Source organism: Martinezella rhizogenes (assembly GCF_000799715.1).
Lineage (GTDB): Bacteria > Pseudomonadota > Alphaproteobacteria > Rhizobiales > Rhizobiaceae > Rhizobium > Rhizobium rhizogenes_C.
In genome coordinates, this window is record NZ_JUHG01000019.1 from 1 (window position 1) to 115343 (window position 115343).

Genomic DNA, 115343 nt, shown 5'->3' on the forward strand with positions numbered 1-115343 from the left:
GTGATCACGGCGGCAACGTCAGACGCTTCGGCAAAGGCGACATCGCCGACCAGACGGGTCCGGCCCTCGCCGCGCTCAGGGGCGGCAATCCGGTTGATGCCGACATCGATCACCGTCGCGCCCGGCTTGATCCAGTCCGCCTTGACCATCTCAGGACGGCCGACCGCCGCCACCAGAATATCGGCGGTGCGAGCGACCATGGCCAAGTCCTTGGTGCGGGAGTGTGCCGTCGTCACCGTCGCATTGGCGTTGAGCAGCAATTGCGCCATCGGCTTGCCGAACAGATTGGAGCGGCCGATGACGACGGCATTCAGTCCCGACAGGTCCTCGCCATGGACGCGGCGCACCAGAAGCATCGCACCAGCCGGCGTGCAGGAAATCAGGCCGGTTGCCAGATCGCCAGTGGCAAGCTTGCCGGCATTGACCACATGCAGTCCATCGACATCCTTCTCCGGCCGGATCGACTGGATGATCGGCTCCGAGTTCAAATGCTGCGGCAGCGGCAGCTGCACCAGGATGCCGTGGATGGAGGCGTCGTCGTTCAGCGACTGGACGAGACTTGCCAATGCTTCCTGCGTCGTCTCGGCCGGCAGTGTGTGCTGGATGGAGTTGAAGCCGCATTCCTTGGCCATCCTGCTCTTCGAGCTCACATAGCTATGGCTGGCCGGGTCGTCCCCGACGATCACCACCGCAAGACCAGCCTTCGTTCCGGTCTCACTCTCCAAAGCAGACGTCGCCACCTTCACCGCCTCGATCACCGAAGCCGCCACCTGCTTGCCGTCGATCACGGTTGCCGCAGTCATCGCAGTCATCGCAGCCATGGCTTACCCCATCCTCTCGGAGGCATAACTCCCCGGGCTTGCCGGGAAGACGATGGTGCGGTTGCCGTTGAGGAAGGTGCGGTAGTGGATATGTGCATGGATGGCGCGGGCGAGAACCTGGCTCTCCACATCCCGGCCGATCGACACATAATCGTCCGCCGACTGCGCATGGGTGATGCGCGCCGTGTCCTGCTCGATGATCGGACCTTCGTCCAGATCGGCGGTGACATAATGCGCCGTCGCTCCGATCAGTTTTACACCACGCTCATAAGCCTGCTTGTAGGGATTGGCTCCCTTGAAGCTCGGCAGGAAGGAGTGGTGGATATTGATGATCCGGCCGGACATCTTGCTGCACATGGAATCGGACAGGATCTGCATGTAGCGGGCCAGCACGATCAGTTCCGTGCCGGTCTGCTCGACCACATCCATGATCCGGGCTTCCGCCTGCGGCTTGTTGGCCTTGGTCACCGGAATATGGTGGAAGGGGATATCGTGGTTGACCACCACTTTCTGATATTCGAAATGATTAGAGACGACACCGACGATGTCGATCGGCAGCGCGCCGATCTTCCAGCGGTAGAGCAGGTCGTTCAAACAATGGCCGAAGCGCGACACCATCAGCAGCACCTTCATGCGCTTCTGGGTGTCGTGGATCTCGGCCTCCATCTCGAACTTGCCCACGATCGGCTTGAAGCCCTCGACCAGCGCCTCCTGGCCGACGCCCTCTTCGGACACAAAACTGACGCGCATGAAGAACTTGCCGGTATCGAGATCGTCGAACTGGCTGGAGTCGACGATGTTGCAGCCCTGGTCCGCCAGATAGTTGGCGATCGCCGCTACAATCCCGCGTGTCGAGCGGCACGATACCCGTAGAACGTAGTTCTTCATCCCTCTTCCCTCGCAGTCCGGGATCATATATCCGCGTCAGGCCGGAGTTTTAGCCTCCGGCCCATGCGCTTATCCTATGGAATGTCGTGCAACGCTCAGATATCGAGCGTGCTGTCACGTTCCCATTGCGTGAAGTGCGAGCAATAGGAATTCCATTCCTGATGCTTGAGCTTCAGATAGGCGGCGGAGAATTCCGAGCCGATCGCTTCCTTCAGACCCTCGTCCTCGTCATAGGCTCTGAGCGCATCGAGCAGGTTGAGCGGCAGGCGCGGCGCATCTTTCACCAGATGACCCTCGGCATACATATCGATGTCATGATGCGGACCGGGATCGGCCTTGTTGCGGATGCCGTCAAGGCCGGCGGCGATGATGATCGCCTGGAGCAGATAGGGATTGACGGCACCGTCCGGCAGGCGCAGTTCGAAGCGGCCAGGGCCGGGCACGCGCACCATATGGGTGCGGTTGTTGCCGGTCCAGGTCACCGTGTTCGGCGACCAGGTGGCCCCTGAAGTGGTGCGCGGCGCGTTGATGCGCTTGTAGGAATTGACCGTCGGATTGGTGATCGCCGCCAGCGACGAGGCATGCTTCATGATGCCGCCAAGGAACTGCTTGCCTTGCGCCGAGAGACCGAATTCCGCTTCCTTGTCGGCAAAGACGTTGGTCTTGCCGTCATTGCTCCACACCGAGATATGGCAATGGCAGCCATTGCCGGTCAGGCCCTTGAAGGGCTTCGGCATGAAGGTGGCGCGCAGCCCGTGCTTTTCGGCAATCGACTTGACCATGAACTTGAAGAAGGAATGCTTGTCAGCCGTCTTCAGCGCGTCGTCGAATTCCCAGTTCATCTCGAACTGGCCGTTGGCATCCTCGTGGTCGTTCTGATAGGCGCCCCAGCCGAGTTCCAGCATGTAGTCGCAGATCTCGGCGATCACGTCATAGCGACGCATGACGGCCTGCTGGTCGTAGCAGGGCTTTTCGGCGGTGTCGTATTCGTCCGAAATCTTCGAGCCGTCAGCGGTGATCAGGAAGAATTCGGCTTCGACGCCGGTCTTGACCCGCATGCCCTCGGCCTCAGCCGACTTCACGAGCTTTTTCAGCACGTTGCGCGGCGCCTGGGCGACGAGCTTGCCATCCATCCACAAATCGGCGGCAACCCAGGCAACCTCTTTCTTCCAGGGAAGCTGGATGACGGAGGATGGATCCGGCACGGCAAACAGGTCCGGATGGGCGGGCGTCATGTCGAGCCAGGTGGCGAAACCGGCAAAGCCGGCGCCCTCTTCCTGCATCGCGGCAATCGCCTGCGCCGGCACCAGCTTGGCGCGCTGGCCGGAGAAAAGATCCGTATAGCTGATCATGAAATATTTGATGCCTTTGTCTTTGGCAAAAGCAGCAAGGTCCAGTGTCATTCTCGTTCCCCTTTGGATTTCTTAGAGACACTTCGATTTTGATAAGATGCCGCCGGGCTCTTTGACCCGGCGGTGAAAATTCAGTAGCCCCCTTTGCCCGGATACCAGCTCGTGCCGGCAAGCGGGATCTGCGCCATGGCGGCAGCTTCCATCGTCAGCGCGCACAGGTCTTCCGGCTCCAGATTATGAAGGTGGTTCTTGCCGCAGGCACGCGCGATCGTCTGGGCCTCGAGCGTCATGACCTTCAGATAGTTGGCAAGACGACGGCCCGCCGCAACCGGGTCAAGCCGCGCGGCGAGCTCCGGGTCCTGCGTGGTGATGCCGGCCGGGTCCTTGCCTTCGTGCCAGTCGTCATAGGCGCCGGCAGTGGTGCCGAGCTTCTGGTACTCTTCTTCCCAGCGCGGATCATTGTCGCCGATCGCGACCAGCGCCGCCGTGCCGATGGCAACCGCATCGGCGCCAAGCGCCAACGCCTTTGCCACATCAGCGCCGGAGCGAATGCCGCCGGAGATGACCAGCTGCACCTTGCGGTGCATGCCGAGATCCTGCAGCGCCTGAACGGCGGGACGAATGCAGGCGAGCGTCGGCATGCCGACATTTTCGATGAAGACGTCCTGCGTCGCGGCCGTGCCGCCCTGCATGCCGTCGAGAACAACGACATCGGCACCGGCCTTCACGGCCAGAGCCGTATCGTAATAGGGACGCGCACCGCCAACCTTGACGTAAATCGGCTTTTCCCAATCGGTGATTTCGCGCAGTTCCATGATCTTGATTTCAAGATCGTCTGGACCGGTCCAGTCCGGATGACGGCAGGCCGAGCGCTGGTCGATGCCTTTCGGCAGATTGCGCATATGGGCGACGCGATCGGAAATCTTCTGGCCGAGCAGCATGCCGCCGCCGCCGGGCTTGGCGCCCTGCCCGACCACCACTTCGATCGCATCCGCACGACGCAGATCTTTCGGGTTCATGCCGTAGCGCGAGGGAAGATACTGATAGACGAGGGTCTGCGAATGGCCGCGTTCTTCATCGGTCATGCCGCCGTCGCCAGTCGTGGTCGACGTGCCCGCAAGCGTTGCGCCGCGGCCGAGCGCTTCCTTGGCGTTGCCCGACAGCGCGCCGAAGCTCATGCCGGCAATGGTGATCGGGGTTTTGAGCGTAATGGGCTTCTTGGCAAAGCGGCTGCCGAGAACCACCGTCGTATCGCACTTCTCGCGATAGCCTTCGAGCGGATAGCGCGAGATCGATGCACCGAGGAAAAGAAGATCGTCGAAATGCGGCACCTTACGCTTCGTGCCGGCGCCGCGAATGTCGTAGATGCCGGTTGCCGCCGCGCGGCGGATCTCAGCCAGCGTATGGTCGTCGAAGGTGGCGGACTTGCGCGGCGGCGTCAGAGGATTGTGATAGCTCATGATATTCCTTTCGCCTCAGTACGCGTCGGCATTGTCGATGTTGAAATTGTAGAGCTTGCGCGCCGATCCGTAGCGCTTGAACTCTTCCGGCTTGACGCCGCTAACGCCGGCCTTGTCGAGAAGCTCGGAAAGCTTTTCGAGATGCTCCGGGCGCATCTCCTTCTCGATACAGTCCGAACCGAGGCTCTTGACCGAGCCGCGCACGAAAAGCTTGGCTTCGTAGAGGCTGTCGCCCAGCGCATCGCCGGCATCACCGAGCACGACCAGATGCCCCGATTGCCCCATGAAGGCAGACATATGGCCGATATTGCCATGCACGACGATATCGATACCCTTCATCGAGATGCCGCAACGGGACGCCGCATTGCCCTTGATGACCAAGAGGCCGCCCTGGCCGGTCGCACCCGCATACTGGCTCGCATCGCCTTCGATGACAACGGTGCCCGACATCATGTTCTCGGCAACGCCTGGGCCGGCGGAGCCATGGACGGTGACGTTGCCGCCATCGTTCATGCCGGCGCAATAATAGCCGACGGAGCCTTTGACTTCGACCGTCACGGGAGCATCGATACCGACGGCAACCGCATGATGGCCGCGCGGGTTCACGACTTCGAAGGCAGTATCGTTGGCGCCTGCCGCAAGGCCGTGGAGAGCGCTATTGAGGTCACGCAGCGACGTGACGGAAAGATCGAAAACTGGCATTAAAGAACTCTCTCGATTGCGCCGACCCTGATCAGGCAGCCTTTTCGTGATCCCAGAAATAGACGGTGGCCGGTTCCGGCTCCCAGATGCGGGCATCCTCGATGCCGGGCAGATTGACGAGCGCGCGATATTCGGAGCCGAAGGCAACATAACGATCGGTCTCGGCCATGACTGCCGGCTTGCAGGCGATAGGATCACGCACGACGCCGAAGCCGGACTTGGTGCCGACGACGAAGGTGAAGAAACCGTCGAGATCGTCCAGCGCGCCGGTCAATGCCTCGCCCAGATCCTTACCCTTGGCCATCTCGGCTGTCAGATAGGCGGCAGCAACCTCGGTGTCGTTCTGAGTCTCGAAGGTCATGCCCTCGCGCACCAGCTCGCGGCGAAGATTGTTGTGGTTCGACAGCGAGCCATTATGGACCAGGCATTGATCAGAGCCGGTCGAAAAAGGATGAGCACCGAGCGTCGTCACGGCGGATTCGGTTGCCATACGGGTATGACCGATACCGTGCGTTCCAGACATGGAGGCGACGCCGAAACGGGAGACGACGTCCTTCGGAAGGCCCGTCTCCTTATAGATTTCGATGGCGTCGCCGCTGCTCATCACCCGGACATCCGGCCGCAGCGACGCGATCGCGGCGCGGCCCTCGTCGAGCTTGTCCTTCGCAAGCACGATAACGGCATGCGTGCTCTTGACCTCGATCGACACCGGTGCGTCGAGCACCCGTCGGAGGTCCTGCTCGAGGCCGTCGAAATCCTTTGCCGGATGGGCGGACTGGATGGTGATTTTTGCTTTGTTGCCGTTCGCGCCGCCGTAAATCGCGATGCCGGCGCTGTCGGGGCCACGGTCCGTCATCGTCACCAGCATGGACGAGAGAAGCGAGCCGAGCTCCGGCTCCAGGCTTTTATCCTTCAGGAAGAGACCCACAATTCCGCACATGATCAGACCCTCCATTTCGCGTCTGCAAAATGACTAGCAGGTCCAATTTTGGATTTCAACTGGTAAGAATAATATTTTCTTTTAAAGCAAGTCAATCGCTCTTGCCGCGCTGTGGATAGCTGATGATCGACAGATATCGGCTAGGCAGTTTCACCAGCACTTCCGGCCCATGTGGCGCATCGGCGTCGAAGAACAGGCTATCACCCGGCTGCATCGAGAAAAGCTGGTCGCCATGACGATAGACCACCTCGCCTTCCAGCATATAAAGGAACTCCATGCCCTCGTGCTGGAAGGTCGGGAAGACATCGGAATTGGTTGTCAGCGTGATGAGATAGGGCTCGACGATGACGCCGCTCGAATTATTGTCGATGTGGCCGAGCAGATTATATTGATGACCGGCGCGCGTGCCGCGTCGTTCAAGCTCGATGCCTTCCCCGGCTTTGACGAAGACGGCGTTGCGCGGCTCCTCGTAGCGCCGGAAGAAGGCCGTCAGCGGCACGCCGAGCGCACGCGAGAGCGATTGCAGCGTCGTCAGCGATGGCGAGATATTGCCGTTTTCGATCTTCGACAGCATGCCGAGTGAAATCCCGGTAGCGGCCGCAAGATCGGTGACGGTGATGCCGAGCTTCTTACGATAGGCGCGCACCTCATGGCCGATCGCCATTTCCAGATTGTTTTCCTTCGGCTCGCGAACCGCATGTGGGTTCTGCAACAAGGCCGGCCGCGCGCCCTGGGGATGCTCGTCGATCGATGTCTTCTCCGGCTTCGTCTTCATTCACGATCCTTTGCTGCAACGCGTCATCGCAGCCACCCTATCGTCGCAGTGAAATTTTCTCAACCACGACGAAAGTCAGGACTTACGAATATTGCTGGGTGCCGCGCCATAGGCGCTGCGATAGACGCGGGAGAAATGCGCGCCGCTGGAAAAACCGGTGGCAATGGCGATTTCGGAGATCGAAAGCGGGCTCTGTTCCAGCAATCGCCGCGCGTGCTGAAGCCTGATGCGGCGATATTGATCGAGAAAGGTGGAGCCGAGATGCGCCGCAAACAACCGATCGAGATGACGCGGCGTGACGCCGGCGATCCGGGCCATGGCGGTGCGGCCGAGCGGCATCTCGATCGTCTCCTCCATTTTCTCCAGCACGCTCAAAAGGCCGGGATGATGCACCCCGTAGCGCTCGGCAAGCGACCCGCGCTGTGGCGCTGTGGGTTCACCGACCTCAGTATGCAGATACCAGTCGCTGACGCGGCGGGCGAAATCCGGCCCCATGCGCTCGGAAATCAGCGCATGCATCATGTCGAGCGGCGCGATGCCGCCGCCGCAGGTGATGCGATTACCGTCGACGACGAACCGGGCCTGGCGCGGCGAAAGCGCGGGAAAGGCTTCAAGCAGCGCCGGCGCGTGCTCCCAATGGATGGTGAAGTCACGCTCGGCAAGCAGCCCGGCTTCGGCCAGCAGATAGGGGCCGCCGGAAATGCCGCCGATACGCACGCCCTCGCGTGCCAATTGTCGCAAACAGGCGAACACGGCCGGATAATGCCAGTCGCGCGGCGAACCGCCGGCGCAGACGAAGATGGTGCCGAGCCCTGAGCCACGGCCTGGAAGCGGATCGGCCGGCACCGGCACGCCGCCGGAGGACAGAGACAGCACACCGTCCGGCGAGAAGCTTGAGAGACGATAGATCTCCCGCCCCGCCAGCAGATTGGCGGCGCGTAGCGGTTCGGTCGCCGAAGCATAGGACATCAGGGCAAATCCGGGAATCAGGATGAAGCCGATGTGCTGGACGTTTTTCGCATCAATCGATGACATGTCCTTTTTCTATTCATAAAGGTCCTAAATGGGCAAGTGGGTAGCAGCTCTTCTGTCATCATACGGCGGTTCTTTCGGAGCAATTCATGCGCTATTCCGCTTTATCGATTTTCCTCAACGGCCTTCGCGGCAATGCCGGCTGGGCTCCCGCTTGGCGGCAGCCCGAGCCGAAGCCGCATTATGATGTCATTATCGTTGGCGGCGGCGGCCATGGGCTCGCAACGGCCTATTACCTCGCCAAGACCTTCGGCATCACCAATGTCGCCGTCTTGGAAAAGGGTTATCTCGGCTCCGGCAATATCGGCCGAAACACGACGATCATCCGCTCGAACTACCTGCTACAAGGCAATAACCCCTTCTACGAGCTATCGATGAAGCTTTGGGAAGGGCTGGAGCAGGATTTCAATTTTAACGCCATGGTCTCGCAGCGCGGCGTTCTCAATCTTTTCCACTCGGACGCACAGCGCGACGCCTATACACGGCGCGGCAATGCCATGCGGCTGCACGGCGTCGATGCCGAGTTCCTCGACAAGGCGGCGGTGCGACGGAAACTCCCCTTCCTCGATTTCGATAGTGCCCGCTTCCCGATCATGGGCGGCCTGTTCCAGCCGCGCGGCGGCACGGTGCGCCATGATGCCGTCGCCTGGGGCTATGCGCGCGGCGCCGACAGCCGCGGCGTCGACATCATCACCGGCTGCGAAGTGACGGGCATCCGCAGCGAAAACGGCCGCGTTACCGGTGTCGAGACCACCAAGGGCTTCATCGGCTGCGGCAAGCTGGCGCTGGCGGCGGCCGGCAACTCCACCGTCGTCGCCGATATGGCCGGCCTGCGCCTGCCGATCGAAAGCCATGTACTGCAGGCCTTCGTCTCCGAGGGGCTGAAGCCCTTCATCGATACGGTCGTCACCTTCGGCGCCGGCCATTTCTACGTCTCGCAGTCGGACAAGGGCGGCCTCGTCTTCGGCGGCGACATCGACGGCTACAATTCCTATGCCCAGCGCGGCAATCTCGCCACCGTCGAACATGTCGCCGAGGCCGGCGTCGCCCTGATCCCGTCGCTCACCCGCGTGCGCTACCTGCGCTCATGGGGTGGGGTCATGGATATGAGCATGGACGGCTCGCCGATCATCGACCGCACCCATATCGACAATCTCTATCTGAACGCCGGCTGGTGCTACGGCGGCTTCAAGGCGACGCCGGCCTCCGGCTATTGCTACGCCCATCTGATCGCCCGCAACGAGCCGCATGAGACCGCCCGGGAGCTGCGCCTCGACCGTTTCCGGCGCGGCTATCAGCTCGACGAAAAGGGCGTCGGCGCCCAGCCGAACCTGCACTGAGGACATGATGACATGGCAAGCCTGATTACCTGCCCTCACTGCGGCCAGCGTCCCAAGGAGGAGTTCACCATCAAGGGCGATGCGAGCCTCACCCGCCCTGCTCCCGATGCCGGTGCGGATGCTTGGTACGACTATGTCTACCTGCGCGACAACCCGAAGGGTGCCCACAAGGAATATTGGCATCACTCGTCCGGCTGCCGTCGCTGGCTGATCGTCGAGCGCGATACCATCACCCATGCCGTTCATGAGGTCAGCGACGCAGCACTTGCCAAGCTCGGAGGCCAGGCATGAGCAGCTATCGCCTTCCCTCCGGCGGCCGGATTGATCGCTCGAACACCATCAACTTCACCTTCGACGGCAAGGCTCTAAGCGGCCATCCCGGCGACACACTTGCCTCCGCCCTGCTGGCCAACGGCACCCAGCTCGTCGGCCGCAGCTTCAAATACCATCGGCCACGCGGCATCCTGACGGCGGGTGCTGCCGAACCCAACGCGCTGGTGACGACTGGAACCGGCGGCCGGACGGAAGCCAACAGCCGCGCCACGATGATCGATCTCTATGATGGGCTGATCGCACGCAGCCAGAACCGATGGCCTTCGCTCGGCTTCGATGTTGGCGCTGTCAACGGCCTGCTTTCACCCTTCCTCAGCGCCGGCTTCTACTACAAGACCTTCATGTGGCCGGCCGCCTTCTGGGAGAAAGTCTATGAGCCGATAATCCGCAAGGCTGCCGGCCTCGGCAGGGCATCCTATGAGGCCGATCCCGATTCCTATGAGAAATGCTGGGCGCATTGCGACCTGCTGGTGATCGGCGCCGGACCGACGGGCCTTGCCGCAGCGCTCACCGCAGGACGCGCCGGTGCCCGCGTCCTCCTTGCCGACGAGAATTTCGCGCTCGGCGGCAACCTGCTTTGCGAGACCGATTCTGCCCTACAAAGCATTCTTGACGACCTTGCGACGCTGCCGAACGTACAGCTCCTGCCGCGCACCACCGTCATCGGTTGGTACGACGACAACGTCTTCGGCGCGGTCGAACGTGTGCAGAAACATGTGGCAACGCCCGATGCGCGCCGTCCGGTCGAACGGTTCTGGCGCATCATCACCAGGCAGGCGATCCTTGCGACCGGCGCGGAGGAACGCCCTCTTATCTTCGGCGGCAACGATATCCCTGGTGTGATGATGGCCGGCGCCATGCGCAGCTACCTCAACCGCCAGGCCGTCGCCCCCGGCGCCCGCACCGTCGTCTTCACCACCAACCAATCCGGCTACCGCACCGCCGCCGATCTTGAAGCGGCCGGCGTCGAGGTTGCCGCCATCGTCGACAACCGCAGCAGCGGTGAAAGCTGGAGCGGCAAGGCGCCAGTCCTCTCCGGGGGATGCATCATCGACGCGCATGGCAGCAAGCAATTGCGCCGTGTGACCATTGCAACGGCGTCCGGCATGCAGGACATCGAGGCCGATGCGCTGGCCATGTCTGGCGGCTGGAGCCCGATCATTCACCTTGCCTGCCATCGCGGCGCAAGGCCCGTCTGGTCCGATGAGAAAGCCGCCTTCCTGGCGCCGGGACGACAGGACGGCTTGCTGATCGCCGGTTCCGCTGCCGGTCTTGCCACCACCGAAACCTGCCTTGACGATGGTGCGCGCAAAGCCGCCGAAGCGCTGGAAGCGATCGGCTTCGGCAGGATCACGCCGGCTTTCGCTCCAGCTGAGGACGTGTCTTCCGCCGCCACGCCGCTCTGGTATGTCAAAGGCGGCAAGGGCAAGGCTTTCGTCGACTATCAAAACGACGTCAATCTCAAGGATCTCGGCCTTGCCGTGCGCGAAGGCTACGGGCATGTCGAGCTCGCCAAGCGTTACACGACCAATGGCATGGCGACCGATCAGGGCAAGCTCTCCAATATCAACGCCATCGGTATTCTTGCCGAAGCGCGCGGAGTCTCGCCCGGCGAGGTCGGCACCACCACCTTCCGGCCCTTCTACACGCCGGTTTCCTTCGGCGCTCTCACCGGCGCTTCGCGCGGCAAGCATTTCCAGCCGGCCCGCAAATCGCCGCTGCACAACTGGGCGAGCAAGAACGGCGCAATTTTTGTCGAGACTGGCCTCTGGTATCGCTCTTCCTGGTTCCCGCGCCAAGGCGAGACGACATGGCGAGAAAGCGTCGATCGCGAGGTGCTGAACATCCGGAGTAATGCCGGCATTTGCGATGTCTCGACGCTCGGCAAGATCGAGATCTACGGCAAGGATGCAGCAGCCTTCCTCGACCGCATCTACTGCAACGGCTTTGCCAAGCTTGCCGTTGGCAAGGCGCGCTATGGTATCATGCTGCGCGAAGACGGCATGATCTATGACGACGGCACGACCAGCCGGCTCGGCGAAGAGCATTTCTTCATGACGACAACGACGGCACTTGCCGCCGGTGTGCTCACCCATCTCGAATTCTGCGCGCAGACACTCTGGCCCGAGCTCGACGTCTATTTTGCCTCCTCGACCGATCAATGGGCACAGATGGCGGTCGCCGGTCCGAAATCCCGCGCGATCCTTTCCGAGATCGTCGACGAGGATCTGTCGGATACCGCTTTCCCCTTCATGAGCGCCCGCCCGGTCACGCTCTTTGGCGGCAAGCTCGAGGGCCGGCTCTTCCGCATCTCTTTCTCCGGCGAACTCGCTTATGAACTCGCCGTGCCCGCCGGTTATGGCGAATGGGTGGCCGATGCCGTCATGCAGGCCGGCGAAAAGCATGGCATCTGCCCTTACGGCGCGGAAGCGCTCGGCGTCATGCGCATCGAGAAGGGCCATGTCACCCATGCCGAGATCAATGGCACGGTGACACCAGGCGATCTCGGTTTTGGCCGCATGGTCTCGGCGACCAAGGTTGATTTCATCGGCAAGGCCATGCTGGCCCGCGAAGGTCTGCAATCCTCAGACCGTCCCCGCCTCGTTGGCGTCAAGCCGATCAATCCGGCGACAAGCTTCCGCACCGGCGCCCATATCCTGGCGGACGGCGCGGCTGCCACACTCGAAAATGATCAGGGCTATGTGACCTCCAGCGCCTTTTCGCCAAGCCTCGGCCATACGATCGGCCTTGCGCTGGTCAAACGCGGACCAGAGCGTATCGGCGAAAAGGTCATGGTCTGGAATGGTCTGAGAAACGAATTCACCGAGGGGCTGCTTTGCAGCCCGGTCTTCATCGATCCTGAAAACGAGAAGCTCCATGCCTGATCGTCCCGAACACAGACCGGTGCTTGCCGGCAACGCCGTCTTGCAAGGTCCCGGCATCCGCTTGGAACCCCTGCCGGAAGGCTATCTGTTGCATGTCATGGGTGCCATCGATACCGAAAGCCTCGCGGGTCATCTTTCCGCCGTCGGGCTTGAAGCGAGCACGATCCGCTCCGCCGGATACCGGCAATGGTTTATCGCCGGCGACGATGCGCTTCCATCGTCGCGTATCGCTGCCCTTTCCTCGGCCCTGCAGGGAGGCGCCTTCGTCTCCGACCAGAGCCATGGCCGCGTCCGCATCGGCCTCTTCGGCCCACAGGCAGCCGAACTGCTTGCCAAAGGCACAGCCGTCGATCTGCATCCCTCGGCATTTTCGGAAGGCCGTTCGACCGTCACGCTGTTCGGCCATATTACGCTGCAACTGACGCGCATTGGTGCTGACAGTTTCGAGTTGACGGTGCTACGCAGCTTTGCCGAAGCGCTCTGCGAGGAACTCGAAGCCCTGGCGGTTTCGCTCGGTGCCGCGCCTGAGCTTTAATCCGCCGCCTTCAGCTCTCCCCAATAAGGGCATCTATTCCCTTGAGAGTCCGATGTTTTGGCATCGTGCTCCATTGTCTTTTTGCAAATACAACTCAACTGGGTTAGAGCGGTTCATTCCCAACCGAACCTGATCCGGCCGACATACTTATGCATTTCAAGAAGGACATAGCCGCACTCTGCAAGGAAAACGGGCTCCGTCTGACCGGGCCGCGGAAGATCATCATGCAGGTTCTGTCGGCGTCGTCAGATCATCCTGATGCGGTGGAGCTGCATCGGCGTGTCAGCGAGATCGATCCGGGCATTGCGATTGCCACCGTCTATCGCACCGTCAATTTGCTGCAGGAAAAGGGCGTGCTGGAAAAGCATACCTTCGGCGATGGTCGGGCTCGCTTCGAGAGCGCCGATCAGGAGCACCATGACCATCTGATCGATGTCGAAACCGGCGATGTGATCGAATTCCGCTCCGACGAAATCGAGCGGTTGCAGGAAGAGATTGCCCGCCAGCACGGCTTCACCATCGTCAGCCATAAGCTGCAAATCTACGTCAGGCCGATCGACAAGAAGCGCCCGCCCAGGAAGGGCAAGAAAACGGTTTAATAAGCCGCCTCCGAGACATTTCCGCAAAAATCTCCCTATACCATTTCCTGCGCTTCCCTCCGCACCGCCTTGCGAGAGATATAGAAGAAGGCGCCGACGAAAGTGATGGCGAGCAGCAGTACGATCGTTGGCGCTGGCGCACTGTCGATGAAGAAGGACAGATAGACGCCGGAAAATGCCGCCGTCACGGCAATCACCACCGATAGCAGGAGCATGGTGCTGAACCTTCGCGCCAGCAGATAGGCGATGGCACCCGGCGCGATCAGCAGGGAGATGGCGAGAATGATGCCGACCGACTGCAACGTCGCCACGATTGTCAGCGACAGCAGGCAAAGCAGACCATAATGGAGCAGGTTGACCCTCAGGCCAACCGCCCTTGCCTGTGCCGGATCGAAGGCATGCAGCAGCAAGTCGCGCCACTTGACGGCGATGACGGCGGCCGCCAATGCGGCGATGGCCGCAGTCTCCACGATGTCCTGAAATCCGATGCCGAGCATGTCGCCAAAGAGAATATGGTCGAGATGCACCTCGGACTGGATTTTCACATAGAGGACCAGGCCGAAGCCGAACATGCCCGAGAAGACGATGCCCATCACCGTATCCTGCTTGATGCGGCTATTGTCTTTGAGAAAGCCTGTGGCAAGGGCACAGACCATGCCGGCGGCAAAGGCGCCGACCGCCAGGGGAAAGCCGACGATATAGGCGATGACCACGCCCGGGAACACCGCATGGCTCATGGCGTCTCCCATGAGAGCCCAACCCTTGAGCACGAGGAAGCAGGACAGCAGCGCCGTCGGCACTGCAATCAGCACCGAGATGATCAGGGCGTTGACCATAAAGTCGAACTGGAACAGCGCCAGCAGGGTGGATAGAACATTCATGGTGTCACCTCCCGCCCTTCCGCCGCCCTGCGTCGGGCGGCCAGCATGCCGTGCTTGGGCGCGAAAAAGAAGGCGGTGAGGAAGACCAGGGTCTGAAGCACGATGATGATGCCGCCGGTGGCGCCATCGAGGAAATAGCTCGCATAGGCGCCGACGAAGCTCGTCACGGCCCCGATCGCAACCGCAATGACGAGCAGCAGCGGGAAGCGATCCGTCAGCAAATAGGCTGTCGCTCCTGGTGTCACCACCATGCAGATGACGAGAAAGGCGCCGACGGTCTGGAGTGCCGCGACCGTTGAGGCCGAAAGCAGCGTGAAGAACAGGATCTTGAGTGCTGTCGGATTAAGGCCGATCGAACGGGCATGGGTCTCGTCGAAGAAGGTCACCATCAGGTCCTTCCATTTCACCAACAGGATGGCGAGCGAAACGAAGCCGATAATGGCGAGCTGAAGCGTGTCTTCCGGCGTGATGGCGAGGATATTGCCGAGCACGATGGTCTGGATGTTCACCGCCGCGGGCTTGAGCGAAACGACAAACAGACCGAGCCCGAAGAACGAGGAGAAGATCAGCCCGATAATGGCGTCCTCCTTCAGCTTCGTGCGCTGGTTCAGGAACAGCATGGCCGCCGCCGCAAGCCCGCCGGAGAAGAAGGCGCCGATCGAAAAAGGAAGCCCGAGCATATAGGCGCCGGCTACCCCGGGCACGATGGAGTGAGACAACGCATCGCCGATCAGCGACCAGCCCTTCAGCATCAGGAAGCAGGAGAGAAACGCACAGACCGCGCCGACCAGCGCCGAAACCCACATGGCATTGAGCATGTAATTATAGCCGAAGGGTTCGAGAAGCGAGGCCATCAGACACGTTCTCCGTGCTCGTTCGCGGAGACATGTACCGGCGACTTGCCGGCCGGGCCGTTGAGCACGAAATGGCGAAGCACGCCGCCGAAGGCCCTTTCGAGATTCTCCTGCGTGAAGGTCTCGTCGGTCGGCCCATAGGCGAGTACGGTGCCCTTGATGAGCACGGTGCGATCGCAGAACTCCGGCACGGAGCCGAGATTGTGCGTCGAGACCAGCATCACTCGACCATCGTCACGCAACGAACGCAGCAATTTGACAATCGCCTCCTCGGTCTTGACGTCGACGCCGGTGAAAGGCTCGTCAAGCAGGATGACGCGGCTGTCCTGCGCCAGGGCGCGAGCCAGGAAGACGCGTTTCTTCTGGCCGCCGGACAATTCGCCGATCTGACGTTTGCGGAATTCGCTCATGTCGACGCGCGCCAGCGCTCTGGACACCGCTTCATGATCGGCCGCCTTCGCAATCCGCATCATGCCCATATGGCCGTAGCGGCCCATCATGACGACATCCTCGACCAGGACCGGAAAATTCCAGTCGACCTCTTCCGCCTGCGGCACATAGGCGACGAGGTTCTGTCGCAGCGCTTGTTTGACGGGCAGTCCCAAGACCGAAATCTCGCCCTTTGCCAGGCGCACGAAACCCATGATCGCCTTGAAGAGGGTCGATTTACCCGAACCGTTGACGCCAACCAGTGCCGTGATTGTGCCCGTCGGGATCTTGAAGCTGGCGTCGCGCAGTGCGGTATGGCCGTTGCGATAGGTGACGGTGGCATCCTTCACGACAATGCCGCGCCCCGCATCCGCCGGTGCGGGGGAGATACGGGTGACGACCGCGTTCATTGCGACAGACCCTCGGCCAGCCCTTTCGCCACGGTATCGGAGGTGACGCGCAGAAGGTCGACATAGGTCGGCACGGGACCATCGGCATCGCTCAGGGAGTCGACATAGAGCACGCCGCCATAATGCGTGCCGGTCTCGCGCGCGACCTGCCGGGCCGGCTTGTCGGAGATGGTGCTTTCGCTGAAGACCGCGCTGATCTTGTTGGCACGGACCGCATCGACCACCTTGCGCACCTGTTGCGGCGTACCCTGCTGGTCGGCATTGATCGGCCAGAGATAGAGCTCCTTCAGGCCGAAATCGCGGGCAAGGTACGAGAAGGCCCCCTCACTCGAGACCAGCCAGCGCTTGTCTTGCGGGATGGTATCCAGCTTCTCGCGGATCGGCGCGATGGTCGCCTCGATCTTCGCTTTGTAGGCCTCGGCATTGACCTTGTAGATCCCGGCGTTCTTCGGATCGTATTTGACGAAGGCATCGCGGATATTGTCGACATAGACGATCGCGTTTTTCGGCGACATCCAGGCATGCGGATTGGGCTTGCCGTTATAGGGGCCTTCCGTGATGCCCATCGGCTCAACGCCGGTCGAGACCACGACGTCGGGAACGTCCTTCAGGTGCCGATAGAACTTCTGGAACCAGAGCTCGAGATTGAGACCGTTCGAGAAGACAAGCTGGGCGCCCTGCGCCCGCTGGATGTCGCCGGGCGTCGGCTGATATTCATGGATCTCGGCGCCGGGCTTGGTGATCGATTCGACGATCGCGGCATCACCCGCCACATTCTTCGCCATGTCGGCGATGACCGTGAAGGTCGTTACCGCCTTGAACTTCTGATTGGCAGCCTCTTCGGCGGCCGCACCACCGGCCATCAGGCCAAGTGCCGCGAAACCTGCCAATCCCGCAAGGACCCTGCGTCGGGCGCGATCAAACATGAAATTGTCTCTCCTTTTTCTTTACTCGAACCGAGATAGTCGCCTCGTCCCGACAGCCGTCTTGCCTGTCGGCCTTCACAGGCGCGCAAAATGCCATTCGGCAGCAGGCACCCTGTAACCGGTGAAACTTGATCGATCGCTGGAACGGCCCCCGCCTTTCCTCTCGATTGTGAGCCCCACAATAGCCGGCCCTCATTTTGCAAATGCAACTCATTTGCAAGATTATCCGCCGCATCTCACAGATTGATTATTCTGCAATTGCGACTGAATTGCAATAATGATCCGTGAAAACGCGCAAACTTTTTGACGAAACGAACCGAGCGACAGGAAAGAAGTCTATGATTTTCCCGACAGCGGCGCTCAACCGCGTCCTAGAAGCTTGGGGGCGTACAGGCGCTGATGACTTCGCATGGCACCGGTCCGACACACCGGAAACGATGTGGGCGTCGGCTCTCGAAGTAATAGGCGTCTCCCGGCCCGAGGATGCGCCTTTCCTCGTCCACCGTGACCTCGAGCCGACCGGACAGGACGATCCCTCCCTCCTCGCCTTCATGGACGAGCGGCACCTTGCCCGTGTCTGATCCCGGTTGGTAGCATTCCTTCAGGATCTGAAGGCTGCGACCAAACAGGTTGTCACCGATCTGGCGATAGGAGATCGGCCCCTTGCCGATCTCGACAAGCTCCTCGGCCGCATAGAAAGCCCTGCGGGATTTCTCGGGCTCGAATGCGAAGAATTCCGCAAGCCCGATCGGGATGCCGTCGAGAATGCGCTTCAGAGCGCCCACCGATGGATTGGTGGAATTCGACTCGATCAGCGAAATTGTCGAATTCGTCACCCCCGCCCGCTTCGCAAGTTCGCGCTGCGACAGATTGTGCGCCAGGCGCAGATGCCGCAAGCGGTTGCCAATATCGACGGACATGGATTCCTCATGTTTTCGGTTGTTCGATATATGGAAATATCATGTAATTCGTATTCTATTTTTCAATGACTTAGCAAGCAGCAGAAAAGGACTTGTTCAAAAACGGAAAATGCCTGATGTGAATCACCACCTCAATGGAGAGAGCCATGGATCAGATCAGCAAGCCGAACAGCCCCAGCCTCGAAAACTTCTGGATGCCTTTCACCGCAAACCGACAGTTCAAGACGGCTCCCCGCTTGCTGGCCTCGGCGGAGGGCATGTATTACACCGACGTCGACGGCAACAAGGTTCTCGATGGCACGGCCGGTCTCTGGTGCGTCAACGTCGGCCATGGCCGCGAGCGCATCACCCAGGCTGTCGAACGGCAGCTGCGCACCCTGGACTTCGCGCCGACGTTCCAGATGGGGCATCCGATCGCATTCGAATTTGCGGAAAAGCTGGCAGCGATCGCGCCGGGTGGCCCCAACGCCAAGCTCGATCGCGTGTTCTTCACCGGATCCGGCTCTGAATCCGTGGACACCGCCCTCAAGATCGCCATCGCCTATCAGCGGGCGATCGGTCAGGGCACCCGGTCACGCATCATCGGCCGCGAGAAGGGCTATCACGGCGTCGGCTTCGGCGGTATTTCCGTCGGCGGCCTTGTCAACAACCGCCGCGTCTTCCCGCAGATCCCCGCCGACCATATGCGCCACACGCTCGACGTCGAGCGCAATGCCTTCTCCAAGGGCCTCCCGCAACACGGCATCGAGCTAGCCGAGGATCTCGAGCGTCTGGTAGCGCTGCACGGCGCGGAGACGATCGCAGCCGTCATCGTCGAGCCCATGTCCGGCTCGGCCGGCGTCGTCCTGCCGCCGAAGGGCTATCTGGAACGCCTGCGCGCGATTGCCGACAAGCACGGCATCCTTTTGATCTTCGACGAAGTCATCACCGGCTTCGGCCGTCTGGGCACCCCATTTGCGACCGACTATTTCGGCGTCGTGCCCGATCTCGTCACCACCGCCAAGGGCATCACCAACGGCGCAGTCCCGATGGGCGCCGTTTTCGCAAGCCGCAAGGTGCATGATGGCCTAATGACCGGACCGGAAAACCAGATCGAGCTCTTCCACGGCTACACCTATTCCGGCCATCCCGTCGCCTGCGCCGCCGGCATTGCTACCCTGGAAATCTATCAGGAAGAAGGCCTGCTGACCCGCGGCGCCGAGCTCGCCGAGACCTGGCAGGACGCGCTTCACTCGCTGAAGGGCCTGCCCAACGTCCTCGATATCCGCAATCTCGGCGTCGTCGGTGCGATCGAACTTGCGCCGCGCGACGGTGCGCCTGGCACCCGCGCCTACGACGTCTTCGTCGACTGCTTCCAGAAGGGCCTGCTGATCCGGGTCACTGGGGACATCATCGCCCTGTCGCCGCCGCTCATCATCGAAAAGGACGAGATCGGCAAAATCGTCTCGATCCTCGGCGACGCCTTGAAGCGCGTATCCTAAGCCATTCAATCGACCTCTGAGCTGCCCGGCATTTCCAATGCCGGGCGCTTTCGTCTCCGCACAAGACGCGAAAGCCCTTCAGCGGCGGCCCTTTGCCCGGGTTGCCAGCACGTTTCTGATCGAAAAACTCGAATGGATCCGCAGCACGCCCGGCAAGGTCGACAGGATCTCCTTGTGGATCCGCTCAAACTCTCCGGCGCCGGCAACCTCCACCTTCAAAAGATAATCCGATCCGCCCGTCATCAGGAAGCATTCCTGGATTTCCGGGTGCTTCCGAACGGCTGCCTCGAAGCGATTGAGGTGATCCTCGGTCTGCCGCTCCAGCGTGATGTTGATGATCACGGCGATGGCACTCTCGCCTGAAACACTGTCGATGAGCGCTGTGTAACCACGAATCACGCCGGCCTTTTCAAGAAGATTGATACGCCGCAGGCAGGCGGACGGCGATAGCCCCACCTCGACCGCCAGCTTCGCATTGCTCATGCGCGCATTCAGCCGGAGCAGCCGAATGATGTTCCGGTCGATCACATCAATTCCCGACATGCATATTCTTTCAATTTATCGACGATAATTCTGAAAATCATGCATTCATCGAATAATCAAGCAGTAATCAGAGAGAAATTCATCGATCATTTCAATATCCTGCTCCTAATAATAAAGAGGGGTTTTCCATGGATGGCGGCGCGAGAATGAGCCCTGCTCCGGTACGGCAAAGGCAAGCCGGGGCAACGGGCTACCTGACGATCGACCTCGATGCACTGCGCCGGAATTACGAGACGATTGCAACCACAGTGGCGCCGGCAAAGGCCGCCACCGTGGTCAAGGCCGATGCCTACGGGCTAGGTGCGGATCGAGTGGCCCCCGCCTTGTATCGCTCCGGATGCCGCGATTTTTTCGTCGCCCAGTTTGGGGAAGCCGAGGATTTGCGGCTCCACCTTGAAGGCAATGCCCGCATTTACGTGCTGAATGGCCTGCAGCCGGGTGCCGAGGTTGCCTGCGCGGAGGCCGGGATCATTCCAGTGCTGAACTCGATGGAGCAGTACAAGCGCTGGAAATCCGCCGCGCTCGGGCAAGGTCGCACTCTGCCGGCCGTCCTGCAATTCGACACGGGAATGTCGAGGCTGGGAATTCCGCCAGAGGATCGGGCGGCATTTGCCACGGAGCTTGCAACCACCGGCGCCGTCGAGATCCTGTTCATCATGAGCCATCTGGCCTCCGCCGATGAACCGGATAACGGGCAGAACACGGAACAACTCGCTGAGATGCAAAAGATCGCCGCCGAGTTTCCCCAGTTAGGCACCAGCTTCGCCAACTCCGGCGGTGTCTTCCTCGGGCAGGATTATCACGGCATCCTCACCCGTGCCGGCATCGCGGTCTATGGCGGCGCACAGACGGCGGGAAAGTCCAATCCCCTGCAGCCAATCGTTCGGCTCGACGTTGCCGTCGTGCAGACGAGAACCGTGTCGCCAGGAACCCTCATCGGATATGGCGGCACCCATGCAGCAAGGTCGGAAATGCGCCTTGCCACGCTTGCCGCCGGCTATGCGGACGGGCTCCCCCGCTGCCTCGGGGATCGAGGAGCGGTCTATCATGCTGGCGTGCGGTTGCCCATCGTCGGCCGCGTTTCCATGGACAGCATTACGGTCGATGTCACCGCCCTACCACCGGGCACGCTTACCCTTGGCAGCCTCGTGGAGGTGATTGGACCGCACCAGACACTGGAAGACCTTGCCAAATCGGCCGGAACCATCTCGTATGAGATCCTGACCGGCCTCGGCCACCGCTACCACCGCGACTATCTCTGACGTTCCCACCGCCATTTTCGAGGACAGCATGAAAGTCACCATTCTCGGCGCCGGGGTCATCGGCGTCACGACCGCCTATCAGCTTGCCAAGGCGGGACACCAGGTCACGGTCGTCGACCGGCAGGCTGGACCCGCGCTTGAAACCAGTTTCGCCAATGCCGGGGAAGTCTCCTTCGGCTATTGCTCGCCCTGGGCCGCCCCGGGGATACCGCAGAAGGCGCTGAAGTGGCTTTTCATGAAGCACGCACCGCTGATCCTCCGCCCGAAGGTCGATGCGGCAATGCTGTCATGGCTCGTCAAGATGCTGTCGAACTGCACCTCGGAGCGTTACGCGGTCAACAAGAGCCGTATGTTGCGGCTTGCCGACTACAGCCGGATCGCGCTGGCCGACCTCAGGACGGAAACCGGAATTGCCTATGACGAGCGGATGCAGGGCACCTTGCAGCTCTTCAGAACACAGCAGCAGCTCGACGCGTCGGCTAAGGATGTGAAGGCGCTTGCCGCCGACGGCATACCCTATGAGGTTCTCGATCGCGACGGGTGTATCCGAGTCGAGCCTGCTCTCAGCCGCGCACGGGACAAGATCGTCGGCGGCCTCCTGACCCCAAAGGATGAAACTGGCGACTGCTTCAAATTCACCAACGCGCTGGCGGCAAAGGCTGCGGAACTCGGCGTCCAGTTCATCTACGGACGCACGATCAAGGACCTGCAGGTCGAGGGCGGCCAGATACGCGGCATCCTGACCGATCAAGGACCGATAACCTCCGATGCCGTCGTCGTCGCACTGGGCAGCTATTCGCCTCTGCTCCTCAAGCAGGTCGGCATCGGTCTGCCCGTCTATCCCGTGAAGGGCTACTCGCTGACGATCCCGATCGTCGACCCGGCGCTTGCACCGGAATCGACCGTGATGGACGAGACCTACAAGATCGCCATCACCCGTCTCGGCGACCGTATTCGCGTTGGCGGCATGGCGGAAATCTCCGGCTACACCAACGATCTCGGGCTCGCACGCCGCAATACGCTCGAACATTCGGTCATGGATCTGTTTCCCGGCGGCGACGTCAGCAGGGCGGCCTTCTGGTCGGGCCTGCGCCCGATGACACCAGATGGAACCCCGGTCATCGGCGCGACGAAAATCCGCGGCCTCTTCCTCAATACCGGCCACGGCACCCTCGGCTGGACCATGAGCTGCGGCTCGGCGCGGGTGGTCAGCGATCTGGTCAGCGGACGCAAGGCGGATATCGATACCGCCGACCTGTCAGTCGCGCGCTATGGATAATGCTATACGCCTCAAGCCTGAAACGATGTGACATCCACGGGCCACCGAGCAACGGCCATTGCATACGTCACCCGATCCCAATGTCGTCATAATCGCCCGTTGGAACCCAAGCAGGCGAGGCCGAAAACTGTTGCCATCTGGCAACAGGGACGCATGTCATGCGTGCAATTCGAAATTGCAGGCTTGCTTATCTCCGATTCTTGAGTATCATTACCGTCATCCGCAAATCAAACATAGGAGGCGTCAAATGCAAACTACATCCGTATTTACATGCGCCTCTGGCGGAATGTTTGTGATGGCCTTGGTACGCCCAATGCATCATCACACCCTTCGGCGCTAGTAGCCTAGATTCCCTGCCTTTTTGGCGTTTTCCATTGAAACTGACGTGACCGGCTGATCGAGTGGTCGTGCGCATTTTTGCGTCCGCAATCCATCAACTTTGTCACCCGTAAGAGGACCTGGCCGCCTGGAAGGCGCCGGGATGATAACGATGACAGATTCACAATTACTGGTTGCCGACTCCTTGAGCGCGGCAGTGGACGAACTGTGCCAAAAATTCGGTGCCTGGAGGACGGCGCGTGCGCTGTTGTTCGCGGCCTGGAAACGGCATCAGACGCACAATATGGTCTCGGAGCTTTCAAACTACCAACTGCGAGATATCGGCCTTCCTGAGAGGGAGGATATGTTCGAACAGCCTAATTTCCTGTTTCGCAACATCCGACCCTTCGGCTAGATCACCAGCAAAAAGCGGCGTTGGAGCTGGCCTCAAAGCCACTCCGACGCCTTTCTGGCATGGCAAGATCTCAATCAGGCATTTGATGGGGCCAAGGCGAAACTTTCGCGCCGAATAAGTTTGCTCGGGACGACATGGCGCATCGCCATGCCCTTGTCGGCCGCATCGATACGCTCCATCAGCATATCGACGGCGGCCTGCCCCATCTCTTCGACCGGCTGCTCGATCGTTGACAGCGGCGGAGAGGAGAATTCGCAGACCGGTGAACCATCGAACGAGACGATGGAGAAATCGTCGGGAATGTTCAAGCCCATCCGCTGCACGCGGCTGATGAACGAAATGGCCATGTCGTCACTGGTTGCGATCACCGCGGTCGGTCTATTCGCCAACCGCGCAAAGTCGGCAGCCGCCTGAACACCGATCTCGAAGCCCTCTTGGTAATCGAGACGACCGCCCGATCGCGACACCGCTTCTTCGGAGAGCCCCGCGGCACGAAGGGCCTCGATCGTACCGGCATAACGTTCGACGTCATGATAATTCCCCTCCGGACCGGCTATATAGAGGAAGCGTCTATGGCCCAGGCCGATCAACTCCGCCGTCACGTCCCGCATCGCTTCGCGGTCGTTCGTGACGACACTCGGCAAGCCGGCATCGCTCATGTCGAGCAGCATTGAGACGATCGGTAGGCCGGCATTGTCAAGGGACCGCCCGTCGACCTCCGGCAATTTCGACGACAGGATAACGGCACCACGCACAGTACCGCTGAATGCCAGATCCAGAATGTGACGCTCCGACATTTCGTCACGATCAAGGTTGGCGATCATCAGATGGAAGCCGTTCTGGATCAGGGCCTTGTTGATACTTTGCAGAACCTGCGGAATGATCTGGGATACACCGTAATAAAGCGATCCCGGTAGGATGATCATGATGATGTTGGATCTGCCGCTGCGAAGGCCTCGGGCCATGGCATTGGGCGTATAGCCCAGCTGCTTGGCGGCAGCATCGATCTTGGCGCGTGTCTTCTCATTCACCCGGCCCGGATTGGCGAGCGCGCGGCTGACTGTCGAGATGGCAACCCCGGCCAACCGCGCAACATCGGCCATCAGGGGTCCTGATTGCTCCTCCACCGGCATATCCTTGTTATTTTTCAATTTTTTACCTTCTCCCAAACGCCTGCCCTATTGGATGCTACGGCAATCACAGTCAATTGGCAAACGATTGCCAAAAACCACTTGCATAAAAAAACGACTTGGCTACTATCTGAGCACGGCAAACGATTGCCATTTGCAGTGCATTGAAATTATTCGGATAATTTATTGCGGGCCTTGCTTCCGCAAGCGATTTCCCGTGCCTGGAGAACGGATAGCGTCATGACCTCAACCGAACGGCTTCGCTTTGGCGTTGATCTTGTCACCTTCTTCCACCCCGGTTTCTGGGGCGTCGAGGATTATGACGGTATCATCGCCTTGTCCCGCAACGAGCCCCGCGCCTTCTGGGACAAGATTCTCGACAGCGTGCAGGCCTCCGGCGTCACCGGCGTCGAACTGACCTTTTCGCCTTTCAACTGGCAGGACGCGACGAAGACCTATGGGTCTGTCGAAGCCTTCGCCGGCGAATTGTCCAAACGCGGGCTGACGCTGGCGAGCGGCTTCTTCGCCGAACTTGAAGCAGCCGGCGATTTCACCGAGGGCGCGGCGCAGGCCGCCATTATCGACAAAGCCGAGAAATATGCCGAATTCCTGAAGGCCTGCGGCAGCGACATCATGGTCATCGGCGGCCCGCTGCGCCAGACGCTGGGCGCGCAGCCGGTGCGGTTTTTCGATTTCGAGCAGGCGCGCAAGATCGCCGATTTTCTCAATCGCCTCGGCGCGGCCCTTTACGCAAAGGGCGTTCGCCTGGCGATCCACACCGAGGCGCACTCGATCTTTGCATCCGCCCGCGACGTCGATCTGCTGATGCTGCTGACCGACCCGGCCTATGTGCATATGTGCCCGGACACGGCGCATATCATCGTTGCCGGGTCCGATCCGCTCCAGCTCGTCGATCGCCATCATGAGCGCGTCATCATCGCCCACTGGAAGGATGCGCTCGGGCCAATGCCGGCCGACACCCCGATCGATGAGCATATCCATGATCGCCATCGCCCCTATTTCTGCGGCTTCGGCCTTGGCCGCGTCGATTGGCCAGGCTGGATCCGGCTGCTGCGTGATCGCGGCTATCAGGGCTGGGCCATTCTCGAACTTGACGCCGCACCCGATCCGATCAGTGACATCGCAAATGGGCTGACGCTCGTCCGGCAGGCGCTTCTGCCAATCTATCGCTGAATTTTATAACCCTGGAACCAACGGCCCCGCCAAGAGGGCCTTTTGAAGAGGTGGAACAATGAAGAATGAACTGAAACTGCTATTGGCGGGTGCTGCGCTTTTTGCGGCCCTCGCTCCCGCCCATGCCGAAGACAAGCCCAAGGTCGAGGTCATGACCTCCTGGACCTCCGGCGGCGAAGCTGCTGCTCTCGACGTTATCAAGCAGGAATTCGAAAAGCGCGGCGGGGTCTGGACGGATTCCTCCATCGCCGGCTTCGGTGCCGCCGACGCCGCCTTCCAGAACCGCCTGGTCGCGGGCGACCCGCCGACCGCCAAGCAGAGCGTGCTTGGCGTCGCCAACGCCGATTTCGTCAATCAGGGCCTTCTGAGCCCCATCGACGAAGTGGCGAAAGCCGGCAAATGGGCCGATGTGCTGCCGAAGTCGATCCATGATCTGATCTCCTATAGTGGCCAGGTCTATCTTTCCCCGACCGGCGCCCATGGCGAAAGCTGGGTATTCTATTCCAAGGACACCTTCGCCAAGGCCGGCATAAGCGAAGAACCCAAGAGCTGGGACGAATTCTTCGCGGCGCTCGACAAGCTCAAGGCAACCGGCGTGCAGCCGGTCGCCTGGGGCGGCCAATCCTGGCAGGAATCCAAGGTCTTCAACATGATCCTGCTGACCCAGGTCGGCATGGACGGCTTCCTCAAGATCTATGCCGACAAGGACAAGGGTGAAGCCTCCACCGCCGGCGTGAAGAAAACCCTCGATATTCTCGGCAAGCTCCGCGCCTATGTCGATGAAGGTGCACCGGGCCGCAACTGGAACGACGCTACCGCCATGATCATCAGCGGCAAGGCCGGCGTACAGTTCATGGGCGATTGGGCCAAGGGCGAGTTCATCGCCGCCGGCAAGGAGGCAGGCAAGGATTATGGCTGCATGCTCGCCCCGCAATCGCCGGGCATGGTCTATGTCGCCGACTCCTTCTCCTTCCCCAAGCTCACTGATGCGGCTGCCCAGAAGGGTCAGACGCTGCTCGCCGAAGTCGCGATGGACCCGGCCGTGCAGGTCGAATTCTCACTGAAGAAAGGCTCCATACCGATGCGCACCGACGTCGACAAATCAAAGCTCGATGTTTGTGCCCAGAAGGGTCTGGAGCTGATGGGCGCGGGCAAGATCGTGCCGGATCAGGCGCTGATCCTTTCGCCGCAACAGGCCGGCGCGCTCAACGACTTTGTCGACGAGTTCTGGAGCAATCCTTCCGAGGATAGCGCCTCCGGCGCGGAGAAGTTCTTCGCGATCTTTGAATAGAGCCGTGCAGCGGGCTGGTTGGAAAGAAAATTCCGATCGGCCCTGCATCTTCCTTTTGAGAAAGTTTGCTTATGCAAGCCAAGCGCAGACGCTCCCCCGCTGCGACCATCGCGCTCCTGCCGACATGGATCGCAGCGATTTTCATCTATATCGGCACCATGGTCTGGTCGGTCCGGCTGTCGTTCACGGATTCAACAATCTTTCCATCGTCCAACTATGTCGGCTTTGCGCAATATGCCCGGCTGTTTCGGACGTCGAGATGGCTCGCATCCCTGGAAAACGTACTGATTTTCGGCGTGCTTTACGTTGCGGGCTGTCTGGCGTTGGGTTTTGTGCTGGCGGCCTCGCTTGATCGCAAAGTTCGCTTCGAAGCCATGTTCCGCACCATCTTCCTCTATCCCTATGCCATGTCCTTCGTGGTCACCGGCCTCATCTGGCAATGGATGCTGAACCCAACCTTCGGCATTCAGGCAAGCGTGCGGGCGCTGGGCTGGCAGAACTTTGTCTTCGACTGGATCGTCAGCCGCGACATGGCGATTTACACCGTCGTCTTCGCCGGCGTCTGGCAGGGAGCGGGCCTCGTCATGGTCATTGCGCTCTCCGGCATGCGCGGCATCGGCGAGGAACAATGGAAGGCGGCGCAGATCGACGGCATTCCCGTCTGGCGCATCTACCTGTCGATCATCCTGCCGCAGCTGGGGCCGGCGCTTGCGGCATCTGGCATGCTGCTCTCGATGGGCGTCATCAAGACCTATGATCTCGTCGTGGCGCTGACCGGAGGCGGACCGGGCAATGCAACCGAAGTGCCGGCAAAATTCATCATGGACAATCTGTTCGAACGCCAGAATCTCGGTCTCGCGAGCGCAGGCGCCACGGTGCTGGTGCTCTCCGTCGTCATGGCCGTCGCCCCGTTTCGCTATGCGCTTTACATGCGCGCCAAAAGAATGGGAGCGCACTGATGGCAGCCCTTCGTCCAAACGGCCCCAAACCCTCTAGGATGACGGTCGGCCGCATCGGGCTCTATGCGTTCCTGATCGTCTCGGCGCTGTTCTTCCTGCTGCCGCTCTTTACGATGGTGGTCACCTCGTTGAAGACGATGGAGGAGATCCGCCAGGGCCGTATCTTCGCTCTGCCCGGCTCTCTCGATTTCAACGCCTGGAAAACCGCCTGGTCGGGCGCCTGCATGGGCACGCAATGCCTCGGCGTGCGCCTCGGCTTCTGGAACTCGGTGAAAATCACCGTGCCGGCAGTGGCAATTTCCGTCTTCATCGGCGCGATCAACGGCTATGCCCTCTCCTTCTGGCGGCCAAAAGGCTCAGGCTTCCTCTTCGGGCTGCTGATGGCCGGCGGGTTGATCCCCTATCAGATCTTCCTCTATCCGCTGGTGCGATTGCTTGCCAATCTCAGCCTCTATAATTCGGTGGCGGGTGTCGTCCTCGTCCATGTGATCTTTGGCCTACCCTTGGTCACGCTGCTCTTCCGCAATTATTTCGTCGCCATCCCCGAAGAGCTCTGCAAGGCGGCGCGCGTCGACGGTGCCGGCTTCTGGCGGATCTTCCTCGAGATCATGCTGCCCATGTCGATCCCTATGGTCGTCGTCGCCTCCATCTTCCAGTTCACCGGCATCTGGAACGACTTCCTGATCGGGCTGGTCTTTGCCGGGCGGGACAATCTGCCGATGACGGTTCAGCTCAACAATATCGTCAACACCACCATGGGCGAGCGTGCCTACAATGTGAACATGGCCGCCACCATCCTGACCGCCATCGTTCCGCTCGCCATCTATTTCTTTTCCGGCCGCTGGTTCGTGCGCGGCGTGGCCGCTGGCGCAGTGAAGGGATAATTCGATGCAATCCGCTGTTTCCGTCAAGGATCTGAAGATCGCCTATGGCGATCATACCGTGATCGAAAAAATGTCGATCGATATCGCCCCGCGTGAGTTTCTCGTGCTGCTGGGACCGTCGGGCTGTGGAAAATCCACGCTTCTGAACGCCATAGCGGGACTACAGGATATTACCGGCGGCGAGATTTCGATATCCGGCAAGAACGTCACCTGGGAGGAGCCGAAGGATCGCGGCATCGGCATGGTGTTCCAGTCCTATGCGCTTTACCCGCATATGACGGTGAAGAAGAACCTCTCTTTCGGCCTGCGCGTGGCAGGTCTTCCCAAAGCCGAAATAGAGGCGCGCATCGCCCGTACCGCATCGCTTCTTCATCTCGAACAACTGCTCGACCGCCGCCCCTCGGCATTGTCCGGCGGCCAGCGCCAGCGCGTGGCGATCGGTCGTGCCCTGGTGCGCGAAGTCGACGTCTTCCTGTTCGACGAGCCGCTCTCCAACCTTGACGCCAAGCTGCGCAACGAGCTGCGCGTCGAAATCAAGAAGCTGCACCAAAGCCTCGGCAACACCATGATCTATGTGACCCATGATCAGGTGGAGGCGCTGACCCTTGCCGATCGCATCGCTATCATGCGCGACGGCGTGATCCAGCAGCTTGGCAGCCCGTCCGAGATCTATCACCGCCCGACCAATCTTTTCGTCGCCGGCTTCATCGGCGCGCCGGCAATGAACTTCATGGAGGGCGCGATCACGTTCAGGGACGGCGTCCCTGTCTTCGAAAGCAATGGGCTCACCATCGACGTTTCCGACTATCCCTTTCTCGCACCTCCCAAGGCAGGTCCGACCACCCTTGGCGTCCGCCCGGAACATATCGCGCCCGACGGCAGAGCAAAGGGCTGGCCCACCATCCCGGGCGTTGTCTCCGTCGTCGAGCCGATGGGGGCCGATGCGGTGATCTGGTTCGATTGGGCAGGCCAAAGCCTTTCCTATCGGATCATGGGCGATGCGACACTCGATCCGGGCGCGGAGATCGCGCCCGGGCTCGATATCGCCAAAGCCTCTCTCTTCAGCGCGGATGGCGTGCGCCTCTAACACTGCTTTCAGACCATACGGAAATTACTCATGTCTCAGACTATCTATGATGCGCTGGTGATCGGCTCTGGCGCGGCGGGCTCCTTCGCCGCCAAGGAATTGACCGCTCAAGGGCTTTCGGTGCTGCTGCTTGAGGCAGGGCCTGCCGTTTCGCATAGGGATTTCGATCCATCCCGAAAGAAGGAGCCGGCCAGCAGCATCAATATCTGGGAACGCGCACGCGCCACGCTCAAGGGCCAGCCCATCCAGGCGCGCGCCGCCTTCTTTACCGAGCGTTTCAGCCACTTCTTCGTCAACGACCGCAAGAACCCCTACACGACACCAAAGGATGCGCCGTTTCTCTGGATTCGCGGGCGCCAGAGCGGCGGACGCCTGCACAGTTTCGGCCGCGTGTTGCTGCGCTGGACCGACGATGATTTCAAGATCCAGTCGCGAACCGGCAAGGGCGTCGACTGGCCCGTTTCCTATGACGAACTGGCACCCTATTACGCCGAGGTCGAATCCTATCTCGGGCTCTATGGCAATCAGGATCGTGTCGAGACGCTGCCGGATGGCGTCTACGCCCATCCGGCAAAACTGTCGCCGGCCGAAGAGACCTTCAAGACAGAGGTAGAAGGCCGCTGGCCGGAACGAAGCGTCGTCTCCTGGCGCTATATCGCACCGGACGCCGAGCGTACGCCGAAGCCCCTGCGCGAGGCGCTGGCAACCGGCCACCTCACCATCCGTCACGACGCCATCGTTCGCCGCATCACGACCGACGACGAGAGCGGCAAGGCGACCGGCGCGGAATTCATCGACCGTGTCACGGGCAGCATCGAACATGCGCGCGCCGCGCTGGTGGTACTTGCGGCCTCCCCGATCGAAAGCGTGCGGCTGCTTCTCAATTCAGCATCGCCCAGGCATCCCAACGGGCTGGGCAACAGTTCAGGCACGCTCGGTCGCTATTTCATGGATCAGCTACCTTGTCTCGCCTTCGGGTCCTTCCCGAAAGCAAAGGGCTGGGCGGCTGACACTTCCGCGCCAGCCGACCCGTTCTACAATCCCTCGGGCGGCATCTTCATCCCGCGCTTCGGAGCGGGCGACGCGTCTCGCGGGGACTTCGACTATCAAGGCAGCGTCGGCCGCGCGCCGACACCGGAGGACCAGCCCTCTCGGCTCGCCTTCTTCGGCTTTGGCCGGATGCTTCCTCACGCCGACAATCGCATCACGCTCGATATCAGGCGCAAGGACGCCTGGAACATTCCAGTCCCGCATATCCGTTGCATCATGGGTGAGGAAGAACACGCCCTGCTGCGCCGTCAGGAAGAGACGCTGATCGAGACTGTGCGCGGCGTCGGCGGCGAATTGGAATTCATCGGCTCGCCCACCGGACTCAAGGAAATGGGCCGCGGCGCTTTTCCCGATGCCGATGCCTTCAGCCGCTTCATGTTCCGCAAGTGGTTCCGCAAGACCATGTGCATGGGAGCCGCGATCCACGAGACGGGCGGCGCACGGATGGGGACATCCGAAAAGGACTCCGTGCTCAATGCCTACAATCAGAGCTGGGACGTTCCTAATCTGATTGTAACGGATGCATCGGCTTTTCCCGGCAGCGGTATTGCCGGCACGACGCTGACGGTCATGGCGCTAACAATTCGCGCCTGCCGGAACCTCGTGGACAGGTATCGTGCTGGACAATTGTGATTGAGCGGTCAGGGGTGCGATCGATGTAGAAGCTGTGCGGCCAACAAACCTATTCCTGCCGATGCAGCGGTTCGGCATAATCGAGCCACGACGAGGTTGGGTGGTGAACGTCCTGTCCGCTTTCGGACCACAGAAACACGAAAGCGGACGTTCAACCCTCAAAGGCTCAGGTCTCGGAATGTCCTTTGTAGATCTTCAAGTACCCAGGCCAGGCTATTCGTGGTGCCACAATGGTTCGTCTGCTTGCGGCCTCTGGAGCCACCTTTCGCACAAGCGCAAATGCTCCTGGGTCACTGGGAAAGTACTGGGCGGAAGGGCGCGGTTGCGGGCATCCAGCCGCTGCCAGATTAGGTCAATTGGTAGATCCAGAAATACAAGTTGGGCTGTCGCGCCTACTGCCGAAGCTCTTGCTCTGGCTGCATCCCGCTCTGAACGGCTGAAGAAGCCAAACTCCAGAACAACATCCTTCCCGAGCTCCAAGACGCGCGCCGCGACATCGAGCTGAACAGCCTTAACAGCGTCACGCCGTTCGGCGTCATAGCCATCTCGAACAATTCTCGCCATCCAATCGTCGGGTGTCAGCAGCAGCGCCTCTCGCTCGGCCTCGAGCCGACGAGCAAGCGTTGATTTACCCGACCCAGGCAGTCCCATGATCATGAAAAGCGTCGCCATTATCGTAACGTTACCACACTAGAAACTGTGCAAGCAAAGGACCGCTTGTGCCGCAGACCGACCGCTCCGCCAGGATACGCCTATATCGGCACAAGACGCATTGAACGGGCCAGACAATCACGGCGGATGGCGGCAACGTCCGGCACTGATACCGTAAAGCCCCCAAACAAGTTATCTGCCCGCTCGCTGCCAATCACGCGCGGGGCGGTTCTATTTCAGCCGCTCTTTGAGGAACTCGATAAATCGCTGCGTCTTTGCAGGAAGCAATCGGGTCTCGGTTATTGCGAAGACAGATACGGGCGCGCCTTGCCACCCCGGCAGGATGCGTTGCAGCCGTTTGTCCGCCAGTTCATCGGAGACGATTTCCTTCGGCAGCATGGCGATGCCCATGTCCAGCGTGGCAAGGCGGCGGATCATTCCGATATTATTCAGCCGGAACCTGCCGCCAGCGGCAATATCAACCGTTTCCATCTCATTGCCCAGCGTCCAGACCTTGGTGTTCAGCATGCAAAGGCATTGATGCCCGACCAAGTCTGAAGGTTCGCTCGGTTCCCCGTTGCGTTCTAGATAGCGCGGCGAGGCGTAAAGATACGGCGTCAGGCGGGCCAGCGGTCGAGCAATCATGTGGGACGGCTTCGGCTCTCCCATGCGGATCGCCACGTCAAACGGCTCCGCCACCAGATCGACGATGCGCGGCGTCAGATCGAATTCAAAACTGATACCGGGATATCGCTCCGCGAATTCGGCGATCAGCGGCGCCAGATAGGTCGTCGCAAAATCCACCGCCAGGGATACGCGCAGGAAGCCGCTCGGCTGCTCCAGCATCTCTCCGAGTTGCTCGTGCGCCAGCCGTGCTTCCTCAACGATGCGCTTGCAGCGCTCGAAGTAGATCTGGCCAGCCTCCGTCAGTTCGATCCGCCGCGTCGTGCGGTGCAAAAGCCGCAGTCCGATTGCCTTCTCCAGCAGGCTGATCCGGCGGGACAGGGTGGAGTTGGGCACGTTGGTGATTTCGGCGGCCCCGCGAAAGCTCCGCGCTTTAACGACCTCCACGAACAGAGCCATGTCATTCAGAAATTCCACATCATTGCCCCATCATTGGATCAATCATTTCCATTCTAGCCTATTTACCATGATCTATGCAGCAACCATTTGTCATGGGAGACAATCAAGAAGGATATTCTCAAACATGAGCCAGCTCTTCACATCCGTCCGGATCGGCCGGTACGAACTTCCCAATCGCCTCGTCATGGCGCCAATGACGCGCTCGCGTGCCAATGATGACGACGGCGTGCCCAGCGATATCGTGGTCACCTATTACAGCCAGCGGGCAGGTGCCGGGCTGATCATCAGCGAAGGTGTATACCCAGCCGCGACAGGCAAGGGCTATGTCCGCACGCCCGGCATCGAGACCGATGCCCAGGTCGCCGCCTGGAAGCGTGTGACGGACGCTGTCCATGCCCGTGGCGCCCGCATCTTCATGCAGATCATGCATTGCGGCCGCATCTCTCACCCCTCGCTGCTTCCGGGGAATACACAGCCCGTTGCACCATCGGCCATCAAGCCGGCCGGCCAGACCTGGACGGCCACCGGCCAGCACGATTTCGTCACGCCGCGCGAGCTGAGCGTCGCCGAAATCGCCGATGTCGTCGCCGGGTATCGCGCGGCAACCCGCCGGGCGCTCGAAGCCGGTTTCGATGGCGTGGAGCTGCATGCCGCCTCGGGATATCTGCCGGAACAGTTTCTCTCCTCAGGCAGCAACAAGCGCGAAGATCAATATGGTGGTTCAATCGAGAACCGCGCCCGCTTCACCCTCGACGTGTTGAAAGCGATGGTCGAAGAGGCCGGTAGCGACCGGGTCGGCATCAAGATCTCGCCCGAGATGAACTATAACGACATTACCGATGCCACCCCGCAAGAGACCTACACTTATCTCGTCCGGCAGCTGAACAGGTTCAATCTCGCCTATCTGCATGTTTCGCTGTTCGGAACGACGGTCGACTACCATGCCCTGCTGAAGCCGCTTTTCAATGGCGCCTATCTCATGGGCAGCGGGCTCGACCAGGCCAAGGCCGAGGCGGCGCTGGACAAGGGACAAGCCGATGCGACCGTGTTCGGCAGCACATTTCTCGCCAATCCGGACCTGCCTGTCCGTTTCCTCAAGGGTGCGACCCTCAATGCGCCGGACAGGGACACGTTTTTCTCGGCCGGTGAGAAGGGCTACATCGATTATCCCACGCTAGACACGGCTGGCGCCGCCTGACGGGAAAACAGACGATGACGCGCTGTGAAGCGCGTCATCTCACTGCAAGCACCGACCAGCGGATATTGCCGACCGGGAGCGCGGGACCCCAGCGATGCACCCCGACCAGCTGGAAGCTCGCCGCGTCCGACAGGCCGAGATGCGCCAGGATGAGACCGACGATCGACAGCCACATCTCCGTGCCCTGCAGGCCGGGGGCCTCGCTCCGCGCAAAGGCAAAACCCCGCCCAGGCGTATAGTGCCGGAGCGCCGCGCTCAGGAAATGCCGCATAACCTGTGCAATTTCCTCAGCGCGATAGTCCGTCTGCCGGGCGCACAGCATCAGCGGGTGGACGACGTCGAGGACATTGCAGGCATCGAAACGTACTCGCTCGAACCGGCCGTTACGGCGGAGATGGGCCAGCACGGAATCGATTGTTCGCTCGGGATAGGGCAATGGAATACCGAATTGCGCGTAGGTTCCGCGCGTCAGCCGGTAGAAGCCGTTCACCGGCTGCAGCCAGTCGTCGTCGACCGGACCGCTCCAGAGGCCGGTCACCGGATCCGCGCGCGTGGTCAGCCAGCCCATCAGCGTCGCCAGCTCTCCCGGATCGCCGAAAGTGCGGGTGTTGCAATAGTAAGCCGTGCCGAGCGCGTCGACCCAGGCGCCGGAAGACCAGCCCCTGCCGGCCCAGGGCAGATCGTCCAATGCGCGTTGCAACGTGCCGGGATCTAGGCGGGACGCCCAGGCGATCGGATGACGGAAGGCAGCACCGAGGCATTCGAGGGCATAGCCGATACAAAGGATATTGTAGAGATTGTCGCCACCGGGATCGGCCGGCGGATTGTCGCGAACAGCCTGGGTTGTATCTGCATTGAAGCAGAGCCCCGTGCTCGGATCCTGGAGTGTCACAAGCCGGTTGGCCCACTCCTCCCTGGTGAAGGGGTCCGGAACCACGCCGAACATCGCCGCGATCTGGATCGCGTCGCAATCGACGCGAAACGGTGCGTTCCCATTGTTACGCGGATCCAGGTACCACGACGCGCGATCAGGCGTGGGCGCGGCATGGGCGGCAAGAATCCCGGGCCACTCCTTGCCGATCCGATCGTTGAAGGCCTTTATTTCAGCTACCAGAGGGTCCACCGGCGTGGAGGAGCGCGGCCGGCGGCGATCACGGATCAATCGCGCCGGGTTGCCGCCGACGAGCGCGTAATCGGGCACATCGCGCGTAACGACCGCCCCGGCGGCAATGATGCAATGGTTGCCGATCCGGATCCCGTCGGTCACCACGGCATTGGCGCCGATCCAGACATCGTCACCAATCTCGATGCCCTTATAGGAAACGCCCTGCAGGGCGATCGGCTTCTCCGGATCGTCCGCGATATGGTCGAAACCGGCCAGCACGGCGCCGGCGGCAACGCGGACCCAGGACCCCATCCGGACATGACCGATCACGGACGCATTCAAATTGAACGAGCAATGATCACCCGCAATGAGCTGGCCATGGACTCGCACCCCCGCGGCGACAATGCAGCGGTCGCCGAGCGTCAGGCTATCGGGGAAGATGTGCGCCTTGGGCGACAGGAAACAGGCCTCGCCGATCCGCAGCGGCAGGCGCTGCGCAAGTTCGGCGATGAAGGCATCCTGCTCGCGTCGCTGCTCCGCCGTCGCATGATGTTCGAACAGCCAGGGATGAGCATCAAACTCCGCCGTGAGATGTTCTCTCGCCTCTAAGGTCTGGGCAGCGGCCTGCATGGGATCTTTCCTCGAGTTTCGGCGGGCAGTCAGAGAATGGAATGCGCGTCTTTCATCAGGCTGACGGCGCTGTCGCTGATGGAGGCGCTGTTGAACGCCACCGCATCGGCCGCGCGTTTCATCAGCTGGCCGAATTGCTGCGACCCTTTGGGAGGTGGAGAAGGATAGGGACCGACCTTGTCCGCGATGGCATCGATATAGTCCACCGTCGCCCGCTCCACCGGTTGCAGCGTCGGCAGGATCGATGCGCGCAGTGCGGGGCTCATCGGCACGCCCCGTTCCACGCCGAGGATCTTGGCCGCTTCGGGATCGCTGACGAAGAAGTTGATGAAGCGCGCCGCGGCCTCGGGATTCGGAGACTGTGCGTAGATCGACCAGCTGCTCGCCGGCCGGTAGAACTGCCCGGGTTTTGCCCCGGTACCTCCATTCGGAAACATGGTCATTGCCAGTTGCACCGGCGTGGTCGCCTGCATGCCGACGATCTGGTTGGAAAAGGCAAAGCTCGTCGCCGCCTTACCCTGGATCAGCGGCATCAGATTGATGGTCGAATCCGGGCTAAGCGCTGCGACATCGGCCGGCACGCAACCGCCGCGCTGGCGCAACTTATCCCAGTAGGCAAACCATTCGGCCACGTCGTCCTTACCGAAGCCCAGAGCCTGGTCGGCGGTAAACAGGTCGCGGCCGCGCTGGCGCAGCCAGACCTGGAAGGCGTAGCTGTAACCGCTGGCGTCGCAGGAGCCCCAGTAGCGGCGGCGGTTGAGCGCCTTGGTCAGCTCGACCATGCGATCCGCATAATCGTCCCAGCTGGTTTGCGCGTCGGGCGGCGCCACGCCGGCGGCTGTGAAGGCATCCTTGTCATACATCATGGCGAAGGAGTTGAGGGCCTGGGGGATGCCCCAGACCTTGCCGTCGACCGCGCAGAGCTCCAGCATGGCGCGGCTGATCCCGGCGGCATCAATCGGATCGGGCATGAGACCATCGAGGGCGAGCACACAGTCTCGCTTGACGAAATCGGCGAAGCTGTTGGGCTCGAGCTGGAAAATATCCGGCGCACTGCGCCCGACCACTTGCGTTGCAAGTTTCGTGAAGTATTCCGAGTTGCTGACCTCGCCCGCAAGCTCGACGCCGGTGACGCGCTGCTGATAGAGCTTCACCACCTCCTGCGTTCTGCGGGTACGCTCATTGCCACCCCACCAGGCAAGACGCAACCGCGTCGTCTCGGCGTATGCCGCACCGAAGGACGTCATCGCGCCGGCCAAGCCCAAGGCCCCCATCAGCACGGATCTGCGGGTCATCGCAACAGACATGGATTTCCTCCCTCCAAGCCGTTTGGATTTAGTCCAATCGTCCGGGCGACGATATCGCCTTCGATAAGTAACCAAATTGTGCATTATAAGGAGGAAGAATATGTCGGCTGTCAAGACCCGCCGCTTCGAGATGGCGTATCGATTGCGGCGCGCGCTGATAGATCAGGATCACGATCGTCACGCATGTCATGATGCCCCGGCGTCATCCTTCCGTCAGCGTCCGCATCAACGTGGCTTACAGCCGGGATATCGTGCGGCCGGAGCAACGTACGATTTTGCAGATCTCATCGGAAATCCACGTCGGCAAGTACGGATCTTGCACACTCGGAAGGGGCAAAGCCAGCATTCACGCCTCGGAGCTAGTTTGGGCTATTGCACTTTCGGCGATGCTCGCGAAAATCGCGATCGGCATCTAATCCGACGTGATGGGGAAGATCACGGAGGCCCTGAGCCCTTTGCCGCCGGCTCCCTCGCCAAGGCTCAGGGAGCCGCCGAACCGGTCGGCTATCTCCTCGACAATCGGCAGCCCCAGGCCCATTCCCGGCGCCTGCCCGTCGCTTCCACGGGCAAATCGCTGGCGCACGCTCTGCCGTTTGTCCGGCGGGATGCCTGGGCCGTTATCTTCCACGTCGAGGCAAACCGTTCCATCTTGCGTTTCGACGCGTACGGTGACATCGGCGCCGCGTCCGGCATAGGCAACCGCGTTTTCGATGAGATTGCGCAGGAGCTCGCCGATCAGGAGCGGTTCGGCTCGAATGAAGGTGCTGCCTTCTCCCTCAAAGCCAAGATCGACGCCGGCCTCGGCGGCGCCGGGGACATGGTCACCGGTGATCCGCCGTGCGAGCGCGACAACGTCCAGGGCCGTCTGCGACCGGGGCTCGTTCGAAGCAGCCGCCTCGATCTTTGCCATGAGCAGCAGTTGCGCCAGGATGCGCTCCGCATGCGCAACGGCCTCATCGCCCTTGCGCGCGGCATCCCGCGCCTCGTCGAGCGACGTCGCGCGCGCCGACAGCGCAAGCTGGGTGCGGATGATGGCAAGGGGCGTGCGCAGTTGATGGCCGGCATTTCCGGTGAAATGGCGCAAGGCATCAAGCGCCGATTGCAGCCGCACCATGAAGGAATTGACCGTCTCCACCAACCCCTCGACCTCGCTCGGCACCGATTGCCGGATCGGGTGAAGGTCGTCGGGGCTACGCTCCGCGATCGCGTCCCCAAGACGATAGAGCGGCCGAAGCGAAACGGTGACGGCGATCCAGACGATGATGGCAGCGCCGAGAATGAGGATGAGAAGGCGCAAGGCCGAGCGCAGCAGAATGGCCTGCGTCAGCTGCGTGCGGCCGATCGTGGTTTCGGCGACGGTCACCGTGAACGGAACCGAATTGATGCCCGTCGATGCCGAACGCTCAAGCACGGCAAGCCGGATCGGTTCGCCGCCAAACATCTCATCGGCATAGATTGCCGCCTGTCCCTTCATGTCGGCAATCGATGGCAGGTTCTGATAGCCGGTGATGAACCGGCCAGGCGGGCCGTCCACGCGGTAGAAGACGCGGTCCTGGGCCGCCGACGTCAGCATTTCCAGGGCGACATAGGGAATATCCACTTCCAGCGTGCCATCTTCCGTGACCACGACGCGTTCGGCGATGGCGAGCGCCGAGCCGGCGAGAACGCGGTCCGAGACGGTGTTTGCGGTCGTCACCGCCTCGCGATAGGTGTCGGCCAGCGCGACGGCGCCGATAACGACGGTCGCGATCAACAGCCAGGCAAGCAGCCGGCGGCGCAGGGAATAGGCGGACTGTGCCTTCATCCGCCCGCCAGCTTATCGAGATAGTAGCCGATGCCGCGGGCCGTCTTCACCGTCAACCCATGCGGCGCAAGACGCTTGCGCAACCGGCTGACATATTGCTCGATGGCATTGGAGCTCAGATCGTCGTCGAAGGCGGCAAGCGACTGGATGATCGCTTCCTTGGCGACGACCCTGCCGGCGCGCATGAACAGTGTTTCGAGAAGGCTAAGCTCGCGGGCCGGAATATCGATCGGCGCGCCATTGGCCGAGAAGGTGCGCGAATTGAGGTCGAGAGTGACATTGCCGTAGGCAACGATCGACGCGCGAAGTCCCGCCTGCCGTCGCAGGAGCACCCGAACACGCGCCTCGAATTCACTGATGTCGAAGGGCTTGATCATGTAGTCGTCAGCGCCCAGATCGAGGCCGCGCACCTTCTCTTCCTGCGTGCCCCGTGCCGTGAGGATGAGCACGGCCGCCTTATTCTGGCGCGCGCGCATCGCCCGAAGCACATCAAGCCCGTCCATCTCCGGCAGATTGAGATCGAGGATGACCAGATCAAAGGTTTCGGCCGCCGCCGCCGCGTTCGCGGAGGCGCCATCGCCCACCACGTCCACGGCATAACCGGCGCCGCGCAGGATCGCGAACAGCCCTTCGGAAAGCGCCTTATTGTCTTCGACCAGTAATATGCGCAAGACGACTATTCTCCCCCAGCCCACATCCTACCGCATTCCGCCATAGACCGGAATCGATTTGGGGGTAAGACCAGGCTGCAATTCAAGGTGTTACCGTGTTCTTTCCCAAACTGAAACGGCAAGCGACGCTCGCGCGGACGGGCATACGCTTGTGAACGGTGTATCGGTACGGCAATATCGTCTCATGCGGTTTCTTTCTGTCCTTCTTTTCATCTGCCTTGCCCCAAGCCTTGCTGCCGCGGAGCCGGTTGTCTTTCCGGCCTTGTCTGGGAATGAGAATGCGCCCGAGGTCATCGTTTATTCCTCGCTGGACGAGCCCCTGGCGACGCCGATGATCAGGGGTTTTCAGGCGGCCAACCCCGATGTCGCCGTGCGCTACGAGGACATGCTGACGGGGGAGATCTACGACCGGATCGTCAAGGAAACCGACGCCGGCGGCAGGACGGCGGATTTCGCCTTCTCCTCGGCGATGGATCTTCAGGTCAAGCTTAGCAATGACGGATATGCCCAGCGCAGCGATCTGCCCATGAGCGGCCGTTGGCCGGAATGGGCAAACTGGCGCAACACCGCCTATGCGCTGACCTTCGAGCCCGCCGTCTTCGTCTACCACAAGCCAAGCTTCGCCAAGGAGAAGCCTCCCTCGACGCGCGCGGAACTGGTTGACTACCTGAAGCGGCATGGAAACGAGGTCCGTGGCCGGATCGGCACCTACGATATCGAGCGATCGGGGGTCGGCTTTCTGTTCATGGCACGCGACCAGGAGCAATTCGGCGACATCTGGTCGGTCATCCAGGCCATGGGGGCGGCCGGCGTGAAAGTCTATTCGACCAGCACGGCCATTCTCGAGCGCGTATCCGACGGCCGCTTCACGCTCGGCTACAACATCCTCGGCTCCTACGCCGCCAATTGGGCCTCGCGGCACCCCGATGTCGGCATCGTTCTGCCGAGGGACTATACCGTCGTCATGTCGCGCATCGGGCTTGTGCCGCAGGCGGCGGCCTCGCCGGATCTCGGAAAGCGCTACCTGGCATTCTTCATGTCCAAGGAAGGTCAGACGATCATGGCCCGCGAGTTGCAAATACCGGCGGTGAGCCCGGATGTCGCCGGCGCCAACACCGCCAACACGATGCGCGAAATGCTGGGCGGCCAGTTACGACCAGTGCCAGTCAGCCCCGGCCTGATGGTCTATCTCGACCAAGTCAAGCGCGCCCGGCTGATTGCCCGGTGGAACGAAGCCTTACGCCTGCAATAGCCGGCCCCCGGATATCGGGAGGAATCATCGGCGCGGCAGCGTCCGATGTCAGCTAGATGTCAGCTTCCTGTGATGGCTTGCAGCTCTTCATCATTCGTGGAGGCGAATGATCGAAGCGTATGGGAGGAGTATTTCATCCGGACCCGGCGCAATCGGGCCGTTCAATCGCCTGCGCCGCTTAATCGATGAAGCCAATCCCCGTCCGCAAAAAGGATGAACACCGCGCCAATCTCCAAAGAGCGCTCGACGGAGGACTAATCGTGAAACAGTTTTTTCTGGCTTCCATGCTTGCCGGCGCCTTGGCGCTACCTGCTTTCGCGGCGGACTACACCATCATGGCACCGGCCAATCCCGGTGGCGGCTGGGACCAGACCGCCCGCTCCATCCAGTCCGTGATGCAGCAGGAAGGCATCTCCCGCAATGTCCAGGTACAGAACGTGCCGGGTGCCGGCGGCACCATTGGTCTGGCGCAGTTCGCCAGCCAGTCGAACGGCAATCCGAACGCCCTGATCGTCGGCGGCTATGTCATGGTCGGCGCCATTCTGACCAACAAATCGCCGGTGACACTCAAGGACGTGACGCCGATCGCGCGCCTGACCGGCGAATATGAAGCCATCGTTGTCCCGGCCTCCTCACCGCTGAAGACCATGGGCGATCTCGTCGAGATGCTGAAGAAGGATCCGGGTTCGGTTTCCTGGGGCGGCGGTTCGGCCGGCGGCACCGACCACATCGCGGTGGGTCTGATCGCCAAGGCGGCGGGCGTCGATCCGACCAAGATCAACTACATCGCCTTTTCCGGCGGCGGCGAGGCGTTGGCCGCGATCCTCGGCAGCCAGGTGACGGCAGGGATTTCCGGCTACGGAGAATTCGAATCCCAGGTAAAAGCCGGCACGCTGCGTCTTCTGGCCGTGTCGAGCGCAGAGCGCCTCGACGGCATCGATGCGCCGACGATCAAGGAAAGCGGTCTTAACGTCGTCGTCGAAAACTGGCGCATGATCGCGGCAGCACCCGGTCTGACCGACGAGCAGAAGGCGGCCGTGTCGTCCGACGTTGAAAAGCTCGTCAAGTCCGCCGGCTGGCAGGAGCTTCTGAAGACGAAGGGCTGGGAGGACACCTATCTCGCCGGCGACGCCTTCAAGGAACAGCTCGCCAAGGATATTTCCGCGACCGAAGGCGTCCTCAAGGACATCGGGCTCGTTCAATGACCACGGGCAATTCCCCTTCGACACAGACACGCCGCCCGGATCGGGCGGCGCTTGTCATCGCCGTCTTTCTCGCCGCCCTTGCCGGCCTGATCTTCTGGGACAGCTCGCGGCTGGCGAAAATTGCGAGCTATTCGGGCATCGGTCCCGCGACCATTCCCTTTGTGATCGCGTGCGGACTGCTGTTCCTGTCCGCCTGGACCGTATTTGCCGCATTGCGCGCCGATTTTCCCGCGCGGGAACGTCAGGAAGTCGCGCCCGTGGTCTGGATCGTCGGCGGTCTTGCCGCCCAGATGCTGCTATTGAAGCCGCTGGGGTTTTCGATTGCGACCGGTCTGCTCTTTGCCGCGACCGCCGCCGCCTTCGGCAAGCGCAAGCTCTGGATATCGATCCCGCTCGGCATCACGCTCTGTCTCGGGGTCTGGTTGATCTTTTCCGGATTGCTGCAGCTGTCGCTCCCAGCCGGTCCGCTCGAACATCTATTCTGGTGAGGCCCCGACATGAGCACATTTGATTTTCTGTTGCAGGGTCTGATGATCGCGGCCCAGCCGATGAACCTGCTTTATGCTCTGATCGGCGTTACGCTCGGAACGGCTGTCGGCGTGCTTCCCGGCATCGGCCCGGCGCTGACCGTGGCGCTGCTCCTGCCAGTGACCTACAAGCTCGATCCGGCGGGGTCGCTGATCATGTTTGCCGGGATCTATTATGGCGGCATGTATGGCGGCTCGACGACCTCCATCCTGCTCAACACACCCGGCGAAAGCGCCTCGATCGTCACCGCGCTCGAGGGCAACAAGATGGCGCGGGCCGGGCGCGGCGGGCCGGCGCTCGCGACCGCTGCCATCGGCTCCTTCGTTGCCGGCCTGATCGCCACCCTGGGGCTCGCCTTCATTGCGCCCGTCATCGTCAAGCTGGCGCTGGTCTTCGGTCCGCGCGAATATTTCGCGCTGATGGTGCTGGCTTTCGTGACGGTGTCTTCGGCCTTCGGCGATTCCACCTTGCGCGGACTGACATCGCTGTTCATCGGCTTTGCACTCGCCATTATCGGCATCGACCAGCTCACCGGCCAGGCGCGCATGAGTTTCGGTGTTCCGGATCTGCTTGACGGCGTCGAAGTGACGACGCTTGCCGTCGCCATGTTCGCCATCGGCGAATCCCTCTACATCGCCGCGCAAGGCAATCGCGGACCCGACAAGGTCGAGGCGGTCAAGGGCTCCGTCTGGATGACGGCCCAGGATTGGGCACGGTCCTGGAAGGCCTGGCTGCGCGGAACGCTGATCGGCTTCCCGATCGGCGCCATGCCGGCGGGCGGCGCCGAAATCGGCACCTTCCTGTCCTATGCAGCCGAAAAGCGCCTGACCAAATATCCGGAGGAATTCGGCAAGGGTGCGATTGAAGGCGTGGCTGGCCCGGAAGCTGCCAACAACGCATCGGCCGCTGGAACGCTCGTTCCGCTTCTGACCCTCGGCCTACCGACGACGGCGACGGCGGCGATCATGCTTGCCGGCTTCCAGCAATATGGCCTGCAACCCGGCCCACTGCTGTTCGTGACCAACCCGCAGCTCGTCTGGGGCCTGATCGCCAGCCTGCTGATCGCCAACTTCATGCTGCTGGTGCTCAACCTGCCGCTGGTCGGACTTTGGGTGAAGCTCCTCACCATTCCCAAACCATGGCTTTATGCGGGCATCCTGCTGTTTGCCACGCTCGGAACGATCGGCGCCAATCCATCGGTCTTCGAACTCGGCATGCTGCTCGCCTTCGGCGTTCTTGGCTATGTCATGCGGATTTTCGGCTATCCGATCGCGCCGGTCGTGGTGGGCCTGATCCTTGGACCGCTGGCCGAACAGCAGCTTCGGCGAGCCCTAGCCATCAGCCAGGGCGATGTCACAGTGCTGTTCACCTCGCCGATCTCGGCGGTATTGCTGCTGATCGCCGCTGCGGCGCTGGTCGTGCCGTTGATCCTGAGGGCTCGCGGGCGCGGTGAAACCTTGTCGCAGCTTGCCGCCAACGAGGATTAACGCCTCTCACAGAATCATCAAAGAGAGGCCCGGTTAACCGGGCCTTTTCTGTTTGCATGGCTGAGATGTTCTATTGTGCATTGTGAAGGCGGATATGGAGGGCCATTTGAGGCCTATCGAATTTAGTAGAAAGTGAACAAATCCAATGTCCGTCTCCAGAAAAGCGCGTAACTTCTTCAGCGATGCCATCGCCATCTTCAGTGCGGCATCAGCTTCCGCCGCTGCGGTCGAAGGCAGCCGCCGCCCGCGCGACCGCGATCTCTATACGCTTGGTATCGACCCGGCGAACTTTCGCGACGTAAAGCGCGGCTGAACCGAAAGAATCGGCGGCGACATCAGTATCGGGTTAAACGCGAACTCTCCCCTTTTCAGTTCGCCGGGGCAGATCGCGAAAATGGCCGCCAGCCAAGTTGATGCAGCGTTGTCAGGTCCTCGTGATCGCGCAGGTGGACTTCAATTACAAATTGATACTTTAGTAATATAAAGCAAGACAAAGAGCCCACTTTGCGCACCGATCGAAAGATAAAGCACATAAAAGTGGTCTTTCATCTTTTTTTCAACCATTCGCTTTAGACTCAAGATCTTCGTTTCTGAACATGCAGGGTTCCATGAAGATCTTTTCGCGCTTCGGTATTACAAAGACAATCACCCTGACGACGGTCTTGATCCTGATCGCGGCGCTCGCCGCGGTGTCCTGGGTCATTTCCAACGGCATTGCCAGCCGTATTCAACAACAGGCAATCGCCAGCCAAAACACCAGCCTGCGCACCGCGGCCACTATCGTCGAGCGCGACCTGCCGGGTACCAGGGTAAGCTGGGGCAAGGATGGCAATGTCGAGCGCATCGTCACCGACGCGATACCAAAGGAATTCGCCGATCACAGCATGATCGACGCTATCGGCCGCATGACCGGCCAGACGGCGACGCTTTTCGCCTGGGATCCGGAGAACAAGGATTTCTGGCGCCGCACGACCAACATCGTCAAGGCGGACGGCAACCGCGCCGTCGGCACCGCGCTCGGCCAGCAGGGCGCCGTCTATCCTTTTGCCACCAAGGGCGAAGCCTATCGTGGCGAGGCCGTTATCCTCAACGTCCCTTACTATACCATCTATCAGCCGATCTTCTCGCCCAAGGGTGATGTCATCGGTATTCTCTATGCGGGTGTCCGTGCCGCGGAAATCAACGGCATTGCTAGCGAAATGGTCTATGCCATAGGCACCACGGCGTTGATCGTCCTGGTCATCGCGGCGGGCCTCATTGCTCTTTTCGTTCGCCAGATCGTCGGTGCCCTTCCCCGCCTGACCGCCGTGGCCAACAGCCTTGCGACCGGCCATCTTGAAACAGTCGTCCCGCATCAGGACCTGAAGAACGAGATCGGGGCGCTCGCTCGCTCCATCAATGTCTTCCGCGAAAGCGCCGTGCAGAAGATCGAGATCGAACGCACAGCCGCGGAAGCCGTCACCGAGCGCGAACGTGAACGCCAGGAGCGCGACGCCGCAAAGGCCGAGGACACCCGCGCCGTTCAGCAGGCTGTCGACGTACTCGCCGGCTGTCTGCACCAATTGAGCAACGGCGATCTGACAGTCCGCATCGAGCAGCCTTTCGCCGGCAATCTCGACGTCCTCCGAATGGACTTCAACAACTCAATCGAGAAGCTCTCCTCCACGCTGGCCGAATTGCGCAACGAAACCGCCGGTATCGAGGCAAGCTCTGCCGAAATGCGTGCTGCGACCGACGATTTGTCGAAGCGTACCGAGCAACAGGCTTCCTCGCTGGAAGAGACCTCGGCGGCACTTGAGGAAATCACCACGACCGTGCGCGCCTCCTCCTCCAAGGCCGACGAAGCGGCAGACATGGCCCGCCGCGCGCAGATCAGCACCGAAAGCTCAAGCAAGATCGTTTCCGATGCCGTCGAGGCCATGGGGCGCATTGAGCAGGCGTCGAACGAAATCAGCAAGATCATCAACGTCATCGATGAGATCGCATTCCAGACCAACCTGCTGGCGCTGAATGCCGGTGTTGAGGCGGCGCGTGCCGGCGAAGCCGGCAAAGGCTTTGCGGTCGTGGCACAGGAAGTCCGCGAACTGGCCCAGCGCTCCGCAAGCGCCGCCAAGGACATCAAGGTGCTGATCAGCAAGTCGGGTCAGGCCGTTGCCGGCGGTGTGTCGCTGGTCCGCGAGACCGGCAAGGCGCTTAGCGAAATTTCCCAGCAGGTCAATCACATCAACGGCCATATCGCGGCGATAGCCACGGGCGCCCGCGAACAGTCGTCTGGCCTTGGCGAGATCAACAGCGCCGTCAACCAGATGGACCAGTTCACCCAGAAGAACGCGGCAATGGTCGAAGAGGCGACCGCTGTCACGCATCGCCTCGCCGACAGCGCCCGTGCTCTGGCTGACATGATCGGCCAATTCCGCATGGCCGATCAGGGCGGACACGTCCCGGCGGCTTTCATGGCACCCCCCGTTCCGACCTATGCCCCGGTCCGCCGCTCGGCGCCGCCGAACACGCGTGCCACGGCACCGCGTCCGGCGGAAACTTCCGCACGTCCGGTCGCCTCGCCGGCCCGCAGGATGGTTGGCAATCTCGCCAGGGCCTTCAACGGTGGATCGAGCGCACCGGCTGCAAACTCCAGCGCCGACAATTGGGAAGAATTCTGATCTTCAGCTGACTGGGTGCGCGACGGTCTCAAGCTGTCACGGTGCACGCCGAAAAGCGTGCACCGTAATCGCCTCGACAAATAGGCTTGCTCCGCATGAAGGCTTCGTCATTCCTTCACCGCGCCCGTCATCGACGAAACGTAGTAGTCGACGAAGAAGGAATAGAGAAGGACGACCGGCAGCGAACCGAATAGCGCGCCGGCCATCAGCGAACCCCATTCGAAGACATCGCCGCGCACCAGTTCCGTCAGAACGCCGACCGGAATGGTCTTGTTTTCCGAGGACTGGATGAAGGTGAGCGCATATATGAACTCGTTCCAGGAGAGCGTGAAAGCGAAGATGCCCGCCGATATCAGCCCGGGCACGGCGAGCGGGAGGATGATCTTCATAAGGATCTGCCACCGGCTGGCGCCATCGACCAGCGCGCTTTCTTCCAGCTCGAAGGGTATCGACCTGAAATAGCCCATCAGCAGCCAGGTGCAGAACGGGATGAGGAACGTCGGATAGGTGAAAATCAGAGCCAGCCTGGAATCGTAGATCCCGAGCTTGAAGACGATAAAGGCCAGGGGAATGAAAAGGATCGACGGCGGAACGAGGTAGGCCAGGAAGATCAGCAGCCCGATCGAACGTGAGCCGGTGAAACGGATGCGCTCGATGGCATAGGCGCCGAAGACGGAGGCGAGCAGTGACAGCGCCGTCGACCCGACAGCCACCAGTATCGTGTTCCAGAGCCAACCCGGATAGGAGGTCTCGAAGAACAGATATTTGATGTGATCGAGTGTCGGTTCGACGACCCAGAAGGGGCTGTAATTGTCGTAGTCGGTCAACTGCGCGTTCGGCTTGATCGCCGTTATGGCCATCCAATAGAAGGGAAACAGCAGCACGAAGACGAATACCGCCATCGGCAGATAGAGCATGACGATGCGCCGGGGCAGGCGGTTGAGATAGCTCATGCCTTCGACATTGTCGGTCAGGACCGGAGTGGCGGTGTTGATTTTGGTGTTCATGGCGTTCTCCCGATCTCAGTCCTGTCCGCCCTGCTGCCATTTGCGGCGCTGCAGACCGAAGAAGCTGAACATGATGGCGGCAAGCAGGAAGGGGATCATTGCGACCGCGATCGCCGCGCCCTCGCCGAGCTGACCGCCGGGAATGCCGCGCTGGAAGGAAAGCGTCGCCATCAGATGCGTCGCGTTGACCGGCCCCCCCTTGGTCAGCACATAGATGAGCTGGAAATCTGTAAAGGTGAACAGCACCGAGAACGTCATCACCACGGCAATGATCGGCGTCAGCATCGGCAGCGTCACATGACGGAAACGCTGCCAGCTTGTGGCGCCATCCAGGGATGCCGCCTCCTGAAGCGAAACAGGAATCGTCTGCAGGCCGGCAAGCAGCGAAATCGCCACGAAGGGAATGCCGCGCCAGACATTGGCGACGATGACCGAGATGCGCGCATTGATCGGATTGCCAAGGAAATTGATCGGGCTGTCGATCAGGCCCATCTTCATCAAAGACCATGAGATAATGGAAAACTGGGCATCGTAGATCCACCAGAATGCCAATCCCGACAGCACCGTCGGAACAACCCAGGGCAGAAGCACGATCGCCCGGAAGAACGACTTGAACGGCAGATGCTGGTTGAGAAGCAGCGCCAGCCAAAGGCCGAGCACGAATTTCAGGATGGAAGCCACGAAGGTGTAGAGCAGCGTATTGAACACCGACAGCCAGAAGACGGAATCATGGGACAGGAATTCGTAGTTTTCCAATCCGACGAAATTGCCCGTGCGCCCGATCCGCGTGTCGGTGAAACCGAGCCAGACCCCAAGTCCGAGCGGATAGGTCAGAAAACAGACCAGAAAAATGGCGGCCGGCAACATGAAGAGGAAGCCGAGCATGTTGTTGTTTCGCATGAGCGATCTGATCGGACTGCGCGTCGTATCCCCGGATGTTACGGTCGACATGATATTATCTCCTGATGGGCGGTCGCAGCATGCCGTCGCCGGCATGCTGCAGGTCTTCGCGCGGGATCAAACCCTGTAGTAACGGTTCGCCCGGCGCTCAGCTTCCTTCATCGCATCCTCCGGAGTCATCTGGCCGGTCACGGCGGCGGCGAACATGTCGACGAGCACATAATCGGCCATCACGCCTGCCGATGCATAGCCCAGGGGACCGGCATAGCCGTTCGGGCGCAGCGTTTCCGACGCGCGGGCATAGGGCGCATGCACCGGGTCGGCGGTCCAGACTGGGTTGTTGGCAAAGGCCTTCAAGGGTTGGCAGCAATAGGCGCTTGATCCCTGGATCCAGGCGTTCATCTGGTCGCCTTCCATCATGAACTTGATATAGGCCTTGGCGGCTTCCGGATATTTGGTATGGCTGAAGAGAAGCAACGAGCTCGTCTGGTGCAGCTCGACGCTCTTGCCGATGGGGCCGATCGGGAAGTTGGTGGTCCGGATATCGGCCGCGATCTCGGCGAGTTTCGGATCTTTCTTCGCCGCATAATAGACCGACACGCCGTTTGCGATCAGCGACACCTGCCCGGCAAGGAAGGCCCGGTTGTTGTTGATGTCCTGCCAGCTTTCCGTGCCGGGGATGAAGGTGGCGTAAAGGTCCTTCGCATAATGAATGGCCGCCAGCGTCTCGGGGCTGTTGATCGTCACCTTGCCGCTTTCATCCACCATCTTGCCGCCATGACTCCAAAGCAGCCAATGGGCGTAGTTGTTGCCGTCGCCGACGGCCTTGCCGTGCGGGAATCCGGCGGGTGTGCCCTTGGCCTTCATTGCCTTGCAAAGCTCGAGAAAGCCGGCGGTGTCCTTGGGGAATTCGCTGAAGCCCGCAGCCTTAACGTGGCTGTCGCGATAGACGACGGCATTGCCGATCGCCGTCAACGGCATGGCGATGAACTTATCGCCGCGAGTTGCATAGCCGCGCACGCCGTCATACCAGCCGCCGTACTTGTTGCCGAGATAGGTGGCAAGTTCCGTCAGGTCGACCAGCTTGTCGGGGTACTGGTGAGCATCGTCGAACCAGCACATCACCATGTCGGGGCCGGAACCGACATTGGCCGCGACAGCCGCCTTCGGCCGGATGTCCTCCCAGCTCTCCTTGTCGACGCGAACCTCGACGCCCGTCGCCTCCGTGAACTTCTTGGTATTGGCGATCCAGGCATCCTCGTCTCCCTTGACGAAGGGCGTCCAGCGAAGAAGCCTGAGACTGGCGCCCTTTTCGGGCGTGTAGGCGGGTTCGGCCTGGGCGAATGCCGGGCGCATGCCGAACGGCGAAAGGCCGGCGATACCGGCTGCTGCCGCCGATGCGGCAAGAAAGTCACGTCTCTTGAATGTCATGATATTCTCCTCCTTTGAAAACGGGAGCAAATCCCCCGACGCCCACCTTCCCGCTTGGTGAACGACGACCATCGCATCCGAGCCTGCCGGATGCTTCCGCATCGACGGACAAGCGGGAAGACTCCTCTTCTTCCCCCTCACCGTTGAAGCGGCATCAGATACTCAATCGCTGCCCGCCTTCGGCGTCGAAGAGATGGACGTGCGGCACATCGATGGCAATGCGCAGCGTATCGCCGGGTCGGGCATCGATCCGCTCCCGGAAGATGCAGTTGACGTCGCTGCCGCCAAACCGGACAATCATCTGCGTCTCGTAGCCGGTCGGCTCAATCACCGTGATTTCCGCCGGCAGACCGTTGGGGTCGAGCGCAATATATTCCGGACGCAGCCCATAGACGAGGTCACGACCCTTCGCGCCGGCAGGCGGGTTCGCGACCGGCAGGATGGTTCCGTCCGAGGCGATGAACTGGCTGCCGTTCTCTGGATTGAGCCGGCCCTTGATCATGTTCATCGCCGGCGAACCAATGAAACCCGCGACAAAAAGATTGGCAGGCGTGTCGTAGAGATCGAGCGGCTTTCCCACCTGCTCCACGACACCATCATGCATGACGACGATCTTGTCTGCCATCGTCATGGCCTCGATCTGATCATGCGTGACGTAGACGGTCGTGGTGCCGAGGCGTTGATGGAGTTCCTTGATCTCCGCGCGCATGGCAACTCGGAGCTTGGCATCAAGGTTGGAGAGCGGTTCGTCGAAGAGGAATACCTGCGGATCGCGCACGATCGCCCGGCCCATGGCGACACGCTGGCGCTGACCACCCGAGAGCTGACGCGGATAGCGGTCGAGAAGCTTGGTAAGGCCCAGGATTTCCGCGGCCTTGTTGACCCGCTGATCCATGTCGGCTTTCGGCGAGCGTTTGAGCATCAGCGAGAAAGCCATGTTCTGCGCCACCGACATATGCGGATAGAGCGCATAGTTCTGAAATACCATCGCTATGTCGCGGTCGCCCGGCGGGATGCCGTTGACGGCACGATTGCCGATCCGGATTTCGCCGGCGGAAATATTCTCGAGCCCGGCCAGCATTCTCAGAAGCGTGGATTTTCCGCATCCGGACGGCCCGACCAGGATCACGAACTCCCCGTCCGCAATCTCGATATTCACGCCCTTGATGACCGGGAACGCCCCGAATGATTTCCTGACATCGACAAACTCGACACCTGCCATAAAAGTCCCTCCCCGAACCTGTTCCCTATTTTGGCCCCCTTCTGCCGATCGTCCCCTCCTCCGGGATATTCACCGCCAGAACGTTCGCCAAGTCCACTTCAACATTCTATCCCCTGCCGACGAGCGGCATCTTCGTCGCCATCACCGTCATGGTCAGGACATTTGCCTCCAGCGGCAGGCCCGCCATGTAGACGACTGCGCGAGCAATATGCTCCGCGGAAATCGTCGGTTCGCTGGCGATTTCCCCGTTCGCCTGCAGAACGCCCGAACTCATCCTCGCGGTCATGTCGGTTGCGGCATTGCCGATATCGATCTGGCCGCAGGCGATATCGTATGGCCGGCCGTCGAGCGCGGTCGATTTCGTAAGGCCGGTGATCGCATGCTTGGTCGCCGTATAGGGCGCGGAATTCGGCCTCGGCGTCGTCGCCGAGATCGATCCATTGTTGATGATACGGCCGCCGCGAGGCTCCTGCGATTTCATCAGCCTGAAAGCCTGCTGCGTGCACAGAAAGGCGCCGGTAAGATTGGCCGCGACCACGCCGCTCCATTGCTCGAAGGTGACGTCTTCCAGCGGGATCGCCGGAGCGCCGCTGCCGGCATTGTTGACGAGAAGATCGAGGCGGCCAAACTCGGCTTTGATCTTGCCGAAAAGGTCAGCGACCTGCTCGGCGGCGCCGATATCGCAGGCGATCGCCCGTATCGCACCGCCGGTCTCGGCGGCAAGTTCGCTGACGGCTTTTTCCAGAACATCGCTGCGGCGGCCGGTGATGACAACGGCATAACCCTCCGCGCTCAGCGCCCTGGCGATGCTGCGGCCGATGCCGGTGCCCCCGCCGGTGACGAGGGCGACCTGGGTTCTCTGTGCGGCTGCGGATTGCGGCATCTCAGATTTTCCCTCCAAGCTCATCATCGATATGGATCCTGATGATCTCATCGAAATTGGTTTCCGCCCTGAAGCCGAGGGCCGTCGCGCGCTGCGCATCGAAATCCGTCGCCCATCCGGAAACGATCGAACGGATGACGGGATCGCTCTCGCGACGAATGAGTTTGACCGCTTTTTCGCCCGCGACGCGGCGCAGAGCCTCGATCTCCTCGCCGACAAGCGCGGACAGGCCGGGCATGGTGAGATTTCGGCGCGGCCCGATCCTGCTGCTGTCGATCCGCGCGGCATAGATGAAGAAGCCGACTGCGGAGCGCGGGCTGGCAAACCAGTGCCGGACGCTCTCATCCACCGGCAGCACGGCTTCCTGATGGACAAGAGGCTCGCGCAGGATATTCGAGAAGAAGCCGGAGGCCGCCTTGTTGGGCTTGCCGGGCCGGATGCAGATCGTCGGCAGGCGAATGCCGATGCCGTCGAAGATCCCTCGCCTCGAATAATCGGAAAGCAGGAGTTCGCAGATCGCCTTCTGCGTACCGTAACTCGTCAGAGGCGTCGTGAAAAAATCGTCGCCGATCTTGTCCGGAAAGGGCTGCCCAAAAACAGCGATGGACGAAGCAAAGATGACGCGGGGATTGTAGGGCTCCTTCTGCCCCTCGTGCCGGATGGCTTCGAACAGCGAGCGCGTGCCATCGAGATTGGTGCTGTAGCCCTTGTCGAAATCCGCCTCGGCCTCGCCGGAGACGATCGCCGCGAGATGGAAGATCAGATCCGGCCGCATGCCGGAAAGCCTGACCGCGCTAGCCGCATCGGAGAGATCGACCGTCAGCACGGCGGAGATGGATGCAAGTGCCGCCGGCACCGGCGGCGCAATAACATCGACAAGCGTCAATTTGTCGATCCCGCGGCCGAGCACTTCCGCTTCCAGCCCGATCTTTTCCACCAGCTTGCGGCCGATCATGCCGGCCGCTCCGATAACCATCACATGCATATCAGTCAGATCTCCTCATGCTCGCTAGCTCGAGCCGCCTTGTCGGTGGCCAGCAGAATTTTGGTCGTTTCGTAAATGCGTGTCAGATGATGCTGGAACGCCGCAATGACGGCCTCCCGGTCATGCCGCGTAAGGGCCTCAAAAATGGATAGATGATCGCTGTAGCTCGCTTCGATGGCACCCGGCTTGGACATGGCGTTGCGCCGATAATGCATCATGTAGGTGTATAGATCGGTGACGAAAGCGGCGAGGAGCGGGTTCCCGCAGGCGCGATAGATCGCGACATGAAATTCGCGGTCGCAAATCAGGAAACGCATGGCATCGTCCCCACCGAGACGCTGCGCTTCCAAGAGCGCCTGCAGCTTTGCCAGCGACGCGTCGTCGATCCGGTCGGCGGCATCGCCGACCACCTTGAGTTCGATATGGAGACGCGCTGCGTGAACCGATTCCAGATCGTAGCTGTCGATGGCGTTGGGAGAGGCGATCGTCACCGTAATGTGGCTGAGATCGACCTTGCAGACGCGGCTGCGGCTGCCATGCGAAACCTCGATAATGCCCTGCCCAGCAAGCGTCTGGATAGCGCCGCGCACCGTTTCGCGGCTGACATGGAGAACATTGGCCAGTTCGCGTTCGCCCGGCAATTCGTCGCCCGGCCGCAACATGTTGGTGGCGATCAGCACCATCAGCTTTTCGGCGATGACGTCACGCGCCGTCCGGCGGGCGAGGCTCCGCGCGATATTCGGTACCTCCATTAAAATAGGACTTTCGTCCATCGCGCCCTCCGGTCCACTGGTTGGTCCAGCAGATCAGTTTATTAAGGGTTGTGAAGTGAAATCCGTCAAGACGATTTCGTCGCCGCAGCGCAACAGAAATTGGGGAAATTCCCCTGCACTGCCGCAATCTGAGCGGGAATGAGGGTGGCGTGGCGCCGCTCTTTGATGAGGCTGATCTATGCCTTGCTTCTTTAAATTAAGGTCAGCCCGTCGACCATGATCGATGCTTGTGCCGATTTGACTTTAGTTTTCATCCGCCGGTTTCAGCAACTTGATGTAGTTCGCCTCCGTCACGCTATCTATCGGAAACATACACTCGACCCTCAGTTCCTGCGTCATAATCGTCTGTGCGGTGCCTACGGTTGTGACGAGCGAGAAAAAGCTCAGGACCTGGCCACTGGTAACAAATGACAGCGGGATGACGGGTGCGCTGCCGGTGGCCATGGATAGTTTCCAGGCGTCATCCACGTCCGGATATGCCAGAAGAGCGTCGATAAGCGCCTTGGTGCGGGCATCAATAAAACGGCCAACGGATTCTCTGAACACGCGCGCCAGCAAGCTCCGAGCGGTTTCCTCCCAATTCGGGATAAACGGCCGCAGGCCTTGCGGATCAAACATCAAGTGGAGGAGATTGCGCGGCTTCTCGCGAGCCGAGACATCAATAAACAGATTGAAGAAGCGCGACGTCGCGTCATTGCTCATGAGAACATTCCAGTAGCGATCCATCACGACCGCTGGAAAAGGCTCATGCTGTGCGAGCATGCGCTTGAGGGCATCCGTGACGCCTTTGACTTCAAGATCCTCGATGCCGCAGTCAGCGTAGATTGGGGCATAGCCAGCTGCCAGCAACAATGCATTACGCTCGCGGAACGGCACATCCAGGGCATCCGCGAGATGGAGAAGATTGTGACGGCCGGGGGTGCTTCGGCCGCTTTCGATGAAGCTGATCTGACGTTGCGAGATGCCCGTATCAAGCGATAGGTCAAGCTGGCTTTTTCCGCGCATGCCGCGCCAGGCTCGCAACTGAGGTCCAAGTTCGTTGGGCACTCTGCCCAAATGACTGTGCTCAGGTCTCATACTGTAACAATCTCCCCTGAACGCTGCCGATCGGCGGCGGGAGTGAGCACCCGCCGCCGCCGATACAGATCAAAACGCAACGGGACCGACGGACCCGAACCAGTGGCGTACCTTGTCAGGCTCTTTCTCGTCCATGTAAAAGAAATGGGTCATGACCGGCCGGATAACAGGCTTGGAATGGTCGTTGGGTGTCATTGTCACCGTCCCGTGAAACACTTTGAGCGAGCCGCCGTCCCAATATTCCGCGACATCGTGCAGAGCAGTAAAGCCGGTATCGATGAAGGCACGCAGGTTCTCGCGAATGACCTCGCGCCCCTTCCAGCTAGCGACACCCAGATGGCAGGTGGCATCCCTTGCGAAGCAATCAAAGCCTTTGCCAAAGGTCTTGTCATCGATCTCCTTCCAGAAGGCCAACAACCATTCCGGCGCTTCACTTTTGGTGAAAGTCATAGACGTCATTACCAGTCTCCTCAGCCGACCTCCCGAGTAACGCGCTTGTGGGTAAGCTGCGATCAAGGCCGGCGTTTTCGTTATAAGGATTGGATGCTCCTCCTGCGGGAAGACGGCCTCTGATTACCCTTGCAGCGGCGTCCCCTCAATTACACGCGATGTAATGGCAAAGCGGATAGCCAGGATGCCGGAGATCAACCCGGTCGTGGTTCGCGGGACAATGGCCGAATTGCGTCAAACGGGATGTGCGACGGGCCGGACCGGCTTGTTGAACACGCGTTGAGCTCCGAGGGAGCTCGGTTTTCGCATCCGCGCCAGTCGGTTGTCGACTATACTATATATGGCTGATCACCGCAGCGAATAGCCGAGTGGCTGTGAACGCCAGTCACAATAGCTGTGTCAGATTCGGGATATCAGACCCGGTTGTAATCGTCGCTGAGCCGGATGATGTCGTTCTCGTCGAGGAGCTCGCCATATTGGATCTCGATGAAAACCAGCGGTGTATCGCCGGTGCATGATGCCCGGTGCGTTGCCTTGAGCGGAATATCAACCGTGTGCCCGAGTTGCAGAGAGTGTTCGGTTCCGTCGATCTCGGCAATGCCATGTCCCGAAACGGCGGTCCAACGCTCCGAGCGATGGTTGTGATACTGCAGCGACAGCCGCTCGCCGGGGTTCACGACAATGCGTTTGACGACGTGGCGATCACCGATATCGAGCACATGCCATGTGCCCCAGGGGCGCTGATCGTTGTCACCTACCTTATAAAGACTTCCAGATTCCAATGAAATTTCCTTTGCAAAAAGTCGATCGGCCGCAATGTAGTCGAAAAGTATGGGTGGGCTTCATTCAACCTTGAGGGCGCTTACGATAGTGACCCGCTATGCGAGGCCGTGCCGTGCCGTGGTGCCGACTCGTGATCATCCGCGCACCAAAGCAGTGAACAATGCCCGGAAGCTTGTACCGGGCATTGTTCATTTCTGATTGATGGTTAAGTGGTCACAAGGCCGGGATGCTCGGAAGACCTGGGAGGCCACCAAGAAGGCCACCGAGGGAACCGACGACAAGCCCTGGTGTCAGGGCGATACCGGTGTAGGCCCCTGCTACAAGTGCCGCAGCACCTTGGCCAAGAAGGGCGCCGCCTACGATGAAGTCGTGATAGGCGTCATCAAAAGTTACGCCGCCGGAGACCGCATCGATTTCATCGCTGCTTAGGGAACGGAGGGTCATTTCAGACATGATAGTTTCCTTTAAGCTAGGGTTGAATTGCAATACAGATGATCATTGTAGTTGTATTGCCGCGTTGTTATTGCCCAGTATATCCATAGAGTCAATATATTTAATTTAACAGAATGTAATATTAAAGATAAACATAAAAGATATACTATCAAATCATTGTGGGACAACGATTTAATTTACAAAAATGTTGAATTGTTCTTCGATGTATACTATTAATTATAACGGTTGGTATTATCAATACACATCTCGCCAATGCGGTACGAAAAGCGAAAAGGGCGCCATGGTTTATCTTGCGTTGAAGATTTCGCTCAATACACGCAAAGAGATCATCGATGATGGGCTCGCAATCTCAACAGTAGCAAACCCACGGCTGGCGGGCAGACATGAGTGAAGGTCCCTCTTTGTTCCGTCGCGAGTCATTGGAAGCCAGGGATCTTGCCTGGCTTGGCCAGCCGACTGTCCTGAGGAGCATACCCACCACAGCCGTGGCGATCGTGTCAGCGGTTATTGCCGTTGCCATTGTCCTGCTCCTGGTGTTCGGCAACTACACGAGACGGGTGCGTGTCTCCGGTGTGATGCTCCCGACAGAAGGGCTGACACGCATCGCGGCCCCTGGTTCGGGATGGCTTACCCAACAATTCGTCAAGGACGGTGAAAGAGTGCTCAGCGGCGCACCGCTCTATGTGGTGAGTTTTGACAGCACGACATCGCTCGGCAACACGCAAGATGTCATCAACCAGCTGTTGAGGACGAAGCGCGACGAGCTTCGCGCTGAGATCGATCGACGGGAAAAGATGGTGGTCAAGGAAAAGGACAGCCTCCAGAACCAACAGGAGAATCTGACACGAGAGATAAAACAGGCCGACTACCAGATCGACCTTGCCGAGCAGTTCACGAAGACGCTCCTTGACTATGCCGAGAGTCAAAAGAATCTGATGACACAAGGGATTTCAATCTCACAACAATTTGAGAGCCGCCTGCAATCTTATATGATTCAAAAAGTTAACCTGGAAAGTTTGAGAAAGCAGCGCATTGAACTCGACTCGGAATTGAGCAAGGTTCACGATCAACTGGCAAGCTTCGAACTACGGTCAGCTTCCGAAATCGGAGAATGGAGCCGCCAGCTTGTCGATATCGAGCGTCAGATCGCCGATGGCGAATCCCGCCGCGCCATTCAGATCACGGCGCCGCGGAGTGGCGTAATTACCTCGGTCATCACGCAAGTCGGACAAACTGTGTCCACCGGCACACCCCTCCTTACGATCATGCCCGACGATGCGGAGCTAGAGGCCCAATTGCTGGCTCCGAGCGATGCCATCGGCTTCCTGCATGAGGGCGAAAAGGTGCTGCTGCGCTACGCCGCTTTCCCCTATCAGAAGTTCGGCCAATATGCCGGCGTGGTTTCCCAGATATCACGCGCACCTCTCAGGCAGGACGAGATGAAGCTGCTGGTCGATGGCGGCGCCGCAGTGCCCTCCTCGACGGGGGTCTATCGCGTTACCGTGCGCCCAGCATCTCCCGTCGTGACAACTTACGCCCGCAAGGTGCCGCTGCAGGCGGGGATGCAGGTCGAGGCACATATCCTCGTCGAGACACGCCCTCTCTACCAGTGGGTGTTCGAGCCACTCTATGGCCTTTCGGAAATGCTGACTTCTAGCGGGACAAAACAATGATGCGTTCGGATCTTGCAAGGCGCGTGCTTGGTGGTGGCACCAGCCGCACGCCAGTCATCATCCAGGCCGAGGCGGCCGAATGCGGCCTCGCTTGCATGGCCATGATGGCCAGCCATTACGGACACGTCCTGGACCTGCCGGCCATGCGGCGGCGTTTCGCCGCGTCCTTGAAAGGAATGACGCTTCGGGACCTCCTGAAGGTCGGCACTGGCCTCGAACTGGCAACCCGCGCCGTTCGTCTGGAGCTCTCGGATCTGGGACAATTGCGGCTGCCATGCGTCCTGCATTGGGATCATAATCATTTTGTCGTTCTTACGCGTGTCGGGGTGCGCGGCGTCACCATTCACGACCCGGCGACCGGCCGCCGGACGATCCCGTTTCCTGAAGTTTCCAAGCACTTCACCGGCGTTGCGCTCGAGGCATGGCCGACCGAGCGTTTCACGGTGAAGAACGAGCGCGAGCGGGTTCACATCACCGAGATAATCAAGCGCACCTCGGGTCTGGGCCGGGCGGCGGTCCAGATCCTTGCAATCTCGGTGCTGCTGGAGATCATCACCATTGCCATGCCGATTGGCTTCCAGCTGGTGATCGACGAAGTCGTCGTTGCCGCAGATTATGATCTCCTGACCCTGATTGCGCTCGCCTTCGGCCTGCTTTTGATCCTGCAAGTCCTAGCGGGCTTCGTCCGGTCGTGGTCGACGATGCTGATCGGCTCGAGCCTCATCCTGCAATGGAAGGCGAGCCTGTTCGATCACTTAATGCGGCTGCCGCTCAGCTATTTTGAGAAACGGCACGTTGGAGATGTCGTTTCGCGTTTCGGCTCGCTCGACTCGATTCGCCAGACGCTGACGACGAACGCGATTACGGCGCTGCTCGATGGAGTAATGTCGGTCGCTCTGGTCGTCATGATGTGGCTCTACGGTGGTTGGTTGGTGGCGATCGCTCTCGCGGCCGTAGGCCTCTATGCCCTGGTCAGGTTTCTGACCTACACGCCTTATCGGGGCTTGTCGGAAGAGGCGATCGTCTATTCGGCCCAGGAGAATTCCCATTTCATGGAAAGCGTACGTGGTATGGCAAGTCTCAAGGTTCTTAACCTTGAGGAGCGCCGCCGCGGTGTCTGGATCAACCATCTGGTTGACCGGATCAACGCCAATCTGCGCTTACAGAAATTCGACACCGTCTTTCAAAGCGCCAGCCGGCTGCTCTTCGGCATCGACCGCATCCTGATTATTTATTTCGGAACCCACTGGATCCTCGACGGCGACATGTCGGTCGGCGTGCTGATGGCGTTCCTCGCATACAAGGATCAGTTCACGTCACGCATGGACAGCTTTATTTCCACGGCACTGCAACTGCGCATGCTTTCCCTGCACGGAGAACGCATTGCCGATATAGCACTTGCAAAACCAGAGGAAGTCATGCGAGCCACCGCTACGGTGGAGCCAGAACAGCCTCCCGTGGAGACCGGCCGGCTGGAGGTCAAGAGTATCAGCTTCCGTTATGCCGATAACGAACCGGAGGTGCTGTCACGGATCAGCCTGACAATCAACGCTGGCGAATGTGTCGGGATCGCGGGTCCGTCGGGAGCTGGCAAGACGACCTTGCTCAAGATCTTGGCGGGCCTGATATTGCCGAACGAGGGACAAGTCAGGATCGACGGGAGAGCGTTGTCGGCGGTGGGATTGGCAGCTTATCGGGACACGGTCGGTTGCGTCCTCCAGGACGACCGGCTTTTCGCCGGCTCGATCGCCGAGAATATCTGCGGATTCGATCCGGTGCCCAACCTGCCTGGGGTCCGGCAATGTGCGATGCTGGCCTCAATTCACGATGAAATTCTCAAGATGCCCATGGGGTATGAAACATTTGTCGGCGACATGGGCAGCACCCTGTCGGGCGGCCAGCGGCAGCGCATAGTCTTGGCGAGAGCTCTTTATCGGCGACCGTCCGTGCTGCTTCTCGATGAAGCGACCAGTCATCTCGATCCGGAAAACGAGGCCGCCATCAACACCGCGGTTCGTCGTCTTTCCATCACGCGTGTCATTATCGCACATCGGCCATCGACCCTTGCCATGGCCGACCGCGTGATTGATATCCGCAGTCTTACGGGTAATCGGGAAGATGCCACAACAAAACTTCAAGCTGAAACCTGATCAGCCATCGGGTGACGGATATTAAGCGCGCCGGGTTGATCGGAGGCCTGTCGGTTTAAGTCATGCGGCCATGGCCGATAGGCCAGCCTATTGCCCCTCAGCTCCAACTGGCGGGATGTTTTCAATGGCGGGCTCAATTCCGGCTTCCGTCAGTCGCGCGGAATATTTCATCGGCACATATTGGGCCGATTGACACTGAAAGCTGCGACAGGTCGTTCAGTTTGCATCATCGTGTTTACGGGCATTGCGAAGCTCGGATGAGGGGCTGAAGCCGTATGCGCTCTTGTAGAGAGCTGAAAATCTTCCCGGATTGGAAAACTGAAGGCTCATGGCAAGATCTGTGATGCTCTCGGCTAGTCCACCCTTGAGCGCCCCGTGCGCTGCCGCAAGCCGATAGTGACATAATATGGCTATCGGGCTGTCGCCACGGTAGGTGTGAAACATGCGCTGTAGTGCTCGCGAACTGCAGCCCGCGGCATTCGCAAGATCTTCCAGCGTGACCTGGTTGTGCAAATTATTCCGCATGAACGCTTCCGCTTTCAAAAGCTGCCGCGGCGCCTCCTTCAACATACCTTGATTGAAGGCATCAGTCAGATTATGCGGCAGCTTGGCAAAGAGCTTGATCAACGCCAGTTCCTTGTAGGCTCGGGCAAGCATTGCTCTTTCTGCGGGATTGGCAGCCTTCAGGTCTTCTTCGGCCTGTCGAAGCGTCTGGTAGAGACCATGCGCATCGCCTTTACGAAAGCTAGTCGGAGGTATGGAAAACTCCTGAACATAAGGTTTGCCTGTCAGCTCTTCGAAATGCCGCTGCAGTTCCGATTCGGGAATCTGGAATACCAGCCAGGAACTATGGGGCTTGATACGGAGTTGCCTTCCCACCCGGCCTTTGATGCTTGCGACCTGGTCGGCGGAAATGCGGGATGTTTGGCGCGTACGCCTGTCGTAGATTTCGACCTCTCCCGCCAATACGAAAGCGATGCAGACGCGAGGTATGTCATGCGTGACCATTCCTTCAAGTCCACTGGAATGGGCCGCATAGACGATCGATGTCGACTGGAGAGGCTGCCTATCGATCTGGAATGCGTAATCCCCACTCTCTTCCGCAGGCACAGTCCACTTCCAACTACCCCCCAACGCATCGAGATGACGGATGATTGCCTCGCGGGAAAAGGCCTCGAAACTACCGATGTATTGGTCAATAACTTTTTGCGACATTACCGTTTAATCATTTAATGCTTTAGGTTGCAGAAATTGCGTTGAAGCATACAGACTTCATCTAGGGTCTATTTTTCCAAGAGAAGGTGTCAGCCTTCCCAAACGCCTCTGCCGCTCAACGCAATTGGCGGATATCATTAATAAATTAGTGCTCGTCTTTGAGAGTTCTAGGACGGATAATGATAACGCTATATAGATTGCGCCATTGTTTCTCGTGTTTAACTATCGGTCAGCATGACCGTAGGACGAAAAAACTATCCTAGAAGTTGTATCTGTAAATGAGCATTGAAACACGAACTTCCGTACAGGCGACTGCCCAGAAAGCAGCTTGACCGCCAAGGATCTAATCCTGCTACCTGGCATTTACTTAAGGACCCTCCTCTATTTGCCTGGGATTTGAGACGACGGACGAGCAGCATCCGCATGCTCAAGAGTTCGATGCCGGCTCTATCGGGCATGTCGACCATCGCCAGATACAGCAACGATATTCACCGCCTGCAAGCCATGGCGACGTGGAAAACTGGGGCTGGAATACTTGCCTGACGTCGGCATCTCTCAATGCGTCAGCGCGCGTTCAATACAATCAATTAATGTCTGGCTCTCGAAAGGTTTGCCTAGAAAAGCGACGGCACCTGCAGCGATCACCCGCTTGCTTATGTGCTCGTCCGGAAAAGCGGTGATAAATATGACGGGTGTTGTAATCCCGAACTCGCGCAGAATTTGAAATAGTTCCACGCCACCGATCCCATCCATCTGCACATCCGTGACGAGACAATCCATGCTGCAATCCCGTGCTGCGGCAAGGTAGGATTCAGCGGACGCAAATGTGCGTACATTCAGCCCGTAAGATCGAATGAGGTTCTCCGTCGCGTCACGCACGGATCTGTCATCATCGACGATAGCGATGAGCTTTGACTGAGACAAACGACTTCCTCTCTGAGCCCCACATCACGCGCCGCGCCCTTTCATGACCTTAAAATGCGCTTTCGGGAGACAGAACGGAACCATACAGAGGTTTAGGTCGAGGCATTATCTTTGAGGCTTGGACGCAGCAGTTCGTATATTTTGACCAGTTCAGCCAATGTCCGCACTCCCATCTTTTCCATCAGGTGACCGCGGTGGAGTTTGACGGTGATCTCGCTGACTCCGAGCTTGCCGGCGATCTGCTTGTTCATGAGGCCGGAGGTGACCATGGCGATGACTTCGCGCTCGCGCGCTGTCAGGGTTTCGTAGCGCGCCTTCCAGGCCGACACCGCCCCTGCGGCGACCCGACGTTCGCGATCAAGCGCCAGTGCGTTTGATACCGCGTCGAGCATGTCCTGGTCGCGGAAGGGCTTGATCAGAAAATCCAGTGCTCCGGCTTTCATCGCCCGGACGGACATCGGCACGTCGCCATGGCCGGTCATGAAAATGATCGGGATGGTATTGCCAAGCTTGGAAAGCTGATTTTGGAAATCCAGCCCGCTCACGCCGGGCAAGCGAATATCCAGCACAAGACAACTCTCGCCAGTCGTGACGGGTCCTCGAGCCAGGAATTCGGATGGCGAGCCATAGAGCTCGACCTGCATGCCAACCGACCGAAAAAGACTGCTGAGCGCATCGCGCAAGGAGGCGTCGTCATCGATGACGAAAACCATCGATGGTGGGGTTTCAGTCATCACGCAGCCCTCTCTTGAACCGGGACGGTAAACTCAAAGCTCGTGCCGTGGACCGGATCCGAGCTTGCGCTCACGCGCCCGCCATGGGCGCTGACGATGGACCGGCAGATCGACAGGCCCATGCCCATGCCGTTGGACTTTGTCGTGTAGAATGCATTGAACAGATTGGCGGCCTCTTCGGACGCAAATCCGGGTCCGGTATCGTTGACCCTTATGCGTACGACTTCATGATCGCCAGACGACGTCACGGAAAGTTCGCGCTTACCAAGCCGACGCCCACTCATTGCCTGAATGGCGTTGAGAACCAGATTTATGGTAACCTGCTGAAGCTGCACTGGATCGCCAAGAACGGCAGGTAAGTCATTTGCAAGTTCGAGACGCAACCTTATGCGGTGGTTTGTCATCTCGCGCTGAACCAGTGCCATGGTCTCCTCAATGACGTTGTTAAGATCGACCGGCACTGTTTGCGAACCGGTTTTGCTTGATAGTGCGCGCAGATGCCGGATCACGTCGCTGGCCCGTCGGGCATCGGCGATCATCCGCCGCATTGAAGCTTCGACTTCACCGAGATCGGGTTCGGCGCGCTTAAGCCAGCGCAAACCAGCCTCGCCATTTGTAACGACGGCGGCGAGCGGCTGATTGACCTCATGGGCGATCGATGCCGTGAGTTCGCCAAGCGTTGCCACGCGCGTTACATGCGCCAACTCGGCCTGCGCCGCATGAAGTCCATTTTCTGCTTCGCGCCGGTCAGTTACATCCATGATGCTGATCAACACCAGATCGAGCGCCGGACGATCCGCCGGCATCGCGACATTGTAAAGTACGGTGTGGCGGCCACCATCCATGTCGTTCATTGTGACTTCGGATTCGTATGTCTGCCTGCCCATCCAGATGGCATCCAGCAGGCTCCAGAGCGAACTCTCCATCTCGTTGCCAATCAGGGCAGGCAGTGCCGATTTGAAGGCATCGATGCTTTTGGCGTTGAACATTGTCAGCGTGGTATTGTTGGCATTGGTCAACGTCATCAGCTTCACAGCCTTATGAACAAAATCAGGCTCTGACTTTGCTGCCGCAGCGATACTCGGAAAGCCGTCCATTTTCAGACGGTCGATTGCCATCTTGATAGCTGTGAAATCCATTTCGAGGATTGCAACGCCCGTCGCCAGAAAGATGGTCCGATAACGCTGCTCGCTCTCGCCAAGCACGGTGATCGTCGCCTTCACCCTCAAAGCAAGGAATGTGGTGATTCCGATTGCTGCGAGGCTAACACAGCAGCGCCCAAGGGGCTCCGAGGTAAAATCAATGCCATGGGAAATCAGATAGCTCAGCACGGTCAGTCCCATGCAGGCAGCTCCGGTCAGCAACAGTCCGGTTCGGCTGGTGAAATTAAGCGACAGCAGCACAACACCTACGTAGAGAACCGCGATGGCGATGTCATAGTTGGTCAATGTGTCGAGAAGGAATATCGCAATAGCGATGAGCATTGCGGCGACTTGCAGAAATCGTGACATGCCGTTCCCCGAGCGGAGCAATTGAACCAGCATATTAGCTCAGCCGGTTGGCCACCAACAATATCGAGTCATCACCCATCCGACATCGGACTTCCAGCGTAGCGTCGTGCTGCCGGTGAAGAAGTATGCGGCCCGCTGCATAGTTGCCGATGCGTTTAGAACACACTTGGAGTGCCGCCGACCCTATACTCAAGTATAGGCTGACCTAAACGAACATCCGATATCTCGATGGGGATGACGTGTCATAGCCTTGGTCATCGAAATTTGACCGCACCGGGAAAATTCCCACGACAGGCGACCGCATAAACCGAGACATGTCGCCTCGCCGGTCGGAGAGTTACCCCGCCAAAATGGCCAAATCCGATAGCGCATGTTGATCCTGCAAACCAGCAGACACGGGAGAGTCCGCCGGCACGTCAGTGGCATGCGTTGACCCAAGGACATGCAAGTCCATTCGAAAGGGAGATAGAAATGGCAGTATTCAGTCGTCGTGATGCTCTTGTCACACTCACCGCCGGTGGTCTTGTCGCCGCGGCATCGCCTGCGGCATTCGCCCAGGAACTGACGCAGCCACGCCACGGGAGCGTTGGCGGGGATGATCCGGGCCCGCGCAACATGGAGCGCGATCGTCAGAATCCGGATATCCTCAATCAGCCGGTGACTGATGCCGGCACCTTGCCCAATTTGCGGTTCTCGTTTGCCGATGCGCCGACCAAGGAATATCCGGCGGGCTGGACGCGCCAGATCACGGTTCGCGAGCTTGGGATTTCAAAGTCCATTGCCGGCGTTGACATGCGGTTGAACGCTGGCGGCGTGCGCGAGATGCACTGGCACAAGGAAGCCGAATGGGCATTCATGCTCTATGGCAATGCCCGCGTCACCGCGGTTGATTCCGACGGCAAGAATTTTGTCGGCGACGTTGGTCCAGGAGATCTTTGGTACTTCCCGTCCGGAACGCCCCATTCTATCCAGGGGCTTGGACCGGATGGCTGCGAGTTCCTTCTTGTCTTTGACGACGGAGGGTTCGATGAAGACAGTACGTTCCTTGCGAGCGACTGGTTCAAGCACATACCCAAAAACATACTTGCCAAGAATTTCGGCGTTGACGCCAAAAGCTTCGACAACCTGCCGGCGCCCAGCGAACGCTACATTTTCAATCTTCCCGTCCCTGGCAACTTGAACAGCGATAAAATAGCCGGCGCGGTCTCCGTCCCGGTCAGCCTTACCCACCGGATGGCCGCCCAGGATCCGATCAAAAGCAGCGGCGGCACCGTGCGGATCACCGACTCGAAGAACTTTCCCGCATCCAAGACCATCGCGGCGGCACTCGTTGAAATTCAGCCGGGCGGCATAAGAGAACTGCACTGGCACCCCAATACCGACGAATGGCAATACTACATCGAGGGTAGCGGACGCATGGGCGTTTTTGCGGCGAACGGGCACGCTCGCACCTTCGATTTTACGGCCGGAGACGTCGGCTACGTCCCGTTCGCAATGGGGCACTACATCGAAAACACCGGCGACAAGCCGCTCAAGTTTTTGGAAATGTTCAAGAGCGATCACTATGCCGATATCTCTCTCAATCAATGGCTGGCGCTGACGCCACCGGAGCTGGTTTCCGGGCATCTGAACTTCGACAAGGCAACGATGGCGGCCTTGAAAGAGGAAAAGCAGCCTGTGGTAAGTGGCGCCTGAACCGCCATTGCGCCGCTGTTTCCGGACGGCGCTTGTCGCCATTCGGAAACAGCGAACCGGCCAATGTGATTAACGTCTGACGCGGGTTTTGACCGCGCGAGGAAAATCCCGTGTACGAAGAAACAATCGACAAGCTTTCCGAAATAGGCAGCGCCAAATCCGTCGCCGTTCGGCGCAGTCCACTTGCGTTCATTGTCGGCTCCGCAATGGCCGGCGCTTATATCGGCTTTGGTGATATCATCATGTTCACCGCGGGCGCGCATGCCGATCCTGCCTGGGCTCATCTTGTCATGGGAGCCGTTTTTGCCTCGGCATTGACGATCGTCATCTTTGCCGGTTCCGAACTCTTCACCGGAACGGCAATATATATGCCGCTGGCGCTTCTAAGCAGACGGACAAGCATCACGGATACACTTGCCGTATGGGTCGTTTGCTGGCTTGGCAATCTTGCTGGAGCAATCATCCTCGCCCTGCTTTTCAAACTCGGCGGCGGCGGTGTATTGCTCGGCGATGGGAATGCCACATTTATCGCAGCTGTGGCTGCGAAAATGAACGCGCCATCCGGCGAATTGTTCGCACGGGGGCTGATTTGCAACTGGCTGGTTTGCCTGGCTATCTGGATGTCCTATCGCACCCAGAATGATACTGCCAAAGCCATTCTTATTTTCTGGCCCATCATGATCTTCGTTGCCGCCGGCTTTGAACACAGCGTGGCCAATATGTTCGCGTTTGCGCTGGCCCTGATGAGTGATCACCCCGCGACGATCACACTATACGGAGCAGTGCACAATCTGACATTCGTCACGCTGGGAAACCTGGCAGGCGGCGGATTGATGATTGCTTTGGGATACTGGGTGCAAAGTTCCGCATCGGGGCCGAAAGAAGCTGTATCGCCCGAAAGGTCGCATCCATCAACGCTGATATCCACCACAACAACAAAAAGCCGCCTGCCCGCTAACCGTGGATAATCAACTCCAGGACCATCGACCTTCAGGGTCCCCAAACAGCTTGATCTCAGTTCGGCATGGGGTCTGACATAAAGGATCCGATTGCCGATCTGTTCAATTTCCCCACCCGAAACACAACCGGTCGATCGTCTCACCAAAAGTCGTCTTCGTCTTCTTCAGGAAGGATAGACCCAATAAAATGGTTGAGAACGACGATGATGACGAAAAGTAGGGAGATGCAGCTTACAAGAGCCATGCTGTACCCTCAGAGTGCCATCAGAGCCCAGCCGACTGCGCGCCAAGGTGGCTTGATATCCATTGCCACGGAGATGTGGGACGACGACGCCACCGTGCAGTGCAACATCGGCGGCAATTCGGCTTGGACATTTCCGGAGATTACAAACTGTTGAATTTTGTATTCGATCGATGGACCAGTGCCACCAAGTGACTTCGCCGGCTACCGACATCAAAACATATTGTGCAGCGAACATGCATGTCATGCAAATGGCCGCGCGGCTGTGGCGTTAGCAAAGATGGAAATAACTTCCACTCGATGATGTGTCTGGCGATCAATAGAAAAAGACCCGGCAGGGAACCGGGTCTTCCTCTTCTCTGATCGGAGGTCAATCAAATCAGATTAGAAGCTGCGCTCGAAGCGGAGGATGCCAGCCCACTGGTCTTCGTTGATCGAATCCCAGTTGGTGTAGGTTACTTCCGGCTCGACCAGGAGGTTCTTAACCGGGTTCCACTTGACGTTCGTGGTCGCGGAGAAGATCTTCGAGTCGGTGTAGGCAACCTGCGCGTTCCACTTCAGCTTTTCGTTGATCGGAGCGCTTACGCCGCCCCAAACCGCCCAATCGCCCCAGCCGATATCAGCAGCGTCGCCTCCACCGTTCGAGCCAGCGTACTTATTCAGCTTGCTGCCATCGGTGTTGTAGCCACCCATGACGAAAGCCGAGAAAACGCCAAAGTCAGCGTCGACGCGAGCCTTGATGGCGCCTTCTTCAACGATGGAGTCATAACCACCGACGACCTTGAAGGCCCATGCGCCCAACTTGAAGCCAGCACCGGCGACAACGTCCGGAGCATAATGATCGGAGCTGTCTTCGCCGTTAGCGCCCGTGGCATCAGAACCGGAGTTGGTGTCTTCCAGCGAGATCACCGCCGTGAAGCCGTTGCCGGCGTCATAGTTGTAAGTGATCTGGTTGAGTTCGTACGGGCCGTCGTAGACAACGTCGTCGTTGATGACGTCGCCGGCGTAACCGGTGAAGACGTTGAACTGCGAGTCTTCCTTACCGACGGTGAAGCCGCCGAGGCTGATGCTGCCATGCAAGAAATTGGTAGACGTCGAAGCACCTTCCTGCCAATCCCAACGCAGCTCGGCGTTGGTCTTCAGCGGGCCGTACTCGGTGTCCGTAGCTGTCTGCAGCTGCAGCTCAGCACGAGTGTGCCAGAGCGTGCCACGAACGTCGTTCGGGTTGTAGGCGTTACCCCATGCACCTTCCGTACGAACCTTACCGCCGATCTTGAGGCAGGTTTCGGTGCCCGGAATGAAGAAGTAGCCAGCACCGTATGCGTCGCAGATGCGGACGTATTCAAGCGGCTCCGGCTCAGCAGCAACGATAGCGTCGGCAGCCTGAGCACCGGATACTGCTACAAGCGCAGCAGCGGAGCCGAGAAGAAGGCTCTTAATGTTCATTCTAATTCCAATCCGTTAAGTCGAACTGGGAAATGGCGCACGAACGAAGTCCGCCGTGTTTCAATCCCATCTCGAACGTTTCCCCATTTAGAAGCCATCCGACTTCTCTCGAATGAGCTACCAAGAACGGAGAAAGGTGAGAATGACCGGAGTACACATAAGTTAAAATCTTGTCATTGAGTCAATTGTTCTGTTGTACAAAGGCAACATCATCATTTATTTGGAAAATAACTGGAAACATTCGGAAATAAACCACATCAAACGATTGTAGAATGCAAGTTTACTCAATTATATCTCCGATTATCACTTGAATTGCCATTATATTACTATCAAATAAGCATACACTACTATTAATACGCTAATTGTCTTTTGGGGAATCTATTTAGACTCGGCTCTCCGCCGAATTATTCGGGACAGGCCAGAGCATGACGTTCCGCGTGATGCTGATCGAATTGGGGGAAGCCATGGCCGTTCGGGGATCAGCCAAAAAGTTTGCAACAAGGGGGCGGAAGCGGAGGGCGATCAAAACCGAAGTGCTGGCGTTGACATATTACAGCAAGCCCCGAGATCCTTATCCCAGCGCAATTACAGCTTGCGGAGCGGTGGATGCAGGAATGCGGGCATAGGCGCATGATCGACGCTGGCGGCTAGATAAAGCCGGGCGGTGTCCAGTGCCTCCCGGATCGTGACGTCCATGTCGAGATAGCGGTATGTCCCGAGCCGGCCGACAAAGGTGACGGAACTCTCCTGTAAGGCTCGCTCGACATAGAGGGCAAGCTGCTCCTTTTCCTCTATCAAGCGGATCGGATAGTAGGGGACGTCGTCCGGGCCGCAGGCCCTGGAAAATTCGCGATAGCAGACCGAGCCGGCATGGTCTTCCCACGGGGAGAAATGCTTGTGCTCCGTCACGCGCGTATAGGGCACGGAGATATCCCCGTAGTTCATGACCGCGCACCCCTGATAGTCTCCCTCATGGGTAAAGCGCTCAAAATCCAGCGTGCGGTATCCCAGGCGGCCATGTTCATAGTCGAAATAGCCGTCGAGCGGGCCGGAATAGAATATGTGGTCGAAGTCCTTGCCGAGACCGCCGTGAAATCTCGTTTCCAGATGGACTTCTATATTCGTGTGATCGAGAATTCGCCCGACCATGTCGGTATAGCCGTTTTCCGGCATGCCCTGGTATTTGTGGAAGAAATAGTTGTCGTCGTAGTTGAAGCGGACTGGAAGCCGTTTCAGGATGGAGGCTGGAAGCTCGGTCGGCGAACACCCCCATTGCTTCTGGGTATATCCCTTGAGGAATGCTTCATAAAGATCCTTGCCGACGAAGCGCAGTGCCTGTTCCTCGAAGGTCTTCGGATCCGTTATGCTTTTGTCGGCCCGTTCCTCGATGAAAGCACGCGCCTCGTCCGGCCTGAACGTCTTGGCGAAAAACTGATTGATCGTGTGAAGATTGATGGGCAGGGAATAGACCTGTCCCGAACTCGTCGTTTTGACGCGGTTCTTGTAGGGCAGGAACGTCTGGAAGCGGTTCACATAATCCCAGACGTCCCTGTCGTCCGTGTGGAAAATATGCGGCCCGTAGACATGCACCATGACGCCCGTCGCCGGATCGCGCTCGGTATGGCAATTCCCGGCAATATGACTTCGCGTGTCGAAGACATCGACCTCGTGACCCGCGCTGGCGAGTTCACGTCCGATAACCGCGCCAGAAAGCCCGGCGCCGACCACGGCAATCTTCTTGATCCGCGGCATCCCGATCAGTTCTTTCCGGTTGCGCGTGCTGTTGAGTCCGTGGCCTTTCGCGTCCATAGCCGGCTGTCGTGCGCGACGGGCGCATAATCGTGCCATTCGACCAGCTTGTCGCGGTAGGCCTGCCGGTAAACCCGATCGTCGGAAAACGCGATATTGTCCTCAACAAGATCCAACCCGATATCGTAATAGATATCGAGATTGCTCAAGTCCGGCACCGGGGTTTCACCGCGTTCGGATTCGGCCTGCATTTGCCAGAAAAGCTCTTCGAGGCGGCGGGCAAGCGCCGGAATGTCGCGCAAGGCGGAAGTCTCTCGTTTGACCTGCAAGGATTCGCGGATCTCCCTCAGGCTTCTGGGGTTGTTCGCAAAACCGATTGCTTTTTCGATGTAGGTCTGCGGGTCCGGGCAGATCAGCTCCGGCACGCCGGCGGCGGCAACGATGCTGTGGCAGAAGCGTGCCGCAAAGCTTTTGCCTGGAAACGTAAGGACAGGCAGCCCCATGGTCAGGGCATCCGCTGCGGTCGAATGCGCTCCATAGGGAAACGTGTCAAGGAAAAGATCGGCGAGCGCGATCCGGGCGAGATGCTTCGCATTCGGTGCCTTGGGCGCAAAAATAAGACGTTCCGGCGCAACACCGGCATTCTCCGCCAACTGACGCAGGCGCTGATCCACATCGTCGCCTCCGGTGAGCAGCCAAAGCACGCTGCCGGGCGTCGCAACGAGAATTGTCATCCAGTACGCAAAGGTGTCCTGCGTGATCTTCTGCATGCCGTTGAAGCAGGCAAAGACGAAAACGTCTTCCGGCAGACCGGCTTCCGCGCGCGATGGCCTTTCGGCAATCACCCTCTTGCGGTCGATTGGCTGGTTGCAGGCAATCCGGAGCACTTTTTCCGAATAATAGATCTCGTTCTCGGGTGGGATGATATGTTCGTCCGCGATGATATAATGATGGAATGGGCTGCCCATGGTGCCCGGATAGCCGCAAAAATTGACGATGACCGGTGCTGGCCGATAGGCGAAGATTTTCGTTCGCGCATGCTTGGTGTAACCGTTGACATCGACAAGAATATCGATGTCGTCGTCGGCGATCTGCCTTGCAGCTTCCGCATCGCTAAGCGCGGCGATATCGCGCCAGCAATCGACGACGGCCTTCATGCGCGACTGCGTAGCATCCCTTTCCACGGGCTCACCACAATAATAGGCGTAGATTTCAATGCTCCGCTTGTCATGCAGCTCCAGCATTTCCCTGAGCGCAAACCCGACCGCGTGGTCGCGCAGATCCGAGGAAACATAGCCAACGCGGAGGCGCTGGCCGGTTCCCGTTTTCTGCTTTGGCGCCTTGCGTATAAAACCGCTGGTATCCGGACGTCCGACGAAAGACTTATTGTACCGATAGGCTTTGGCGAGCTGGAACAACGGATCGTCAGAAAAGCAGGCAAGCGTCAGCGGCGACATGGCATCGAGCAATTGGCGCGTCGAGACATGATCCGACGAGACGAGTGTTGGCCATTTGCACTGGCGCTGGCGCAGTGCGCTCCAATGTTGCCCGGCTTCTGTCTTGTCAGGCCGCAATTCCATTGCTTGCCACAAAGTGGTTTCCGCATCCTCCAGCAGGCCTGCATTTTCCATGACGCGGCCGATGTGCTGAAGCGCCAGGAGGCGATGTGTCAGCCGATCGGGCGTGCTGTCCGCGGTCAATTCCACGAAACTGCGCCATTGCAGAATTGCCTGTGTGGCGATGCCGCTGTCTTCCAGCGCCCGTCCCAGATTGATGTGGGCCGGCCCAAAGCGGGGATCGAGTTTCAGGCACGCGCGCAACGCATGAATCGATCCCGCGACATCGCCCAATTGCCTGAGAGTCACGGAATAATTGAAATAGACGAGATGCAGGAAAGGATGGGACTCGTTGAAGGCGATCCAGACTTTGTAGACCTCCGCCGCCTCGAGTTTTTGTCCGGCAACGCTTCGACTTTCGGCGAACTGGAACAAATCCGCAAAGGAAAGGCGCTGCGTGCGCGCGAGCTCCAAAATTCCGGCAAGAGACGGAACAGGAGTTGGAGCTGATACATCATTGGTGACCATGGACATCCCACGAATTGACGGCCGGCATTGCAACCGTTTGCGAAACGATCGCCAGTCATTAACTGTGCTAGCTTGCTTTAAGCATGTCACGCGCCCGCCTTCCGAAATCAGCGGGAGGTCCCGCAACCATCAACAGATTTCGTGTGGCCTGGGCTGATGCCGGGAAGAGCTGCACAATCCTCGCGATGACCGGCACGCTCGGCGCCACATGTTCGCATTGCCACCAAGTGCCATCCGGCTTCGTTGCGATCGCAATCTGGTCGGAGACAAAGATCAGCCACTCACATAATGCGAAATGACCGCCGCGATCTGGTCCGAATTCAAATACCCCATCTGGGATCTCATCAGCGTACCCAATTGCTCGCTCGACAGGTTCGCAATGTCTTGCGTCGACAATCCCGCCACACCGGTTGAACTGAACGACGCGATATCGTCGGTCGAGAAGGTTGCCAGCTCCGCCGTGGTCAGTGCCGCAACTTGCGCCGACGTCAAGCCACTGACCTGGCTCGAGGTCAAAGCCTCGGCTTGCTCCGTCGTCAGGGTGGCGATGACGCTCGTCGTCAACCCCGCGATCGCGCTCGAATTCAAGAGGATGATTTCATCGGTCGAGAAGAGGGCGAGGTCGTCCGCGTCAAGCGCGGCAAGCTGTACAGCATTCAGGGCACTGATCTGCGACGTGGACAGGGCCGCGATTTGATCGGTGCTCATGGCCGCCACTTGGCTGTAACTCAGCGAAGCGACCTGGTTTGTGGTCAATGTGGCGATCTGATCGGTGGACAGCGCGGTGATAAAAGCCGTTGATAATCCCGATATGGAGTTCGAGCTGATCGCCGCGAGTTCTGCGGTCGAGAAGGTTCCCAGATCTTCCGTGCTCAGGCCGGCGAGACCGGCCGAACTCAAGGCGGCAATCTGCGTGGTGGAGAGCACTTCGATCTGCTCGATGCTCAGGGCTGCGACCTGCGCGCTGCTCAGACCGGCAAGGCTTGCCGTGCCCAAAGCGGCGATCTCAGCCGTGGAGAGCGACGCGATAAAGGCCGTGGGCAATCCCGTTATGGCGCTCGAACTGATCGCCGCGATGTCGGTGGCTGAGAAGGTATCCAGATCCGCCGTGGTCAGACCCGCGACACCGAGCGACGTCAAGGCGGCAATCTGAGCGGTGGAAAGTGCTTCAATCTGCTCGACGCTCAGGGCATCGACCTGGACACTGCCCAGACCAGCAATGCCGGCCGTGCTCAGTGCCGCGATTTGCGCGGTCGACAAGGCGGCGATATCGGCGGTGCTGAGCACGGCAACCTGCTTGGAACCGAGCGCCCCGACCTGAGCCGTCGTCAGGGCTTCCACCTGATCGGTGCTCAGCGTGGCGATCTGCGTGGTGGTCAGTCCGGAAACGCCGGAGGCGCTCAAGGCCGCGATCTGAGCCGTCGAAAAGCCTGCTATCGTCGCCGTCGACAATCCCGATATGGCGCTGGAACTGATCGCCGCCATGTCGGCGGTTGAGAACGTCCCGATATCGTCCGTTCCCAGGGCCACAATCTGCTTGGAACTGAGAGCGCCGACCTGGGCGGTCGTCAAGGCTTCCACCTGGTCGGTGCTCAGCGAGGCAATCTGCTCGGTGGTCAGACCCGCGATGCCGGCTGTGCTCAGGGCCACGATCTGCGCGGTCGTCAGGGCAACTATCGTCGCCGTCGACAATCCCGATATGGCTGTCGAGCTGATCGCCGCGATATCGGCGGTCGAAAAGGCGTCAAGATCGTCAGTCCCCAGGGCCGCAATCTGCTTGGAACTGAGAGCACCGATCTGGGTCGTCGTCAGAGCCTCGGCCTGGCCGGTACTCAATGCGACAACCTGCTCGGTGGTCAGACCTGTAATGCCGGCCGTGCTCAGTGCTGCGATTTGCGCGGTCGACAGAGCCGCGATATCGGCGCTCGTCAAGACAGCGACCTGCTTGGAACCGAGCGCGCCGACCTGAGCCGTCGTCAATGCCTCGAGCTGATCCGTACTCAAAGCCGCTATCTGCGCGGTGGAAAGGCCCGCAATGCCGGCTGTGCCGAGCGCCGCGATCTGCGCCGTCGAAAAGGCCGCTAGCGTGTCCGTGGACAATCCCGTTATCGCGCTCGAGCTGATCGCCGCAATATCGGCGGTCGAGAAAGTCTCGAGATCGTCCGTTCCCAGGGCTACAATCTGGGTTGAGCTCAGCACCGCAACCTGGGGCGTCGTCAGGGCCTCCGCCTGGTCGACACTCAACGCAGTAATCTGCTCGGTGGTCAGACCTGTAATGCCGGCCGTGCTCAAAGCCGCGATCTGCGCAGTCGACAGGGTCGCGATATCGGCGGTCGTCAAGACAGCGATCTGCTTGGAGCCAAGCGCGCCGACCTGAGCCGTCGTCAGGGCCTCGAGCTGGCCGGTGCTTAAAGCCGCTATCTGCGTGGTGGAAAGACCTGAAATGCCGGCCGTGCCGAGCGCTGCGATCTGCGCCGTCGAAAAGGCCGCTAGCGTGTCCGTGGACAATCCCGTTATCGCGCTCGAACTGATCGCCGCGATATCGGCGGTCGAGAAAGTCTCAAGATCGTCCGCTCCAAAGGCGGCAATCTGGGTTGAACTCAGCACCGCGACCTGAAGCGTCGTCAGGGCCTCGGCCTGGTCGGTGCTCAATGCGGAAATCTGCGCCGTGGTCAGACCCGCTATGCCAATCGTGCTCAGGACCACCATCTGTGCGGTTGACAGGGCCGCGATATCGGCGGTCGTCAAGGCGGCAACCTGCTTGGAACCAAGCGCGCCGACCTGAGCCGTCGTCAGGGCAGCAACCTGAGCTGTGCCCAGGGTCCCTATCTGCGAAGCAGTCAGGCCCATAATGCCGGACGTGCTCAGCGCGGTGACCTGCGCGGTGGAAAGGGACGCGACGGCACCTGTGCTCAGGGCGGCGATCTGCACAGAACCAAGTACGGCAACCTGCCTGGTCAGCAAGGCATCCACCTGAGCGGTGTTCAGGGCGGCGATCTGTTTGGTGGAAAGGCCGGTAATCCCGGCGGTACTCAGGGCCGCGATCTGCCCAGTCGAAAGAGCGGCTATGACAGCCGTGGACAGTCCCGATACGGCACTCGAACCGATCGCCGCGATATCCGCGGTCGAGAAGGTCGCTATGTCGTCCGTATCCAGCGCCGCAAGCTGCGTAGAACTGAGCGCGGCGACCTGGATCGTCGTGAATGCCTCGGCCTGAGCGGTGCTCAGGGCAACGATCTGTTTGGTGGAAAGGCCGGTGATGCTGGACGTGCTCAGGGCCGCAATCTGGGCCGTCGAAAGGGCTGCTATGACAGCCGTGGACAATCCCGATACGGCACTCGAATTGAACGCCGCAATGTCCTTGGTCGAGAAGGTCGCTATGTCCCCCGTATCCAGCGCAGCAAGCTGCGTGGAATTGAGAGCCGCGATCTGAGCCGTGGTCAACGCTTCAAGCTGGCTGGAGCTCAGGGCGGCGATCTGGCTGGTCGTCAGGCCTGCTATGCCACCCGTGCTCAGGGCCGCGATCTGATCCGTCGAGAGCGCTGCTATGACAGCAGTGGATAGTCCCGATATGACACTCGAACCGATTGCCGCGATATCCTTGGTCGAGAAGGTCGCTATGTCGTCCGTGCTCAAAGCTCCGGCTTGTTTGGACGTGAGGGCGGCAACCTGAGCGACCGTCAATGCCTCGGCCTGGCCGGTGCTCAGGGCGGCGACCTGCTTGGTGGAAAGACCGGCAATGCCGGACGAGCTCAGGGCGGCGATCTGATCCGTCGAAAGGGCGGTGAGAAGAGCAGTGCTCAGGGACGCGACCTGCGTCGAGTTCAGCGCCGCAACCTGCTTGGTCAGTAACGCGTCGATTTGACCGGTGCTCAGGGCATTGATCTGTTCGGTCGTCAGACCTGCAATGCCGGCCGTGCTCAGGGCAGCGACCTGATCCGTCGAAAGGGTTGCCATGGCAGCCGTGGACAATCCCGATATGGCGCTCGAGCCGATCGCCGCGATATCCTTGGTCGAGAAAGTCGCTAAATCATCCATCTCCAGAGCGGCAATCTGGGTCGAGCTCAACGCCGCGACCTGGGTCGTCGTCAATGCCTCGGCTTGCGCTGTGCTCAGGGCGGCGATCTGGTCGGTGGTCAGGCCCGCGATACCCGATGCGCTCAGGGCAGCAACCTGCGCAGTGGACAGGGCGGCGACAACAGCGGTGCTCAGGACGGCGATCTGGTTTGAACTGAGCGCCGCAACCCGAGCGGTGGTCACGGCAGCAATTTGCGCCGTGCTCAGGGCCGCAATCTGGCTGGTCGTCAGACCCGCAACGCCGGACGCGCTCAAGGCGGCGATCTGATCTGTCGAGAGGGCCGCAACAGCAGCCGTGCTCAGGCCCGACATGGCCGTACTGGTGATCGCCGCGATATCGGCGGTCGAGAAAGTGGCGATGTCATCGGCTCCCAGGGTATTAATCTGGGCTGAACTCAGCACTGCGACCTGGGTCGCCGTCAACGCCTCGGCCTGCACCGTGCTGAGAGCATAAATCTGGCTGGTGGTCAGACCCGCGACACCAGACGCGCTCAGGGCAGCAATCTGCGCGGTGGAAAGAGATGCGATAATATCCGTGCCCAGGGCCGCGACTTGCGTTGAACTCAGGACCGCGATCTGCTTGGTGAGCAAGGTGGCAATTTGAGCGCTGCTCAAAGCGTCGATCTGGGTGGTGGTCAAGCCTGCTATCCCAGCCGTGCCCAGGGCAGAAAGCTGATCCGTTGAGAGAACGGCAATGACAGCCGTGCTCAAGCCCGATATCGCTTTGCTGCTGATCGCCGCGATATCGGCGGTCGAGAACGTCGCTAGATCATCCGTCTCCAGAGCGGCAATCTGCGTTGAACTCAGCGCTGCGACCTGGGCCGTCGTCAATGCCTCCGCCTGCGCCGTGCTCAGGGTATCGACCTGATCGGAGGTCAGACCCGCAATGCCGGCCGTGCTCAGGGCCGCGATCTGAGCGGTGGAAAGGGATGCGATAACATCCGTTTCCAGAGCCGCGACTTGCTTTGAACTCAGCACGGCAACCCGGGCGGTGGTCAAAGCGGCGATTTGCGCCGTGCTCAACGAGGCGATCTGGTCGGTCGTCAAACCCACAACGCCGGCGGAGCTCAAGGCTGCGATCTGAGCGGTCGAGAGGGCGGTGACAACAGCCGTGCTCAGTCCCGAGATGGCCTTACCGGTGATCGCCGCGATATCGGCGGTCGAGAAAATGGCGATGTCATCCGTCCCGAACGCGGAAAGCTGAGTTGAACTCAGCGCCGCGGCCTGGGTCGTCGACAATACCGCAACCTGCGCTGTTTTCAGGGCGTCGATCTGATCGGTGGTCAGACCTGTAATGCCGGCCGTGCTCAGGGCCGCGATCTGCGCGGTGGAAAGGGATGCGATAACATTCGTGCCCAGAGCCGCAACCTGCGTTGCCTTGAGCACCGCAACTCTTGACGTGCTCAAGGCTGCAAGCTGACTGCTGCTCAGGGTGGCGACCTGGCTGGTCGTCAATCCAGTGATTGCGCTCGTGCTCAGGACCGCAATCTGCGCGGTGGAAAGTTCCGCGACGACGCTCGGGCTCAGGCCCGCTATGGCTTTACTGGTGATCGCCGCGATATCGGCAGTCGAGAAGGCCGCCAGGTCATCCGTCCCCAAGGCAGAAAGCTGTGTCGAGCCGAGTACGGCAACCTGGGTCGTCGTCAGGGCCCTAGCTTGGCCGGTGCTCAAGGATGCAATTTGGCTGGTCGTCAGCCCAGTGATCGCGCTTGTGCTCAGGGCAGCGATCTGATCCGTCGACAGAGCCGCCATAAGGCTCGCGCTCAAGCCCGACATGGCTTTGCTGGTGATCACCGCGATATCGTCGGTCGAGAAGGTGGCGATGTCATCCGTCCCCAGGGCCGCAATCTGCGTTGAGCTCAGCACTTTCACCTGCAAGGTCGACAGTGCCTCGGTCTGCGCCGTGCTCAGGGCATCGACCTGACTGGTCGTCAGGCCGGCGATAGCGCCCGTGCTCAGGGCCGCAACCTGCGCGGTGGAAAGCATCGCGATGTCGTCCGTGCTCATGACCGCAATTTGCGACGCTTTAAGAGCGCCGAGCTGGGTCGTCGTCAAAACGGCAATCTGTGCTGTGCTCAAAGAGGCGACCTGGCCGGTCGTCAGGCCAGCGATCATGCGCGTGGTCAGGGCCGCAATCTGGTCCGTCGACAGGGCCGCGATCTGCGCGGTCGTCAGACCGACGACCGTGCTCGTGCCCAAGGCCACAATCTGATCCGTCGACAGGGCTGCGATAACAGCCGTGCTCAGTCCCGCTATGGCTTTACTGGTGAACGCCGCCATATCGGCGGTCGAGAAGGTGGCAATGTCATCCGCGCCTAGAACGGCAGCCTGGGTTGAACTCAGCACCTTCACCTGAGAAGCGGACAGTGCCTCGGCCTGCCCTGTGGAAAGGGCGGCGATCTGGTCGGTCGTCAGGCCTGTAATGCCGACGGTGCTCAGAGCGGTAATCTGCGCCGTGGAAAGGGATGAAATAATATCCGTCCCCAGAACCGCAATCTGCTTGGAACTCAGCGCCACGATCTGGGTCGTCTTCAAGGCCTCGGCCTGCGCCGTGCTCAAGGAGACAATCTGATCGGTCGTCAAACCCGCAATGCCGGCCTTGCTCAGCGCGGCGATCTGATCGGTCGAGAGGGCGTCTATAAGCCCCGTGCTCAAGCCCGCTATGGCTTTGCTGGTGAGCGCCGCCATATCGGCGGTCGAGAAAGTGACGATATCATCCGTTCCGAGCGCCGCAATCTGGGTTGAGCTCAACACTGCGACTTGGGTTGCCGTCAATGCCTCGGCCTGCGCCGTGCTCAAGGCAGCAATCTGATTGGTCGTCAGGCCCGTAATGCTGGCGGTGCTCAGGGCGGCAACCTGCACGGTCAAAAGCGCCGCAATATCATTCGTGCCCATCACCGCGATTTGCGATGCCTTGAGCGCCCCGAGCTGGGTCGTCGTCAGGGCGGCAATCTGCGCTGTGTTCAGGGCGACAATCTGGCTGGTCGTCAGGGCGGCAATCGCGGCCTTGCTGAGGGCGGCAACCTGCGCGGTCGAAAGCGCCGTGATGTCATTCGTGTCCATGACCGCGATTTGCGATGCTTTAAGAGCGCCGAGCTGGCTCGTCGTCAAGGCGGCAATCTGCGCTGTGCTCAGGGCGACAATCTGACCGGTCGTCAGGCCCGCAACACCGGATGTGCTCAAGGCAGCGATCTGTTCCGTCGAGAGCGTCGCTACAAGGCTCGTGCTCAAGCCCGGTATGACTTTGCCGGTGATCGCCGCCATATCATCGGTTGAGAAGGTGGCTATATCATCCGTCCCGAGTGCGGCGATCTGGATTGAGCTCAGGACCTTCACCTGGGAAGCGGACAATGCCTCGGCTTGCGCTGTGCTCAAGGCGACAATCTGGGTCGTCGTCAGGCTCGCGACCGCAGTCGTGCTGAGCGCGGCAATCTGCGCGGTGGAAAACGCCGCGATGTCGTTCGTATCCATGACGGCGATTTGCGATGCCTTGAGGGCGGCGACCTGGGTCGTCGTCAAGGCGGCAATCTGCGATGTGCTCAGGACGGCGAGCTGGGTGGTCGTCAGGCCCGCAATACCGGAAGCGCTCAAGGCGGCGAGCTGACCCGTCGAGAGGACTGCAATGGCGGATGTGGACAGACCTGATACGGCTTTATTGGTGATCGCCGCCATATCGCCGGTCGAGAAAGTGGCGATGTCCGCCGTGCTCAAAGCCGCGAGTTGCAACGAACCAAGGGCGCCGACTTGAGACGAGCTCAAAGCCTCTGCCTGGTCCGTCGTCAAGGCACTGATCTGCGTGGTGGTGATCGCCGCGATCTGGAGCGAGCTCAGACCCTCGATGTCGGACGCCGTCAGAACCGCCAACTGGTCCATGGTCAAACCAACGATGGCACTTTGTGAAATAGCATTTAACTGCTGGGTGCTGAGGACTTCGACATCTTCCGTGTCCAAAGCGGCAATTTGAGCCGACGAAAGCACGTTGATCTGTTTTGTGGAAAGCGACGCCACGTCTTCCGTCGTCCAGGCCGCGACCGCGGCGGTGGAAAGCGACCTGATCTGACTGATGCTCAGGGAAGAAACGATCGAAGTCATGTGTGAAAACTCTTGCGTTAGCTAATACAAAAAAATCCAGCGCCTCGACGGCCGGCATCGCCCGTCTGGCCAGGCTCTGAAAGAACTAACGATATTAAAATTCACCGCCCGGCAAAGAACAGCATAGTCAAATTGGCTTGCCCGAACCTGTGGTTGGCACATTGAGCCGCACTGGATTTGGCGGCCATCAGGCATCGCAAAGCTAACAATCCCCGGAGGTGCCTTGGACATAAGACAGCGGCCGAGATGCAGCGACCGCCAATTCGCGACGCGCATAGGCAGCGTAAAGATACCGACCAACGAGCTCGCTGAACTCCGCTGGCTTCACACCCCGGACCCCTAACGCACCCAATGTGACGATGCGCCGTCGGCGGTCGATCTTGCTATAGATCGCACGCCAATTTTTCTGAGGCACGGCGGCGTCTTGGTGGAGCCAGAGGCGCAGGGCGAAGCGGCTCGACGCATAGACCGCGTAATCGGCGATTTCCGTCCAGGCAATGGGCCTGTCCAACCGCGAAGAGATCAATCCATCCGGGTTCAGCACCATGAGCGGTCTTGCCGCGCTCCGATAGAGAAAAGCTGCATAGATGGCGCATGCCGTGGCGCCCGTGCCGGTGACGGCGGCCATCATCAGCTGCCCGAATTTGTCGTAACCGAGACCAGCCTGTGCGGAAAATACGACGACCGACAAACCAAATGCACCGAAGATTCCCGCCACGATCCCCATCGTCCAGATCATCGGCTTGACGTTGTCATAGACAACGGTCTCCCCGGCGACATCGGCGACGACCTGTTCAAGCGCTTCGCGACGAATGGCGCGCACTTCGCGCGCGTCATCGATGAAATCCTGGCTCAAACGGCGGCACAAGCCTGTCCAATCCGGAAACAGCTCATGCACGAAGGATCGGACGCCCTGCTCCGGCCGGCGTGTTGCCCTTCTCAGAAGATCTTCGTCAACGTCTACACCCAAGGCCGATATGCGCCGGATCGTCGGTGGATGGCTGTCCGTCGGGTGCGGTTGCCGGTCTTCAAGGAGCGGAACGGGATCGGCCCATCCTTCCGTGCGGACAAGCTCCGTCGTCTGCGCAACGAGATCGTGCAAAACATCATTATGGGCGGCATGATCGGATTCTGAATGGGCCTTGCCGAGAACGTGGCTGATGGCAGGAGCAATGACACCCGTGCGGATCAGCGCCGAGGCGGCGTCTGCCGGCGTACCGAGCAGACTGCCCATGCGATCGGCTTCGAATTCTCGCAGTCGGCTCCAGTGCCAGACCGCGTGATCGAACCGCTGGATAGCATGAAAGCCGAGCCTGACCGCGGGATACAAAACGAAACGACCACCATCGACTCGTTTCAGTGCCGTCAGCGCGCGCCAGAAGCCTGCGTAAATCGGGGAAAAACGCTGGCTATAGCTGGTGTCCTCGCCGGAAAAATGCGCAAATTCATGGCCGATGATGGTTGTGATTTCGGGCCGGTCGAGCAGATCGAGATAAGGCGCGGGCAGATAGAGCGACCGTCCGGTCAGCAGCCTGTCTTCCGGCCACAGATGCACTTGGCTTTCGGTAACAAAAAAGCCTTCGGTAAGGCCGACGATGATCGTATCGGGCAGCAAGGCGTTTTGCCGATCGGCCAGGCTACGGGCGAAACGCCAAAGTTCCGGCGCCTCCGCTTCGCCAATGGCTCGTCCCGAGACGTCAAGCGGCTCGGGCGTGAACAGCGCAAAGACGTCCCGCAGTCCGCGCACCGCCATGAAGGCGCTATAGACCGCCACGACAGCCAGAACCACCGCGGCGGCGAAGAGTTTGGCGCTTCCCGCCGTCAACTCCGCCCATAGGCCAATGCTGATCGCCTCGAACAATATCGCCGAGCTCACACCAATACAAAACCCGATCACCAGCATTGCCAGAATGAACGGCAGAACAGATCCCAGACGTTGAAAGCTCCTGATCAACTGGCGTTGAGAGCGCCGCGCCCGCAGCCCGCTCAGTGTCGCGGTGATGAGACCGGCGCCGCCGCCCATGAATGCAAGAACCGCTCCGCCGATCGTCACCCAGACAAGTGGCTGGCGAATCCGGGAAATCTCAAGATCCTCGTCGGTTTGAGAAAGGGCGCGCTCGATCCGCGAAATGGCAACCTGGGCGGAGAGGTGGATAGGCCCGCCATCTCCCTGGAAGGTAAGATTGGCATTCGGATCGGTTGCCGTGACTTCCTTTACCTGGGCAAGGGTCGTCGAGAGTTCGGCCGAAGAGCGACCCGCGCTTTCAAGGGTCTCGGCCGCACGCTGTGCCTGCCAGAGCCCCAAGGCGACCAGCGCGATGGGCACAAGAAGAACCCATACGATCAAAACCAGGCTCGCGCGGATATCAGTCCTGCGGTTGCCGCTGGTTTGGGTCACATTCATCTCGTGTGATGCTCCATGCCAATTCGCAGCGTCGAAAGCCTTGCCGCGAGGTTTTCTACCATAGCGGTATCGACTTCCCCACCGAAAACATCAGCGTTCAGAGCGTAAACGGCATCAAGGTTGCGCCTCAGCCCTACGGCGGCGAAATCGCCGCCGTGCTATCCGCCTTGAAAGCCGGTCCGTGTTTATTTCCACGCCGAAAGCGAGAATGGAGCGACCTCCTGCCCGCCGAGCACAAATTCCCGCTCTCCGGGAATTGTCCACGCATTCGGCCCGTAATTGAAGGCGAATGTCACATTGCCGGCCCGGCGAAGACGGATGAAATCAGGCAGCACCGCGGTTTGCAGGTCGAGGCTGGTGGCGAGGTGGGACATCAGGTTGCCGAGAAGCGCGCCGTCCGCCCAGCAGGCCAGGTAGACATATCTTCCCTTCGACACCAAAGCGGGACTGCCGTCTTCAAAGGTCGATACGACATTCGTATCCGACTGCGTCTCGAGATGTTCCCGCCATCTCGTCGCCTGGCCGTTGACCAGACCAACCAGCGAAGCACTCAAGCCCGGACGCAGGGAGGCAACCTGCGTGATCCTGACGCCGGTGAGTTCACCGATCGGTCCGGGCGGAAGATTGGCTGGAATGCGGAAGTTGCGGTCCCGCGATCCGGTCCGTGGACCGAAAAGCACGGTCCCGTCCGCCTGCTCGAATGCAGCCAGTGCCGCATCCGATACGTGCATCAGGCAGGGGACGAGAACCAGCTTGTAGCCCTTCAGGGAATGACCCGGACGGACGAAATCGACGTCGAGCCCGAGCTTCCTGACAGCCTCGTACCAGCGGAAGGCAAGCTCTTCATAACGGAAATCCTTGCCCTGCGGCTGGATGACGGCGGACCAGTAGCTTTCGTAGTCGTAGACGATAGCCACAGGTGCCTGAACCGCTGCCGGTAATGATCCGACGGCATCGATCTCACGCCCGACGATCTCGGCTTCCTTGCCGCCCGGCGAAAGTTCGTCGAGCCCCGGCAGGTTCAGGCCGGCATGCATCTGCTCCTGCGCGAACGGCGCCTGGCGCCAGCGGAAATAGCTGACAACCTCGGCTCCGTGAGCGAGACCTTCCCAGCTCCACAGGCGCACCATCCCCGGCTTGGGGACCGGGTTCCACGGCGCCCAGTTCACAGGCCCCGGCTGCTGCTCCATGATCCAGAACCGGCCATTGCCGACGCCACGATAGAGATCGTGATGAAAGGCGGCGATATCGGGGTGGGATGTCTCCGCCCAGCGCACGCGCTCTTCCTCGCTGAAGGGAAACTTCTCCACGAAGCCGATCGGATAGGAATCCCAGGAGGCAAGATCCAGGTTCTCGGCGACTTTCCAATGATCGAAATCGTTGACGAAGCCCATGAAATTATGGGTGATCCAGCGGTTCGGGGAGTGTTTCCGGATGATGTCGCATTGCATGCGGTCGTAAGCTGCGATCTGGTCGGAATGGAAGCGCCAGAAGTCGAGCCGGACGGCGGGGTTCGTTTCCGTCACCGTCAGGTTCGGCAGCACGACGTCCTCGAAGCTCTGGACTTCCATCGACCAGAAGACGCTGCCCCAGGCTTCGTTCAATTGCTGTGCTGACTGGTAGCGGAGGCGAAGCCAGCGGCGAAACGCCTTCAGATCCTCGGCACCCCAGGAGAGGCTGGTGTCGTGGCATCCGTACTCGTTATCCGTCTGCCAGCCGACGAGACCGGGGTGCTCGCCATATCGCTTCGCGATCGTCTCGACGATGCGTTCAGATTCCTTCCACCAGACGTCCGAGGAGAAGGTATAATGACGGCGCGAGCCGAAGCCCCGCACCCTGCCCTGCTCGTCCACCGGAGCGATCTCCGGATATTCGTCCATCAGCCATTTCGGCGGCGTTGCGGTCGGCGTGCCGAGCACGACTTTCAGGCCGGCGGCCGCCAGCGTGTCGATCGCCCGGTCGAGCCAGCCGAAATCGAAAGAGCCGCGCGTCGGCTCGAGGCGCGACCAGGCGAACTCGCCGATCCGCACATAAGAGATGCCAAGCGCCCGCATGCGATGCGCGTCTTTTTCCCACCAGCTCTCGGGCCAATGTTCCGGATAATAGCAAACGCCAAGCATTATTTCGTCAGATCTCCGTTGAGAATGGCGTTACCGGCATCGTCGAACAGATGGCAGGCAGCCGCTGGAATATGGATGGAGAAATCGTCGCCGGGCTTCGCCTGCGCCAGACCGTCCGCCTTCACCGCAATCTCGGTGCCATCGGTAAGGCCGATATAGAACATGGTTTCCGAACCGAGATATTCGGCGAGACGCACCTTGCCCTGAAGCGTTGCGTCACCGCCTTCGCTGCGATCGAGGTGCTCGGGGCGGATGCCGAGGGTAACCGACTGGCCTTCCTTCACCGAACCGCCTTTCAGCGTGATCGACTGGCCGCCGGGAAGATCGACCTTCACGCCGCCATCAACCGGTGACGCCTTGGTCTTGAGGAAATTCATCTTCGGCGATCCGATGAAGCCGGCGACGAAGATGTTCTTCGGCCGATGGTAAAGCTCCAGCGGCGATCCGACCTGCTCCACCAATCCGCCCTGCAACACGACGATCTTATCAGCCATGGTCATCGCCTCGACCTGGTCGTGGGTGACGTAGATCATCGTCGTGCGGATATCCTGATGCAGCTTGCTGATCTCCGTGCGCATCTGGACCCGGAGCGAGGCATCGAGATTGGACAACGGCTCGTCGAAGAGAAACACCTGCGGATTGCGCACGATGGCGCGGCCGATGGCGACGCGCTGGCGCTGACCGCCCGAAAGCTGGGACGGCTTGCGGTCGAGCATGGACTTCAACTGCAGCATCTCGGCGGCAGCATCGGTGCGGCGGGCAACCTCAGCCTTGGAATGGCCGGTCATGCGCAGGCCGAAGCCGATATTTTCCGCCACCGTCATGTGCGGGTAGAGAGCATAACTCTGAAACACCATGGCGACCCCGCGCTCGGCGGGACCGACCCTGGTCATGTCATTGCCGCCGATCTTGAGTTCCCCGGAGGAAATATCCTCAAGCCCCGCGATCATGCGCAAAAGGGTGGACTTGCCGCAACCGGACGGTCCGACGAAGACGCAGAACTCGCCGTCTTCGATCGCCAGATCGACGCCCTTGATGACGCTGGCAGCACCAAACTGCTTCGTCACGCGGTTAAGCGTTACATTCCCCATGAGACTTAGTCTCCCGTCACTGGTTCGAATTCAAGAAGAAGCCCGCTCTCGGGCCGAAGCATTGGCAGCGGCAAGCCGACGCGCCGAAGCGTGTCGAGGCTGAAGGTCATCTCGCCGTTCAAAAACCGCTGTTGGCCGTCCGATATCCGGATGAACTCGGGCTCGGCCGGATGGAACGCTTTCACACGCCATTTGCCTGTGCCCTCACCGCTCAACGGCAGGCGAACCGGTGCGGGCTGCTCGCCGACCATTTGCGGACCCTGCGCAACGAAAGCCACGATACGGCTCTCGTCCGCAGCGCCCCAGACATAGCGACCATCAAGGGGCGGCAGGCGGAACTGCTTGCCGGGCGCATGAAGGAGCGAGCGCAAGCTCTTGTGGAGCGCGATCCAGCCTTCGAGCTCCTGCTTCTCCTCGGCGTCGAGGGTCAGCGGGTTCAGCTCGACACCCAGATGATAGGCAAGTGCTACGAGCGCCCGGAAAGAAAGCGTCAACCTGCGGCCGGTCTGGTGGTTCGGCGATGCGGCGATGTGCGCGCCGAGAAGCTCCGGCGGAACGAACTGCGAGGCCCCATGCTGTATATCAAGCCGTTCGAAGGCGTCGGTGCAATCGGAGGTCCAGACGCGATGCGTGTGCCGGAGGACGCCGTAATCGATGCGCCCGCCGCCCGATGCGCAGCTTTCGATCTCGACGGCCGGAAACGCCTGCCGGATCCTGTCCATCAGGGCATAGACCGCCCGCGTCTGCTGCGCCGTCCGAGCACGACCATCCGCGCCGCCGGCATGAGTCAGGTCGCGGTTCATGTCCCATTTGATATAGGCGATCGCATGCTGGGAAAGTACGGCTTCCATGCATCTGAAGAGATAATCGCTGACCTCCGGCCGCGTCAGGTCGAGCACCAGCTGGTTTCTCGACAGAAGCAGCGGACGCCCTTCGACCTGGAGCGCCCAGTCGGGATGGGCACGAAACAACTCGGATTCGGGATTCACATTCTCTGGCTCGAACCAGAGACCAAATTCCATGCCGAGCGATGTCACATGATCGACCAGCGGCTTCAGTCCATTTGGATATTTCCGCTCGTCGATGAACCAGTCGCCGAGGCTGGTGGTATCGTCGTCGCGCTTGCCGAACCAGCCGTCGTCGAGGACGAAGCGCTCGATGCCGATGGCCGCCGCCGCATCCGCCTGAGCCTTCAGGGAGTCCATGCGGTGATCGAAGTAATTGCCTTCCCAGGTGTTCAGCGTCACCGGCCGGGGCTTCATCTCGCCGCCCGGCCAGGCAATCACGCTTTCTCGCACAAAGGCATGGAACGCTTCGCTGTCAGGACCGGCAAAGGCCGTCGGACTGCTGTAGGTTTCACCGGTTGCCAGGCGTATTTCGCCCGGCTCGAACAGCTCGCCGAGATGCACCAGCCGGCGCCCGTCATCGAGCGTATCGATCGCCATCAGGTGGTTGCCGCTCCAGCCGAGATGGAAGCCCATCCGCTCGCCGCCACATTCAAGGAATGCGAAGGGGAATCGATCATGCGAGGTGCGCCCGCGGCGGCTTTCCTGCATCCAGAGCCCGTCGGCAATTGTCGTGTGGCGCGTCTGGAATTCCCGGCCCCACATGCCCGTAAAGGTGGTAAGCTCCGCCGGGCCGGCGGGCATCAGAAAGCTCGCCGCCATGCATCGATCGAGGGTATAATCGCCGGAACCGAGATTGGTCAGCGACGTCGAAACCGACAGCACCTCGGCAGGACTGCCTTCGAGGCGTATCTGCAAGCCGATCTCCGCGACGGCGTCCTCGGCTTTCAGAACGACACCGGAATCGATTTCCTCGACCTGCCAATTCTGGAACTCCAGAGTAAATGCACGCCCGTCACGGTGCCCTGAGATCGCCGGCCAGCCGAAAAAGCCGAGCCCGCCAACAGGCAGCAGCACATTCGACGGCACGGCGATATCCATGCCGTTGACACGGCTCGAACGCGGCACATCAGGCCAGAATTCGGGGGCGAGCGCCCCACGGCCAAAGCCGAGGATCTCGGGCATGCCGCGCTCCGGCAGGCCGAGCGCCAGCGACACCGCGCCGGCTTTGACAATAACAGTCTTGCTCATCCCTTGGTCGCTCCGAGAGTGAGGCCTGCAATAAAGTGCCTCTGCATGAAGAAGAACATCAAAACCGGCGGCATCGCGGCGACGATGGATCCCGCCGACACCAGATGCCAGGCGGCAACCCACTGCCCGTTGAGGGAATTAAGGCCGGCGGTAACAGGCATGGCGCTCTGTCCCTGCACGAGCACGGTCGCCCAGAAATAGTCGTTCCAGACGAAAGTGAAGATCAGCACCGACAATGCCGCGATCGCCGGACGCATCAGCGGCAGTACGATATGAACGAAGATCCGCCATTCGGAGACGCCCTCGACCCGCGCCGATTCGATCAGCGCAAAGGGCAAGCCCTTGATGAAATTGCGCATGAACAAGGTGCAGAAGCCCGTCTGGAAGGCGACGTGGAACAGGACCAACCCGGTTACCGTATCATAGAGCCCCATCTTCAGCGTCATGTCGCGCACCGGAACCATCAGGATCTGGAACGGAATGAAATTGCCGGCAACGAAGATGAAGAACAACGCCAGGCTTCCCTTGAAGCGATAGACGGCGAGTGCGAAACCGCAAAGGCACGACAGCCCGACCGCACCGATGACCGTCGGGATGGTGATCTTGAACGAGTTCAGGATGTAGTGGCCGATCGGCGAATCCCGGAAGACGGCGGTGTAGTTCTCGACGCCCGCAAAGCCCGAGGGAATACCGAAATAATTGCCGGCCGCCAGATCGCCCGATGGCCGGATCGACGTCACCGCGACGCCGATCAGCGGCAGCAGCCAGATGATGAGCGCGATCGGCAGGATGATCTGATAGGTCGTGGACACCCATGGGCCGGATTTCTGGACAGGTGTTGGAAACATCAGGAGTTCCTTTCCTGTCTCAGCATGCGGATGAGAAAGAAGGTGATGAAGATCATCATGATCAGGAAGAGCACGACGGCGATGGCGGCGCCGTATCCCATCCGGAATCCGTATTCCGACAGGGCTTCCTCATACATGTAGTAGGAGAGAACGCGGCTCGACCCGTAGGGGCCGCCGGCCGTCATGACGGAGACGAGGTCGAAGGAGCGAAGCGCGCCGATGACCGTCACCACCACCGCGATGAAGGTGGCGGGCCGCAGTTGCGGCAGGACGATATTCCAGAACAGGTGCCAACCCTTGGCGCCGTCCATGCGCCCGGCTTCGATCTGTTCCGAATTGATGTTGTTGAGGCCCGTCAGGTAGAGGATCATGCAATAGGCGATCTGCGGCCAGAGACCGGCAGCGATGATGCCGTAGGTGACCAGACGCTCATCCGCCAGCACGGCGATCTGCGTCCCGGTCAAAGCTTCCGTCAGGACGGAGAACAGCCCAAAATTAGGCGCATAAAACCAGGTGAAGATCAGGCCGACGACGACCTGGCTGATCACGAAGGGGAAGAAGAACAGCGATTTGTAGATACGGATGCCGGCAACGGTCTGGTTCAGGAACAAGGCCGCGGCCAATCCCGCCGGAACCGCCAGTAGATAGAGGACGAGCCAGATGATGTTGTTTTCCAGCGACGTGTAGAAGGCGTCGTCGGAGAAAAGCTCGACGTAATTTCCAGGACCGATCCAGGTTTTTGCCCCCAGACCATCCCAGTCGTGAAAGCTGATCCATACCGACTGGAAGACCGGTAGGATCACATAGACCAGGAACATCAGGGCGCCCGGCGCGAGAAAGAGCCAGGGTGCTAAGGTCCGCTGATTGCGTTTCCAGAACCCTGGTAGAGCGGTGCTGCTCGTGCCCACTGTCTGCTCCTATGCAAATGCGAGTAAGAACGCTGCCGGGCGTCATGGACGTCCGGCAGCGGGTCATTGTTGGAATGGACTACTTGTAGGCGCGGGCGCGCACCTTATCGAGGCGTGCCAGGATCGCGTCGATCTTGTCGGGCTTGACCATGAACTCCTGGAAGCCTTCCATGCCGGCCTTCGCCATGTCGGCCGGCGCATCGCGATCGTAGAACTGCGAGAGAGCCTGGGCCTTCGACAGCATCTCAAAGCCCGCCTTCAGGAACTTGTCATCCGGTGTGGCCGACTGGTTGTTGACCGGCAGCTGGCCGAGTGTCGCATTCATTTTCGTCTGGGCTTCCGGGGAGGCCAGATAGGCGAGGAACTTCTTGGCATCTTCCTTGTTCTTCGCGCCCGACGGAATGTGGAAGGTGTCGAGCGGCGCTTCCTCGGCGGCGGGCAGGCCAGACGTGATTTCCGGGAACGGCAGGAAGCCGATCTGGTCTTCCTTCAGCCCGCCATCCTTCATCGGAGCGACGGCGAAATTGCCCATGAGATACATGGCCGCCTTGCCCTGGACGAATTGCGGCATGGCGTCCTGCCAGTCGAGTGCTGCGTGGTTCTGAAGGAAGTAGCCCGGCTTGACCAGCTCAGCCCACTTGGCGAACACGGCCTTCACCTTCGGATCGGTATAGGGCACCTTGCCGGAGGTCAGATCCATGTGGAACTGGTAGCCGTTGACGCGCAGATCGAGATAATCGAACCAGCCGGCGGTTGGCCACAAGGCCTTGCTGCCGATCGTAAACGGGGTGATGCCGGCGCTTTTCAGCTTGGCGCAGGCAGCGACCAGCTCGTCCCAGGTCTTCGGCGGCGTAATGCCCTTATCCTTGAAGATGTCGGCTCGGTAATAGATGCCCCACTGATAGTAGGTGTAGGGAACGCCCCACTTCTTTCCGTCGATCGTCATCGACGCGGCGGCCGCCTTCAGCTGGTCGCTCAGCCCGTTTGCGGCCCAGACGTCACTGACGTCTTCAAAAAGACCAGCCTTGACGAAAGGCTCCATGCGGTTGCCGGCATACCAGGCGACGACATCGGGAGCGTCAGCCGTCAGAAAGTTACGGATCGCGGACTTGTAGCCTTCGTGGTCGAAATTGTTCCACTTGACCTTGATATCAGGGTTCTTCGTCTGGAAATCCGCAATCAGCTCTTCCATCGCCTTTTTCGGCACGGGGTCCGACTGGTCGGAATTGAGAACGATTTCGCCGGCGCATGCCGCCGACGCGACCAGCATGTAGCTCAATGCAATCGAGCCGATATTTTTAAAAAGGGTCACGTATATCCTCCACTGACCTGTTACGGCGCGGGGCGCCGGCCAACACATCGCCCCCAATGCGCGGCGGTTGATATTCATCATCCAAATTCGTAGACCTCTACCGCGATATTAAAGATCGCTTCCGGTTTTCTAAGATCGCGACTGTAGTGGAGAGTCTCACAATGCTGATCGAAGACGAGTCAGTTCCAGTTCACGATGGCCCGACGCGCCATCCTCTCGTCGTCTTCGGCGATCATCGCTTCTGCGCCGGGGAGCGATTGGACGTGCGGCGCATGAGTGGTCCGCACATGCACAGCCAGGTGGAGCTCAACTATGTCCTCGACGGACGCGTCACCTATTGGTTCGACGGACGCAGGCTGCAAGTCTCGGAGGGACAGCTCTGCCTCTTCTGGGGGATGATCCCGCATCAGGTCGTCGACGTCACCGAGCCCACGACCTTCGTCTGCCTCTATGTCCCGATGTCGGTGCTCGTCAATCTGCACAGCATGGGCAGCTTTCGCGACGCCGTGTTCCGGGGCGGGTTGATAGAGGCACTGAACGTCAGAGCACACGACCGCGACATTTTTCTGCGGTGGCGGGAAGAACTGCTGTCCGGCGATCCGGAGCTGGAGCAAATCGTGCGCGACGAACTCGTCGCCCGCATCAGGCGAATTGCGCGAGAGGGCTGGCAGGATTTGCGCGAACAGGGTTCGGCAATCGGGGCATCGCGCAATCAGGACCCGGATCGCCTGCCGAGGGTGGAAAAGATGCTCCGCTTCATCGCCGAACGCGCATTGGGCGAGATATCGGCCGTCGACGTCGGATCGGCTGCCGGACTGCATCCGAATTACGCCATGTCGATCTTCAAAAAAACCGTGGGCCTTACCGTCAATCAGGCGATCACGCGTCATCGGCTCGACACCGCCCAGTCGCTGCTGATCTCCAGCGACCTGCCGGTGGCGGCGGTCGCATTCGAATCCGGATTTGGCTCGCTGTCGCGCTTTTACGAAGCCTTCGAGGAGCGCTTTTCCACGACGCCGGCCAAATATCGCAGCGGTTTCGGTCTGGTGACGGCGAAATCGATTTCAGCGGCCTAGCATCGCCGCCCGCAGCCAAATGGATCGGGTACAGTGTCTATTCCGGCTTGCCGAGGTTTTTCGCGAACAACCATTCGCCGGTCGCGTCCTTTTCCACCCGCTTATTGCCTCGATAGAAGATCGGCTTGCCCGTCTTCTTGTCGATCGAATAGCGGCTGGGCGTCAGCTTGGACTTTTCCTGCCCGCGCGTGGCGGCAGCCAGGGCTTCCTTGAATTTACCGGCCTTGTAGAGAGCCATAAATTCCGCGTCATCCATTGCAGTCGTCTCCGTGGGCTTTTTAGGAACCCGTCATATCGAGATAGCCCATGCCGGACCTTTCAAGCCAATTACCAAGCGAATTTGTTCCAGGCTACCATAAAAGTCACCTCGCTCAAGATACATGCCCAAAAGGCCATGCTGGCGTGGCAACAAACCGAGGCAGTGGCAAAAAGCCTCTCGGCTCGCAATGGGGCCGAGAGGCTTTTTGAGATTATCCCTGCCGAAACAGTGATTGCGAGCCCGCAAGATCACTCCTTCATCATCGAACCGATGGAGAAAGCCAGGATCGACGAGACAAGCATCAACGCCCCAACGATAAACATCGGAAGTTCGTAGAGACCTGTCGCGTCCTTGACGAGACCCGTGATGTAGGGCGCGGCGAAGCCGGCGACATTGCCGATGGTGTTGATAAGCGCGATACCGGCCGCTGCTCCCGCGCCCGACAGGAACCGGGCGGGGATAGCCCAAAAATTCGGGAGCGCGGAGAAGATCGCGCAGGCCGTCACGGTGATGACGGCAATGGTTGCCTCCGGCGAGGACATGAACAAGGCCATCGGAATGCTGAGTGCGCCGAGGAGCGCGGGAATACCGATGTGCCAGGCCCGCACCCCGCGCTTCGATGCATCGCGGCTCCAGAAGAACAGGGCTATTGCCGCGGGCAGATAGGGGATTGCCGTGATCAGTCCCTTGTCGAATACATCATACTTGGTGCCGAACTTCGCCTCGAAGCCGGCGATAATGGTCGGCAGGAAGAAGGCGAGTGCATAGAGACCGTAAATCAGCCCGAAATAGATCAGCGACAAAACCCATACGCGACCATCCGTGAGCGCCTTGCCGGCCATCCGTCCATGGCCGCCGGCCTTTGCTCTTTCTTCCTTGGCCAGCTCGCCGTTAAGCCAGTTCTTTTCGTTCTGGTCGAGCCAGCTTGCGTCATTCGGCGTGTCGGGCAGATAGAACCAGGTAACAATGCCCACAAGGATGGCGGGGACGGCGACGCCGAAGAACATGACGCGCCAACCCTCGAGGCCGAAGACACCATGTGCCTGGATGAGCAGCGAAGCGAGCGGAGCGCCAACGACGATCGTCAGCGGCTGGGCCAGGTAGAACAGCGCCAGGATCTTCGCGCGATGGCGCGCAGGCACCCACATGCTGAGAAAAAGGATGGCGCCGGGGAAGAAACCCGCTTCTGCGACGCCCAACAGGAAACGCAGGAAGTAGAGGCCATTTATGCTGCTGACCCAGGTGAAGAGCAGCGAAACAATGCCCCAGCTCACCATGATGCGCGCAAGCCAGCGCCGTGCGCCGTATTTATGAAGCGCCAGATTGCTGGGGACCTCGAGCACGATGTAGCCGAAGAAGAAGATACCGGCGGCAAATCCGAACTGGGCAGCCGTAAGCCCCAGATCATTCGTCATGCCGTTGGGTCCCGCAAAGGAAATCGCCGTGCGATCGAGAAAATTGATGAAGAACATCAACCCGATGAACGGCACCAGCCGCCACGAGATTTTCTTGATGGCAGACCGCTCCGTATCCGTCGCTACGGTGTTGGCTGTATTGAGTATGTCCAAGTTCCCCTCCCCTGGGTCACGAATAAGCGTTTTGCGTTAGAGACTGCATGGCGTCGTGCCGCAGCCTGCGAAAAGCTCACCCGATGTTGCTTTCGAAAAGATCGGGACAAACAAGGTCCCCTCCCGCCCGATCTCGTGAAGACACCGACTTTAAGAGTGGCTGGACAAGCGATGCAATCGATTTAATATCGAAGATGCGTGAGAAAAACTCACAGGTTAGCGGCATGATTCGAGGATATAGGCTTGGGGCAACGGAGACCGTCACTGACAGCATTGAGAGCTTTCGAAGCGACCGTGCGTCACCGCAGCATGACACTTGCGGCCGATGAGCTGTTCGTAACGCATGGTGCAATCAGCAGACACATCAAGGCTTTGGAGGAATTGCTCGGCGTGATGCTTCTCAGTCGGAGTGTCAAGTCGACAGATCCTACGCCCGAGGGGGCTCAACTGGCTGAGGGCCTCGGCGCGGCATTCCGTCTGATCCAAACGAGTGTTGAAAGCGTCAAACCCGGACCATTGACGCTTTCCTGCTCATCATCGATCATGATGCGCTGGATTATCCCGCATATATCCCTCTTTCATCAGCGCCACCCGCAAATCGAGCTCCAGTTCAACATGAACTACGATCGCATCGATTTCATGCGTGATAAGATCAGCGTGGCGATCCGCAGCAGCACGATCGAGGCGCCGCCCAACGCCATCATCCATGAGCTTGCGGCGGAATGGATCGGGCCCGTGTGCTCGCCCGAATATCTTCAATCGTTCCCGGTCAATAAACCGACCGAACTCGCCGACACGGCATTGCTTTCAACAAACACGCGGCTGGACGCCTGGCAGGACTGGCTTTTGGCCTCGGGTCACGATTTTGACATGCCGCAAATCCGCAATAATTTCGACCACTTTTACCTGCTGATCGAGGCGGCGGCATGTGGCCTTGGTTTCGCGGTCGTGCCCAAGATGCTGGTGCTGAACGATCTCTCATCCGGAAGACTGGTCGCCCCCTTCGGCTTCGTCCAGGGACCGCGACGACTGGTGCTCTGGGTCTCGCCGCATGCCGCGGCACGCCCGGACACATTGGCGCTCAAGCGCTGGCTGATCGAGCAGATTCCCGCCAGTCTTGAACAGGATCGCGATCGATCTTTTCGAAGTCTGCCATTGTCCGGGAGATAAATCGGCGATCTCTCGCCGAGGCAACTCGTCACATGTTTCGCCGGCAAGCGGGCCAGCGCTTTATTTAAGAAGCTTTCCGAATTAAATTTAAGGTGCTGTTAAGATTTATTTAAACGCCTTAACCTAAAAATCATACTCGCAGAAAGCCCTTTCTCCCTTTTCAATCCTCTGAATTTGCATAGAAATGTCGATCCTCCATACGTTCAGTCTAAAGAGCGGCCGCCTCGTGGAATTGACATTCAGTTCCGGGGCACGCAGGCGCAATATTGTCGCATCGGGCAGCAAGAACAGGCAGGCAAAGTCTCGTATCCTGACTTTGGCTGGCGTCCTCACGATTGCCTATCTTGCCATATGCGGAAAGCTCGTCTATTTCGACTCTCGGCCGGCGGTCGATACCGCTAACATCCCGTCTGGTCCGGTGATTGCATGGCGTCCCGACATCGTTGATCGCAACGGCGAGCTTCTGGCGACCGATATACGCACGGTGTCGATGTTTGCCGAGCCGTTTCACATCGTCGATGTCGACGAGGCGGTTGAGAAGCTTTCGGCACTATTCCCTGATATCGATAAAAAGGCGCTTTATCAAAAGCTCTCGGACAAGCGATCCCACTTCGCATGGTTGCGCCGCCAGTTGACGCCGAAACAACAGAGCGAGGTTTTGAGCCTCGGAATTCCTGCAATCGGTTTCCGTCCGGAGGTCAAGCGTTTCTATCCGGGGGGACGGACCGCTGCCCATGTCCTGGGCTATGTCGACATAGACAACCACGGCGTCGCCGGCATCGAAAAGTATCTCGATGGACAGGGGCTTTCGGACCTCACCTCCGCCGGCATGACGAGCCGCGACAGCCTGCAGCCTGTCCATCTGTCGATCGATCTTCGTGTCCAGAACATCGTCCATGATGTCGTGTCGGATGCGATCGGCCAATATCAGGCTCAGTCGGCCGGTGCGGTTATCCTCGATATCCATACCGGCGAGGTGCTGGCCATGGCATCGGCTCCCGATTTCGATCCGAATGACCCGCAGGCGGACGTCAAGGGCTGGTTAAATCGCATGTCCGACGGCACCGACGAAATGGGCTCGGTGTTCAAAACGTTCTCGATCGCGATGGCCATCGACACCGGCACGGTCAAACTGACCGACACGTTCGATGCCAGTGCACCCCTGCACTACGGCGGCTTCACCATCCACGATGACCGTGACGTTCCGCGACGCGCGCTGTCGGTCCCCGAAATCTTCCGCTACTCGTCCAACATCGGCACCGCCAAGATCATGGACAAGGTCGGCATGGACATCCAGAAGGCCTATCTGACCCGCTTCGGCTTGCTCTCGAGGATGCAGACGGAGCTACCAGAGGTGAAGGCTCCGAGCCAGCCGAAAGTGTGGAAGAAGATCAACTCGATCACCATCGCCTTCGGCCATGGCGTCGCCACCACGCCGATGCAGACGGCAGTTGCCGGAGCTGCCCTCATCGACGGCGGTGAGCTGATCGAGCCCACCTTCCTGCCACGGACACAGGAAGAAGCCGAGAAGACCGAAAAGATGATCGTCAAAAAGAGCACCAGCGACGTCATCAGATATCTGTTCAAGCTGAACGGCGAACAGGGCACCGGCAAGACTGCCGATGTCCCTGGCTTCCACGTCGGCGGCAAGACAGGCACGGCGAACAAGGTGATCAACGGCGTCTATTCACACAAGCTGAGCTTCAATTCCTTCCTCGCCGCTTTTCCGATGGAAAACCCTAGATATGTGGTGCTGTCCTTCATCGACCAGCCGCTGACGGGCCTGCACAATCTGAACCTCGCCGCCGAAACCGCGGCACCCATGGTTCACGACATCGTCAGTCGCGCTGCGCCTTTGCTCGGTGTCGAGCCGAATTTTGGGCAGAATCTGCTGACGGCTTATTGAGCCTGTAAGAGGTATGCGCCGCAGCCCCAAAGTGCCTTGGGGGTGCGGGTCTCTTGAGGAAATGCCCCGGTTCCGAACCCGATATCGAGCACCACTCTTGGATGCCTGCCGGCCCTTCGCGCGCCACATTGCCACGGCGGCTTCACTGATATAATAACTTGAGTATATGAAGAAGGATTAACGCCTACGGCGAAGCTGAAAGCTGGGGACGATGTTTCAGCCACGGATGCAAAACAGGATTGGCGGTTTTTCCGTTGTCGGCGGTGTCCATCGGCGCCAATGGAACGGCATCGTCGCCGATGTCTGGAACGTCAATTGCGAGGCCCGCGCCGGTGGCTATTATATCGCCGAGGATCCACGCCTCTTCATCCTGCTCGACCAACGTGGTTCCGGCACGAACGGCATCAGGCTTTCGCCGCGCGCCCAGAGCCGGCCGCAGGACAATGATCACGAGAGAATGTCCTACATTCCCGCCGGCATGGAACTTTGGGCGGATCTTGCCGGTATCGATTTCGTACGCCATCTCGATATTCATTTCGATGCCGAGATCATCGGACGAAGGTTGATGGAGGATATCGATCCGTCGCGCCTCGACCATCCGCGCCTGCATTTCTCCGATCCACGGCTGATGGCGCTTGCCGAGCTGATCGCGACCGAATGCGAAAATCCGGAACCGCTGCACGATCTCTATGGCGATGGTCTGACGCTTTCGCTGCTGATCAATGTGCTGCAGCTGCGCGGTCCGCAACCGCGCCGGCGCAGCGAACTCGCCGCCTGGCAATTGCGGCGCGCGGTCGATTACATCGAGGAAAATTGCTTGCGCACGATCCGGCTGGAGGAACTGGCATCGCTGACCGGCCTGTCGCAATCGCATTTCAGCCACGCCTTCAAGGCCTCGACTGGTCTTCCGCCGCATCAATGGCAGACTAGGGCGAGGCTCGAGCGAGCCAAACAGTTGCTGCTGAAAGGCGACACGCCGCTCACCAATGTCGCCGTCGAGACCGGCTTTGCCGATCAGGCGCATTTCACCCGCGTCTTCCGCAAGAATGTCGGCACCACCCCGGCCAGCTGGAAGAGAAGCCAGATTGCCTAAATGCCACACCCCGCGAGCAATTGCCGACATCGCGGAGAATTGCCCAAAAATATTCAATTTCCCCAGGATCAGACAAGCCGCGCCAATAAATATGAGTTAATTGCTCATCTTATTTGATAGGCCGGCCACTTGGTCGAGCCGACAGGGCGCGAAGTTGAGACTGATGACGGACATGCAGGGATTGAGCAAAGACGGATCGATGTGGCGGCTGATGGCAGGCGTGGCCATCGCGACGATACTATCCAGCACGCAGGTTGTGGCGCAGGAGAGCCCGACGGTGTTGCAGCCGCTGGTCATCCAGGGCGGGCAGACAGACAGCGAAACGAACGGCACAGCGCCGGTCAAGGGCTATGTCGCCAAGCAAACGACGTCAGGATCGAAAGCCGACACGCCGATTACGGAGGTGCCGCAGTCGGTATCCGTCATCGGCCGGCAGGAAATGCAGGATCGCGGCATCACCAACAAGGTCGACGAGGCGCTGCGCTACACGCCGGGCGTCACCACGCAGCCCTTCGGCAATGACGGCGATACCGACTGGTTTTATATTCGCGGCTTCGACGCGACACAGACCGGCGTCTTCATGAACGGCCTGACGCTCTACAGCTATGGCTTCGGCGGCTTCCAGATCGATCCCTTCATGCTTGAGCGTGTGGAAGTGTTGAAAGGCCCCTCCTCCGTGCTCTACGGCGGATCCAATCCCGGCGGTCTCGTCAACATGGTGCGCAAGGAGCCAACTGACGATCCCTCCTATTACACCGAGATCGGCATCAACAATCTCGGGAACGCCTTCGTCGGCTTCGACTTTTCCGACAAGCTCTCGGCCGACGGCGTCTATCGCTACCGGCTGACCGGCAAGATCGCCGGCGGCGATACCTATAGCGACGGCACCCATGATCTGCGTGGCTTCATCATGCCGCAGATCACCGTCTCTCCGGACGAGTCCACGAAGCTCACCGTCTATGGCATGCTCAGCGGCCTCGATGAGGTGCATACCGGCAACGGCTTCTTCCCCTATGTCGGCACTGTGGTCGACGCACCCTTCGGCAAGATCAAGCGCGATGCCTTCTATGGCGAACGCAGCATCGACAATCTGAAATACGCCCAGCAGATGGTCGGCTATGAATTCTCGCACGACTTCGACGGCGGCTGGACCGTGTCGCAGAATGCGCGCTACGGCCACCTCTACAAGCGCGAGGAAGGTCCGTATCTGAACGGCTATGTGGACGGCAATCCGCTCGATCCGTCCTATGACGATCCGAATTATATGCTGAGCCGCATCGGCTTCTTCGAGCGCTCGAAGGTCGACACCTTTTCGGTCGACACCCGCGCGGAGAACAAGTTCGACACCGGCCCCGTCAGCCATGATTTCCTGATCGGCACCGATTATTCGATCTACCGGCTCGACCAGGTCCAGGCTTGCTGCGGCTCCAACCCGATCAGTGCCACCAACCCGGTTTACGGCACGGCTCAGGGTGCAAACTTCGTCTACCTCGATCAGGTGCTGACGCAACAGCAGCTCGGCGTCTACGCGCAGGACCAGATGCGCTTCGGCGGCGGCTGGCTGCTGACGCTCAATGGCCGCTATGACTTCGTCGACACCAATTCAGACGCAACGGTCGGCACCACCTATAGCTCGAACGAAAATGCGCCAAGCGGCCGCGCGGGCCTGGCCTACGAATTCTCCAACGGCATCACCCCCTATGTCAGCGCCGGCACCTTCTTCAGACCCCTGGTCGGCACCAGCGTCACCGGCGGCGGCCTGACACCGGAGAAGGGCGAGCAGTATGAGGCCGGCATCAAATATGAGCCCGACTTCATCGACGGCCTGTTCACGGCATCGGTGTTCCAGATCGACCGCAAGAACATGGCGCTGACCGACCCCGCCACTTTCCTGCAGCGGCAGATCGGCGAGGTTCGCTCACGCGGCATCGAATTCGAGGGCAAGGTCAATCTCGACGACAACTGGAAACTGCTCGGTTCCTACTCCTACACCGATCTCGAAATCACCAAGGACATCGATTCCTCCGTCGTCGGCAATTCGCCCTACCTCGTGCCGAACTCCACCGCCGCACTCTGGCTCGACTACGCCTTCACCAGCGACGCGCTTGACGGTCTGAGCATCGGTGGCGGCGTGCGCTATCAGGGAAAATCCTGGGCAGACGAAGCCAACACCCTGCGCGTGCCTTCCGCGACGCTCTTCGACGTCGGCATCCGCTACGAGAAAAAGGGCTGGGGCGCTTCCCTCAACGTCGCCAACCTTTTCGACAAGACCTATGTCGCGGGTTGCGCCGGGGAAAATGTCTGCGGCTACGGCGAGGCGCGGACCATTACCTTCAAGCTCAGCAAGAAGTGGTAAGTTGAGAATAAGAGTATACTTTAAATCTCGACTATGGCAGAGAACCGAGGATCGCCCGACCGCGATCCTCGTCCTCGTTTGAAACACAAAGGCGATGCAAAAGGAGGCCACCCAATGATGCATGCAAGAGATTTCACCGCCTCTGGCGTCGCCACCCATGCCGATGCCGGGCGGCTGCTCGATCAACTCTGCGAGCATCTGGCGGAGCATGTGACGGTGACGCGAAGCACTGAAGGCGCGCGGCTAGAAACCGTCATCGGCAGCGCCGATATCGCCGTGTCGGAAAGCCGCCTCGATATCAAGCTGCGCTGCCCGACCGCCGCCAAGCTCTTTACCATCCGAAGCATGGTCGCCGAACGGCTTTTTGCATCATCCGGCGAGACGCTCGATCTCACCTGGGCCGACGGGCCACAGGCCGCCGTCATTCCCGATTTCCGCGAGATCACCGTTGTCCGCGCGAGCAACATCACCCCGCATATGCGCCGCGTCACCGTCGCGACCGAGGACGCCAAACACTTTCTCGACGGCGGCCTGCATGTGCGCCTACTGATCCCGCCAAAGGACCGCGCACCGGTCTGGCCGCATACCGAACCGGACGGCCGCATCCATTGGCCTCGGGGCGACGACGCGCTGACCATCCGTGCCTACACGATCCGCAACATCGATCTTGCGAGCGGTGAGATGGATATCGATTTCGTGCTGCATGACGGCGACAATATTCCCGGCGCATCATGGGCCTTGAACGCACGCCCCGGCGACCGGGCAGGTCTCATCGGTCCCGGCGGCGGTAGCGTGCCCGCTGCCCGAAAGCTCATTCTCGCCGGCGACGAAACCGCCCTGCCCGCCATCGCCCGTATTGCAGCCACAGTGCCCACTGAAACCGAACTGCGGATTTTCCTTGAAGTGGCGGACAGGCACGAGGAACAATTACTGCCTTCGTCCGCATCGCTGGATGTCACATGGCTTCATCGCAACCAGGCAGCGACGGGAGCCACCGGCGCGCTGGAACGTATCTTGCGCGATCTCGTGCCCGCCTCCAATCCCGAAACCTTCGTCTGGGTCGCTTGCGAACAGGCCGAAGCCCGCGCCATCCGCAACTTCATGAAAACCGAGATGGCCGCCGACCGCTCCCGCTTCAGCGTCGCCGCCTATTGGCAGCGATGAGCGCCTGAGAGGAAGAGGATAGAGATCCTATTGCCAAAGCCTTCGCGCTCCCAAAATGCCCGACCGCGCGAATTAGCTTCGATGACCGCGAGGTACGGCTGCGTTGCTCATCGAGAGCGTCTAGCTAGACAATCAATAGAAATCGGTTGTGCAAAGTTTGAGTTGACCACTTTCAATGGCGAGGCGACATTCGCAACCGGTAGCAAGCTGGAGGAAAAGCGATGGACGAGGCAGACCGTTGGCGCCATATGGCAAGTGCACCGAAAGACGGTAGTCGGATTCTGGTCACGATCCGACCATCTGAGCAGGGGCCGGCGGAAGTTGACCTCGCATATTGGTCAAATGGCGATCAGTTTGCGGGAGAAGGGTGGCGTGCGTCCGATTCCTCGCCCGGGCAGATCATTGAATATGCCGAACCGGAATTGAAATGTTGGATGCCGATGCCCTCGGCTAACCTCCGTCGCGCCTCGATGCCTCCGCCATGGGAAGGCGACGATGACAAGAACCTTGACGGGTCAGGCATTTAAGAACTCGCGCCTACCTCGCCGAAACGGAAGCTCTCTCGCGAACTTACAATCGCAAGACGGCATACCCATATAGGCTGGAAATCGCTTTTCTGCCCAAGGACAGGAGAACCAATGTTCCGCGCAATTCCACGTTTCGCTCAGGTCGCAGCCATCGTCGTCCTCGCCGCCGCCACATCCATTGTGAGCTTTGACGATGCCGATGCGCGTCGCGCCGGCTCCAGCGGGTTCGGTAGCCGCGGCATGCGAACCTTCGACACACCGGCCGTAACGCGGACAGCCCCGACACAGGCCGCGCCGATCGAACGGACGATGACGCCCCAGCAGCCGACCGCAGCGCAACCCGGGATCGGTGCTACTGCTGCGCAGCCGCGTCGCGGCCTCTTTGGCGGCTTCGGCGGGTCGATGATCGGCGGATTGATCGCCGGCGGTCTTCTCGGCATGCTCATCGGCCATGGCTTTGGCGGCGGCTTCGGCTTCCTCGGCCTGCTGTTGCAAGCCGCGCTGATCTTCATGGCCATCCGCTTCGCCATGCGGTTTTTCGCAACCCGCCAACAAACGCAACAAGCCACGGCCGGACCATCGGCAGGCGGACCAAATGCGTCGTTCAATATGAACGCCTCGCGACCCTCCTCCTTTACCATCCCGACGATAGGCGGCGGGGCAGCAGCTGCGTCGCAGAAAAAACCGGCTCAAGCCAATGACGAGATCGGGCTACAGCAAGCCGATCTCGACCGCTTCGAACATCTTCTGACGGAAGTCCAGTCCGCTTACGGCTCCGAGGATTACGCCACCCTGCGCCGGCTCACCACGCCGGAAGCGATGTCCTATCTTGCCGAGGAGCTTGGCGAGAACGCCACCAAGGGCGTCCGCAACAGCGTCACCGACGTTCGCCTGCTGCAGGGCGACATTGCTGAGGCATGGCGCGAGGACAATGTCGAATACGCCACCCTGGCCATGCGCTATTCAAGCGTCGACGCACTGCTCGATCGCAAGACCGGCAGGCTCGTCGACGGCGACGACCACAATGCCTCGGAAACCACCGAGATCTGGACGTTCGTGCGTAAGCCGGGTTCGGACTGGTTGCTTTCCGCTATCCAGGGAACGGAACTCCACCACGCTTGAGAATTCACCGGCCAGCCCGACGCCTCCCCTGCGTCTGGCTGGCCGGCAAAGGTTTCGTGGAGCAGACGGATCCGAACGCCATAGACAACTTATTCAGCGCATACCGCCCGCTTCAGCAGCCTCTCCGCAGCCACCCGTAGGCATTCTTCGAAGGCCGTGAAATCGAGGAAAAGCCTGTCTGGCTCGACCTCCTGCGTGATGATCGTTCCACCGCGGCTATCGATGCCGCCGTCCAGCATCAGATTGTCGGCCATATCGAAATTCTCGAGCGCCATTCCGTCCGTGCCTCGATAGCGCCCGTCATCACCGAGATACAGGGAATCACCGTAGAAACGGCTTACCCGTTCGAAATGGCTCTTCGTGCTGTTGGAAAAGGCAAAGGCCGGACAGCCGCGGGCGCACATGAAACCCAGTTCGAAGGCTGTGCCGACATCGGCGGCGACACCCCGGAAGGGGGTCAGATTGGCGATGATCAGGTCGGCGCCCAGCATCATGCTTTCATTGATGGCGCTGATCGCGAGACCGCGCTGCCGCTTCGTTTCGGTTTCCGGAACGATCAGGTCGCCCGGTGACACCGGCGTGAAGCCGAAGCTGCGCGCCAAGGCGATCTTGCGGTCGAGGATGTCCCGTGCGTTCGGAAGAAAAACCTCCGGGCCTGCCAAATATGCTCTCACTATATTGCCTTTTTGTTGGGATGTACGGTCCCGGATTATCGAGCCTGCGAAAATCCGCAATGATCCTGGTAACGGTATCGGTCCGTAATTACGACAGCCGCTGCGCAACCACGGCGGCCCAATAATCAATGCCATAGGCGATGGCATCGTCATTGAAGTTGTAGGCCGGATTGTGCAGATCGGCGCTGTCGCCGTTACCGAGCCAGATCATCGCGCCAGGCCGTTTTTCGAGCATGTAGGAAAAATCCTCCGAGCCCATGGTCATTGGCCAATTGCCGTCGACGCGCTCCGCGCCGACGACGCTTTCAGCAGCAGCGATGGCGACCGAGGTCTTCTCGATGTCGTTGACGGTCACCGGATATCCCGGGCGCCAATCGATCTCGGCCTCGGCGTCGTAGAGTGCCGCCGTCGCCTTGACCATGTCGCGGAACCGTTTTTCGACCGCACGGCGCGTTGCCGGCAGCATCGTGCGGATCGTGCCGCCGATCTCGACCGAAGGTGGAATGACGTTCAGCGCCTTCCGGTCGCCGCCGCTGATAAAGGTGATGGACACCACGACGGAATCGAGCGGATCGATGAAGCGCGATGCGATCGACTGGAGTGCTACGACCATATGCGAGGCGGCAAGCACGGGATCGCGGGCAAGATGCGGCGTGGCCGCATGACCGCCGAGCCCCGTCATGGTGATGACGAAACGATCGCCCGCGGCCATCATCGGGCCGCTGCGGATGGCGAACGAGCCGACATCGAGCCCCGGCTGATTGTGCATGCCGTAGACCTCCTCAATGTCGAAGCGCTCAAGCAAGCCCTCCTCCAGCATCACGCGGCCGCCGCCGCCGCCCTCTTCCGCCGGCTGAAAGACGAGAACGATCTTGCCGGCGAAATCCCGCTCCGTGGCAAAGCGCTTGGCGGCGCCGAGAAGGATGGCGGTGTGGCCGTCATGCCCGCAGGCATGCATCATGTTCGGCACCTTCGACGCATAGGGCAGGTTCGTCTGCTCCGACATCGGCAACGCGTCCATGTCGCAGCGAAACGCGATGGTTTTTCCAGCACCTTTGTTGCCTGAAATCACCGCCACGACGCCCGACGTAGCAATTCCGGTCACCACTTCGTCACAGCCGAATTCGCGCAGCTTCTCCGCCACCTTCGCCGAGGTGCGCGGCAGGTCGAACAGAATCTCTGGATGCTGATGGATGTCGCGACGCCATGTCTTGGCTTCGTCCGCGATGATGCGCGATGCTTCGGACGGTTTCATGAGAAGTCTCCTTCAAAATGGCTAGGTATCAGCGCTTGGGTCGCGGATAACGGGCGAAATGGATCAAGATCAGACATAGCGCCGCACAGCATGGGCGTACAGTCATCTTGAGTGGATACCGGTATTTCGGCCCAAGAAAACGGAGCTGGCGACGCGATCGAGGATGCGGTTGCCCGGCACTGAGCCGGCGAAAGGCGCAACCTGCCTTCCTTGCGATTCACAAAATCCGTAGCCATGGCGATTGTCGTTCCAGCGAAGCGGCAATGGGCGTATATTCCCGCTTCGGCTGCAAGCAATGTTGCGGCCGATATGGGTCAAGTATTTGTGGGGTATGGGTAATGCAATTCTCATCGCAGGCAGTTGCCGACTCGCATGACGAGCGCGGCGGCACCTGGCCGACACGGCGAAGCAAGATCCTCGACTGGTTGATCCAGGACACGCGCGAGGAACGTTTCATCGACAATATTCTCGTGGATCTCTGCGAAAGATTGCGCGCCGCCGGCGTCCCCGTCGGAAGGGCGACGCTGCATTTCAGGACGCTTCATCCGCAATGGCTTGGCGCGCGAATCCTGTGGCGCACGGGGCTGGAAGAGGCTGATATCACCACGTTCAGCTATGGCGTCGAAAAGACGCCGCAGTTCCTGTCAAGCCCGATGAACGAGATCTTCAATGGCGCGATCGAGGTCCGCCAGCAACTCGAGCAGCCAGGCCCGGATGGCTTCGCCTATGCCCTCTACGACGAAATGCGGGCCGAGGGGCTGACGGACTATATTGCCTGGCCGATCTATCACACGCTCGGCAAGCGCCACATCGCCACCTTCGCCTCCGATGCGCCGGGCGGCTTCACCGAAGAGCACGTCGCCTTCCTGAAGGACCTACTGCCGGCCCTGACACTGGTGACAGAGATCAGGCTGAAGAACATATTGGCACGCACACTGCTGAATACTTATGTCGGACCGCATGCCAGCGAACAGATCCTCGCCGGCGCGACCACCCGCGGCAGCGGCGCCACCGTCGGCGCTGCCATCCTCATCTGCGATCTGCGCGACTTCACGACGATTTCTGACATGTGGCCGCGCGACGATGTCATCGAGCTTCTGAACGGTTATTTCGACGCGATGTCGGAACCGATCGAAAAATACGGCGGCGAGATTCTCAAATTCATGGGCGACGGGCTGCTGGCGATCTTCCCGCTCAGCAATCCCGATGCCTGCGCCAATCTTCTCCAGGCGATCAACGAGGCGGCGGCAGCGGTCGCCGCGCTGAACGAGGAAAATAGCCGGATTGGTCGCGAAGTGCTGCGCTATGGCGTCGGCGTCCATGTCGGCGACGTCATGTATGGCAATATCGGCTCCCGAACCCGCCTCGATTTCACCGTGATCGGACCAGCCGTGAACATCGCCTCGCGGCTGGAAACACTGACCAAGGAAGTCAAGCGGCCCGTTCTCCTCTCCAAGGCATTCGTCGACATGGCAGGCTGCGGAAGCGAGATGGAAAGCCTCGGCGCCTTTCCCCTCAAGGGCCTTGGCGAGCGAGTCGAGGTCTTTGCCCTCACACCAGCGGCAAACCGCGGCGGAACGCAGGATTGATAGGACCGCCAGACGTCCGTCGTCTTCAATCTTGCGTCATCGATAACCAGATCATGGCCGTAATAAAGCCCGTCGCAAAACGTGAAGAGCCGGCGGGGATGACGCCGCTTGCGGAGATCCTTATATTATCATCGGGATAAGTGCGATGGCCGCCTTATTTTTGTGGGATCTTTCTGCGACGACAAACGTTAGTAAGAGCTGACTGTAAACGGCTCGATCAAAAGGGTGCCTGACACCCGGAATACTCTGACAAGGAGAAAACAGATGAAAAAAATACTCACCCTGGCATTTTCAGCAGCATCTTTGATCGTCGCCGGCGCGGCCGTGACACGCGCGGCTGACTTGGCACCCTCCTATCAGGAGCAGGAACAGGACCAGCGCAACGGCGTGAAGATCGGCTATCTCACTTGCGAGATCGGTGGCGGCGTCGGCTATGTGCTCGGCTCGGCCAAGGAAGTCGATTGCACCTTCCACTCGACCGTTGGCAAGGAGCGCATCGATCATTATAGCGGCGCCATCCGCAAGATGGGCGTCGACCTCGGCTTCACCACCCGCAGCAAGCTCGTCTGGGCCGTGTTCGCGCCGACTGCCGGCTATCACCATGGTTCGCTGAGCGGCCTTTATCAGGGTGCAACCGCCGAGGCGACGCTTGGCGTCGGCATCGGCACCAACATCCTGGTCGGCGGCACTTCCGGCTCGATCCACCTTCAGACGGTGAGCGTGACCGGCCAGCTCGGCCTCAACGTCGCCGCCACCGGCACCTCGGTGACGCTGACCTCCGTGGATTGATATCTGTCGCCGTCCTAGGGCGGCAACGGACCACAACTATTCGAACCAATGGCCGCCTCCACACCCGGGGGCGGCCATTGTGTTTGAATTCCCCTTGATTTTGTCGGCCTTCATCCCTAAAAAGGTCATAAGTGACCCTTTTTAGGAGGCTGCGATGTCAACCGTTAGCTTGAAGGACGCAAAGGCGTCGTTCTCTCATGTGATCGACCAGGCCGCCGGCGGCGAGTTTGTAACGATCACACGCCACGGCCGTCCTGCCGCTGTTCTTGTCAGCGTGGGAGCAGCGGAGGCCGCAAGAAAGGCACTCCGGAAGGATAGACCCAGCCTGATCCAGTATCTAAAGACCTTCCCGGCCGATCTCGGCGATGACGACGATGTTTTCGCGCGCAACCCCGCCCCCTCTCGCGAGGTTGATTTGTGAGCTTTCTTCTCGATACCAACGCCATTTCCATGTTCTCACCGTCTAAGGCGAGTGCATCAGGCGCTTTTGCCGATTGGGTTGGCGAGCAAGACCAACTGGACGCGATCTATCTTTCAGCTTTGACGATCCATGAAATCGAAAAGGGCATCCGCCTGTTGGACGCAAAAGGTGCAAAGGCAAAAGCGTCGGGAATTCACATCTGGCTGCAAGGCCTGATCGCTGGATATGGTGACCATATCTTGCCGGTCGATAACCTCGTCGCTCTTGAATCCGGCAGGCTGGAAGCGAAAGCGATCACCGCCGGACATAGTCCAGGTGCCGCCGATGCAATCATTGCGGGGACGGCAAGCGTTCATGAGTTCACCATCATCACTGCGAACCTAAAGCACTTCCTGCCATTCGGTATTCCGGTCAAGTCACCGGATCACGTTGCCGGTTAGCAGAAGAAACCAAACCGCCGGGCGAAAGCCTCAAAGCTGCTGCCAAGCGACATAAGGCACAAACGCAAGCCGCCGCCTATCGTTGCTCCGTCAGAAATTGCGACAAGCGCTTGAGCCCCTCGCGCAGGATCGCCTCGCTATTTGCGTAGCCGATGCGCAGATAGCCCTCCATGTCCATGGCACTGCCGGGCGTCAGCAAGACGCCCGTCCGTTCGAGCAGCTTGATACAAAAGTCTTCGGACGACAGCGGCAGATGATATTTGAGAAGCGCCGTCGTGCCGGACTTCGGCTTGACCCAGGAGATCGACGGCTCGCTGTCGACCCATTCGGACAGGATAGCGAGGTTGGTCCGGGTGATGGCCTGGCTTCTGGCAAGAATCTTGTCGCGGTTCTCAAACGCAATGGCCGCAAAATGATCGTCCAGCATGCCGACGCTGATCGTATTGTAGTCGCGGTGGACTGACACGGCATGGATAAGCTCGCTCGGTGCGACGATCCAGCCGAGCCTCAGGCCCGCCAGCGAATAGGTCTTGGACATGCTGCCGGTGCTGATCCCCTTTTCATAGAGATCCGCAATCGAGACGGTCATGCCCTCTCCCTGCTGATCGGTACCGCGATAGACCTCGTCGCAGAGTATCCATGCCCCAGAGATGCGCGCGATTTCGACGATCTTTTCGAGATAGGCGCGATCCATCAGGGCGCCCGTCGGATTGTTCGGGTTGTTGAGGACGATCAGTTTCGTGTCCGGCGTTGCCATCAGCCGCAATTCCTGGAGATCCGGGAGGAAACCGTTCGCCTCGGTGAGCTTGAGGATCTGCAGGTCAGCGCCGTAACTTTCCGGAATGGAGTAGTGCTGCTGATAGGTCGGCAACACGGAAATGACCCTGTCGCCCGGCTCGACCAGGGTCTCATGCACCAAGGCATTGGCGCCGATCGCGCCATGGGTCACGACGACATTCTCGACGGCCTGCTTTTCATAGAGGCCGGCAATCAGCCGTCTCAACCGATCGCTGCCCTCGATCGCGCCATAAGTCAGCTTGAGCGGCAGGAGTTCCGACAGGATCGTGTCCGTCTTTCCCGCCATCTCCAGCAGTTCGGCCACGGTCAGCGACTCGACGCAGGTCTCGGCGAGGTTCCATTCGCATATCGTCTCATAACGGTTCATCCATATTTCGACGCCGAAATCGCGGATCTTCATGCCCTGCTCCCTCACTCACATCTGGCGGATCACGCGCGCAACGCACCCTTCGCGATCCTGCCTTGCAGACACGTCGAAAGGCTGTTGAACGGCGACAGCAATTGGAATAGAAAGACATTATGAGCAATATATTGCACAGTCAAGAACGTGGCGATGTTCTCGCCCATGTTTCCGGAAACTTGCGCCGCCTGCGAAAATCAGCCGGCCTCAGCCAGACGGCGCTTGCCGAGGCATCCGGCATTAGCCGGCGCATGATCATCGCGGTGGAAGCAGGCGATGCCAATATCAGCCTGTCCAGTCTCGACAAGCTGGCGGCGGCCCTTGGCGTGGATTTCGTCGATTTGGTGCGTGACCCGACGCGCGCATCGCGTGCCGACATCAACCAGGTGACATGGCGCGGCAAAGGCGGGGAAAGTCTGGCCGTACTCCTGGGCTCGGCCCCGGCCTCCCTCGAAGCCCAGATGTGGCTCTGGGCGCTCGGACCAGGCGACCGCTACGATGCCGAACCGGACCCGCAGGGATGGCATGAAATGATCTATGTCACCGAAGGCGTGCTGCGCCTCGAACTCTCCGGCGAAGCCCACGACTACAAGGCCGGGACTTTTGCCGTTTACAGCACCGCCCAGGATTATGCCTACATCAACCCGAGCAAAACGCCGGTCCGCTTTGTGCGAAACGTAGTCTCGTGATCTTTTTCTGAGCGCTCGGCCAGCTCCAAGGGAGCTTTACCTACGCCGTCATCTCCAGCTTCGCCACGGCATCCTTCAGCCCGACGCCACTGATGCCGGTCATCCGCATGGCGATAACAAGTTCGATAATCTGGTCGGCCGCCGCCGCGATGGGCAATCCGCCTTCGCGAATGTTGGAGACACAGTTGCGACGGGAATCGGGCGTATCCGATCGGGGAGAATAAGTGACGTACGCCCCGAGGCTATCGGCGGCGGACAGGCCTGGGCGTTCGCCGATCAACATGATCGCAGTCTTGGCCGCAAGCGTCTCGCCGATCGGATCGGACAGGGCGACACGCGCCTGGCTGGCAATAACGACGGGCGCCAGCGAGAACCCATGCCGCCGCAGCCTATCGGCAAGTGCCCCAACCACCGCAGCGGCATTGATATCAACGGCGCTGGCGGAAAGGCCATCGGCAACGATGATGACGGCATCAAACGCTTCGTCGCGAGACCGGATCGCCTCCAGCTGCGCCAGCGATGTCGTCGACAACTTGCGGCCGAGATCGGGCCGGCGCACGTATTGGCTCCGGTCCCCGGCAAGGCTCTCGACCACGACGGCATCGAGCTGCAGATCCAGCAACTGCCGTTGCAGACCTTCCTGATCGACCGACGACCAGACTGCTTCGCGAGCCCGCGCATGGTCAAGCAGAAAGGCTTGCGCCGCCTTTGTCGGCGCACCCGCGCCGAAGCGACCGAGCGCGACACGCGCATCCGTCATGTCCTTGAGATCGGCAATGCTTGCGGCGCGTGCGTTGATGACGGAATTGGCCATGTCAGGCTCCAACAAGGGTTGAACTGGAAAAATAGTCGGTCAGCATTGCCGGCGCACCGACCAGGGCGCCCGCCCTATCGGTCAGGCCGATCTCGCAAAGCCAGCGTTCGAACTCCGGCGCCGGCGCACGGTTCAGCGTTTCACGGCAATAGATGGCGTCGTGATGGGCAAGGGACTGATAGTTGAGCATGATGTCGTCGGCGCCCGGCACCGTGATGACGAAATTCACGTTGGCGGCGCACAGCAGCGTCAGGAGCGTATCCATATCCTCCTGATCGGCGTCAGCATGGTTGGTGTAGCAGACGTCCACCCCCATCGGCAGACCGAGAAGCTTGCCGCAGAAATGATCCTCGAGCCCCGCCCGGATGATCTGCTTGCCGTTAAAGAGATATTCCGGCCCGATGAAGCCGACGACCGTGTTGACGAGCATCGGATCAAATTCACGGGCAACCGCATAGGCGCGCACTTCCATCGTCTGCTGGTCGACGCCGAAGTGCGCATCGGCGGACAGGGCCGCCCCCTGCCCGGTCTCGAAATACATGACATTGGCGCCGGGCATGCCGCGCTTCAGCGAACGACCGGCCTGATAGGCTTCCTTCAGAAGCGATAGATCGATGCCGAAGCCCGCATTCGCCTTTTGTGAGCCGGCGACCGACTGGAAGACGAGATCGACCGGAGCTCCCGCCTCGATGGCCCTGATCGCCGTCGTCACATGCCCGAGACAGCATGTCTGCGTCGGAATCGCCAGCCGCTCGCGCAACTCGTCAAGCAGGGAGACGATGCGGATATAGTCCGCGACGCTGTCGGTCGCCGGATTGACGCCGATCACCGCGTCGCCCGACCCCATCAGCAATCCGTCTATGGCGGAGGCGGCGATCCCCCGGCTGTCGTCGGTCGGATGGTTCGGCTGGTTGCGCGTCGACAGCCGTCCGCGCAGGCCGATCGTGTTGCGGAAGCGGGTGACCACCTCGCGCTTGGCCGCGACCGAAATCAGATCCTGCAGCCGCATGATCTTCGAGACCGCAGCCACCATTTCCGGCGTTACGCCATAGGTGATCGCTTCGAGCGCGCGCTGCCCGGTCTCGGGCTTCAAGAGCCATTCACGGAATTCGCCGACCGTAAGAGACGAAATCGGCGCAAAGGCCGCCGCATCGTGGCGCGCGGCGATCAGCGCGGAGACTTCGTCATCGTCGGATGAGATCACTTCCTCGGCGAGAAACGCTTTCAGCGGCAGGTCCGCCAGCGCCATCTGCGCGGCCAGACGCTCGACCGGGCCCGAGGCCGCGATGCCGGCAAGCTGGTCGCCGGAGCGCTCCGGCGTTGCCTTGGCAAGAAGATCCTTCAAACCACCAAAGCGAAAGACCGTATTCTCGATCGTTGTCGTAAAAGACATGGGAGGCAAATCTATCAGTTGAGGAGAGCCATGGCTTCGTCACGAAGCTTGGACCCTCCGAGTGGATCGTCAGTTCGGTCCCCTCCCAACCGGCGATGCAGCCTCCCGTGCCGCGCCCCACCGATATCTATGCTATGTCATCATACGGCCAGAGGCCGATTTCAACTACAATGTCTGCATGACCGGACGCGAGCAAGCCGTATTATCGCAACCGCCGCTGAAACGCCGCAGTTCAGCAAGTTCTAAAAATCGCGCGAATGACCCGGCATTGACCACCAGATCCGAGAAACCCGATCATACGCTGCTCAGCAGCAGGCTCGTCTCGCTGTTAGCAACGCCATCGATCATCCGCACTTCGCGCAGAACGCGATCAAAATCCGCAAGGCTCGCTGCCCGGATATTGGCGACGAGATCCCAGTTGCCGTTGGTCGTATGCAGGGCGGAAATTTCCGTCAGACCGCGCAGCCTGCGAATGACCTGCGTCGTCGACTTGCCGACAACCTCGATCATCATCACCGCATGCACGGCGCTCAGATCGTAATCCTCTCTCACCCGCACGGTAAATCCGAGCAGCGTTCCCGTCTCGATCAAACGGTCCAGCCTATTCTGCACGGTGCCGCGCGCAACGCCGAGCGCATCCGAAAGCTTGGTCAGGGAGGTCCGTCCGTCCGCGCGAAGATGGCCGATGATGCGGCGATCGAGATCATCGGGTGAATATTTCGCGACAATCATGCTTCTCGCTCCAGCCTGATAAATTTGTGCAACCCAACTGCAAAAATTGTACAATCGGCTGCCGGAATTAGCACAATTTTGCGCTTTCGGACAACACCTGGGAACGCTAGCCTCTCTCCAGCAGCCCAGCGCCAGAGGAATTCGTGATGTCGTCACCCCTTCCATCGGAAAAAGCCTTCGTTCCCTTCGTCAGCGTCGAGAACATGATGCGGCTCGTCCATCATATCGGGCTGGAGACCCTGCTCGCCGAGCTCACCGACGTCATCGAGGCGGACTTCCGTCGCTGGGAGCTGTTCGACAAGACGCCGCGTGTCGCCTCCCATTCGCGCGAGGGCGTGATCGAGCTGATGCCGACCTCGGATGGCGAGATCTACAGCTTCAAATATGTGAACGGCCATCCGAAGAACATGGCGCGGGGCCTGCAGACCGTCACCGCCTTCGGCCTGCTCGCGGAAGTCTCGACCGGCTATCCTGTGCTGTTGACGGAAATGACGCTGCTGACCGCACTTCGCACCGCCGCCACCTCGGCCATGGCGGCACGACATCTGGCGCCGAAGGGTGCTCGCACCATGGCGATGATCGGCAATGGCGCACAGGCGGAATTTCAGGCACTTGCCATGAAAGCC

The 115343-nt window shown here is 59.9% G+C and carries 95 protein-coding genes (1 of these 95 running past the window's edge); 40 read left to right on the forward strand and 55 right to left on the reverse strand.

Annotated elements, in window-relative coordinates:
* From folD to EX00_RS27910, 8 genes are all read right to left on the reverse strand, one after another.
* A partial coding sequence (gene folD, locus EX00_RS27875; RefSeq protein WP_234709141.1) for a bifunctional methylenetetrahydrofolate dehydrogenase/methenyltetrahydrofolate cyclohydrolase FolD occupies positions 1-812 on the reverse strand: 812 nt, incomplete at its 3' end.
* A 12-nt stretch (positions 813-824) separates the two neighbouring features.
* Positions 825-1709 carry a formyltetrahydrofolate deformylase gene (gene purU, locus EX00_RS27880; protein ID WP_047465233.1) on the reverse strand — a complete coding sequence of 295 codons (885 nt, stop codon included), beginning with the start codon at positions 1707-1709 and terminating at the stop codon, positions 825-827.
* A 95-nt stretch (positions 1710-1804) separates the two neighbouring features.
* On the reverse strand, positions 1805-3112 hold the full coding sequence (glnT, locus tag EX00_RS27885; protein WP_047465234.1) for a type III glutamate--ammonia ligase: 1308 nt from the start codon (positions 3110-3112) through the stop codon (positions 1805-1807).
* An 80-nt stretch (positions 3113-3192) separates the two neighbouring features.
* Positions 3193-4521, reverse strand: coding sequence for an FMN-binding glutamate synthase family protein (locus EX00_RS27890; protein WP_047465236.1), 1329 nt, complete (start codon positions 4519-4521; stop codon positions 3193-3195).
* Between the two features lie 15 nt (positions 4522-4536).
* Positions 4537-5223: a GltB/FmdC/FwdC-like GXGXG domain-containing protein gene (locus EX00_RS27895; RefSeq protein ID WP_047465239.1), complete on the reverse strand. Its 687-nt coding sequence runs from the start codon at positions 5221-5223 to the stop codon at positions 4537-4539.
* 31 nt (positions 5224-5254) lie between these two features.
* Positions 5255-6163, reverse strand: coding sequence for a class II glutamine amidotransferase (locus EX00_RS27900; RefSeq protein ID WP_047465240.1), 909 nt, complete (start codon positions 6161-6163; stop codon positions 5255-5257).
* Between the two features lie 91 nt (positions 6164-6254).
* Positions 6255-6938 (reverse strand): helix-turn-helix domain-containing protein, encoded by a 684-nt coding sequence (locus EX00_RS27905; RefSeq protein WP_047465242.1) that lies wholly within the window; start codon positions 6936-6938, stop codon positions 6255-6257.
* A 75-nt stretch (positions 6939-7013) separates the two neighbouring features.
* Positions 7014-7973 (reverse strand): GlxA family transcriptional regulator, encoded by a 960-nt coding sequence (locus EX00_RS27910; protein ID WP_047465244.1) that lies wholly within the window; start codon positions 7971-7973, stop codon positions 7014-7016.
* A gap of 86 nt (positions 7974-8059) precedes the next feature.
* Between EX00_RS27910 and EX00_RS27915 the strand changes: the two genes are divergently transcribed.
* From EX00_RS27915 to EX00_RS27935, 5 genes are all read left to right on the forward strand, one after another.
* Positions 8060-9310 (forward strand): sarcosine oxidase subunit beta family protein, encoded by a 1251-nt coding sequence (locus tag EX00_RS27915; RefSeq protein WP_047465245.1) that lies wholly within the window; start codon positions 8060-8062, stop codon positions 9308-9310.
* A 12-nt stretch (positions 9311-9322) separates the two neighbouring features.
* Entirely contained in the window at positions 9323-9601 is a 279-nt protein-coding gene (locus tag EX00_RS27920) for a sarcosine oxidase subunit delta (RefSeq protein WP_047465246.1), read from the forward strand.
* Positions 9598-12528, forward strand: coding sequence for a sarcosine oxidase subunit alpha family protein (locus tag EX00_RS27925; protein WP_047465247.1), 2931 nt, complete (start codon positions 9598-9600; stop codon positions 12526-12528). The genes EX00_RS27920 and EX00_RS27925 overlap by 4 nt, the downstream gene beginning before the upstream one ends.
* The gene (locus EX00_RS27930) at positions 12521-13063 is read left to right on the forward strand and encodes a sarcosine oxidase subunit gamma (RefSeq protein ID WP_047465248.1); all 543 of its coding nucleotides are present in this window, start codon (positions 12521-12523) and stop codon (positions 13061-13063) included. Before EX00_RS27925 ends, EX00_RS27930 begins: the two co-directional genes overlap by 8 nt.
* 149 nt (positions 13064-13212) lie before the next feature.
* Complete coding sequence (locus tag EX00_RS27935) at positions 13213-13662, forward strand: Fur family transcriptional regulator (protein WP_047465249.1); 450 nt, start codon at positions 13213-13215, stop codon at positions 13660-13662.
* A gap of 35 nt (positions 13663-13697) precedes the next feature.
* Here EX00_RS27935 and EX00_RS27940 read toward each other — a convergent pair whose 3' ends face one another.
* From EX00_RS27940 to EX00_RS27960, 5 genes are all read right to left on the reverse strand, one after another.
* Entirely contained in the window at positions 13698-14543 is an 846-nt protein-coding gene (locus EX00_RS27940) for a metal ABC transporter permease (RefSeq protein ID WP_047465250.1), read from the reverse strand.
* On the reverse strand, positions 14540-15400 hold the full coding sequence (locus EX00_RS27945) for a metal ABC transporter permease (protein WP_047465251.1): 861 nt from the start codon (positions 15398-15400) through the stop codon (positions 14540-14542). The genes EX00_RS27940 and EX00_RS27945 overlap by 4 nt, the downstream gene beginning before the upstream one ends.
* Positions 15397-16236 carry a manganese/iron ABC transporter ATP-binding protein gene (locus tag EX00_RS27950; protein ID WP_047465252.1) on the reverse strand — a complete coding sequence of 280 codons (840 nt, stop codon included), beginning with the start codon at positions 16234-16236 and terminating at the stop codon, positions 15397-15399. The genes EX00_RS27945 and EX00_RS27950 overlap by 4 nt, the downstream gene beginning before the upstream one ends.
* Positions 16233-17162, reverse strand: a complete 930-nt coding sequence (locus tag EX00_RS27955) for a metal ABC transporter substrate-binding protein (protein WP_047465253.1) — start codon at positions 17160-17162, stop codon at positions 16233-16235. The genes EX00_RS27950 and EX00_RS27955 overlap by 4 nt, the downstream gene beginning before the upstream one ends.
* Before the next feature lie 371 nt (positions 17163-17533).
* Complete coding sequence (locus EX00_RS27960) at positions 17534-18082, reverse strand: cupin domain-containing protein (RefSeq protein ID WP_047465255.1); 549 nt, start codon at positions 18080-18082, stop codon at positions 17534-17536.
* 146 nt (positions 18083-18228) lie between these two features.
* On the opposite strand from EX00_RS27960, the gene aptA reads away from it, so the two are divergent.
* Positions 18229-19563, forward strand: coding sequence for an omega-aminotransferase AptA (aptA, locus tag EX00_RS27965; protein ID WP_047465256.1), 1335 nt, complete (start codon positions 18229-18231; stop codon positions 19561-19563).
* A 78-nt stretch (positions 19564-19641) separates the two neighbouring features.
* Here the strand turns inward: aptA and EX00_RS27970 are convergent, their stop codons facing one another.
* The gene (locus EX00_RS27970; RefSeq protein WP_047465258.1) at positions 19642-20106 is read right to left on the reverse strand and encodes an Lrp/AsnC family transcriptional regulator; all 465 of its coding nucleotides are present in this window, start codon (positions 20104-20106) and stop codon (positions 19642-19644) included.
* Positions 20107-20234: 128 nt separating this feature from the next.
* Between EX00_RS27970 and alr the strand changes: the two genes are divergently transcribed.
* The 3 genes from alr to EX00_RS27985 all read left to right on the forward strand — a co-directional run bounded on the left by alr (position 20235) and on the right by EX00_RS27985 (position 23380).
* Positions 20235-21368, forward strand: a complete 1134-nt coding sequence (alr, locus tag EX00_RS27975; protein WP_047465259.1) for an alanine racemase — start codon at positions 20235-20237, stop codon at positions 21366-21368.
* Positions 21369-21396: 28 nt separating this feature from the next.
* Positions 21397-22647 carry a D-amino acid dehydrogenase gene (locus EX00_RS27980; protein ID WP_047465260.1) on the forward strand — a complete coding sequence of 417 codons (1251 nt, stop codon included), beginning with the start codon at positions 21397-21399 and terminating at the stop codon, positions 22645-22647.
* 490 nt (positions 22648-23137) lie between these two features.
* The gene (locus EX00_RS27985) at positions 23138-23380 is read left to right on the forward strand and encodes a DUF1127 domain-containing protein (protein ID WP_047465699.1); all 243 of its coding nucleotides are present in this window, start codon (positions 23138-23140) and stop codon (positions 23378-23380) included.
* Positions 23381-23454: 74 nt separating this feature from the next.
* On the opposite strand, the gene EX00_RS27990 is transcribed toward EX00_RS27985, so the two are convergent.
* Positions 23455-24531 (reverse strand): LacI family DNA-binding transcriptional regulator, encoded by a 1077-nt coding sequence (locus EX00_RS27990; protein ID WP_155294146.1) that lies wholly within the window; start codon positions 24529-24531, stop codon positions 23455-23457.
* 219 nt (positions 24532-24750) lie between these two features.
* On the opposite strand from EX00_RS27990, the gene EX00_RS27995 reads away from it, so the two are divergent.
* From EX00_RS27995 to EX00_RS28020, 6 genes are all read left to right on the forward strand, one after another.
* Positions 24751-25704: a sugar phosphate isomerase/epimerase family protein gene (locus tag EX00_RS27995; protein WP_047465262.1), complete on the forward strand. Its 954-nt coding sequence runs from the start codon at positions 24751-24753 to the stop codon at positions 25702-25704.
* 58 nt (positions 25705-25762) lie between these two features.
* Positions 25763-26995, forward strand: coding sequence for an ABC transporter substrate-binding protein (locus EX00_RS28000; RefSeq protein ID WP_047465264.1), 1233 nt, complete (start codon positions 25763-25765; stop codon positions 26993-26995).
* 71 nt (positions 26996-27066) lie between these two features.
* Positions 27067-27954: a carbohydrate ABC transporter permease gene (locus EX00_RS28005; protein ID WP_047465265.1), complete on the forward strand. Its 888-nt coding sequence runs from the start codon at positions 27067-27069 to the stop codon at positions 27952-27954.
* Complete coding sequence (locus tag EX00_RS28010) at positions 27954-28838, forward strand: carbohydrate ABC transporter permease (protein WP_047465266.1); 885 nt, start codon at positions 27954-27956, stop codon at positions 28836-28838. Before EX00_RS28005 ends, EX00_RS28010 begins: the two co-directional genes overlap by 1 nt.
* Before the next feature lie 4 nt (positions 28839-28842).
* Complete coding sequence (locus EX00_RS28015) at positions 28843-29925, forward strand: ABC transporter ATP-binding protein (RefSeq protein ID WP_047465268.1); 1083 nt, start codon at positions 28843-28845, stop codon at positions 29923-29925.
* 30 nt (positions 29926-29955) lie between these two features.
* Positions 29956-31608, forward strand: a complete 1653-nt coding sequence (locus EX00_RS28020) for a GMC oxidoreductase (protein WP_047465269.1) — start codon at positions 29956-29958, stop codon at positions 31606-31608.
* A gap of 213 nt (positions 31609-31821) precedes the next feature.
* Here EX00_RS28020 and EX00_RS28025 read toward each other — a convergent pair whose 3' ends face one another.
* Positions 31822-32280 (reverse strand): P-loop nucleotide/nucleoside kinase family protein, encoded by a 459-nt coding sequence (locus EX00_RS28025; protein ID WP_047465271.1) that lies wholly within the window; start codon positions 32278-32280, stop codon positions 31822-31824.
* Between the two features lie 210 nt (positions 32281-32490).
* On the reverse strand, positions 32491-33360 hold the full coding sequence (locus EX00_RS28030) for a LysR family transcriptional regulator (protein ID WP_047465273.1): 870 nt from the start codon (positions 33358-33360) through the stop codon (positions 32491-32493).
* Between the two features lie 106 nt (positions 33361-33466).
* Here EX00_RS28030 and EX00_RS28035 point away from each other — a divergent pair, with 106 nt between their 5' ends.
* A complete protein-coding gene (locus EX00_RS28035) occupies positions 33467-34540 on the forward strand; it encodes an alkene reductase (protein ID WP_047465274.1) in 1074 nt (357 codons plus the stop codon).
* A gap of 34 nt (positions 34541-34574) precedes the next feature.
* On the opposite strand, the gene EX00_RS28040 is transcribed toward EX00_RS28035, so the two are convergent.
* The 4 genes from EX00_RS28040 to EX00_RS28060 all read right to left on the reverse strand — a co-directional run bounded on the left by EX00_RS28040 (position 34575) and on the right by EX00_RS28060 (position 40057).
* Positions 34575-36275, reverse strand: coding sequence for an acyltransferase (locus EX00_RS28040; protein ID WP_047465275.1), 1701 nt, complete (start codon positions 36273-36275; stop codon positions 34575-34577).
* Between the two features lie 29 nt (positions 36276-36304).
* Positions 36305-37582, reverse strand: coding sequence for an ABC transporter substrate-binding protein (locus tag EX00_RS28045; RefSeq protein WP_047465277.1), 1278 nt, complete (start codon positions 37580-37582; stop codon positions 36305-36307).
* Between the two features lie 412 nt (positions 37583-37994).
* Positions 37995-39386 (reverse strand): sensor histidine kinase, encoded by a 1392-nt coding sequence (locus EX00_RS28055; RefSeq protein ID WP_047465279.1) that lies wholly within the window; start codon positions 39384-39386, stop codon positions 37995-37997.
* Positions 39383-40057: a response regulator gene (locus EX00_RS28060; RefSeq protein WP_047465280.1), complete on the reverse strand. Its 675-nt coding sequence runs from the start codon at positions 40055-40057 to the stop codon at positions 39383-39385. Before EX00_RS28060 ends, EX00_RS28055 begins: the two co-directional genes overlap by 4 nt.
* 184 nt (positions 40058-40241) lie before the next feature.
* Between EX00_RS28060 and EX00_RS28065 the strand changes: the two genes are divergently transcribed.
* The 6 genes from EX00_RS28065 to EX00_RS28085 all read left to right on the forward strand — a co-directional run bounded on the left by EX00_RS28065 (position 40242) and on the right by EX00_RS28085 (position 47189).
* A complete protein-coding gene (locus EX00_RS28065; RefSeq protein ID WP_047465281.1) occupies positions 40242-41309 on the forward strand; it encodes an ABC transporter substrate-binding protein in 1068 nt (355 codons plus the stop codon).
* Between the two features lie 260 nt (positions 41310-41569).
* Complete coding sequence (locus EX00_RS28070; protein WP_047465282.1) at positions 41570-42514, forward strand: Bug family tripartite tricarboxylate transporter substrate binding protein; 945 nt, start codon at positions 41570-41572, stop codon at positions 42512-42514.
* The gene (locus EX00_RS28075; protein WP_047465283.1) at positions 42511-43002 is read left to right on the forward strand and encodes a tripartite tricarboxylate transporter TctB family protein; all 492 of its coding nucleotides are present in this window, start codon (positions 42511-42513) and stop codon (positions 43000-43002) included. Before EX00_RS28070 ends, EX00_RS28075 begins: the two co-directional genes overlap by 4 nt.
* Positions 43003-43011: 9 nt before the next feature.
* Positions 43012-44529 carry a tripartite tricarboxylate transporter permease gene (locus tag EX00_RS28080; protein WP_047465287.1) on the forward strand — a complete coding sequence of 506 codons (1518 nt, stop codon included), beginning with the start codon at positions 43012-43014 and terminating at the stop codon, positions 44527-44529.
* A gap of 145 nt (positions 44530-44674) precedes the next feature.
* Entirely contained in the window at positions 44675-44842 is a 168-nt protein-coding gene (locus EX00_RS31825) for a hypothetical protein (RefSeq protein ID WP_202903784.1), read from the forward strand.
* Positions 44843-45137: 295 nt separating this feature from the next.
* Positions 45138-47189 (forward strand): methyl-accepting chemotaxis protein, encoded by a 2052-nt coding sequence (locus EX00_RS28085; protein WP_047465290.1) that lies wholly within the window; start codon positions 45138-45140, stop codon positions 47187-47189.
* Between the two features lie 107 nt (positions 47190-47296).
* Here EX00_RS28085 and EX00_RS28090 read toward each other — a convergent pair whose 3' ends face one another.
* From EX00_RS28090 to EX00_RS31590, 11 genes are all read right to left on the reverse strand, one after another.
* Positions 47297-48196 (reverse strand): carbohydrate ABC transporter permease, encoded by a 900-nt coding sequence (locus EX00_RS28090; RefSeq protein WP_047465292.1) that lies wholly within the window; start codon positions 48194-48196, stop codon positions 47297-47299.
* Positions 48197-48211: 15 nt separating this feature from the next.
* Complete coding sequence (locus EX00_RS28095) at positions 48212-49147, reverse strand: carbohydrate ABC transporter permease (protein ID WP_047465295.1); 936 nt, start codon at positions 49145-49147, stop codon at positions 48212-48214.
* A gap of 66 nt (positions 49148-49213) precedes the next feature.
* On the reverse strand, positions 49214-50527 hold the full coding sequence (locus EX00_RS28100) for an ABC transporter substrate-binding protein (protein ID WP_047465297.1): 1314 nt from the start codon (positions 50525-50527) through the stop codon (positions 49214-49216).
* 154 nt (positions 50528-50681) lie between these two features.
* Positions 50682-51749 (reverse strand): ABC transporter ATP-binding protein, encoded by a 1068-nt coding sequence (locus EX00_RS28105; protein WP_047465300.1) that lies wholly within the window; start codon positions 51747-51749, stop codon positions 50682-50684.
* Positions 51750-51855: 106 nt separating this feature from the next.
* Complete coding sequence (locus EX00_RS28110) at positions 51856-52632, reverse strand: SDR family oxidoreductase (protein ID WP_047465302.1); 777 nt, start codon at positions 52630-52632, stop codon at positions 51856-51858.
* A gap of 1 nt (position 52633) precedes the next feature.
* A complete protein-coding gene (denD, locus tag EX00_RS28115) occupies positions 52634-53617 on the reverse strand; it encodes a D-erythronate dehydrogenase (protein ID WP_047465304.1) in 984 nt (327 codons plus the stop codon).
* Between the two features lie 5 nt (positions 53618-53622).
* The gene (locus EX00_RS28120; protein ID WP_047465306.1) at positions 53623-54390 is read right to left on the reverse strand and encodes a FadR/GntR family transcriptional regulator; all 768 of its coding nucleotides are present in this window, start codon (positions 54388-54390) and stop codon (positions 53623-53625) included.
* Positions 54391-54633: 243 nt separating this feature from the next.
* Positions 54634-55467: a helix-turn-helix domain-containing protein gene (locus EX00_RS28125; RefSeq protein ID WP_047465307.1), complete on the reverse strand. Its 834-nt coding sequence runs from the start codon at positions 55465-55467 to the stop codon at positions 54634-54636.
* A gap of 69 nt (positions 55468-55536) precedes the next feature.
* A complete protein-coding gene (locus tag EX00_RS28130) occupies positions 55537-55926 on the reverse strand; it encodes a nuclear transport factor 2 family protein (RefSeq protein ID WP_047465309.1) in 390 nt (129 codons plus the stop codon).
* Positions 55927-56330: 404 nt separating this feature from the next.
* Positions 56331-56699, reverse strand: a complete 369-nt coding sequence (locus EX00_RS28135; protein WP_047453647.1) for a phosphomannose isomerase type II C-terminal cupin domain — start codon at positions 56697-56699, stop codon at positions 56331-56333.
* A 214-nt stretch (positions 56700-56913) separates the two neighbouring features.
* The gene (locus tag EX00_RS31590; RefSeq protein WP_155294147.1) at positions 56914-57153 is read right to left on the reverse strand and encodes a hypothetical protein; all 240 of its coding nucleotides are present in this window, start codon (positions 57151-57153) and stop codon (positions 56914-56916) included.
* Positions 57154-57536: 383 nt separating this feature from the next.
* Here EX00_RS31590 and EX00_RS28145 point away from each other — a divergent pair, with 383 nt between their 5' ends.
* Positions 57537-58826 (forward strand): HlyD family secretion protein, encoded by a 1290-nt coding sequence (locus EX00_RS28145; protein WP_080761342.1) that lies wholly within the window; start codon positions 57537-57539, stop codon positions 58824-58826.
* Complete coding sequence (locus EX00_RS28150) at positions 58823-60976, forward strand: peptidase domain-containing ABC transporter (protein ID WP_052210982.1); 2154 nt, start codon at positions 58823-58825, stop codon at positions 60974-60976. Before EX00_RS28145 ends, EX00_RS28150 begins: the two co-directional genes overlap by 4 nt.
* 216 nt (positions 60977-61192) lie before the next feature.
* Here EX00_RS28150 and EX00_RS28155 read toward each other — a convergent pair whose 3' ends face one another.
* The 4 genes from EX00_RS28155 to EX00_RS28170 all read right to left on the reverse strand — a co-directional run bounded on the left by EX00_RS28155 (position 61193) and on the right by EX00_RS28170 (position 65360).
* The gene (locus EX00_RS28155) at positions 61193-62191 is read right to left on the reverse strand and encodes a helix-turn-helix transcriptional regulator (RefSeq protein WP_047465313.1); all 999 of its coding nucleotides are present in this window, start codon (positions 62189-62191) and stop codon (positions 61193-61195) included.
* A 555-nt stretch (positions 62192-62746) separates the two neighbouring features.
* Positions 62747-63115: a response regulator transcription factor gene (locus EX00_RS28160; RefSeq protein ID WP_047465314.1), complete on the reverse strand. Its 369-nt coding sequence runs from the start codon at positions 63113-63115 to the stop codon at positions 62747-62749.
* A 92-nt stretch (positions 63116-63207) separates the two neighbouring features.
* Positions 63208-63849 carry a response regulator transcription factor gene (locus tag EX00_RS28165; protein ID WP_047465315.1) on the reverse strand — a complete coding sequence of 214 codons (642 nt, stop codon included), beginning with the start codon at positions 63847-63849 and terminating at the stop codon, positions 63208-63210.
* Positions 63849-65360, reverse strand: coding sequence for a sensor histidine kinase (locus EX00_RS28170; protein WP_234709128.1), 1512 nt, complete (start codon positions 65358-65360; stop codon positions 63849-63851). Before EX00_RS28170 ends, EX00_RS28165 begins: the two co-directional genes overlap by 1 nt.
* Positions 65361-65831: 471 nt before the next feature.
* Between EX00_RS28170 and EX00_RS28175 the strand changes: the two genes are divergently transcribed.
* Positions 65832-67055 carry an oxalate decarboxylase family bicupin gene (locus EX00_RS28175; RefSeq protein ID WP_047465318.1) on the forward strand — a complete coding sequence of 408 codons (1224 nt, stop codon included), beginning with the start codon at positions 65832-65834 and terminating at the stop codon, positions 67053-67055.
* A 110-nt stretch (positions 67056-67165) separates the two neighbouring features.
* Positions 67166-68023: a formate/nitrite transporter family protein gene (locus EX00_RS28180; RefSeq protein WP_047465320.1), complete on the forward strand. Its 858-nt coding sequence runs from the start codon at positions 67166-67168 to the stop codon at positions 68021-68023.
* A 616-nt stretch (positions 68024-68639) separates the two neighbouring features.
* Here EX00_RS28180 and EX00_RS28190 read toward each other — a convergent pair.
* From EX00_RS28190 to EX00_RS28240, 11 genes are all read right to left on the reverse strand, one after another.
* Positions 68640-69701, reverse strand: a complete 1062-nt coding sequence (locus EX00_RS28190; RefSeq protein WP_047465323.1) for a porin — start codon at positions 69699-69701, stop codon at positions 68640-68642.
* Between the two features lie 585 nt (positions 69702-70286).
* Positions 70287-71453 (reverse strand): UDP-galactopyranose/dTDP-fucopyranose mutase family protein, encoded by a 1167-nt coding sequence (locus EX00_RS28195; protein WP_047465325.1) that lies wholly within the window; start codon positions 71451-71453, stop codon positions 70287-70289.
* Positions 71454-71458: 5 nt separating this feature from the next.
* A complete protein-coding gene (locus tag EX00_RS28200) occupies positions 71459-73534 on the reverse strand; it encodes an O-linked N-acetylglucosamine transferase, SPINDLY family protein (protein WP_155294148.1) in 2076 nt (691 codons plus the stop codon).
* A gap of 273 nt (positions 73535-73807) precedes the next feature.
* Positions 73808-81703: a beta strand repeat-containing protein gene (locus EX00_RS28205; RefSeq protein WP_047465327.1), complete on the reverse strand. Its 7896-nt coding sequence runs from the start codon at positions 81701-81703 to the stop codon at positions 73808-73810.
* 202 nt (positions 81704-81905) lie between these two features.
* Complete coding sequence (locus tag EX00_RS28210; RefSeq protein ID WP_047465329.1) at positions 81906-84107, reverse strand: M48 family metalloprotease; 2202 nt, start codon at positions 84105-84107, stop codon at positions 81906-81908.
* A gap of 185 nt (positions 84108-84292) precedes the next feature.
* Positions 84293-86227: a beta-galactosidase gene (locus tag EX00_RS28215; RefSeq protein WP_047465331.1), complete on the reverse strand. Its 1935-nt coding sequence runs from the start codon at positions 86225-86227 to the stop codon at positions 84293-84295.
* Positions 86227-87318, reverse strand: a complete 1092-nt coding sequence (locus EX00_RS28220; RefSeq protein WP_047465333.1) for an ABC transporter ATP-binding protein — start codon at positions 87316-87318, stop codon at positions 86227-86229. The genes EX00_RS28215 and EX00_RS28220 overlap by 1 nt, the downstream gene beginning before the upstream one ends.
* Before the next feature lie 5 nt (positions 87319-87323).
* Positions 87324-89414 (reverse strand): alpha-galactosidase, encoded by a 2091-nt coding sequence (locus EX00_RS28225; RefSeq protein ID WP_047465335.1) that lies wholly within the window; start codon positions 89412-89414, stop codon positions 87324-87326.
* The gene (locus EX00_RS28230; protein ID WP_047465336.1) at positions 89411-90262 is read right to left on the reverse strand and encodes a carbohydrate ABC transporter permease; all 852 of its coding nucleotides are present in this window, start codon (positions 90260-90262) and stop codon (positions 89411-89413) included. Before EX00_RS28230 ends, EX00_RS28225 begins: the two co-directional genes overlap by 4 nt.
* Positions 90262-91080 carry a carbohydrate ABC transporter permease gene (locus tag EX00_RS28235; RefSeq protein ID WP_047465337.1) on the reverse strand — a complete coding sequence of 273 codons (819 nt, stop codon included), beginning with the start codon at positions 91078-91080 and terminating at the stop codon, positions 90262-90264. Before EX00_RS28235 ends, EX00_RS28230 begins: the two co-directional genes overlap by 1 nt.
* Before the next feature lie 169 nt (positions 91081-91249).
* Positions 91250-92440, reverse strand: a complete 1191-nt coding sequence (locus EX00_RS28240; RefSeq protein WP_052211020.1) for an ABC transporter substrate-binding protein — start codon at positions 92438-92440, stop codon at positions 91250-91252.
* A gap of 203 nt (positions 92441-92643) precedes the next feature.
* Here EX00_RS28240 and EX00_RS28245 point away from each other — a divergent pair, with 203 nt between their 5' ends.
* A complete protein-coding gene (locus EX00_RS28245; protein ID WP_047465339.1) occupies positions 92644-93558 on the forward strand; it encodes a helix-turn-helix domain-containing protein in 915 nt (304 codons plus the stop codon).
* A 37-nt stretch (positions 93559-93595) separates the two neighbouring features.
* On the opposite strand, the gene EX00_RS28250 is transcribed toward EX00_RS28245, so the two are convergent.
* Both EX00_RS28250 and EX00_RS28255 read right to left on the reverse strand, forming a co-directional pair.
* Complete coding sequence (locus EX00_RS28250) at positions 93596-93814, reverse strand: hypothetical protein (protein WP_047465340.1); 219 nt, start codon at positions 93812-93814, stop codon at positions 93596-93598.
* A 251-nt stretch (positions 93815-94065) separates the two neighbouring features.
* Positions 94066-95385 carry an MFS transporter gene (locus EX00_RS28255; RefSeq protein ID WP_234709129.1) on the reverse strand — a complete coding sequence of 440 codons (1320 nt, stop codon included), beginning with the start codon at positions 95383-95385 and terminating at the stop codon, positions 94066-94068.
* A 273-nt stretch (positions 95386-95658) separates the two neighbouring features.
* Here EX00_RS28255 and EX00_RS28260 point away from each other — a divergent pair, with 273 nt between their 5' ends.
* From EX00_RS28260 to EX00_RS28290, 7 genes are all read left to right on the forward strand, one after another.
* On the forward strand, positions 95659-96555 hold the full coding sequence (locus EX00_RS28260) for a LysR substrate-binding domain-containing protein (RefSeq protein WP_267884799.1): 897 nt from the start codon (positions 95659-95661) through the stop codon (positions 96553-96555).
* A gap of 184 nt (positions 96556-96739) precedes the next feature.
* A complete protein-coding gene (locus EX00_RS28265; RefSeq protein ID WP_047465342.1) occupies positions 96740-98461 on the forward strand; it encodes a peptidoglycan D,D-transpeptidase FtsI family protein in 1722 nt (573 codons plus the stop codon).
* 211 nt (positions 98462-98672) lie between these two features.
* Positions 98673-99554 (forward strand): helix-turn-helix domain-containing protein, encoded by an 882-nt coding sequence (locus EX00_RS28270; RefSeq protein WP_047465343.1) that lies wholly within the window; start codon positions 98673-98675, stop codon positions 99552-99554.
* A gap of 163 nt (positions 99555-99717) precedes the next feature.
* Positions 99718-101910 (forward strand): TonB-dependent siderophore receptor, encoded by a 2193-nt coding sequence (locus EX00_RS28275; protein ID WP_047465345.1) that lies wholly within the window; start codon positions 99718-99720, stop codon positions 101908-101910.
* Positions 101911-102027: 117 nt separating this feature from the next.
* Positions 102028-103074 carry a siderophore-interacting protein gene (locus tag EX00_RS28280; protein WP_052211021.1) on the forward strand — a complete coding sequence of 349 codons (1047 nt, stop codon included), beginning with the start codon at positions 102028-102030 and terminating at the stop codon, positions 103072-103074.
* Between the two features lie 221 nt (positions 103075-103295).
* Positions 103296-103601 carry a hypothetical protein gene (locus tag EX00_RS28285; protein WP_047465348.1) on the forward strand — a complete coding sequence of 102 codons (306 nt, stop codon included), beginning with the start codon at positions 103296-103298 and terminating at the stop codon, positions 103599-103601.
* Between the two features lie 111 nt (positions 103602-103712).
* Positions 103713-104723, forward strand: coding sequence for a Tim44 domain-containing protein (locus tag EX00_RS28290; RefSeq protein ID WP_047465351.1), 1011 nt, complete (start codon positions 103713-103715; stop codon positions 104721-104723).
* Between the two features lie 89 nt (positions 104724-104812).
* On the opposite strand, the gene EX00_RS28295 is transcribed toward EX00_RS28290, so the two are convergent.
* Positions 104813-105397, reverse strand: a complete 585-nt coding sequence (locus EX00_RS28295; protein WP_047465353.1) for a nucleoside 2-deoxyribosyltransferase — start codon at positions 105395-105397, stop codon at positions 104813-104815.
* A gap of 88 nt (positions 105398-105485) precedes the next feature.
* Positions 105486-106652: a M20 aminoacylase family protein gene (locus EX00_RS28300; protein WP_047465354.1), complete on the reverse strand. Its 1167-nt coding sequence runs from the start codon at positions 106650-106652 to the stop codon at positions 105486-105488.
* Positions 106653-106990: 338 nt separating this feature from the next.
* On the opposite strand from EX00_RS28300, the gene EX00_RS28305 reads away from it, so the two are divergent.
* The 4 genes from EX00_RS28305 (at position 106991) to EX00_RS28320 (ending at position 109891) form a co-directional block, all read left to right on the forward strand.
* Entirely contained in the window at positions 106991-108241 is a 1251-nt protein-coding gene (locus tag EX00_RS28305; protein WP_047465356.1) for an adenylate/guanylate cyclase domain-containing protein, read from the forward strand.
* 264 nt (positions 108242-108505) lie between these two features.
* Positions 108506-109030 carry a DUF992 domain-containing protein gene (locus tag EX00_RS28310; RefSeq protein ID WP_047465357.1) on the forward strand — a complete coding sequence of 175 codons (525 nt, stop codon included), beginning with the start codon at positions 108506-108508 and terminating at the stop codon, positions 109028-109030.
* Between the two features lie 154 nt (positions 109031-109184).
* Positions 109185-109451 (forward strand): type II toxin-antitoxin system Phd/YefM family antitoxin, encoded by a 267-nt coding sequence (locus tag EX00_RS28315; RefSeq protein ID WP_047465358.1) that lies wholly within the window; start codon positions 109185-109187, stop codon positions 109449-109451.
* Positions 109448-109891, forward strand: a complete 444-nt coding sequence (locus tag EX00_RS28320) for a type II toxin-antitoxin system VapC family toxin (RefSeq protein ID WP_047465360.1) — start codon at positions 109448-109450, stop codon at positions 109889-109891. The genes EX00_RS28315 and EX00_RS28320 overlap by 4 nt, the downstream gene beginning before the upstream one ends.
* Positions 109892-109967: 76 nt before the next feature.
* On the opposite strand, the gene EX00_RS28325 is transcribed toward EX00_RS28320, so the two are convergent.
* Positions 109968-111089 carry an aminotransferase gene (locus EX00_RS28325; RefSeq protein WP_047465363.1) on the reverse strand — a complete coding sequence of 374 codons (1122 nt, stop codon included), beginning with the start codon at positions 111087-111089 and terminating at the stop codon, positions 109968-109970.
* A 119-nt stretch (positions 111090-111208) separates the two neighbouring features.
* Between EX00_RS28325 and EX00_RS28330 the strand changes: the two genes are divergently transcribed.
* Entirely contained in the window at positions 111209-111778 is a 570-nt protein-coding gene (locus EX00_RS28330) for a helix-turn-helix domain-containing protein (protein ID WP_047465365.1), read from the forward strand.
* A 40-nt stretch (positions 111779-111818) separates the two neighbouring features.
* Here the strand turns inward: EX00_RS28330 and eutC are convergent, their stop codons facing one another.
* The 3 genes from eutC to EX00_RS28345 all read right to left on the reverse strand — a co-directional run bounded on the left by eutC (position 111819) and on the right by EX00_RS28345 (position 114717).
* Positions 111819-112592 (reverse strand): ethanolamine ammonia-lyase subunit EutC, encoded by a 774-nt coding sequence (gene eutC, locus EX00_RS28335; protein ID WP_047465367.1) that lies wholly within the window; start codon positions 112590-112592, stop codon positions 111819-111821.
* 1 nt (position 112593) lies between these two features.
* Entirely contained in the window at positions 112594-113985 is a 1392-nt protein-coding gene (locus EX00_RS28340; RefSeq protein WP_047465368.1) for an ethanolamine ammonia-lyase subunit EutB, read from the reverse strand.
* 294 nt (positions 113986-114279) lie between these two features.
* Entirely contained in the window at positions 114280-114717 is a 438-nt protein-coding gene (locus tag EX00_RS28345) for an Lrp/AsnC family transcriptional regulator (RefSeq protein ID WP_047465369.1), read from the reverse strand.
* A gap of 146 nt (positions 114718-114863) precedes the next feature.
* On the opposite strand from EX00_RS28345, the gene EX00_RS28350 reads away from it, so the two are divergent.
* A protein-coding gene (locus EX00_RS28350; RefSeq protein ID WP_047465371.1) for an ornithine cyclodeaminase crosses the window boundary here: on the forward strand, positions 114864-115343 show its 5' end (the start). Its footprint extends 570 nt past the window's final position; only the first 480 of its 1050 coding nucleotides appear in the window; the start codon lies at positions 114864-114866; its stop codon lies beyond the right edge, outside the window.

Excerpts from the sequence above, each read along its gene's own strand:
- EX00_RS28325 (WP_047465363.1), bottom strand. The coding sequence starts at position 111,089 with ATGAAGATCCGCGATTTCGGCGTCGAAATATGGATGAACCGTTATGAG.
- EX00_RS27915 (WP_047465245.1), top strand. The coding sequence starts at position 8,060 with ATGCGCTATTCCGCTTTATCGATTTTCCTCAACGGCCTTCGCGGCAAT.
- EX00_RS27905 (WP_047465242.1), bottom strand. The coding sequence starts at position 6,938 with ATGAAGACGAAGCCGGAGAAGACATCGATCGACGAGCATCCCCAGGGC.
- aptA (WP_047465256.1), top strand. The coding sequence starts at position 18,229 with ATGGATCAGATCAGCAAGCCGAACAGCCCCAGCCTCGAAAACTTCTGG.
- glnT (WP_047465234.1), bottom strand. The coding sequence starts at position 3,112 with ATGACACTGGACCTTGCTGCTTTTGCCAAAGACAAAGGCATCAAATAT.
- EX00_RS28045 (WP_047465277.1), bottom strand. The coding sequence starts at position 37,582 with ATGTCTGTTGCGATGACCCGCAGATCCGTGCTGATGGGGGCCTTGGGC.
- eutC (WP_047465367.1), bottom strand. The coding sequence starts at position 112,592 with ATGGCCAATTCCGTCATCAACGCACGCGCCGCAAGCATTGCCGATCTC.
- EX00_RS28230 (WP_047465336.1), bottom strand. The coding sequence starts at position 90,262 with ATGTTTCCAACACCTGTCCAGAAATCCGGCCCATGGGTGTCCACGACC.
- alr (WP_047465259.1), top strand. The coding sequence starts at position 20,235 with ATGGATGGCGGCGCGAGAATGAGCCCTGCTCCGGTACGGCAAAGGCAA.
- EX00_RS28215 (WP_047465331.1), bottom strand. The coding sequence starts at position 86,227 with ATGCTTGGCGTTTGCTATTATCCGGAACATTGGCCCGAGAGCTGGTGG.
- EX00_RS28035 (WP_047465274.1), top strand. The coding sequence starts at position 33,467 with ATGAGCCAGCTCTTCACATCCGTCCGGATCGGCCGGTACGAACTTCCC.
- EX00_RS28275 (WP_047465345.1), top strand. The coding sequence starts at position 99,718 with ATGACGGACATGCAGGGATTGAGCAAAGACGGATCGATGTGGCGGCTG.
- EX00_RS28095 (WP_047465295.1), bottom strand. The coding sequence starts at position 49,147 with ATGTCGACCGTAACATCCGGGGATACGACGCGCAGTCCGATCAGATCG.
- EX00_RS28155 (WP_047465313.1), bottom strand. The coding sequence starts at position 62,191 with ATGTCGCAAAAAGTTATTGACCAATACATCGGTAGTTTCGAGGCCTTT.
- EX00_RS28315 (WP_047465358.1), top strand. The coding sequence starts at position 109,185 with ATGTCAACCGTTAGCTTGAAGGACGCAAAGGCGTCGTTCTCTCATGTG.
- EX00_RS28055 (WP_047465279.1), bottom strand. The coding sequence starts at position 39,386 with ATGAAGGCACAGTCCGCCTATTCCCTGCGCCGCCGGCTGCTTGCCTGG.
- EX00_RS28330 (WP_047465365.1), top strand. The coding sequence starts at position 111,209 with ATGAGCAATATATTGCACAGTCAAGAACGTGGCGATGTTCTCGCCCAT.
- EX00_RS28175 (WP_047465318.1), top strand. The coding sequence starts at position 65,832 with ATGGCAGTATTCAGTCGTCGTGATGCTCTTGTCACACTCACCGCCGGT.
- EX00_RS27995 (WP_047465262.1), top strand. The coding sequence starts at position 24,751 with ATGACCTCAACCGAACGGCTTCGCTTTGGCGTTGATCTTGTCACCTTC.
- EX00_RS27910 (WP_047465244.1), bottom strand. The coding sequence starts at position 7,973 with ATGTCATCGATTGATGCGAAAAACGTCCAGCACATCGGCTTCATCCTG.
- EX00_RS28205 (WP_047465327.1), bottom strand. The coding sequence starts at position 81,703 with ATGACTTCGATCGTTTCTTCCCTGAGCATCAGTCAGATCAGGTCGCTT.
- EX00_RS28165 (WP_047465315.1), bottom strand. The coding sequence starts at position 63,849 with ATGACTGAAACCCCACCATCGATGGTTTTCGTCATCGATGACGACGCC.
- EX00_RS27935 (WP_047465249.1), top strand. The coding sequence starts at position 13,213 with ATGCATTTCAAGAAGGACATAGCCGCACTCTGCAAGGAAAACGGGCTC.
- EX00_RS28290 (WP_047465351.1), top strand. The coding sequence starts at position 103,713 with ATGTTCCGCGCAATTCCACGTTTCGCTCAGGTCGCAGCCATCGTCGTC.
- EX00_RS28130 (WP_047465309.1), bottom strand. The coding sequence starts at position 55,926 with ATGACGTCTATGACTTTCACCAAAAGTGAAGCGCCGGAATGGTTGTTG.
- EX00_RS28195 (WP_047465325.1), bottom strand. The coding sequence starts at position 71,453 with ATGCCGCGGATCAAGAAGATTGCCGTGGTCGGCGCCGGGCTTTCTGGC.
- EX00_RS28090 (WP_047465292.1), bottom strand. The coding sequence starts at position 48,196 with ATGAACACCAAAATCAACACCGCCACTCCGGTCCTGACCGACAATGTC.
- EX00_RS28285 (WP_047465348.1), top strand. The coding sequence starts at position 103,296 with ATGGACGAGGCAGACCGTTGGCGCCATATGGCAAGTGCACCGAAAGAC.
- EX00_RS27940 (WP_047465250.1), bottom strand. The coding sequence starts at position 14,543 with ATGAATGTTCTATCCACCCTGCTGGCGCTGTTCCAGTTCGACTTTATG.
- EX00_RS28025 (WP_047465271.1), bottom strand. The coding sequence starts at position 32,280 with ATGGCGACGCTTTTCATGATCATGGGACTGCCTGGGTCGGGTAAATCA.
- EX00_RS28200 (WP_155294148.1), bottom strand. The coding sequence starts at position 73,534 with ATGGTCACCAATGATGTATCAGCTCCAACTCCTGTTCCGTCTCTTGCC.
- EX00_RS28265 (WP_047465342.1), top strand. The coding sequence starts at position 96,740 with ATGTCGATCCTCCATACGTTCAGTCTAAAGAGCGGCCGCCTCGTGGAA.
- EX00_RS28020 (WP_047465269.1), top strand. The coding sequence starts at position 29,956 with ATGTCTCAGACTATCTATGATGCGCTGGTGATCGGCTCTGGCGCGGCG.
- EX00_RS27895 (WP_047465239.1), bottom strand. The coding sequence starts at position 5,223 with ATGCCAGTTTTCGATCTTTCCGTCACGTCGCTGCGTGACCTCAATAGC.
- EX00_RS28310 (WP_047465357.1), top strand. The coding sequence starts at position 108,506 with ATGAAAAAAATACTCACCCTGGCATTTTCAGCAGCATCTTTGATCGTC.
- EX00_RS28170 (WP_234709128.1), bottom strand. The coding sequence starts at position 65,360 with ATGTCACGATTTCTGCAAGTCGCCGCAATGCTCATCGCTATTGCGATA.
- EX00_RS27920 (WP_047465246.1), top strand. The coding sequence starts at position 9,323 with ATGGCAAGCCTGATTACCTGCCCTCACTGCGGCCAGCGTCCCAAGGAG.
- EX00_RS28235 (WP_047465337.1), bottom strand. The coding sequence starts at position 91,080 with ATGTTCCTGGTCTATGTGATCCTACCGGTCTTCCAGTCGGTATGGATC.
- EX00_RS28145 (WP_080761342.1), top strand. The coding sequence starts at position 57,537 with ATGAGTGAAGGTCCCTCTTTGTTCCGTCGCGAGTCATTGGAAGCCAGG.
- EX00_RS27890 (WP_047465236.1), bottom strand. The coding sequence starts at position 4,521 with ATGAGCTATCACAATCCTCTGACGCCGCCGCGCAAGTCCGCCACCTTC.
- EX00_RS28110 (WP_047465302.1), bottom strand. The coding sequence starts at position 52,632 with ATGCCGCAATCCGCAGCCGCACAGAGAACCCAGGTCGCCCTCGTCACC.
- EX00_RS27925 (WP_047465247.1), top strand. The coding sequence starts at position 9,598 with ATGAGCAGCTATCGCCTTCCCTCCGGCGGCCGGATTGATCGCTCGAAC.
- EX00_RS28075 (WP_047465283.1), top strand. The coding sequence starts at position 42,511 with ATGACCACGGGCAATTCCCCTTCGACACAGACACGCCGCCCGGATCGG.
- EX00_RS27955 (WP_047465253.1), bottom strand. The coding sequence starts at position 17,162 with ATGTTTGATCGCGCCCGACGCAGGGTCCTTGCGGGATTGGCAGGTTTC.
- EX00_RS28080 (WP_047465287.1), top strand. The coding sequence starts at position 43,012 with ATGAGCACATTTGATTTTCTGTTGCAGGGTCTGATGATCGCGGCCCAG.
- EX00_RS28040 (WP_047465275.1), bottom strand. The coding sequence starts at position 36,275 with ATGCAGGCCGCTGCCCAGACCTTAGAGGCGAGAGAACATCTCACGGCG.
- EX00_RS28305 (WP_047465356.1), top strand. The coding sequence starts at position 106,991 with ATGCAATTCTCATCGCAGGCAGTTGCCGACTCGCATGACGAGCGCGGC.
- EX00_RS28000 (WP_047465264.1), top strand. The coding sequence starts at position 25,763 with ATGAAGAATGAACTGAAACTGCTATTGGCGGGTGCTGCGCTTTTTGCG.
- EX00_RS28340 (WP_047465368.1), bottom strand. The coding sequence starts at position 113,985 with ATGTCTTTTACGACAACGATCGAGAATACGGTCTTTCGCTTTGGTGGT.
- EX00_RS28190 (WP_047465323.1), bottom strand. The coding sequence starts at position 69,701 with ATGAACATTAAGAGCCTTCTTCTCGGCTCCGCTGCTGCGCTTGTAGCA.
- EX00_RS28005 (WP_047465265.1), top strand. The coding sequence starts at position 27,067 with ATGCAAGCCAAGCGCAGACGCTCCCCCGCTGCGACCATCGCGCTCCTG.
- EX00_RS28345 (WP_047465369.1), bottom strand. The coding sequence starts at position 114,717 with ATGATTGTCGCGAAATATTCACCCGATGATCTCGATCGCCGCATCATC.
- EX00_RS28015 (WP_047465268.1), top strand. The coding sequence starts at position 28,843 with ATGCAATCCGCTGTTTCCGTCAAGGATCTGAAGATCGCCTATGGCGAT.
- EX00_RS31590 (WP_155294147.1), bottom strand. The coding sequence starts at position 57,153 with ATGTCTGAAATGACCCTCCGTTCCCTAAGCAGCGATGAAATCGATGCG.
- EX00_RS28210 (WP_047465329.1), bottom strand. The coding sequence starts at position 84,107 with ATGAATGTGACCCAAACCAGCGGCAACCGCAGGACTGATATCCGCGCG.
- EX00_RS28250 (WP_047465340.1), bottom strand. The coding sequence starts at position 93,814 with ATGGATGACGCGGAATTTATGGCTCTCTACAAGGCCGGTAAATTCAAG.
- EX00_RS28085 (WP_047465290.1), top strand. The coding sequence starts at position 45,138 with ATGAAGATCTTTTCGCGCTTCGGTATTACAAAGACAATCACCCTGACG.
- EX00_RS27950 (WP_047465252.1), bottom strand. The coding sequence starts at position 16,236 with ATGAACGCGGTCGTCACCCGTATCTCCCCCGCACCGGCGGATGCGGGG.
- purU (WP_047465233.1), bottom strand. The coding sequence starts at position 1,709 with ATGAAGAACTACGTTCTACGGGTATCGTGCCGCTCGACACGCGGGATT.
- EX00_RS28280 (WP_052211021.1), top strand. The coding sequence starts at position 102,028 with ATGCATGCAAGAGATTTCACCGCCTCTGGCGTCGCCACCCATGCCGAT.
- EX00_RS28240 (WP_052211020.1), bottom strand. The coding sequence starts at position 92,440 with ATGCTGGTCGCGTCGGCGGCATGCGCCGGCGAAATCGTTCTCAATTCC.
- EX00_RS28220 (WP_047465333.1), bottom strand. The coding sequence starts at position 87,318 with ATGGGGAATGTAACGCTTAACCGCGTGACGAAGCAGTTTGGTGCTGCC.
- EX00_RS28120 (WP_047465306.1), bottom strand. The coding sequence starts at position 54,390 with ATGGACGAAAGTCCTATTTTAATGGAGGTACCGAATATCGCGCGGAGC.
- EX00_RS28150 (WP_052210982.1), top strand. The coding sequence starts at position 58,823 with ATGATGCGTTCGGATCTTGCAAGGCGCGTGCTTGGTGGTGGCACCAGC.
- EX00_RS28065 (WP_047465281.1), top strand. The coding sequence starts at position 40,242 with ATGCGGTTTCTTTCTGTCCTTCTTTTCATCTGCCTTGCCCCAAGCCTT.
- denD (WP_047465304.1), bottom strand. The coding sequence starts at position 53,617 with ATGCATGTGATGGTTATCGGAGCGGCCGGCATGATCGGCCGCAAGCTG.
- EX00_RS28245 (WP_047465339.1), top strand. The coding sequence starts at position 92,644 with ATGCTGATCGAAGACGAGTCAGTTCCAGTTCACGATGGCCCGACGCGC.
- EX00_RS27970 (WP_047465258.1), bottom strand. The coding sequence starts at position 20,106 with ATGTCGGGAATTGATGTGATCGACCGGAACATCATTCGGCTGCTCCGG.
- EX00_RS28270 (WP_047465343.1), top strand. The coding sequence starts at position 98,673 with ATGTTTCAGCCACGGATGCAAAACAGGATTGGCGGTTTTTCCGTTGTC.
- EX00_RS28300 (WP_047465354.1), bottom strand. The coding sequence starts at position 106,652 with ATGAAACCGTCCGAAGCATCGCGCATCATCGCGGACGAAGCCAAGACA.
- EX00_RS31825 (WP_202903784.1), top strand. The coding sequence starts at position 44,675 with ATGTCCGTCTCCAGAAAAGCGCGTAACTTCTTCAGCGATGCCATCGCC.
- EX00_RS27930 (WP_047465248.1), top strand. The coding sequence starts at position 12,521 with ATGCCTGATCGTCCCGAACACAGACCGGTGCTTGCCGGCAACGCCGTC.
- EX00_RS27985 (WP_047465699.1), top strand. The coding sequence starts at position 23,138 with ATGACAGATTCACAATTACTGGTTGCCGACTCCTTGAGCGCGGCAGTG.
- EX00_RS27900 (WP_047465240.1), bottom strand. The coding sequence starts at position 6,163 with ATGTGCGGAATTGTGGGTCTCTTCCTGAAGGATAAAAGCCTGGAGCCG.
- EX00_RS27960 (WP_047465255.1), bottom strand. The coding sequence starts at position 18,082 with ATGTCCGTCGATATTGGCAACCGCTTGCGGCATCTGCGCCTGGCGCAC.
- EX00_RS28125 (WP_047465307.1), bottom strand. The coding sequence starts at position 55,467 with ATGAGACCTGAGCACAGTCATTTGGGCAGAGTGCCCAACGAACTTGGA.
- EX00_RS28100 (WP_047465297.1), bottom strand. The coding sequence starts at position 50,527 with ATGACATTCAAGAGACGTGACTTTCTTGCCGCATCGGCGGCAGCAGCC.
- EX00_RS28010 (WP_047465266.1), top strand. The coding sequence starts at position 27,954 with ATGGCAGCCCTTCGTCCAAACGGCCCCAAACCCTCTAGGATGACGGTC.
- EX00_RS27980 (WP_047465260.1), top strand. The coding sequence starts at position 21,397 with ATGAAAGTCACCATTCTCGGCGCCGGGGTCATCGGCGTCACGACCGCC.
- EX00_RS28105 (WP_047465300.1), bottom strand. The coding sequence starts at position 51,749 with ATGGCAGGTGTCGAGTTTGTCGATGTCAGGAAATCATTCGGGGCGTTC.
- EX00_RS28225 (WP_047465335.1), bottom strand. The coding sequence starts at position 89,414 with ATGAGCAAGACTGTTATTGTCAAAGCCGGCGCGGTGTCGCTGGCGCTC.